The 115,343-nt window shown below is 48.1% G+C and carries 104 protein-coding genes, 2 tRNA genes and 1 CRISPR repeat array (1 of these 107 running past the window's edge); of the genes, 54 read left to right on the top strand and 52 right to left on the bottom strand.

Annotated elements, in window-relative coordinates:
* From HUK38_RS04035 to HUK38_RS04015, 5 genes are all read right to left on the bottom strand, one after another.
* Positions 1-697, bottom strand: the 5' portion of a protein-coding gene (locus HUK38_RS04035; RefSeq protein WP_182582716.1) for a PhoH family protein. It extends 293 nt beyond the left edge of the window; only the first 697 of its 990 coding nucleotides appear in the window; its start codon is at positions 695-697; its stop codon lies off the left edge, out of view.
* Between the two features lie 36 nt (positions 698-733).
* Positions 734-2,083 carry a tRNA (N6-isopentenyl adenosine(37)-C2)-methylthiotransferase MiaB gene (miaB, locus tag HUK38_RS04030; protein WP_182582772.1) on the bottom strand — a complete coding sequence of 450 codons (1,350 nt, stop codon included), beginning with the start codon at positions 2,081-2,083 and terminating at the stop codon, positions 734-736.
* A 57-nt stretch (positions 2,084-2,140) separates the two neighbouring features.
* Positions 2,141-4,561 carry an endopeptidase La gene (gene lon, locus HUK38_RS04025; protein WP_182582714.1) on the bottom strand — a complete coding sequence of 807 codons (2,421 nt, stop codon included), beginning with the start codon at positions 4,559-4,561 and terminating at the stop codon, positions 2,141-2,143.
* Positions 4,562-4,603: 42 nt separating this feature from the next.
* Positions 4,604-5,440 carry a 16S rRNA (adenine(1518)-N(6)/adenine(1519)-N(6))-dimethyltransferase RsmA gene (gene rsmA, locus HUK38_RS04020; RefSeq protein WP_182582712.1) on the bottom strand — a complete coding sequence of 279 codons (837 nt, stop codon included), beginning with the start codon at positions 5,438-5,440 and terminating at the stop codon, positions 4,604-4,606.
* A gap of 202 nt (positions 5,441-5,642) precedes the next feature.
* Positions 5,643-6,059, bottom strand: coding sequence for a flagellar basal body-associated FliL family protein (locus tag HUK38_RS04015; protein ID WP_182582710.1), 417 nt, complete (start codon positions 6,057-6,059; stop codon positions 5,643-5,645).
* Positions 6,060-6,147: 88 nt separating this feature from the next.
* On the opposite strand from HUK38_RS04015, the gene HUK38_RS04010 reads away from it, so the two are divergent.
* The 6 genes from HUK38_RS04010 (at position 6,148) to HUK38_RS03985 (ending at position 13,823) form a co-directional block, all read left to right on the top strand.
* Positions 6,148-6,765 carry a class I SAM-dependent methyltransferase gene (locus HUK38_RS04010; protein ID WP_182582708.1) on the top strand — a complete coding sequence of 206 codons (618 nt, stop codon included), beginning with the start codon at positions 6,148-6,150 and terminating at the stop codon, positions 6,763-6,765.
* Entirely contained in the window at positions 6,762-7,280 is a 519-nt protein-coding gene (tsaE, locus tag HUK38_RS04005) for a tRNA (adenosine(37)-N6)-threonylcarbamoyltransferase complex ATPase subunit type 1 TsaE (RefSeq protein WP_182582706.1), read from the top strand. The genes HUK38_RS04010 and tsaE overlap by 4 nt, the downstream gene beginning before the upstream one ends.
* Positions 7,281-7,403: 123 nt before the next feature.
* A complete protein-coding gene (locus HUK38_RS04000) occupies positions 7,404-8,759 on the top strand; it encodes an N-acetylmuramoyl-L-alanine amidase (protein WP_238787442.1) in 1,356 nt (451 codons plus the stop codon).
* Between the two features lie 145 nt (positions 8,760-8,904).
* Positions 8,905-10,869: a CHASE domain-containing protein gene (locus HUK38_RS03995; RefSeq protein WP_182582704.1), complete on the top strand. Its 1,965-nt coding sequence runs from the start codon at positions 8,905-8,907 to the stop codon at positions 10,867-10,869.
* A 74-nt stretch (positions 10,870-10,943) separates the two neighbouring features.
* Complete coding sequence (metG, locus tag HUK38_RS03990) at positions 10,944-13,046, top strand: methionine--tRNA ligase (RefSeq protein WP_194374838.1); 2,103 nt, start codon at positions 10,944-10,946, stop codon at positions 13,044-13,046.
* 39 nt (positions 13,047-13,085) lie between these two features.
* Entirely contained in the window at positions 13,086-13,823 is a 738-nt protein-coding gene (locus HUK38_RS03985; RefSeq protein ID WP_182582702.1) for an alpha/beta fold hydrolase, read from the top strand.
* Positions 13,824-13,829: 6 nt separating this feature from the next.
* Here HUK38_RS03985 and HUK38_RS03980 read toward each other — a convergent pair whose 3' ends face one another.
* Complete coding sequence (locus HUK38_RS03980) at positions 13,830-14,192, bottom strand: hypothetical protein (RefSeq protein ID WP_182582700.1); 363 nt, start codon at positions 14,190-14,192, stop codon at positions 13,830-13,832.
* Between the two features lie 259 nt (positions 14,193-14,451).
* Between HUK38_RS03980 and secA the strand changes: the two genes are divergently transcribed.
* Entirely contained in the window at positions 14,452-17,259 is a 2,808-nt protein-coding gene (secA, locus tag HUK38_RS03975) for a preprotein translocase subunit SecA (protein ID WP_182582698.1), read from the top strand.
* A gap of 8 nt (positions 17,260-17,267) precedes the next feature.
* Positions 17,268-18,491, top strand: a complete 1,224-nt coding sequence (argJ, locus tag HUK38_RS03970; protein ID WP_182582696.1) for a bifunctional glutamate N-acetyltransferase/amino-acid acetyltransferase ArgJ — start codon at positions 17,268-17,270, stop codon at positions 18,489-18,491.
* 37 nt (positions 18,492-18,528) lie between these two features.
* On the opposite strand, the gene HUK38_RS03965 is transcribed toward argJ, so the two are convergent.
* The 3 genes from HUK38_RS03965 to HUK38_RS03955 form a co-directional block, all read right to left on the bottom strand.
* Positions 18,529-19,431 carry a PfkB family carbohydrate kinase gene (locus HUK38_RS03965; RefSeq protein WP_182582694.1) on the bottom strand — a complete coding sequence of 301 codons (903 nt, stop codon included), beginning with the start codon at positions 19,429-19,431 and terminating at the stop codon, positions 18,529-18,531.
* Between the two features lies 1 nt (position 19,432).
* Positions 19,433-20,893, bottom strand: a complete 1,461-nt coding sequence (locus HUK38_RS15045) for an SUMF1/EgtB/PvdO family nonheme iron enzyme (protein ID WP_238787440.1) — start codon at positions 20,891-20,893, stop codon at positions 19,433-19,435.
* A 78-nt stretch (positions 20,894-20,971) separates the two neighbouring features.
* The gene (locus HUK38_RS03955) at positions 20,972-21,355 is read right to left on the bottom strand and encodes a PH domain-containing protein (RefSeq protein WP_182582692.1); all 384 of its coding nucleotides are present in this window, start codon (positions 21,353-21,355) and stop codon (positions 20,972-20,974) included.
* A gap of 121 nt (positions 21,356-21,476) precedes the next feature.
* Between HUK38_RS03955 and HUK38_RS03950 the strand changes: the two genes are divergently transcribed.
* The 3 genes from HUK38_RS03950 (at position 21,477) to gcvT (ending at position 24,281) form a co-directional block, all read left to right on the top strand.
* Entirely contained in the window at positions 21,477-22,031 is a 555-nt protein-coding gene (locus HUK38_RS03950) for an NUDIX hydrolase (RefSeq protein WP_182582690.1), read from the top strand.
* Between the two features lie 72 nt (positions 22,032-22,103).
* A complete protein-coding gene (locus tag HUK38_RS03945) occupies positions 22,104-22,661 on the top strand; it encodes a zinc ribbon-containing protein (RefSeq protein ID WP_182582688.1) in 558 nt (185 codons plus the stop codon).
* A gap of 501 nt (positions 22,662-23,162) precedes the next feature.
* Positions 23,163-24,281, top strand: a complete 1,119-nt coding sequence (gcvT, locus tag HUK38_RS03940; protein ID WP_182582686.1) for a glycine cleavage system aminomethyltransferase GcvT — start codon at positions 23,163-23,165, stop codon at positions 24,279-24,281.
* Positions 24,282-24,384: 103 nt separating this feature from the next.
* On the opposite strand, the gene dapD is transcribed toward gcvT, so the two are convergent.
* The 5 genes from dapD to panC all read right to left on the bottom strand — a co-directional run bounded on the left by dapD (position 24,385) and on the right by panC (position 29,262).
* Positions 24,385-25,218: a 2,3,4,5-tetrahydropyridine-2,6-dicarboxylate N-succinyltransferase gene (dapD, locus tag HUK38_RS03935; protein WP_182582684.1), complete on the bottom strand. Its 834-nt coding sequence runs from the start codon at positions 25,216-25,218 to the stop codon at positions 24,385-24,387.
* A 122-nt stretch (positions 25,219-25,340) separates the two neighbouring features.
* Entirely contained in the window at positions 25,341-26,732 is a 1,392-nt protein-coding gene (locus HUK38_RS03930) for an NAD(P)(+) transhydrogenase (Re/Si-specific) subunit beta (protein ID WP_182582764.1), read from the bottom strand.
* A gap of 65 nt (positions 26,733-26,797) precedes the next feature.
* Entirely contained in the window at positions 26,798-27,088 is a 291-nt protein-coding gene (locus HUK38_RS03925) for a proton-translocating transhydrogenase family protein (protein WP_182582682.1), read from the bottom strand.
* Between the two features lie 38 nt (positions 27,089-27,126).
* Positions 27,127-28,221, bottom strand: coding sequence for a Re/Si-specific NAD(P)(+) transhydrogenase subunit alpha (locus HUK38_RS03920; RefSeq protein ID WP_182582680.1), 1,095 nt, complete (start codon positions 28,219-28,221; stop codon positions 27,127-27,129).
* A gap of 180 nt (positions 28,222-28,401) precedes the next feature.
* Positions 28,402-29,262: a pantoate--beta-alanine ligase gene (gene panC / locus HUK38_RS03915; protein ID WP_182582677.1), complete on the bottom strand. Its 861-nt coding sequence runs from the start codon at positions 29,260-29,262 to the stop codon at positions 28,402-28,404.
* Positions 29,263-29,458: 196 nt separating this feature from the next.
* Between panC and HUK38_RS03910 the strand changes: the two genes are divergently transcribed.
* The 3 genes from HUK38_RS03910 to HUK38_RS03900 are packed head-to-tail and all read left to right on the top strand — an operon-like array spanning position 29,459 to position 33,390.
* On the top strand, positions 29,459-30,505 hold the full coding sequence (locus HUK38_RS03910; RefSeq protein WP_238787438.1) for a GNAT family N-acetyltransferase: 1,047 nt from the start codon (positions 29,459-29,461) through the stop codon (positions 30,503-30,505).
* A 45-nt stretch (positions 30,506-30,550) separates the two neighbouring features.
* Complete coding sequence (locus tag HUK38_RS03905) at positions 30,551-32,161, top strand: acyl-CoA ligase (AMP-forming), exosortase A system-associated (RefSeq protein ID WP_182582673.1); 1,611 nt, start codon at positions 30,551-30,553, stop codon at positions 32,159-32,161.
* A complete protein-coding gene (locus HUK38_RS03900) occupies positions 32,158-33,390 on the top strand; it encodes a pyridoxal-dependent decarboxylase, exosortase A system-associated (RefSeq protein WP_182582671.1) in 1,233 nt (410 codons plus the stop codon). Before HUK38_RS03905 ends, HUK38_RS03900 begins: the two co-directional genes overlap by 4 nt.
* Here the strand turns inward: HUK38_RS03900 and HUK38_RS03895 are convergent.
* The 7 genes from HUK38_RS03895 to HUK38_RS03865 form a co-directional block, all read right to left on the bottom strand.
* Positions 33,387-34,406 carry a polysaccharide deacetylase family protein gene (locus HUK38_RS03895; protein WP_182582669.1) on the bottom strand — a complete coding sequence of 340 codons (1,020 nt, stop codon included), beginning with the start codon at positions 34,404-34,406 and terminating at the stop codon, positions 33,387-33,389. The two genes, HUK38_RS03900 and HUK38_RS03895, sit on opposite strands and share 4 nt — an antisense overlap.
* Positions 34,403-35,686 carry a putative O-glycosylation ligase, exosortase A system-associated gene (locus HUK38_RS03890; protein WP_182582667.1) on the bottom strand — a complete coding sequence of 428 codons (1,284 nt, stop codon included), beginning with the start codon at positions 35,684-35,686 and terminating at the stop codon, positions 34,403-34,405. Before HUK38_RS03890 ends, HUK38_RS03895 begins: the two co-directional genes overlap by 4 nt.
* 48 nt (positions 35,687-35,734) lie before the next feature.
* A complete protein-coding gene (locus tag HUK38_RS03885; protein ID WP_182582665.1) occupies positions 35,735-36,697 on the bottom strand; it encodes a tetratricopeptide repeat protein in 963 nt (320 codons plus the stop codon).
* Positions 36,666-37,388 (bottom strand): hypothetical protein, encoded by a 723-nt coding sequence (locus HUK38_RS03880; protein WP_182582663.1) that lies wholly within the window; start codon positions 37,386-37,388, stop codon positions 36,666-36,668. Before HUK38_RS03880 ends, HUK38_RS03885 begins: the two co-directional genes overlap by 32 nt.
* 113 nt (positions 37,389-37,501) lie before the next feature.
* The gene (locus HUK38_RS03875) at positions 37,502-38,293 is read right to left on the bottom strand and encodes a class I SAM-dependent methyltransferase (RefSeq protein WP_182582661.1); all 792 of its coding nucleotides are present in this window, start codon (positions 38,291-38,293) and stop codon (positions 37,502-37,504) included.
* A 26-nt stretch (positions 38,294-38,319) separates the two neighbouring features.
* A complete protein-coding gene (locus HUK38_RS03870; protein WP_182582659.1) occupies positions 38,320-39,249 on the bottom strand; it encodes a hydrolase 1, exosortase A system-associated in 930 nt (309 codons plus the stop codon).
* A complete protein-coding gene (locus HUK38_RS03865) occupies positions 39,246-41,087 on the bottom strand; it encodes an asparagine synthetase B family protein (RefSeq protein WP_182582657.1) in 1,842 nt (613 codons plus the stop codon). The genes HUK38_RS03870 and HUK38_RS03865 overlap by 4 nt, the downstream gene beginning before the upstream one ends.
* Positions 41,088-41,265: 178 nt before the next feature.
* Between HUK38_RS03865 and ubiA the strand changes: the two genes are divergently transcribed.
* The 7 genes from ubiA to HUK38_RS03830 all read left to right on the top strand — a co-directional run bounded on the left by ubiA (position 41,266) and on the right by HUK38_RS03830 (position 49,084).
* A complete protein-coding gene (gene ubiA / locus HUK38_RS03860) occupies positions 41,266-42,168 on the top strand; it encodes a 4-hydroxybenzoate octaprenyltransferase (protein ID WP_182582655.1) in 903 nt (300 codons plus the stop codon).
* 81 nt (positions 42,169-42,249) lie between these two features.
* Positions 42,250-45,033, top strand: coding sequence for a molybdopterin-dependent oxidoreductase (locus HUK38_RS03855; RefSeq protein ID WP_182582653.1), 2,784 nt, complete (start codon positions 42,250-42,252; stop codon positions 45,031-45,033).
* Positions 45,034-45,049: 16 nt separating this feature from the next.
* On the top strand, positions 45,050-45,667 hold the full coding sequence (locus HUK38_RS03850; protein WP_182582651.1) for a 4Fe-4S dicluster domain-containing protein: 618 nt from the start codon (positions 45,050-45,052) through the stop codon (positions 45,665-45,667).
* A gap of 16 nt (positions 45,668-45,683) precedes the next feature.
* A complete protein-coding gene (nrfD, locus tag HUK38_RS03845; RefSeq protein WP_238787436.1) occupies positions 45,684-46,631 on the top strand; it encodes an NrfD/PsrC family molybdoenzyme membrane anchor subunit in 948 nt (315 codons plus the stop codon).
* 40 nt (positions 46,632-46,671) lie between these two features.
* Positions 46,672-47,262: a TorD/DmsD family molecular chaperone gene (locus HUK38_RS03840; RefSeq protein WP_182582647.1), complete on the top strand. Its 591-nt coding sequence runs from the start codon at positions 46,672-46,674 to the stop codon at positions 47,260-47,262.
* A gap of 31 nt (positions 47,263-47,293) precedes the next feature.
* Positions 47,294-47,821, top strand: a complete 528-nt coding sequence (locus HUK38_RS03835) for a class I SAM-dependent methyltransferase (RefSeq protein WP_182582645.1) — start codon at positions 47,294-47,296, stop codon at positions 47,819-47,821.
* Positions 47,822-47,860: 39 nt separating this feature from the next.
* Positions 47,861-49,084 (top strand): class I SAM-dependent methyltransferase, encoded by a 1,224-nt coding sequence (locus HUK38_RS03830; RefSeq protein WP_182582643.1) that lies wholly within the window; start codon positions 47,861-47,863, stop codon positions 49,082-49,084.
* Positions 49,085-49,111: 27 nt separating this feature from the next.
* On the opposite strand, the gene rimI is transcribed toward HUK38_RS03830, so the two are convergent.
* Positions 49,112-49,612 carry a ribosomal protein S18-alanine N-acetyltransferase gene (rimI, locus tag HUK38_RS03825; RefSeq protein WP_338065354.1) on the bottom strand — a complete coding sequence of 167 codons (501 nt, stop codon included), beginning with the start codon at positions 49,610-49,612 and terminating at the stop codon, positions 49,112-49,114.
* Positions 49,609-50,409 carry an inositol monophosphatase family protein gene (locus tag HUK38_RS03820; protein WP_182582642.1) on the bottom strand — a complete coding sequence of 267 codons (801 nt, stop codon included), beginning with the start codon at positions 50,407-50,409 and terminating at the stop codon, positions 49,609-49,611. The genes rimI and HUK38_RS03820 overlap by 4 nt, the downstream gene beginning before the upstream one ends.
* Positions 50,410-50,493: 84 nt before the next feature.
* Between HUK38_RS03820 and HUK38_RS03815 the strand changes: the two genes are divergently transcribed.
* Together HUK38_RS03815 and HUK38_RS03810 are read left to right on the top strand one after the other, a co-directional pair.
* Complete coding sequence (locus HUK38_RS03815; protein ID WP_182582640.1) at positions 50,494-51,375, top strand: RNA methyltransferase; 882 nt, start codon at positions 50,494-50,496, stop codon at positions 51,373-51,375.
* Between the two features lie 5 nt (positions 51,376-51,380).
* Positions 51,381-51,788, top strand: a complete 408-nt coding sequence (locus tag HUK38_RS03810; protein WP_182582638.1) for a phosphate-starvation-inducible protein PsiE — start codon at positions 51,381-51,383, stop codon at positions 51,786-51,788.
* Positions 51,789-51,894: 106 nt separating this feature from the next.
* Here the strand turns inward: HUK38_RS03810 and ppc are convergent, their stop codons facing one another.
* Entirely contained in the window at positions 51,895-54,684 is a 2,790-nt protein-coding gene (gene ppc / locus HUK38_RS03805; protein WP_182582636.1) for a phosphoenolpyruvate carboxylase, read from the bottom strand.
* 145 nt (positions 54,685-54,829) lie between these two features.
* Between ppc and HUK38_RS03800 the strand changes: the two genes are divergently transcribed.
* From HUK38_RS03800 to HUK38_RS03765, 8 genes are all read left to right on the top strand, one after another.
* Positions 54,830-55,786 carry an acetyl-CoA carboxylase carboxyltransferase subunit alpha gene (locus HUK38_RS03800; protein ID WP_182582634.1) on the top strand — a complete coding sequence of 319 codons (957 nt, stop codon included), beginning with the start codon at positions 54,830-54,832 and terminating at the stop codon, positions 55,784-55,786.
* A gap of 155 nt (positions 55,787-55,941) precedes the next feature.
* The gene (locus HUK38_RS03795; protein ID WP_182582632.1) at positions 55,942-58,674 is read left to right on the top strand and encodes a DNA methyltransferase; all 2,733 of its coding nucleotides are present in this window, start codon (positions 55,942-55,944) and stop codon (positions 58,672-58,674) included.
* Positions 58,675-58,705: 31 nt separating this feature from the next.
* Positions 58,706-59,200, top strand: a complete 495-nt coding sequence (locus tag HUK38_RS03790; RefSeq protein ID WP_182582631.1) for a Uma2 family endonuclease — start codon at positions 58,706-58,708, stop codon at positions 59,198-59,200.
* A 68-nt stretch (positions 59,201-59,268) separates the two neighbouring features.
* On the top strand, positions 59,269-59,481 hold the full coding sequence (locus HUK38_RS03785; protein ID WP_182582629.1) for an antitoxin MazE family protein: 213 nt from the start codon (positions 59,269-59,271) through the stop codon (positions 59,479-59,481).
* Positions 59,478-59,801: a type II toxin-antitoxin system PemK/MazF family toxin gene (locus HUK38_RS03780; protein ID WP_182582626.1), complete on the top strand. Its 324-nt coding sequence runs from the start codon at positions 59,478-59,480 to the stop codon at positions 59,799-59,801. Before HUK38_RS03785 ends, HUK38_RS03780 begins: the two co-directional genes overlap by 4 nt.
* Positions 59,802-59,808: 7 nt before the next feature.
* Entirely contained in the window at positions 59,809-61,149 is a 1,341-nt protein-coding gene (tilS, locus tag HUK38_RS03775; RefSeq protein WP_182582625.1) for a tRNA lysidine(34) synthetase TilS, read from the top strand.
* Between the two features lie 14 nt (positions 61,150-61,163).
* Entirely contained in the window at positions 61,164-61,523 is a 360-nt protein-coding gene (locus tag HUK38_RS03770) for a DMT family protein (RefSeq protein WP_182582623.1), read from the top strand.
* A 42-nt stretch (positions 61,524-61,565) separates the two neighbouring features.
* On the top strand, positions 61,566-62,186 hold the full coding sequence (locus HUK38_RS03765) for an ankyrin repeat domain-containing protein (RefSeq protein WP_182582621.1): 621 nt from the start codon (positions 61,566-61,568) through the stop codon (positions 62,184-62,186).
* Positions 62,187-62,285: 99 nt separating this feature from the next.
* Here the strand turns inward: HUK38_RS03765 and ilvB are convergent, their stop codons facing one another.
* The 4 genes from ilvB to HUK38_RS03745 form a co-directional block, all read right to left on the bottom strand.
* Positions 62,286-64,028 carry a biosynthetic-type acetolactate synthase large subunit gene (gene ilvB / locus HUK38_RS03760; RefSeq protein ID WP_182582618.1) on the bottom strand — a complete coding sequence of 581 codons (1,743 nt, stop codon included), beginning with the start codon at positions 64,026-64,028 and terminating at the stop codon, positions 62,286-62,288.
* A 98-nt stretch (positions 64,029-64,126) separates the two neighbouring features.
* On the bottom strand, positions 64,127-64,360 hold the full coding sequence (locus HUK38_RS03755; protein ID WP_182582616.1) for a thioredoxin family protein: 234 nt from the start codon (positions 64,358-64,360) through the stop codon (positions 64,127-64,129).
* A 27-nt stretch (positions 64,361-64,387) separates the two neighbouring features.
* Entirely contained in the window at positions 64,388-65,428 is a 1,041-nt protein-coding gene (locus HUK38_RS03750; protein ID WP_338065353.1) for a permease, read from the bottom strand.
* Between the two features lie 49 nt (positions 65,429-65,477).
* Positions 65,478-66,935, bottom strand: coding sequence for a Do family serine endopeptidase (locus HUK38_RS03745; protein ID WP_182582612.1), 1,458 nt, complete (start codon positions 66,933-66,935; stop codon positions 65,478-65,480).
* Between the two features lie 185 nt (positions 66,936-67,120).
* On the opposite strand from HUK38_RS03745, the gene cysG reads away from it, so the two are divergent.
* From cysG to HUK38_RS03730, 3 genes are all read left to right on the top strand, one after another.
* Complete coding sequence (gene cysG, locus HUK38_RS03740; RefSeq protein WP_182582610.1) at positions 67,121-68,551, top strand: siroheme synthase CysG; 1,431 nt, start codon at positions 67,121-67,123, stop codon at positions 68,549-68,551.
* An 11-nt stretch (positions 68,552-68,562) separates the two neighbouring features.
* Positions 68,563-69,396 (top strand): transporter substrate-binding domain-containing protein, encoded by an 834-nt coding sequence (locus HUK38_RS03735; RefSeq protein WP_182582608.1) that lies wholly within the window; start codon positions 68,563-68,565, stop codon positions 69,394-69,396.
* 289 nt (positions 69,397-69,685) lie between these two features.
* A CRISPR array of direct repeats spans positions 69,686-70,206; the repeat unit is 36 nt; unit sequence GTACGAACTGAGACCCGCTTTTAAGGGGATTGAGAC.
* A gap of 261 nt (positions 70,207-70,467) precedes the next feature.
* Positions 70,468-71,724, top strand: coding sequence for a GGDEF domain-containing protein (locus HUK38_RS03730; protein ID WP_182582606.1), 1,257 nt, complete (start codon positions 70,468-70,470; stop codon positions 71,722-71,724).
* 21 nt (positions 71,725-71,745) lie between these two features.
* Here the strand turns inward: HUK38_RS03730 and HUK38_RS03725 are convergent, their stop codons facing one another.
* A complete protein-coding gene (locus tag HUK38_RS03725; protein WP_182582604.1) occupies positions 71,746-72,633 on the bottom strand; it encodes a class I SAM-dependent methyltransferase in 888 nt (295 codons plus the stop codon).
* 83 nt (positions 72,634-72,716) lie between these two features.
* Positions 72,717-73,676: a lysophospholipid acyltransferase family protein gene (locus HUK38_RS03720; protein ID WP_182582602.1), complete on the bottom strand. Its 960-nt coding sequence runs from the start codon at positions 73,674-73,676 to the stop codon at positions 72,717-72,719.
* A 166-nt stretch (positions 73,677-73,842) separates the two neighbouring features.
* Between HUK38_RS03720 and HUK38_RS03715 the strand changes: the two genes are divergently transcribed.
* The 3 genes from HUK38_RS03715 (at position 73,843) to HUK38_RS03705 (ending at position 75,689) form a co-directional block, all read left to right on the top strand.
* Positions 73,843-74,268 (top strand): rhodanese-like domain-containing protein, encoded by a 426-nt coding sequence (locus HUK38_RS03715; protein WP_182582600.1) that lies wholly within the window; start codon positions 73,843-73,845, stop codon positions 74,266-74,268.
* 105 nt (positions 74,269-74,373) lie between these two features.
* Positions 74,374-75,255 carry a response regulator gene (locus HUK38_RS03710; protein WP_182582598.1) on the top strand — a complete coding sequence of 294 codons (882 nt, stop codon included), beginning with the start codon at positions 74,374-74,376 and terminating at the stop codon, positions 75,253-75,255.
* A gap of 95 nt (positions 75,256-75,350) precedes the next feature.
* The gene (locus tag HUK38_RS03705) at positions 75,351-75,689 is read left to right on the top strand and encodes an ArsR/SmtB family transcription factor (protein WP_182582596.1); all 339 of its coding nucleotides are present in this window, start codon (positions 75,351-75,353) and stop codon (positions 75,687-75,689) included.
* Between the two features lie 48 nt (positions 75,690-75,737).
* Here HUK38_RS03705 and HUK38_RS03700 read toward each other — a convergent pair whose 3' ends face one another.
* The 8 genes from HUK38_RS03700 to trxB all read right to left on the bottom strand — a co-directional run bounded on the left by HUK38_RS03700 (position 75,738) and on the right by trxB (position 82,557).
* Positions 75,738-76,307: an NADH-quinone oxidoreductase subunit B family protein gene (locus HUK38_RS03700; protein ID WP_182582594.1), complete on the bottom strand. Its 570-nt coding sequence runs from the start codon at positions 76,305-76,307 to the stop codon at positions 75,738-75,740.
* Positions 76,304-77,032, bottom strand: coding sequence for a bidirectional hydrogenase complex protein HoxU (gene hoxU / locus HUK38_RS03695; protein ID WP_182582592.1), 729 nt, complete (start codon positions 77,030-77,032; stop codon positions 76,304-76,306). The genes HUK38_RS03700 and hoxU overlap by 4 nt, the downstream gene beginning before the upstream one ends.
* Positions 77,033-77,097: 65 nt before the next feature.
* Positions 77,098-77,571 (bottom strand): zinc ribbon domain-containing protein, encoded by a 474-nt coding sequence (locus HUK38_RS03690; RefSeq protein WP_182582590.1) that lies wholly within the window; start codon positions 77,569-77,571, stop codon positions 77,098-77,100.
* 59 nt (positions 77,572-77,630) lie between these two features.
* Positions 77,631-79,280 (bottom strand): NuoF family protein, encoded by a 1,650-nt coding sequence (locus tag HUK38_RS03685; protein WP_182582588.1) that lies wholly within the window; start codon positions 79,278-79,280, stop codon positions 77,631-77,633.
* Positions 79,281-79,401: 121 nt separating this feature from the next.
* Positions 79,402-79,902: a bidirectional hydrogenase complex protein HoxE gene (gene hoxE / locus HUK38_RS03680; RefSeq protein ID WP_182582586.1), complete on the bottom strand. Its 501-nt coding sequence runs from the start codon at positions 79,900-79,902 to the stop codon at positions 79,402-79,404.
* A gap of 113 nt (positions 79,903-80,015) precedes the next feature.
* A complete protein-coding gene (locus HUK38_RS03675) occupies positions 80,016-80,603 on the bottom strand; it encodes a YggT family protein (protein ID WP_182582584.1) in 588 nt (195 codons plus the stop codon).
* 4 nt (positions 80,604-80,607) lie between these two features.
* Complete coding sequence (gene proC / locus HUK38_RS03670; protein WP_182582582.1) at positions 80,608-81,450, bottom strand: pyrroline-5-carboxylate reductase; 843 nt, start codon at positions 81,448-81,450, stop codon at positions 80,608-80,610.
* 153 nt (positions 81,451-81,603) lie between these two features.
* Entirely contained in the window at positions 81,604-82,557 is a 954-nt protein-coding gene (gene trxB / locus HUK38_RS03665; RefSeq protein WP_182582580.1) for a thioredoxin-disulfide reductase, read from the bottom strand.
* Between the two features lie 153 nt (positions 82,558-82,710).
* Between trxB and HUK38_RS03660 the strand changes: the two genes are divergently transcribed.
* The 4 genes from HUK38_RS03660 to HUK38_RS15035 are packed head-to-tail and all read left to right on the top strand — an operon-like array spanning position 82,711 to position 84,728.
* Positions 82,711-83,619, top strand: coding sequence for a DNA translocase FtsK 4TM domain-containing protein (locus HUK38_RS03660; RefSeq protein ID WP_182582578.1), 909 nt, complete (start codon positions 82,711-82,713; stop codon positions 83,617-83,619).
* 24 nt (positions 83,620-83,643) lie between these two features.
* Positions 83,644-84,117 carry an ATP-dependent zinc protease family protein gene (locus HUK38_RS03655; RefSeq protein WP_338065357.1) on the top strand — a complete coding sequence of 158 codons (474 nt, stop codon included), beginning with the start codon at positions 83,644-83,646 and terminating at the stop codon, positions 84,115-84,117.
* A gap of 33 nt (positions 84,118-84,150) precedes the next feature.
* Complete coding sequence (gene hybE / locus HUK38_RS15040) at positions 84,151-84,471, top strand: [NiFe]-hydrogenase assembly chaperone HybE (RefSeq protein WP_238787434.1); 321 nt, start codon at positions 84,151-84,153, stop codon at positions 84,469-84,471.
* A 38-nt stretch (positions 84,472-84,509) separates the two neighbouring features.
* Positions 84,510-84,728: a hypothetical protein gene (locus tag HUK38_RS15035; protein WP_420825161.1), complete on the top strand. Its 219-nt coding sequence runs from the start codon at positions 84,510-84,512 to the stop codon at positions 84,726-84,728.
* Here the strand turns inward: HUK38_RS15035 and leuD are convergent.
* Positions 84,725-85,381 (bottom strand): 3-isopropylmalate dehydratase small subunit, encoded by a 657-nt coding sequence (gene leuD / locus HUK38_RS03645; protein WP_182582576.1) that lies wholly within the window; start codon positions 85,379-85,381, stop codon positions 84,725-84,727. The two genes, HUK38_RS15035 and leuD, sit on opposite strands and share 4 nt — an antisense overlap.
* Before the next feature lie 78 nt (positions 85,382-85,459).
* Entirely contained in the window at positions 85,460-85,678 is a 219-nt protein-coding gene (locus HUK38_RS03640; protein WP_182582574.1) for a DUF2835 family protein, read from the bottom strand.
* A 37-nt stretch (positions 85,679-85,715) separates the two neighbouring features.
* On the opposite strand from HUK38_RS03640, the gene HUK38_RS03635 reads away from it, so the two are divergent.
* On the top strand, positions 85,716-88,808 hold the full coding sequence (locus HUK38_RS03635; RefSeq protein ID WP_194374835.1) for an efflux RND transporter permease subunit: 3,093 nt from the start codon (positions 85,716-85,718) through the stop codon (positions 88,806-88,808).
* On the opposite strand, the gene HUK38_RS03630 is transcribed toward HUK38_RS03635, so the two are convergent.
* From HUK38_RS03630 to HUK38_RS03615, 4 genes are all read right to left on the bottom strand, one after another.
* On the bottom strand, positions 88,805-89,860 hold the full coding sequence (locus tag HUK38_RS03630; protein WP_182582572.1) for a PilT/PilU family type 4a pilus ATPase: 1,056 nt from the start codon (positions 89,858-89,860) through the stop codon (positions 88,805-88,807). The two genes, HUK38_RS03635 and HUK38_RS03630, sit on opposite strands and share 4 nt — an antisense overlap.
* 30 nt (positions 89,861-89,890) lie before the next feature.
* Positions 89,891-92,275: a glycosyltransferase family 9 protein gene (locus tag HUK38_RS03625; protein ID WP_182582570.1), complete on the bottom strand. Its 2,385-nt coding sequence runs from the start codon at positions 92,273-92,275 to the stop codon at positions 89,891-89,893.
* Entirely contained in the window at positions 92,262-94,163 is a 1,902-nt protein-coding gene (locus HUK38_RS03620; protein WP_182582568.1) for a bifunctional diguanylate cyclase/phosphodiesterase, read from the bottom strand. Before HUK38_RS03620 ends, HUK38_RS03625 begins: the two co-directional genes overlap by 14 nt.
* A gap of 214 nt (positions 94,164-94,377) precedes the next feature.
* On the bottom strand, positions 94,378-96,465 hold the full coding sequence (locus HUK38_RS03615) for a M12 family metallo-peptidase (RefSeq protein WP_182582566.1): 2,088 nt from the start codon (positions 96,463-96,465) through the stop codon (positions 94,378-94,380).
* A gap of 577 nt (positions 96,466-97,042) precedes the next feature.
* Here HUK38_RS03615 and HUK38_RS03610 point away from each other — a divergent pair.
* Positions 97,043-97,885 carry a PEP-CTERM sorting domain-containing protein gene (locus HUK38_RS03610; RefSeq protein ID WP_238787432.1) on the top strand — a complete coding sequence of 281 codons (843 nt, stop codon included), beginning with the start codon at positions 97,043-97,045 and terminating at the stop codon, positions 97,883-97,885.
* A 135-nt stretch (positions 97,886-98,020) separates the two neighbouring features.
* Here the strand turns inward: HUK38_RS03610 and HUK38_RS03605 are convergent, their stop codons facing one another.
* The 7 genes from HUK38_RS03605 to prfB form a co-directional block, all read right to left on the bottom strand.
* A complete protein-coding gene (locus HUK38_RS03605) occupies positions 98,021-99,805 on the bottom strand; it encodes an N-acetylglutaminylglutamine amidotransferase (protein WP_182582562.1) in 1,785 nt (594 codons plus the stop codon).
* A 125-nt stretch (positions 99,806-99,930) separates the two neighbouring features.
* Positions 99,931-100,926: an NAD(P)H-dependent glycerol-3-phosphate dehydrogenase gene (locus HUK38_RS03600; RefSeq protein WP_182582560.1), complete on the bottom strand. Its 996-nt coding sequence runs from the start codon at positions 100,924-100,926 to the stop codon at positions 99,931-99,933.
* A gap of 33 nt (positions 100,927-100,959) precedes the next feature.
* Complete coding sequence (gene secB, locus HUK38_RS03595) at positions 100,960-101,436, bottom strand: protein-export chaperone SecB (RefSeq protein ID WP_182582558.1); 477 nt, start codon at positions 101,434-101,436, stop codon at positions 100,960-100,962.
* Positions 101,437-101,576: 140 nt separating this feature from the next.
* Positions 101,577-101,996 (bottom strand): rhodanese-like domain-containing protein, encoded by a 420-nt coding sequence (locus HUK38_RS03590; protein ID WP_182582556.1) that lies wholly within the window; start codon positions 101,994-101,996, stop codon positions 101,577-101,579.
* A gap of 159 nt (positions 101,997-102,155) precedes the next feature.
* Positions 102,156-102,671, bottom strand: a complete 516-nt coding sequence (locus tag HUK38_RS03585; protein WP_182582554.1) for a SixA phosphatase family protein — start codon at positions 102,669-102,671, stop codon at positions 102,156-102,158.
* A 134-nt stretch (positions 102,672-102,805) separates the two neighbouring features.
* On the bottom strand, positions 102,806-103,693 hold the full coding sequence (locus HUK38_RS03580; RefSeq protein WP_182582552.1) for a fructosamine kinase family protein: 888 nt from the start codon (positions 103,691-103,693) through the stop codon (positions 102,806-102,808).
* Positions 103,694-103,764: 71 nt separating this feature from the next.
* A protein-coding gene (prfB, locus tag HUK38_RS03575; protein ID WP_182582756.1) for a peptide chain release factor 2 occupies positions 103,765-104,863 on the bottom strand; the annotation gives its coding sequence in 2 pieces (ribosomal slippage) (positions 103,765-104,787 and positions 104,789-104,863; 1,098 coding nt in all).
* Between the two features lie 242 nt (positions 104,864-105,105).
* Between prfB and recA the strand changes: the two genes are divergently transcribed.
* The 11 genes from recA (at position 105,106) to HUK38_RS03520 (ending at position 115,111) form a co-directional block, all read left to right on the top strand.
* Positions 105,106-106,161 (top strand): recombinase RecA, encoded by a 1,056-nt coding sequence (gene recA, locus HUK38_RS03570; RefSeq protein ID WP_182582551.1) that lies wholly within the window; start codon positions 105,106-105,108, stop codon positions 106,159-106,161.
* 66 nt (positions 106,162-106,227) lie between these two features.
* On the top strand, positions 106,228-106,749 hold the full coding sequence (locus HUK38_RS03565; RefSeq protein ID WP_182582549.1) for a regulatory protein RecX: 522 nt from the start codon (positions 106,228-106,230) through the stop codon (positions 106,747-106,749).
* Between the two features lie 14 nt (positions 106,750-106,763).
* Complete coding sequence (locus HUK38_RS03560) at positions 106,764-107,513, top strand: SAM-dependent methyltransferase (RefSeq protein ID WP_338065351.1); 750 nt, start codon at positions 106,764-106,766, stop codon at positions 107,511-107,513.
* A 206-nt stretch (positions 107,514-107,719) separates the two neighbouring features.
* Positions 107,720-110,344 carry an alanine--tRNA ligase gene (gene alaS / locus HUK38_RS03555; RefSeq protein WP_182582547.1) on the top strand — a complete coding sequence of 875 codons (2,625 nt, stop codon included), beginning with the start codon at positions 107,720-107,722 and terminating at the stop codon, positions 110,342-110,344.
* A 96-nt stretch (positions 110,345-110,440) separates the two neighbouring features.
* Positions 110,441-110,596: a hypothetical protein gene (locus HUK38_RS03550; protein WP_182582545.1), complete on the top strand. Its 156-nt coding sequence runs from the start codon at positions 110,441-110,443 to the stop codon at positions 110,594-110,596.
* Between the two features lie 41 nt (positions 110,597-110,637).
* Positions 110,638-111,507 carry a CPBP family intramembrane glutamic endopeptidase gene (locus tag HUK38_RS03545; protein WP_182582544.1) on the top strand — a complete coding sequence of 290 codons (870 nt, stop codon included), beginning with the start codon at positions 110,638-110,640 and terminating at the stop codon, positions 111,505-111,507.
* A 45-nt stretch (positions 111,508-111,552) separates the two neighbouring features.
* Entirely contained in the window at positions 111,553-112,833 is a 1,281-nt protein-coding gene (gene odhB / locus HUK38_RS03540) for a 2-oxoglutarate dehydrogenase complex dihydrolipoyllysine-residue succinyltransferase (protein ID WP_182582542.1), read from the top strand.
* A gap of 105 nt (positions 112,834-112,938) precedes the next feature.
* Positions 112,939-114,084 carry a ferrochelatase gene (gene hemH / locus HUK38_RS03535; protein ID WP_182582540.1) on the top strand — a complete coding sequence of 382 codons (1,146 nt, stop codon included), beginning with the start codon at positions 112,939-112,941 and terminating at the stop codon, positions 114,082-114,084.
* Positions 114,085-114,137: 53 nt separating this feature from the next.
* Positions 114,138-114,213: transfer RNA gene (locus HUK38_RS03530), tRNA-Ala, on the top strand.
* A gap of 32 nt (positions 114,214-114,245) precedes the next feature.
* A tRNA-Glu gene (locus HUK38_RS03525) sits at positions 114,246-114,321 on the top strand.
* Between the two features lie 82 nt (positions 114,322-114,403).
* Positions 114,404-115,111, top strand: coding sequence for a hypothetical protein (locus HUK38_RS03520; protein ID WP_182582538.1), 708 nt, complete (start codon positions 114,404-114,406; stop codon positions 115,109-115,111).
* A gap of 16 nt (positions 115,112-115,127) precedes the next feature.
* Here the strand turns inward: HUK38_RS03520 and HUK38_RS03515 are convergent.
* On the bottom strand, positions 115,128-115,343 hold a 216-nt coding region (locus tag HUK38_RS03515), incomplete at its 5' end, for a hypothetical protein (RefSeq protein WP_182582536.1).

The raw sequence follows: 115,343 nt of genomic DNA, 5'->3' as shown, positions 1-115,343 counted from the left end.
GCCCGCGCATATAGGCCAGTGGCGCCACTTCAATGACATTGCGCTCTAATAACTTATTCACCTTTTCAAACCCGAGCATTTCAAATAACGCATCATATAATGGCCGTAAATACGGGTCCACTTTACGCGCTAAATCACCGGGTAAAAAGCCCAAGCGTTCGCCCGCTTCCACTGCCGGCCGCACTAATAATAACCGCCGCACTCGTTCACTTTCTAATGCTTCAACGGCACAGGCAACCGCTAAATACGTTTTACCCGTCCCCGCCGGACCAATGCCAAAGTTAATGTCATACCGCTGAATAGCGCGCAAATACTCTTGTTGATTCGGCCCGCGAGCGCGAATTAAACCGCGTTTCGTTTTAATCACAATCTCGGATTTAACATCCGCCACTTCATACGTCCGTTCGGCAATTAAATCATCATTCACGCCCAATTGTTGTAAATGTAAATGCACGGTTGGCGGTGACAGCGTTTCATCGGCGGCGGCGGTGTAGAGCATTTGCAATAACCGCTCACTTAATGTCACGGCATTGGGTTCGCCGGTAATGCGAAAGCTGCCGCCGCGATTACTTAATTCAACGCCGAGGCGGCGTTCAATTAACCGCAGGTGCGTGTCGAATTGACCGCAGAGGTTGGCTAATCGCAGATTATCGGCGGGTTCTAATTCCAGATCATGGCTGGTGAGATGCGTAGTCAAGATGAGACCAATGCTCCTATGATTTAAGTGTAATGATTATTTGATAATTGGATTAGCGGCGCGGGTGGTTAATTCACCACGCAATGAATTGGGCAGCGCTTCAGTAATGCGCACGGTGACAAATTGTCCAATTAAATTGCTGTCACCATTAAAATTGACCACGCGGTTATTTTCGGTGCGCCCGCTCAGTTGATTGGCATCTTTACGCGACGGTTTTTCAACCAGAATGGTCACATCCGTACCAACCATTTGGGCGCTAATCAATTGCGCTTGCGTATTAATCCGCTGTTGTAATTGCGCTAACCGCTGCTGCTTTAATAACAACGGCGTGTCATCAGGGTAATTCGCCGCCGGGGTGCCGGGGCGGGGGCTGAATAGAAAACTGAATGAGTGGTCAAACCCAACCGCGTCAATTAACGCTAATGTGTCATTAAAATCGGCATCAGTTTCGCCCGGGAAACCAATAATAAAGTCGGATGAAATGCCAATAGACGGGCGGACTTGACGCAATTGATTTATAATACGTTGGTAATCGGCTGCGGTATAGCCGCGTTTCATTTGCGCGAGAATGCGATCTGAGCCACTTTGTACCGGTAGATGCAAGAAATTGACCAAATGTGGCACGTCGGCGTACACCGCGATCAGGTCGTCGGAGAAGGCGCTCGGGTGCGAAGTGGTGAAGCGGATGCGCTCGATGCCGTCAATGTCGGCGACGCGGTAGAGTAAATCGGCGAGTGTGGCGGCGCGGCCGGCGGCGTCTAACCCGTTGTATCCATTGACATTTTGCCCGAGCAGATTGACCTCGCGGACGCCCTGTTGTGCTAATGCGACAACCTCGGCCAGCACGTCATCAACGGCGCGGCTGACTTCTGCGCCCCGCGTATACGGCACGACGCAGTAGGTACAATAGTGCGAGCAGCCCTCCATGATGGTCACGAGGGCGCTGGGGGCGGTGGCGCGGACGGGTGGCAGGCAGGCGAATTTTTCCATTTCGGGAAATGAAATGTCAATTTGCGGGCGGCGTTCGCGTATAACGGCGTCAATTAACTGCGGGACACGATGCGCGGTTTGCGGGCCAAAAATCATATCAACAAACGGCGCACGTTGGCGAATGAACTCGCCTTCTTGACTGGCGACACAACCGCCAACGCCAATAATTAACTCGGGGCGTTGGGCTTTCCAATTTTGCCAGCGACCTAATTGTGAAAACACCTTTTCCTGTGCTTTTTCACGAATGGCGCAGGTATTCAGCAATAAAACATCGGCGTCTTCCGCGCAATCGGTTAATTCTAATCCGTGCGAGGCGTGTAATACATCAGCCAGGCGCGCTGAATCATAGACGTTCATTTGACAGCCGTAGGTTTGAATGTAGAGTTTATTCACGATAAAGTGAGGTCTCGGCAATGGATGAATAGAACGCAAATACCATAATGAATATGCTGTTTAATGCTTAAATAATAGCGGCACGACATCGGTAAAGCGTTTAACAAAGTGAACGGTAAAGCCGGTGCGCAAATGCTCCGGCACCTCTTCGTATTCACCGCGATTATCATCTGGTAATAAGACTTCTTTAATCCCAGCGCGGCGGGCGGCAATGAGTTTTTCCCGCACTCCGCCAATGGGGAATACGGCGCCGGTTAAAGTGATTTCACCGGTCATGGCAATGCGTCGCACAGATTCATTGCGTGCTAATGATAATAACGCCGACGCAATGGTAATACCCGCCGAGGGGCCGTCTTTAGGTGTGGCGCCGGCCGGGACGTGTAAATGAATAAAAGCATTTTCAAAAAACCGGCGTTCTGCACCGAATTCAGCTGCATGGCTGAGAATATAACTATAGGCAATATCAGCCGATTCTTTCATTACCTCGCCCAATTGACCGGTGAGTTTAAACCCGCGAGTTAATTCGTGAATCCGCACCGCTTCAATTGATAAAGTAGCGCCGCCCATTGCCGTCCAGGCTAATCCAGTCACCACCCCGGGGCCGGATAATTTGCGTTCATCCCGAAAGACTGGGCTGCCTAAATACGCTTGCAAATCATCCGTGTTAATTCGGATTGGCGGCTCGCTGCCGTCTAATAATTTAACCGTGCTTTTACGCACAATTTTACCCAATTGTTTTTCTAATCGCCGCACCCCAGCATCACGCGCATAGCCATCAATTAACGCCCGCAGCGTGGCGGTATCCAATTTAATTTTTTCCCGATCTAATCCAGCCTTGTCTAATTGACGCGGCAACAGATATTTTTTAGCAATGGCGAGTTTTTCTTCGGCAATATAGCCGGATAATGAAATGACTTCCATACGATCTAATAATGGACCGGGGATGCTATCCGTTTGATTGGCGGTGCAAACAAATAGCACTTTGGATAAATCAAATCGCAAATCCAAATAATGATCGAGGAAATCCTGGTTTTGTTCGGGATCAAGCACTTCGAGTAATGAAGAGGCGGGATCGCCATGATAACTCGCGCCGATTTTATCAATTTCATCTAACATGATGACTGGATTAGCCGTGCCAGCATCTTTCATTGCTTGTAAAAACTTGCCCGGCATGGCGCCAATATAAGTGCGGCGATGACCTTTAATTTCAGCTTCATCTCGAATGCCGCCGACTGAAAAGCGATAGAATTGACGGCCTAATGCCGCAGCAATAGATCGCCCAATTGAGGTTTTGCCAACGCCCGGCGGGCCAACCAATAATAAAATTGAACCAGCAATAGCGCCTTTCATCATGCCAACCGCGAGGAATTCAATAATACGCGCTTTAACATCTTCCAAGCCATAATGATCCCGATCTAAAATGCGGCGGGCGCGTTTTAAATCCAATTTATCTTTGGATAGTTGCCCCCAGGGCAAGAGCGTAATCCAATCTAAATAATTGCGTGTGACGGCATATTCTGGTGAACCCGTCTCCAAAATAGCCATCTTATCTAATTCTTCCGTGACCCGTTTATTCGCTTCTTCGGTCAGGGTTAATTTCGCAATGCGTTGTTTGAATTTGTCTAATTCGGCAGTGCGATCATCTTTGGCAATACCCAACTCTTTTTGAATGACCTTGAGCTGTTCACGCAAGAAAAAATCGCGTTGCTGTTTTTGCATTCGCTCTTCAACCGACTGGCGAATAGTTTGCTGCGCTCGGGCTAATTCTAATTCATTATGCAGTAATACCAGCACCTTTTCCATGCGCTTTAATAACGGCAAGGTTTCTAAAACTTCTTGCAATTGCTGTTTGGTGGACGTGGTTAAACTGGCGGCAAAATCAGCTAAATGAGACGGATCATCTGGCCCGAAACGATCCAAAAACATGCGCAATTCTTCGACGTATAGCGGATTTAATGGCAGCAGTTCTTTAATGGTATTGATGACCGCCATTGCATAGGCCTTAACCTCATTTTCTTCATAGGTCGGCGGCTCAGGTAAATACCGTACTTGCGCAGAAAATGGCGTTTTAGATTTAATAAATTGTTCAATAGAAAACCGCTGCAAACATTCAACTAATACCTGCATTTTACCATCTGATTCATGCACCCGATGCACCCGACAGGCGGTGCCAACCGTATAAAAATCATCAGTTATTGCTACTTCGGAAATGTCATTTTTCACTAATATCACACCTAATATGCGGTGTTCACTAGCGCCAACAGTGCGTAAGGTAGATGCCCAATGCCGCGCATCCATCAATAATGGTACGGCTTGGCCAGGAAAGAATGGCCGCGCCGCAACGGGTAATAATGGAATGAGCGGCGGTAATACATCTCGCGCCCGTGCTAATGGTGTTCCGTCATGATCGCTGTGACTATCAGCGTCATTATCAATGGTCGCAGCTGATAATGAGTCGAGTGCGTTTTCTGATTCGGTCATGCCGTTAATCCTAATTGGGTTGTTAGTGTTAATGACAGCATATCAGGGTGAAATGTGTGGATTACAAGTCAGTTCAGATAAACGTGCAAATTCAGCAATAGTCAGGGTTTCAGCGCGGGCATTGGGATCAATCTCAGCTGCAATCAATTGCGCAGTAGAGATCAATTCACGCAGGCTATTGCGCAACGTTTTACGCCGTTGTGCAAATGCAGTGGCGACGAGCGTAGCATGATGTTGGCGATTGCCAAGTGCAAATGCGGGCTGTAAATAAGGGCGTAAATGCAAGAGTGCAGATTCAACTTTAGGGGGGGGATAAAAGGCGTCGGCGTGAATTATAAATCCCATTTCAGCGGCACAATAGGTTTGCACCATGACGGATAAACGTCCGTAAGTTTTATTCCCCGGCGCGGCGCAAATGCGTTCGACCACTTCACGTTGCAGCATTAAATGCAGATCATCTAAACAGTGGGCGTATTTGAGGAAATGAAATAATAATGGCGTCGAGATATTGTAAGGTAAATTGCCAATTAAACGGAGGCGCTGAGTTGATGAGGCGGGAATTGATTCACTTATCGCCGCTGCACAAGAGTCATTGAGGAGTGTGCAAAGATCGAATTGCAGGGCGTCGGCCTGATGAATGCACAACTGTCCAAACGGTTGACAGCGTTTGGCGAGTGGTTCAATGAGGTCGCGGTCAATTTCTATGACATCAAGTGCGCCCGCTGCCGTTAATAAACCAGTGGTTAATGCACCTTGACCTGGGCCAATTTCAATTAATTGCTGGCCGGGTTTGGCATCAATCAATGCCAATATACGATTAATGATGATTGGATCGCGCAGGAAATGCTGACCAAAACGTTTGCGTGGGTGGTGATTCAAGGGTGTGTTGTGTGATTCAGTTGAATGTCTATGAATTAAATTGTTTTATGCAAAGAGCGCAGCGGTGAACTAACTAATCAACGTGCGCCCCGTTTTTAAAAGTCAGGTTTCAGGAGATTGGATCAAGAATAAAGCATTCAGCTCCTCCATTGGTTAAGCACCCATTTTCATTTGACAATCGCTCAACATCAACATGTATTGCTTATTGGATGATAAACCCGGTAAAATACAAATCATCAACCGCCGGCTGCCCAGCGGTTTTCATCATAGTATCACGCAATGCTTCTAATACTTCTTTGCGCAACGCATCCCGCGCTCCGGGCGCTTGTAATTCTTTCGTATCGCGCCCACCAAGTAATACAACCAAGCGATCTTGTAAAGCGGGCATGTGTTGATGAATCAATTCTGCATCTTCAGCCGTTTTAATTGACAAATCAATTTCCACGCGCAAAAATCGCGCACGATTTTGGTCATTCAAATTCACAATAGTCGGCGTCAGCGTCAAATACGCCGGATACACGGTTTCTTCTTTACCACCGGCCGCGTAAAGCAGATTATTATTGAATAGCAACCCCATAGTTAATAGGGCGCTAACGATGGTGTTTATTAAGCGGTTCATGCGTCACAGTTCCTCACTCATCACAACGGTTAGAATATCAGTTTTTTGTCATCAATAGCCTAACAGGCCGTCGGTCATTATCGCAAATATGTTAAATGTTGAACAACTGGCTGCATTGCGGCAACCACTCCAGTTTGCCACGACATTGGCGGGGCAACCACTCCATTTCACCACCACTTGGGGGTTATTTTCGCCGCGTGAGATTGACGGCGGTACGCGCTTATTGTTGGAACACATTAGCATCGCCGCGACCGCCGACTGTTTAGACTTCGGCTGCGGCTACGGGGCAATTGGTATGACGCTCGCCCGATTAGCGCCGCGTGGGCGTACCTTATTGATTGACAAGGATTTTGTCGCCATTGAATACGCCCAACGCAATTTGGTTTTGAATCAATTAACCCATGCAGAAGTGCAATTGAGCAATGGGTTTAATCACATTGACCGTGAGCGGCGATTTGATGTCATTGCCAGCAATATCCCGGCGCAAGTGGGCAAGGAGTTATTAACCTTGTTATTGCACGATGCGCATCATCATTTACGCGATGGCGGCCAACTGTATTTAGTCACTGTAAATGGATTAAGGCAATTTATGCAACGCAATTTAAATGACGTGTTTGGTAATTACACCAAATTAAAACAGGGCAGTCATTACACCGTTGCCCGCGCACAAAAATTGCCATTCATTCGCACGAGTTCATTGACATGACCGCACCGTTCGTTGCCGATTGTTATTTGCCAAATGAAACGGCGCAATTAGAGTTAGGACGCGCTTTAGCCCCCGCACTCATTGGACGGGCGGGGTTGATTTTTTTACACGGCGATTTGGGCGCGGGTAAAACAACATTGGTACGCGGTTTGCTACGCGGGCTGGGCGTGACTGGCACGGTACGCAGCCCGACCTACACCCTCATCGAGCCATATTCCATCCAATTAGCTGATAAAACAACCACTTGGCCGCTTTTTCACCTCGACCTGTACCGCCTGGCTGACCCGCGAGAACTCGACGAACTGGGCTGGCGCGACCTGCGGGCGGACGGCGGATTGCTGTTAATCGAATGGCCGGAGCGTGGTGCGCCATTATTGCCCGCCGCCGATGTCAGTTTGCACCTGACCATCACCGCATCCGCACGGCAGTTGCGCGCCAGCGGTCAGCCGAGTTGGGCCGCGGTCATGGCAGTGATGCAGTGTTTTAGTGATCCACAAAAAGTTCAAGTAAATTAGAGATAAAGCGTTTAACTTGTCGGTTTGCATTGAATTTTTCAATTTTAGTGCTATGCTTACCCTGGAGAAATTCCCCCCCAACCCCCGCTGAACAATGCGTTTTTTAAGTGATGGAGTTGCGCTATGCGTCAAGTGAGCATCACACTGATCCTGCTATGGCCACTACTGGCATTCGCCAACCAAATTGCCGTGCAGGAGGCGCAACTTGTCACCCAGCCACCGACCACGCGCTTGGTGCTGGAGACCGCCGTTGCCGTCGCCGCGCACCGCATTTTTGCGCTCAATAATCCACCGCGTTTGGTGGTTGATTTACCCAATGTGCAATTAAACAATCGGTTGCCCTCACCTGATGCAGCCGATCCATTATTATTTCGTATTCGCAGCGGGATGCGTGATAATCAAGATTTGCGCATTGTATTAGACTTAAAACAAGCGGTGCGTACCAAGAGTTTTCATTTGCCGCCGAATGGAAAATATCGCCACCGTTTGGTAATTGAATTAGCTGCGAATACTGGTGAGGCGGCAATGGAATTAGCCGACAACCAATGCGCGGTACCGCTGCAATCAGTGGTCGTGCCACCACCGTTGCAATCACATCAATCCGTTACGCCAATTCAAGCCAGTATTCACACCAGCGCGCCGCCCCGCGTAGCAACAACTGCGGCTGAAGACAACAGTTTTATTCAAACGTTATTTAATCGTTCTTTCACGCCCTGGCGTCAAGAAAACGCCGCCCCACCAGCGCCTCGTGCAATTAACCCGCTGCGGCCAGTCATTATTGCAATTGATGCCGGACATGGCGGCAAAGACCCCGGTGCAATTGGTGCGCAGGGGACACAAGAAAAAGAGATTACTCTCGCTGTTGCGCGTAAATTAAAGCAGTTAATTAACCAAGAAACGGGAATGCGCGCCGTGATGATTCGGGATGGTGATTATTTTGTCGCCCTGCGCAAACGCATTCAAATTGCCCGCCAACACCGCGCTGATTTATTCATTTCTATTCACGCCGACGCCTACGCCAATCGTGACGTGCGCGGCTCATCGGTGTTCACCTTATCTGAACGCGGCGCCACCAGTGAAGCGGCAAAATGGTTAGCCACGCGTGAAAATCAAGCCGATTTAATTGGCGGAATTGATTTAGGCAAAAGCAATGAAGAAGTGGCCGGCGTGTTAATGGAAATGACACAAAATTTAACGTTGGAGCATAGCAACATAGCCGCTAAACGCATTTTAGATCAACTCAGCGGATTGGGTGATTTACATCAACAGCGCGTTCAATCGGCTGGGTTTGCGGTTCTCAAAGCGCCGGACATTCCATCATTATTAGTTGAGACCGCGTTTATTTCCAATCCGAATGAAGAAAACCGCTTGCGTGACGCGGCATTTCAAAAGCAAATTGCACAAGCGGTATTCACCGGCATCCGCGGTTATTTCCATCGTTATCCACCGCCGGAAACCCTACTAACACAGCGGCGCTGAGTACCTTCACTCAGTTAATCAATTATCCAACCTGCAATTCAACTGACTAAATTATCAGTGCAGCTCGTTGACAGCAGTTGTTTTTAACGGCGTTGACCGCGTTAATTAATGCAATCCAAGCATTACCGAGGATGGCAGGGCTGTTATGACAAACCCTTTAGAACCCAGTAAATTGCGGCCGTGGGTTTATCTATTGCCGGTATTATTATTTATCATCGGCTTGGTCATTACCACATTCATTTGGCAAAGCAGCCGCGTCCAACATCTTGCCGAACATCGCACCAGCTTTGAAACGCTCGTTACCCGTATTCGGTTTCGGATTGAAAACCGCATTCAAAAGAATGAACAAATTTTGCGTGGGGTGGTCGGTTTCTTTGCGGCAAGTAAACACATTAGCCGCGCCGAATTCCGTGCTTATGTTGCAACATTGGATTTACACGAGCGTTACCCCGGTATTCAAGGTGTCGGGTTTTCATTACGCATTGCACCAGCAGATTTAATCAATCACGAACAAGCCATTCGAGCGGAAGGCTTTCCTGATTATCACGTCCGCCCAATTGGAACGCGTGATGTGTATAGCGCCATTATCTATTTAGAACCCTTTGATTGGCGTAATCAACGTGCCTTTGGGTATGACATGTTTTCTGAACCAATCCGGCGGTCGGCAATGCGTCATGCGTGGGAACAGGGACAGGTAGCGGTATCGGGTAAAGTGCGATTAGTGCAAGAAACAAATCAAGATGTCCAAGCAGGTTTTTTAATTTATGTGCCGGTTTATCAATTTGGCAGCATCCCTGATTCAATTGATGCGCGGCGGAACAATTTACTCGGTTGGGCGTATTCACCGCTGCGTGTTAAAAACCTCATGGACAGTTTATTAAAAAACGAATATCCCGAATTAGCACAGCAGATTGCAATTACGATTTATGATGGCATGGACATGACGCCCGACAGTTTGATGTTCACGTCAGCAGCGCCAACTGAATTAACACCGCATCATTTTGAAGAAGTCCAACCCATTGAATTAAGTCATCATGCGTGGATATTACATGCGCAAACTTTGCCAGCATTTGATGCGCATTTATATCAATTGACTGTCGAAGACATCTCTATTATCGCGGCTGGGATGGGGGCAAGTTTTATACTCGCGGCATTTGCGTGGATATTATTGTACAATCATGGTCATGTGACCCGTGCATTGCATCAAACGGCACGAGCGCACAATGAGTTATTAAAAAGTCAACAACAATTACGCTTGATTTTTGATGCGTCGGATGTCGCCATTTTTTTAACAGATTTGAATGGCAAAATTACTCAGGCGAATGCGTGGATGGCCGAGCGCTTACGGTGTCCTTTTGGTGAGTTAATTGGCAGTGATTATTTGAGTCATGTGCATCCTAATGATAGCGAAAGCACCCAAGAGTGGATTACGCATTTATTAGAACAGCGGCAATCTATTTCTAAATTAGAGCGGCGCTATTGTACCCGTGACGGCGAAGAATTCTGGGGGCAAATGAGTGGTCATGTCATCTCAGATTATCGCCAACAACCGATTGGATTTGTTGGTGTGATTGTAGATATTACACATCGCCGCAATTTAGAAGCGCACACGCATTTTCTCGCGCACCATGATTATTTGACAGGTTTACCGAATCGCTTATTATTTGCTGAACGGATTGAACAATCACTTGCATTGGCGCGGCGCTATCAACGTCATTTAGGTTTGTTATTTCTTGATTTAAATGGGTTTAAGCCGATTAATGATCAATACGGACATCAAGTGGGCGATGAAGTGCTGCGCGAAGTTGCCCGTCGTTTGCAAAATCATATTCGCGCTTCGGATACGGTCTGCCGGCAAGGTGGCGATGAGTTTATTATTCTCGTACCGGAATTAACTGCGCCAGATCATTTAATCCAATTACAACACATTTTAATTGATGTTATTCGCCAACCCTATCTAATTATGGGACACGCATTAACCATGAGTGTGAGTATTGGGCAGGCGTTGTATCCGCAACATGGCGATACCGTTGAAACATTGCTATATCATGCCGATGCTGCAATGTACCGCGCTAAACATGCCGCCGCCGATCATTATTCACGCAAATAACCCACCATCGTTGCCAATTCCGTTATGCTTGTAGCGAGAATTGGCTGCTTCACTTTAATTCTTGCGCTTTAACTATGATAAATCAACCCCGCGATATTTTAATTACCAGCGCCCTGCCCTATGCCAATGGGCCTATTCACCTCGGGCATTTGGTTGAATACATTCAAACCGATATTTGGGCGCGTTTTCAAAAGATGCGCGGTCATCAATGCTGGTATGTGTGTGCGGATGATGCGCACGGCACCCCTATTATGCTCAAAGCACGGCAATTGGGATTAACGCCCGAGGCGTTAATTGCGCAGGTTGCGATTGAACATCAAGCAGATTTTGCCGCGTTTCGGATTGGATTTGACAATTATCATTCGACGCATTCTGAAGAAAATCGGCAATTAGCCACGCAATTGTATCAACGTCATTTGGCGCAGGGGCATATTATTGAACGCACGATTGAACAGGCGTTCGATCCAATTGAACAGATGTTTTTACCTGACCGGTTTATTAAAGGGATTTGCCCGCGTTGCAATGCGCCCGATCAATACGGGGATAATTGCGAAGTGTGCGGCGCGAGTTATTCGCCGGCCGAATTAAAAGAGCCGCGCTCGGCTATTTCCGGCGCCGTGCCGGAGCAGCGCGAATCGGTGCATTTTTTCTTTCAATTGGCCGACTTTGAATTGTTTTTGCGCGACTGGACTCGCGGTGGTAGTTTGCAACCGCAGGTGGCGAATAAATTAGATGAGTGGTTCACCGCCGGTTTGCAGCAATGGGATATTTCGCGTGATGCGCCCTATTTTGGGTTTGAAATTCCGAATCAACCGAATAAATACTTTTACGTTTGGTTGGATGCGCCAATTGGTTACATGGCGAGTTTTCAACATCTGTGCGCCCGTACTCCCGAATTAAACTTTGATAAATATTGGCGGCAGGATAGCACGGCGGAGTTGTATCATTTTATTGGGAAAGACATCATTTATTTTCATGCGCTTTTTTGGCCAGCAATGCTGCGCGGCGCCAATTTACGCACGCCAACGGCGATCTTCGCGCACGGGTTTTTAACCGTTGATGGGCAAAAGATGTCGAAATCCCGCGGCACTTTTATTAAAGCGCGGACGTATTTAGAGCATTTAAATCCCGAATATTTGCGCTATTATTTTGCGACCAAATTAAGTAGCGGCGTGGATGATCTTGATTTGAATCTGGACGATTTCCAAGCGCGGGTGAATGCCGATTTAGTCGGTAAATTGGTGAATCTAGCCAGCCGCACCGCGTCCTTTATTAATAAACGTTTTGATGGTCAACTCAGCGCCGCTTTACCTGATTCCGCATTATTTAATGAATACACAGCGGCTGGTGAACGCATTGCCATTGCGTATGAACAACGCGAATACAGCCGCGCCATGCGCGACATCATGGCAATTGCGGATCGGGCAAATCAATACATTGATGAGCAGGCGCCGTGGGTGATTGCGCGAGATGCCGAACGCGCAAATGAATTACAAGCGGTGTGTACTCAGGGATTAAATCTATTTCGGTTGTTAATTGGGTGGTTGCGGCCGGTATTACCCGGCACGGCGGCGGCGGCCGAGCAGTTTTTAATGATTCCGCCATTAAATTGGGCGGATTTAAATCAGCCGTTGTTGAATCACCGCATCGCGCCGTTTCAACCGCTGATGACGCGCATTGAACGGGCGGCAATTGATGCAATGTTGGCCGCCTCACGCGAGGATTTAACAGCAACGGCGGCGAATACCACGCCCGTCCAGTCAAATGAATCTGCGAATAACGCTGTGAATGAATTTATGAATGAATCAACCAATGAACTGAATGCACATTGGCAGCGCGATCCATTAGCGCCGATCATTACCATTGACCAATTTGCGCAAATTGATTTGCGCGTGGCGCGAATTGTGGCTGCCGAAACGGTTGCCAAAGCCGATAAATTGCTGCAATTAACACTCGATATTGGCGGGGAACAGCGCACCGTATTTGCCGGTATTCGCAGTGCGTATTCGCCCGATTTATTAGTTGGGCGGTTGACGGTAATGGTGGCGAATTTGGCGCCGCGGCAAATGCGCTTTGGCGTGTCAGAAGGGATGGTATTAGCCGCGGGGCCGGGCGGGAATGAATTATTTTTATTAACACCCGATCAGGGCGCGGCACCGGGCATGAAAATTAAATGATAATTGCGCTTTGATTTAACCACCCAACCTGCACCACCCATGACCGATTTTGTTTTGATTCACGAGACGGCGCACGGCGCGTGGTGCTGGCGCGAGGTCACGGCGGCGTTGGCACAATACGGCGACCGAGCGTATGTGTTTGATTTACCGGGACATGGCGCTGATTTACACCCGCGCCAGCAGCTAGATCGCCACAGCTACCGTGTGACAATTGAAGCGCAAATATTGCAATTGCGGCTGCGCAACGCCGTCCTCGTCGGACACGGGTTGGCCGGCAGCGTGTTGCCCGAAGTGATCGCCCGCTATCCAGAATGCTTCCGCCAAGTGATTTTTTTCGCCGCCGTCGCGCTGGAGGCGGGCGAGTGCGCGCTGGCGTATTTGTCACCTGACTACCGCCGCTGCGTGATGAGCGCCGCCGCCACCACCGCCGATTGCACCTTGGCGATCAATTTTGCCACCGCGCAGGCGCAGTTTTTCAACGACCTGAGCGCGGCGGCAGCGCGGCGGTGGTTTCGCAAATTGACGCCCGCGCCGACGGCACCGTACCTCGTGCCAACTGAGTTCGCGGCGAGTCGGCTGCAATTACCGCGTGATTACCTGCTGGCAACGGCGGATCGTCACCTGTTGCCCGCGCAGGCGCAGCGGTGCGCGGCACAGTTGGGATGCCAGCCACGCTTGCTGACTGGTGCCGGCCATGACGCAATGTTGTCACAACCGCGTCAGCTCGCCGCCGCGCTGCACGAGATCGCGTTGACGCGGCATTTGCGGCGCAGTTGAGCGGCATTACTCAGCGGCACTGGTGGCCGGCGGCGCGCCGTCATTGCCGTTGTCATCCGGGCCGCGCCGCCGCCCGCGAGGTTTTGGCGGTTTAGGGCGGCGATGCGGATTGGTCACCGTGCCAGCGGCGAGGGCGTTGGCATTGGCGTTGGGATGACTGCTCGGATGCGGCGGCCGCACCGGTGCCGTGGCCTGATTACCGGGATTGCCCTCGTCACGATATTGGCTAGGCGCGAGGCGGTTTTCCGGTGCCAACATAATTTCCAACTCATTTAATTCGTCCCACTCAGCATCGGTGCGATGCCCGTCGGGGATGGCGCGCAGGAGTTGTAACCGCCGCCGCGGAGAAATGGGTTGTCGTTCATTCATGGCGTTGATCTCAGCCAGTAGTCCTAGATTTGATTATACGCAATGCCAATCCACTACAGACGGTGGCGGCTTGCCAGTCTGCGGCACTGTCACCGACTGCGGCGCGAGCGTGGCACGGGCGAATTCTAACCGCTTGATTGTGTGGTTTATTTTTCACCAAACCGCGAACGCAACTGGGGTGAACAATAATTGGCGTTATACTTAGCCGCAACTCGATGCCACGGTGTCGGTGGTTCAATTTAGCCCAAGAGAGCGCGTTATGCGGATTGATTTTCTAAAAAAAATATTTGGTAGTCGCAACGAGCGGTTGGTCAAGCGCCTGCTCAAAACAGTGGAGCGCATCAACGTCCGCGAGGCGGAATTGGCCACTCTGTCAGACGCGGCGCTGCGTGACCAAACGGATGCGTTCCGCCAGCGCCTCAGTCAAGGTGCGCCGCTCGATGAGTTGCTACCGGAAACCTTCGCCGTGGTGCGCGAGGCCAGCAAACGGGTGCTGGGAATGCGCCATTTTGACGTGCAAATGGTCGGCGGTATGGTGTTGCACAACGGCAAAATTGCCGAGATGCGCACCGGCGAAGGTAAAACCTTAGTGGCGACCTTGGCGGCATATCTCAACGCCCTGCCCGGTAAAGGTGTCCACGTTGTCACCGTGAATGATTATCTAGCGCGCCGTGACGCGGTGTGGATGGGACAGATTTATCATTTCCTCGGCTTATCGGTCGGGGTCATTAATTCCTCGGGCAATTCGGGGCCGGACGCCGCGTCTTATTTATACGATCCCGACTATTTACCCGCCAGCGCGGACGCGGGTTATCGGCATTTACGCCCCGTCTCCCGCCGTCAAACCTATCACGCCGACATTACCTACGGCACCAATAACGAATTCGGGTTTGATTACCTGCGCGATAACATGGCATTTGCCCCCGAGCAGCGCTCCCAACGCGATCCATTTTACGCCATTATTGACGAGGTGGATTCGATCTTAATTGACGAGGCGCGCACGCCGTTAATTATCTCCGGTCCCTCCGAAGGCAGCACGGAATTATACGCCCGCATTGATAAAGTCATTCCGTTATTAACCCGCCAAGACCCGATCACCAATGAAGAAGGTAAGCCGGATTTCGGCCCCGGTGATTATTCAGTGGATGAAAAAACGCGGCAGGTGTTTTTAAGTGAAGACGGTCATCAAAAGGTCGAAGATTTATTAACCGACCTGGGTTTATTATCCACTGGCGAAAGTCTGTACGATTCGTCAAATATCATGTTAATGCACCACGTTTACGCGGCATTGCGCGCTCATGCCATGTTTCAAAAGAACGTGGATTACATCGTGCGCGATGGGCAGATCATCATTGTTGACGAATTCACTGGTCGCACCATGCCCGGGCGGCGCTGGTCAGAAGGGCTGCATCAGGCGGTGGAAGCCAAAGAACGGGTGTCAATTCAACACGATAATCAAACACTTGCGTCCATTACCTTCCAAAACCTGTTCCGCCTGTATCCGAAATTGGCGGGCATGACTGGCACGGCGGATACCGAGGCGTATGAGTTCCAGCAGATTTACGCGCTGGAAGTGGTGGTGATCCCGACCAATCAGCCCATGATCCGCGATGATCGCGGCGATCTGGTGTATTTGACGCAAGATGAAAAATATCAGGCGATCATTGCCGACATCAAAGATTGCATTCAACGCGGCCAGCCGGCGCTGGTTGGCACGGCGTCCATTGAGACGTCGGAGTTGGTGTCTAAGTTGTTGAACGATGAGAAGATTCCGCACGAGGTGTTGAACGCTAAACAGCACGAGCGCGAGGCGGGCATCATTGCGCGGGCGGGCGAGCCGGGCGCTGTCACGATTGCAACCAACATGGCGGGGCGCGGCACGGACATCGTACTGGGCGGCAATTTGGAGGCGGAATTGCAGGCGGCGGCGGATGACGCCAGTCGTGCGCAGATTCGGGCGGATTGGCAGGCGCGCCATGCTCGCGTCATTGCGGCGGGCGGGTTGCATGTGATTGGTACGGAACGCCACGAATCGCGGCGCATTGATAATCAATTGCGCGGGCGGGCGGGGCGGCAGGGTGATCCCGGGTCGAGCCGTTTTTATTTATCATTGCAAGATAATTTAATGCGCATCTTTGCCTCCGAGCGCGTGTCTAATTTAATGCAGCGGTTGGGAATGCAGTCAGGTGAAGCGATTGAACATCCCTGGGTGACAAAGGCAATTGAAAATGCGCAGCGTAAAGTGGAAGGGCGCAATTTTGATATTCGGAAACAATTATTAGAATACGATGACGTCGCCAATGATCAGCGCAAAGTCATTTATACGCAGCGCCGCGAGTTAATGGACAGCGAGGATATTTCCGACACAATTATTGCCATTCGCACCGACATTTTGAGTCATTTAATTGATGGCTTTATTCCACCGGACAGCATGGAAGAGCAATGGGATATTCCCGGGTTAACTACCGCGTTGGCCGATGCTTTTAATGGCGAGTGGCCAATTCAGCAGTGGTTAGATAGCGATCAAAGTCTGCATGAAGAAACCCTGCGCCAGCGCATTGCGGATGAATTAAATCAGCGGTACGCGGAAAAAGAGCGGTTCATTGGTGGCGCCACGCTGCGGCAAATTGAAAAGGGCGTGATGTTGCAGGCATTGGATACGCATTGGAAAGATCATCTTGCGCAAATGGATTATTTACGGCAGGGCATTCATTTACGCGGTTATGCGCAAAAGAATCCCAAGCAGGAATACAAGCGCGAGGCATTTGAAATGTTCTCGCTGATGCTGACCAACATTAAACAAGAAGTGGTCACGACGCTGGCGCGGTTGCAGGTGCAGAGCGTCCCGCCCGAGCTGGCGCATCTGGGCGTACAGGAGCAACTGTTTGAATTCAAACATGAAGAGTTTCACGGCTTGGACGATCCCGCGCCAGCAGGTGAGGCGGGCGCGGCGGCTGACACGGCGGAGCAGCCGTTCGTGCGGCCGGGGCGCAAAATCGGCCGCAATGAACTCTGCCCGTGCGGGTCGGGTAAAAAGTACAAGCATTGTCACGGTCAAGTGGAGTGAACGTTGCCATGCAACCAGTTGATTTATCACAAGAAACTGTTGAACCAACGGTGGCGGGCGTGCGCATTGCCACCACCGCCGCCGGCATTCGCTACGCCGGCCGCGATGATTTGGTGTTATTTGAACTCGCCCCCGGCAGTCACACCGCCGCCACCTTCACCCGCAACGCCTTTTGCGCGGCACCGGTGACGGTCGCCAAAATCCACCGCGCCGCGCAATCGCCACGTTATTGGCTCATCAATTCGGGCAACGCCAACGCCGGCACCGGTCAGGCGGGCTTACTTGCCGCGCTCGCCAGTTGCCAAGCGGTCGCGGACGTGACCGGCTGCAACCCCGCGCAGGTGCTGCCATTTTCCACTGGCGTGATCGGTGAAGATTTGCCGGTGGACAAAATCAGCGCCGCGCTGCCCGGATTGCGTGACCAACTTGCCCCGACCAATTGGTCAGCCGCTGCTCGGGCAATTATGACCACCGACACGCGGCCGAAATTGGTGACGCGGCAGTTTCAGGTCGGCGAGCGCACCGCGACGCTGGTCGGCATCGCCAAAGGTGCGGGCATGATTCGTCCCGACATGGCGACGATGCTGGCGTTTTTAGCCACCGATGTCGCCGTCGCGCCCGCCGTGTTGCAAACCGTTCTGAGCGCCGCCGTTGACCAGTCGTTTAATTGCATCACGATTGATGGCGATACCTCGACGAACGACGCCTGCGTGTTGGTGGCGACGGGTGAATTGAATAACGCGGCAATTGACACGCTCGACAGCGCGGCCGCGGCGAGTTTCAGCGCAGCGGTGGCGGAGGCATGTTTGGCACTGGCGACGGCAATCGTGCGCGACGGTGAAGGCGCGACCAAGTTGGTGCAGGTCGTGGTGGAGGGCGCGCAGTCGGCAGTTGAAGCGCGACTGGTGGCGGATGCCATTGCCCACTCGCCGCTGGTCAAAACCGCGCTGTCGGCCGGTGATCCAAACTGGGGGCGGATTTTAGCCGCCGTCGGCCGCGCTGGTTTAACCGACTTGGTGATCGAACAGGTGGCGATTTGGTTGGATCAGGTGTGCATCGTGCGCAACGGCGGGCGGGATGCCAACTACCGCGAAGCCGACGGGCAGCGGGTGATGGCGCTGGATGAATTCACTATTCGCGTCACGCTCGGGCGGGGGACGGCGGCGGTGCGGGTGCTGACCTGTGATTTGACCTGCGAATATGTGCGCATCAACGCCGCGTATCGCACCTGAGATGCCACCCGCGTTGGTCACGGTGGCGTGGCAATCGCTACAGTATCCCCGCCGCCGCCGCGCTCTTAATTAACCCGTCCAATCCTTCCCGTCCGCAGTGGTAGCCGGACAAATGCACGGCGCGAGTTAATACTTGCACGAGCGGCAATTGTTTTAATAACCCGTCAATAATTGCGGCATTAAATACATCGCCGGCGGCCAGCGTTTCTATTAACATTGGCGGGCGATAAGCTGGCACGAATTGCGGAATATGATCATTGGTCACGGCATACGCACCATCCGCCCCCCACGCGGCAATGCACAGCGCGGCGTGGCTAATGGATTGTTGGCGAATTAAAAACTGGCGCGGGTCATGCGCACCGGTGGCAATAATAAAAGCGCGTGAAAATAACAGCGCCTGCACCGGTAATAACAAACCCTCAATCCCCGGGCGGTTTTTTTCAATTTCAATTGAAATCGGCAAATGCGGATAATCATGTTGCACTCGCGCAATCATTTTTGCCGTGTGATCCGGCTGCCGCCCTTCAAAATGAATCCAACGGCAATTATCCAATGACACCTGCGCGAATTCATCGGCAGTTAATTCGGGCAAGGTGCGATAATGCACAATGGTGCGGCTGCCGGTTAATTGACTGACGGTAATAAATGACGTGGGCGATGTGGTGCCGGGGTGGTGAATCACTTGATCGGTGACAATGCCGTTTTGCCGTAATTCATTCATAATGAACATGGCGGCGTGATCGTCTGCGCAGGTGCCGAGCCACGCGCATTGATGACCGAATTGACTTAAAACCGTTAAGCTATTGGTGACATTACCGCCACGACTGAGGCGTTGCCCAATTGCCCGCATTTCGGCATCTTCGGCGGGATAATTCGTGACGCGGTTGACAATGTCGAGCGTCGCCACGCCCACGCCGATAATCAATTGCCCAGTTGCCATCTCAACGTCCCACGCTGCGGGCGACGCGGAAGCCGATCATGTCAACGTGGGTGGTAGCAGCGAAGCGGTTGCGGGCGTGGCTACGCATCGCACTCGACGGGCTGCTGAAACTGCCGCCGCGCACCACGCGATACTGGCAATTCGCGTCCTCCACCGCCGCGCCGCTGGCGGGGGCATCGTGATAGGTCGGGCGGTAGCAATCAGCCACCCACTCGTAGGCATTGCCGGCGGTGTCGCGTAACCCGAACGGATTGGCGGCAAAACTGCCCGCTGGTGCGGTGGACACCCGATCCCAGCGAGTGCCGCAGTCAAAACACACGGCGCGATTTTCCGCAGAGCCGGCGCCCCACCAGTAGGAGGAGGCGCTACTGCCGCGAGCGGCGTATTCCCACTCCGCTTCGCTGGGCAGGCGGTAGGTGTGACCCGTTTGCTGCGACAGCCACTTCAAATAGGTTTGCACTTCCTCCCAACTGACATCCACCACCGGCCGACTGCCGCGTCCCCAACCAAAATCATTCGGGCGGCGCGCATTGGTGGCGTGAACAAAACGGTCGTATTCGTTAAACGTCACTTCATTAACGCCTATTAAATAGCCATCCAATTGCACGGCGCGCACCGGGCGGGCATCGCTGTCTGACATGCCGATTGGATCGCCCATTGCAAAGCGGGCGGGGTGAATTACGACCATCTCCGGCCCGTTGGGGTCGCGCACTGGGTCGGCTACCGCGTCAGCGGGGGATGGCAGGACAATTGATTGTGCCAGCGCGGCATCGGCGGGTAACGCTGGAACGTCACCGGCGGGGGGCGGATTGGCGGCGGGGGCTGGCGCGGCGGTCACTGGTTGCGCCGTGTCGGTCAAGTACGGTTCACCCACCAGCGGCGCTAATGGATTGAAATGATTGGCAATGGTCGTTTCATCAAACATTGGCGCACCGGCTGCGGTGGTGGTTTGAATAAACGGTGGGGGTGGTAAAACGCCGCTCCACCACAGCCCACCGCCGGCCACCGCGGCAATCACTAACCCGGTGGCAAAACCTCCGACAAAGCGCAAGCGCCCCGGGTGATCGGCAGCCTCGGCATCCGGATCAAACTCTGGCGGTGAGGCAAGCGCTTGACTGGCGGCTGAGGCGGCCACGGCGGCGGCATCAGTGCTACCGCCGGCAATGAACCCGCGTCCTTCGGCATCTTTTAACACGCGATCTTTGCGATCCAATTCCCGCCGCAGCGCGTCAATATCTTGGTAACGATCTTCGAGGCGATCTTCCAAGCGGCGGCATTCGTTGGTTAATTCCTCGACGATGCGCTCCTGTTCACGCAACGCCAGCCGCAAACCTTCATTTTCCTGTAACACGGCCAAATCGGCGGTGACGGCGGTGGCATCGCGGACTCCACCAGATGCGGGCGGGGCGGCGGGTTTATTGGTAGTCGGTGACGGCGGGACGGGGGGGGAAGATGGCGCCATTGTTCAAATCATCCAGGCAAATAAAACGCGGGGGGCGATTGAATTGAGTTGGTTGAATACGGCGAGGGCGTGACCAATTCAGCGGGTGGATAAAACGGCGGTGGCGAGCGCTTGTTGAATCGCCGTCACATTGTCACCGCCGTGCAATGAGCGCACAATCGGTTCGGCCGCGCCCGACACCCAGATTTTTAAATCGGCATCGAGATCAAAATGGCCGGCAGTTTCGACGGAAAAGCGCGTGATCGCCCGGTAGATCACGGACAAATACTCAGTTTTTTTCCCCGTCAAGCCCTGTTTATCAATTAAAATCAACCGCCGGTTGGTGAACACAAATTGGTCACGAATTAATTGAAACCCAATTTCAATCGTTTCAGTTTCCGCTAAAATTGGTGCCAATTGCTGGCGTAAAGTGTCAGAGTCAACCGTCGTGGCATTGCCGAGTAAACCGCTAAATAATCCCATTGCGCACCTCTATTGGTGATTTAATTGCATGATCTATCAACACAATCATACTGCGCACATCATACACTAGCCCTTCCGTGTAACTGTGATTTTGCGCATGACATGACAGTTTATGACAACTATGGCACTAAATGACACAGCACCGCCGGCGTTTCAAACGCTGATTTATCAAGGCAAGGTCGTGACCTTGGCACTGGAAACGGTGCAACTGCCCACCGGCCAGCGGGTGGAATTGGAGATCGTTCACCACCCCGGCGGCGCGGCGGTGGTGGCACTTGACGCACAATTGCAACTGTGTTTATTGCGCCAATATCGCCACGCCGGCGGCGGCTGGTTGTGGGAATTGCCCGCCGGTAAGCGCGATGATGGTGAACCGCCGTTGCAAACTGCGCAGCGCGAGTTGGCGGAAGAGGCCGGCATCACCGCCGCGCAGTGGTCGGAATTGGGCTGGTTGCACAGTTCGCCGGGCGTGTTTGATGAGGTGATTTATGTGTATTTGGCGCGGGATTTGACGCCGACGGCAATGGCGCACGGCAGCGGCGAGGTAATTGAAGTGCATTGGCTGCCGCTGGTGGAAGTGTGGAATTGGTGTCAAAACGGGCAAATCACCGACGCGAAAACGTTAATTGGCATTTGCCGGACGGTGGCACATTTGCAAATCTGCCAGATGAATTAGGTCAGCAAAACGGCGCCAGTTTTATTCACCACCATTCATACCAACTCAATTCACATCATCAGGAAATCAATCATGCCGCATTCCACTGATCCAATCACGCCGCCGCCATCAGATTTATATTCCAATCGCCTGATCCGCGCCTATGAACGCATGTTAGACCTGCTGCATGTTCATTCCACCGCTGAAGCGGATAACGCCGCGCCGGTCTTCACAAAACTGCGCGATCAATTAGCCGCCGTCCGTGATCGCATGGTGGAATTGGGCGAATTAACCCGCGAGGAAGCCAATCGCATTGGTGATTATTTAGAACGGGATTTACACGACGCCGCCAGTTATCTTGTCACCACCGGGGATGATTTACGCAATTGGTGGCGCTTTGATGTGGCGTTAATTGAAGAGCGCATTCTCACCGCCTTTACCAGCGTCGCCGATCAAACCAGTTTGCAATTGCGCCAGCTCCAGCACGAGGGGCGGCAGTTTGACCGCTACCAAACGGGCGACATCACCGCACCTGGCACGTTACGCTGTACTGGCTGCGGCGCGGCCGTGACCTTGACGCAGACCGGCTGCATTCCCGCCTGCCCCGCTTGCGGCGGGACGCAATTTGGGCGCTCGGTTATGCGTGGCTAGAACGTGACGATATTCTTGCCTGTCTATCCTATGCCCATCGGTCACATCAGATCGCATCCCATGCTGTAGCCGTGTAACACCTGTCACTGGTTATTAATGCCGATACATTTTTCTTAAGCATTAGTGAGCAATGCTCAGTAACGCTTAACTGCCAGTCCGAAGATTGGGGTGTATCTACCAAGGCTGCAAAAACAAATGTTTTTACAGCGCGAACTCTTTGATGCGTTTCAAGTTTTACGCCAGCAACTCGTGCTGGCAACCGCATACTCGAACTTGTTAAAGAGCGTGATTGAGTAGCACGCGCTTGGTTATCGCCATAAAATACATGCTACCCAGTTTTAGGATAACGACGGATTTTTGCACTGTCAAAGTCGTTCTCTGTCAGAAATATGCTAACGGACTCAGCATTCCTCAATCATGCTAAGCAAAACACAGTTTATTGGATACTATGTGGCAACCCTATCAATTTTAACCCCTCCCAAGAAAGCAAAATTAACCGCCATGTCCGCTTTGTACCGCACCGAACTTTACCCAGTCCATCAACAACTTGGCGCAACGTTCATGCCGTTTGGCGGCTGGGACATGCCGCTGCACTACGGCTCGCAACTGGCCGAACATCACGCCGTGCGCACTGACGCCGGGCTATTTGATGTCTCGCACATGCGGGCGATTGACGTGGACGGTGACGCCGCGCAACTGGCACTGCGCCGTCTGTTAGCCAACGACATCGCCCGCCTCACCACGCACGGCAAGGCGCTCTACAGTTGCCTGCTCAATCCCGCCGGCGGCATCGTGGACGACCTCATCGTCTATCGCCAACCCGCCGGCAACGGCTACCGCCTCGTGTTAAACGCCGCCACCGCCGAGCGTGACCTGAACTGGATGCGCTCTCAAATCACTGATTTAGAAGTCACTTTTATCCAACGCCCGCTCGCGCTGCTGGCGCTGCAAGGGCCGAATGCGCGAGCCAAAGCCGCCGCGGTGTTGCCCGCCCAGTTGCGCGACGCCGCCCTCGCCTTGCCGCCGTTCACCGCGACCTCCGCCGATGATCTGGACTGGTTCATTGCGCGGACGGGTTACACCGGCGAGGATGGTTTTGAACTGATGCTGCCCAACACCGAAGCGGCGGCCGTGTGGACGCAACTGATCGCGGCGGGATTTACGCCGTGTGGACTCGGGGCGCGTGACACCTTGCGGCTGGAGGCGGGCATGAATCTGTACGGGCAGGACATGGACGAAACCACCACGCCATTGGATAGCGGCGTGGCGTGGACGGTGGCGTGGCAGCCGACAGATCGCCGATTCATTGGACGGGCGGCGCTGGAGGCACAACGCGCCAGCGATCATTACCGCCCGTTTGTCGGTTTATTGCTATTGGGGCGCGGCATTATGCGGCCGGGGCAGGTGGTGACGAATCATCATCAAGATTCAATTGGTGTGATTACCTCGGGTGGATTTGCACCGACCTTGCAGCGTTCGATTGCGCTGGCGCGCTTGATTAATAAAACTCTGACCATCGGTGATCCCTGTCACGTCATTATTCGCAATACACCAGTGGCGGCGCGCATTGTTAAACCGCCATTCGTGCGGCATGGCCAAGCGCAGATTGAATTGAATTAAACTGGATGAAACGAACAGCGGCGCTGAATGAACTCGCGCCGCTGGTGATTAAAATTAAAACAGTGGGGCAGTTTGATGCAATTACCCCGGCGGTTTATGTCAATTAAATATCGCGCAATAATTCATTAATCCCAACTTTGCTGCGCGTTTTTGCATCCACCTGTTTAATAATCACCGCGCAATATAAACTGTGCGACCCATCTGCCGCTGGTAAATTACCTGATACCACCACCGACCCGGCCGGCACCCGCCCGAATGAAATCTCACCCGTCAGGCGATTATAAATTTTGGTACTTTGCCCAATATAAACGCCCATTGAAATCACCGAACCCTGCTCAACAATTACGCCTTCAACCACCTCCGACCGCGCCCCAATAAAACAATCATCTTCAATAATAGTCGGCGCCGCCTGCACCGGTTCTAATACCCCGCCAATTCCAACGCCGCCTGATAAATGCACGTTTTTACCAATTTGCGCACATGAACCAACCGTCGCCCAAGTATCCACCATTGTCCCTGAATCAACATACGCACCGATATTGACATAAGATGGCATTAACACACAGCTCGGTGCAATAAAAGCGCCGCGCCGCACCATTGCCGGCGGCACCACTCTCACTCCCGCTATGCGAAATGATTGCGCGGTGGCATTGGCGTATTTACTCGGCACCTTGTCATAATAATTGGTGCAACCACCGTTCATTAACTGATTATCTTCAATCCGAAACCACAGCAATACCGCTTTTTTGACCCAATCATTCACCACCCATTGCCCAGTTTCATTGCGTTCGGCAACGCGCAATTCACCCCGATCCAGGCGTTCAATGGTCGCCAATACCGCATCTTTAACGTGCGTATCTACTGTGCGCGGCGTGATGTCGGCGCGGTTTTCAAAGGCAGTTTCAATAATGGTTTGATGAGAATCAGAATAAGTCATATTGATTAAATCACACTCAAAGTGGTGGTAAAGATGCCGAGTAAACCAGCAGCGGCGGTAATTCAATCGGCAACGTCATTTAGTCATTCAACTGGTGCGCGATCAATTGCCGCCGCGCTGTTTTATTGCCGTTTTAATGCCGCAACCATGCCCTCAATTGTCGCTTTAGCATCACCAAAAATCAGCGCGGTATTCTCTTGGTAGAATAATAAATTATCCACACCTGAATAGCCCGGACGCATTGAACGCTTGAGGAAATACACCTGCCGCGCTTTATTCGCTTCTAAAATCGGCATTCCATAAATTGGACTGCTTTTATCATCCTTTGCGGCGGGATTAACCACATCATTTGCTCCGACAATTAACGCCACATCCGCGCTCGGAAACTCGGGATTGATCTCATCCATTTCCATAACCAAATCATACGGAATATCCGCCTCAGCTAATAAAACGTTCATGTGTCCTGGCATTCGCCCGGCGACCGGGTGAATAGCAAATAATACCTCCGCCCCCCGCGCTTGTAATTGCTCCATCAATTCTTTTAACGCATGTTGTGCTTGTGCAACCGCCATGCCATAGCCGGGAATAATAATAATTTTACTGGCATCTTCCATCCAATAAATCGCATCTTCAACTGACGCTGATTTAACACCCTGACCTGCGGCCGCGGTCGCCGTATTCGCACTTTCATTATCCGAACCAAAGCCACCGAAAATGACGTTAATAATTGAGCGATTCATTGCCTTACACATAATATAAGAAAGAATTGCACCCGAAAATCCAACCAGCGCCCCGACAATAATTAACAAATAGTTGTGCAGCGTAAAACCCGTTGCCGCGGCCGCCCAACCTGAATAGCTATTCAGCATTGAAATCACGACTGGCATGTCCGCGCCGCCAATTGGAATAATTAAGGTTGCGCCTAAAATAAATGCCAGCAATGTCATTAATAATAACGACCAGAGCGCACCTGTTAAACCGAAATGCACCGCTAATGCAACGGTCGCCATCGCTAATAGCGCATTGATGAAATGCTGCCCGCTGAACTTGACCGGTTTACCGCTAATTAACCCTTGCAATTTACCAAACGCAATCACGGAGCCGGTGAAGGTAATGGCGCCAATCACAATACCAGCGGATAATTCGCCCATTAATAGCCCGGTTAATTCGGCACTGGCGCGTTTATTAAAAAAGGTGCCAATAGCAACTAATACTGCCGCCATGCCAACAAAGCTGTGCAATGCCGCGACTAATTGCGGCATGGCGGTCATTTGAATGCGTTTGGCAATGATGATACCAATCACGGCGCCGCAACCAATACCGACAATAATTAACCCATAGGTTTGCACGGCGCTGCCCATCAAGGTTGCGGCAATGGCAATTAACATGCCCAACATGCCGAATAGATTGCCGCGCCGCGCTGTTGTTGGGTGGGTTAAACCTTTTAACGCAAAAATAAATAACACCGCTGACAATAGATACGCCATTGCTTGTGCATTAGGCGATAAGGTCATAGCGGCTAAATCAATTGCGGTGGTGGATGGTGGTAAAACTGGAATTGACATGGCAATAAACCTGACTAACCTTTATTCTTCTTTTTGAACATGGATAACATGCGGTGGGTGACTAAAAACCCGCCGAAGACGTTAATACTGGCTAATAACACGGCAATGAATCCCATCGCGGATGCGGCAAAGCCGGCCTGATCTAAACCTGTGACTAATAATGCACCAACTAATACAATCCCCGAAATGGCGTTGGTTAATGCGACCAATGGTGTGTGTAATGCGGGCGTGACGCCCCAGACGACGTAATAGCCAATAAAACAGGCGAGTAAAAAAACGTACAGTGCTAATACCGATTCCGACATGGTGTGATTCCTGTGAATTAAAACAGTGCTGGCAACGGTTAGTCAGCAGCAATTAACATAGCGCGGGTAATTTCATCGTTTTGCAAATCACGCAAGCGCAGTTCATCGGTGGTTTTTTCCACCATGATGTCCAGCAAGTTCATTAAGTTCTTTGCATAAAAACTGCTGGCATCAGTCGCTACTCGTGATGGATAATTCGTATAACCAATTAACGTCACGCCCTGATGTTCAATGACCTGATCGGCAACCGTCAATTTACAATTACCGCCGTTTGCCGCTGCTAAATCAACTACCACGGCGCCGGGACGCAAGCGTTCTATTACATCAGTGGTAATTAACTCCGGCGCCGGGCGACACGGAATCAATGCCGTAGTAATAATGACTTGCGCCCGCACTAATTCATTCGCTAATGCCGCTTGTTGTTTCGCTTTTGCTTCCGCTGATAATTCCCGCGCATAGCCACCAGCACCCGCGCCGCTTTCACCCAAATCTAATTCAATTGGTTTTGCACCGAGTGATAAAATCTGCTCGCGGGTTTCGGGGCGGACATCGTAAGCGTGAACGTCCGCACCGAGGCGGCGAGCGGTGGCAATCGCCTGCAAACCCGCGACGCCAGCGCCCAACACCACGACGCGGGCGGGTTTTGCCGCGCCGGCGGCGGTCATCATGGCGGGAAAAAAGCGTTTGTTGTGGGCGGCGGCTTCGATCACGGCGCGATACCCGGCGATGTTGCTTTGTGACGACAGTGCGTCCATCGCCTGCGCCCGCGAAATGCGCGGCATCCGTTCCATTCCCAGCACCTGCACGCCGCGATGCGTCATTTCTGCGACAAGTGCATCGGCGCCACAACTTTCCAGCAAACTAATGTACACCGTACCAGTGCGCACTGCCGCCGCCTCGTCAGCCGTCGGGCGGCGGACTTTCAGCACCAGATCGGCGTCAAAAACTGCTGACCGATCAACCAGTTGCGCCCCAGCGGCGGCAAACTCGGCATCAGGGTAACAGGCGGCCGTCCCCGCGCCAGATTCGATCAAAATTGTGAAGCCCTTCGCCACCAATTTTTTCACGACCTCGGGCGTGGTCGCTACGCGCTGCTCACCGGGCAGCGTTTCTGCGGGAATGCCTATTTTCATATCAGCTTGAATTCCTTTACTTTTTGGGGCAACAACCCCACCGTTTAACCAGATGACAGGCATTATCGGGGGTAAACCGGCGAGTCTCAACTGTTATTGCAGCGGCGCGGCGCGTGAATGAACTTAGCGATTAAACCAGTCATGCAAATAACTCGCAAATTGTTAATGAATCACGATTCATCAAGCGTCAGTTTCATTACGCACCACCGTCAAATTATCAATCAACCGCGTTGTTCCTAAATAAACCGCGGCCAAAATTACCAATGATTTATCACCTTCAATCGGCACCGCCAAATCAATTGCCCGTCGGATACTGACATAATCTGGCCGCAATCCATGTTGATTTAATTGTTCACGCGCCGTATGCTCGATCTGGTCAATTGCTATTCCCGCCCGCACTGCTGTCGCCGCCTGTTTTAATACTGCGTATAATTGCGATGCAATTGCTCGTTCCGTCGGAGTTAAATACGCATTGCGTGAACTTAATGCCAAACCATCTGCAGCGCGCACTGTCGGCGCACCATGAATCATAATTGGCCAATTCAAATCTGCCACCAATTGGCGAATTAACACCAATTGCTGATAATCCTTTTCGCCGAATACCGCACAATCGGGTTGCACAATATTAAATAGTTTAGTAACAACGGTCGCCACGCCATCAAAAAAGGCTGGACGAGTCACACCGCATAATTGCGTTGATAATTCTGGCACCAGCACTCGCGTATGCAATGCTTGACCATTTGGATAGAGCTCCTTTACGGTTGGGGCAAATAAAAGATGCGTCCCAACCCGCGTTAATTGCGCAACATCATTTGCAAAGGTGCGTGGATAGCGAGTAAAATCCTCACTCGGGCCGAATTGGAGTGGATTAACAAATACACTCACGACCACGCGCTCGGCATGCGTGAATGCTAATTGCACTAAACTCAAATGCCCGTCATGCAATGCACCCATTGTTGGGACTAATGCAATACGTTGCCCCGCCTGTCGCCATTGCGCTAACTGCTGCCGTAATGCCGTAATTTGTTCAATAATGTTCATCGCTTTATACCAAAATATGTCAACAAAATAGTAATTATACTTGTTATTGAATGCTGCCGCACTCGCGTGACGAATAGCGTATCACACCGTATTAAAGTCTGGCGAACTTACTCACTTCATTACACGCCCTGTTTAAATTAAAACGGAACGTTTCATTATGATTTTGCGCCAAAGGTCGCGCACCATGAATCAGCAAATGGGTTACGTTAGCCATGCTAATCAATTGCCAGTGATTTACCAACAGCTTCTTAATATCGCTGAATTGAACAATCCAGAACTAGGCGCTGACTGGTGGCAATTATTAATAGATCACGGTTTAAATGCTGATGAATCCCCTCAGTTTTGGTTTAATGAAATAACCGTCCCGCAATCAGGTTATGCGTTATTACCACTGTGCAGTTCATTACGCCAACATCACCACTTGCGCGCACTCACTAATTGCTATACCACTTTATACAACCCAATAATAAATGGTGTAGGTGGTAATACTGCATTAACTGAATTACTCATTCAAGTGCGGCAGGTATTACGGCCTGCCACTTTAATTTTACGTCCATTAGCGCAAAACACCTTACCGCAATGGCATGAGTGTTTAGATAATGCCGGTTGGTTAAGTGATGCGTTTTTTTGTTTTGGCAATTGGTATTTACCAACCACTGGATTAACCTACGAACGGTATTATGCTGAACGCCCAGCGGCATTGCGTCATACTTTAGCACGAAAAAATAAAAAATTCTCTCAGCACGGACGCGGGCAATTCCGAATAATTACGGGTGGCGCTGAATTAGAAAACGCAATAGATGCCTATCAAACCATTTATGCTGCCAGTTGGAAAAGTCCTGAACCTTTTCCATACTTTATTCCGCAATTGATTCGTCAACTCGCAGTACGCGGTGAGTTGCGCCTCGGATTTGCAATGATTGATAATACGCCAGCCGCAACGCAATTATGGATAGTTACACAACAACGCGCCGCGATTTGTAAATTAGCTTATGATCCACGTTTTGCTGAATTTTCGCCGGGTTCATTATTAACTGCGCATTTAATGCAACACGTCATAACGGTTGACAACGTAACAGAAATTGATTACCTCATTGGTGATGATTCCTATAAACGTGATTGGATGACCCACCGGCGCGAACGTTGGGGTATTCTTGCTACTAATCCATTTCATTGGCGGGGGCTAATGAATACCGCAAATCACCGCTTGCGGTCTAGCATTAAAAAATTGCTTCATTTATAATCGTGCTGTTTTATTTTTAATTCTGACTACGATTGGAGAATAACGATGGCAACGAATGTGCCACCGACGCTATTGCATCACTTGGTATTGCATCAAGCAGAAAATAACCCGAGCGCCTGCGCAGTGCGCTATGCAAATGAAACGCTGACTTATGATGTGCTGGCTGACGCCATTAACGCCGCCGCAAATCATTATCTCGCATTAGGATTACAGCGCAGTGAACGGGTGGCGGTGTATTTAGAAAAACGATTAGAAACAGTTGTTGCATTATTTGCTGCGGCGGCTGCTGGAGGCGTATTTATTCCGATTAACCCGCTATTAAAAGCTGAACAAGTTGGTTATATTTTAGCAGATTGTAATGTGCGTTTATTAGTGACATCGCCGGCGCGTTTAGAATTGCTCGCCCCAGTGCTTAATCAATGTCCAGATATGCGTATCATTTTATTAGTTGGCGCAGCGCATGTTGATTATCTTGAATTGCCCAAAAACGTGATAATTCGTGCATGGAATGATAAAGACGGTGTGCAATCTTGTCCAGCTTGGCGGGTTATCGATCAAGATATGGTTGCTATTTTTTATACATCTGGCAGCACTGGTCGCCCGAAAGGCGTGGTATTAGCGCATCGTAATTTTGTGGCAGGCGCTATCAGTGTGGCGGAGTATTTACGGAATCATTCGGCAGACCGCATTTTATCAGTATTACCGTTGAGTTTTGATTACGGTTTTAATCAATTAACGACTGCATTTTTAGTTGGCGCCAGCGTTGTTTTAATGAATTATCTTTTACCGCGTGACGTAATTCGTGCCGCAGCGCGTGAACAAATCACTGGCTTGGCTGCCGTGCCACCATTGTGGATTCAATTAGCACAGCTCAAGTGGCCAATAGAAATTACCGAGCATTTGCGTTATTTCACCAATTCTGGTGGAGCAATGCCGATCTCGACATTAGCACAATTAAGAACGCAATTACCAAAAACTCAACCTTATCTAATGTATGGACTTACGGAAGCCTTTCGTTCAACTTATTTACCACCCGAATACATTGAACAGCGCCCGGACTCTATTGGTAAAGCGATTCCCAATGCGGAAATCCAAGTGGTTCATCCCAATGGTCATTTATGCGCTCCGAATGAACCGGGGGAATTAGTACATCGTGGTGTGCATGTGGCAATGGGGTATTGGAATGATCCTGAAAAAACTGCCGAACGCTTTCGACCCGCCCCCGGGCAAATAACAGGTTTGCCATTAACTGAAATTGCAGTCTGGTCGGGTGACGCTGTTAAAATGGATGATGAAGGTTTTTTATATTTCATTGGGCGACGGGATGAAATGATTAAAACCTCGGGGTATCGAGTCAGCCCCACTGAAATTGAAGAAGTCATTTATGCGACAGGATTAATCACCGAAGTAGTTGCATTAGGTGTTGCGCATCCCGTATTGGGGCAAGCAATTGTTGCTATTGTTTATGCACTCAACGCAGACCCGACAATTAACACCACGTTATTAACTGAATGCCAACAACGATTACCCGCATTTATGGTGCCCCATCGACTTATTATTTATTCTAATCCTTTGCCGCGTAATCCCAATGGCAAAGTAGATCGTCAATTATTAACTCAAACAATTGCTACGCTGTTTTCGGAACCCACAGTATGAATGCCCTAGAACACCATGTCCCGTTGCTTTTTCCAGTCGTGAATAATGAATTAATGGTTGGAGGAATGCCAATTACACGACTTGCAGCGCGGGTTGGACGCACACCATTTTATGTTTATGATCGCGCAATTATAAAACAACGAGTAAAAGCATTACGGCAGGTTTTACCTCCAGAAGTGCATGTGCATTATGCAATTAAGGCAAACCCAATGCCGGCAGTTGTTCAACAATTTGCTGCATTAATAGATGGTTTTGATGTTGCCTCTGCACGAGAAATGCGAATTGCTTTAGATACGCCGATGCCAGCGAGCCACATTAGTTTTGCCGGACCTGGCAAACAACGTAGTGAATTAAGTCAGGCAATTGCAGCAGGTGTTGTCATTATTGTTGAATCGGAAGCAGAATTAGAGTTGATTATTCAATTGGGACAGGAACTAGCACTCCTTCCGCAAATCATGTTGCGAGTCAATCCACCTTTTGAATTGAAGTCGTCGCGTATGAAAATGGGCGGCGGGGCAAAACCTTTTGGGATTGATGCCGAACAAATCCCGACATTATTAGCGCAGTTGCCCAATGATAAAGTCGCTTTTTTAGGGTTTCATGTTTTTGCCGGTTCACAAAATCTGAATGCCGCTGAAATCATCGAGTCAATAACCCAAACTATTGCATTGATACGCCAATTAAGTCGTCATTGCACTGTGCCAATCAAATACATTAATCTTGGTGGCGGTTTTGGTATTCCCTATTTTCCCGGCGATCAATTGCTAGACCTAAAGAAGTTGGGCACAGAATTTACCAAACAGCTAACCCAAGCAAAAACTGATTTTCCACAAACGATGTTTATTGTTGAATTAGGACGCGCATTGATTGGTGAAGCAGGTATTTATGTGACTCAAGTAACTTATCTTAAAGAATCACACGGACAACGCTTTTTAATTACGGATGGTGGGCTGCATCACCATCTCAATGCGACAGGTAATATGGGACAATTAGTGCGTAAAAACTATCCGTTGCTGGTTGCTAATCGGGTTGTGTCTGATAATGAACCCAGCATGACCAACGTTGTTGGTTTATTATGCAGCCCACGCGACATATTAGCTGAAAACGCACCATTAGGACACGCACAGGCAGGGGATTTAATCGCAATTTTACAATCAGGGGCATACGGTTTAACTGCTAGTCCATTGGGATTTTTGGGGCATGAACCACCGCTTGAAGTGCTGGTTTAATGATGATTAATCGACCGTGTTAATAATGACGGTATGGTTTGCCGTCGTAATAAATTACGCAATAACTGCTGTATAAAGCGTTCGGGTTGTTTTGCCCAGGGAGTAAAGCGTGGCAATTGATAATGATCTGTTGTTGAATGCGCACACCCCCACGCAGTTGAAACGGCGCCAATAAATCCCAAATCTTGAATTAACTGAATGTGATCGGCGGTGTAATCGGTATTGGGTTTGCCATTGGGATAAGCAAATAATTTGATTTGGCTATTCAGTAATGATTCTAGTCGCGCTCGCCCGCGTGTTATGTCATCGCGTACTTCAGTCAGTGACAATTGCGTTAGAATAGGATGACTCGCCGTATGCGCCCCGATTTCTATTCCCATTGCTGCCAGTTGTTGTACTTGACCGCCGGTTAGCATTAAATCAGTTGGCAATGGTTCATTGGTCAAGACGGCTGTCAACTGGTTAATACGCTCTAATCGCTGCGCCGCAGGTAAATACTTGACTTGCGCTATTAAGTGGTCAATGGCGGCAAGTTTTTTAGCAGCAGAAGATAAATCGTACTGGCCTAATCCTAATGAATCTAAAGAAACAGTTATTGGAGCAGCCCGTCGCACTGCTTCAATTACTGTATCATTAAACATCCGTCCGCCTTCAAGATAATCAGTGGCGATAAAACAGGTTGCAGGTAATCCGTATTTAACTAAAATTGGCGCTGCTACGGTCAGATTATCTGCATAACCATCATCAAATGTAAGACAAACGGCGCGCTCGGGCAAGGCGTGTTTAATTAGCCGTTCAATGGCTTCAGCAAGTGGTAATACATTAAAACAAGTGTGTAATGCTAATACTTGTTGTGTGAACGTTGCAGCATCCACTACATCTGGCAATAACGCATCTGGTTCGGGAATAACACGGTGATAAATTAGGACAGACAATGCAGCGCGATTGCCAGCCGGGGAAAGGAGACTTGCCATGGCGCGGTAAGTGGTGTGAAAACGAATCGGTGGAATTATCATTTGGTGGTGCGATCTGTTCTTTTGTTCATTTGACGTGGTGCCATGCCATCATTCGGTTGTTGTATTAGCTTGCCAGCAATGACACTCATTGCAATGAGATAATAAGGATAATCAAAATAGGCTAAACTTAAGAATGCACCTGCGGCTGCATACCCAATTAAACTCACCTGTAACATTAAACCCAAATCCGTTGCCCAACGTTTATCTGGATCACCACGACTATGACGAACAATCCACGCACAACGTAGCCAAGTTGATATACCCAATAGCATAAATAAACTAAAGCCAACCCACCCTTGATTACCTAGTATTTGAAAATAAATGCTGTGCATGTCATATACCCAATTAGGATTGGGCGCATAAATGGCATACATTGCGCGAGTGTGCATATTCGCACCGCCGCCAAAAAACCGATCATTGGCAACATTCCATGCAAAAGTCCAAGCATTGATACGCTGCATGGCCGACTCATCTTCTTCATAGGATTCTACCGTATTCATTCGATCCCACCAGGATTGCGGCATGAATAGTACGATTAGTAACGCAACGGCGGCAATAATTAATGTCGGGCCAAATTTATTAGGGGATTTCCACCAAAAAAATACACCAATACATAAAATACCTAAAAATGCCCCACGCGATTGGCTACCAAGCACAGCAGCAGTGGTTAAAAACGTTGAAACTAATAATGCCCGCTTAATCCAAATTTTATTTTCCTGTAAATAAAGGTAATACATCAATGGTAACGTTATTAACATTGCCAGGGCCATTTCGTTGTTACCTGAAATAAAACTATCGTCTGGTCCCCAAACTCGAAAAGAACCACCTGTCAAAATGGTAAATAAGCCACCTTTAACACTAAAAAATCCGATTGATAAAACAATAACCCAAATCAAGTTTTTTAATTTTTCTTTGTCTGTTATGACGGCAATCGTAATAAAAATAAACACTTGAATTTTTAAATAACGGGTCAATTCTTTCTGCGCACCTTCGGGATTTGCAGCAAAAATAGTTGTGATACAAATCCAAATAACCAACAACAGTAAAATAACTGTTTGTGCTGACCAAACATTTTGTTTCCTTTCCCGACTAATGAAGAGTGAAAGAAATGTGACTAATGCGATGATTTGTGAAAAAGGCAAACTATAAGCAAATCCCCAACTCAAGCGCTGTGGGTTCATAAAAGCAAACCACGCCCATAAATATGCTCCAACATAAGGACGCGAAAACGCTTGTGAAATAAAGACAACAAAGATTCCAACAATCAGTAAGTCTCGCATTGCAATATTGCTCAGAGTGTCATCAACATTTCAGTTCGCTATGTAGAGTTAATCAACTGGACAAAACCGACAATACGGATTGTGAGAACTGGATATTGGTGCTGCTGACTTTTGAGCATCATCGTTGATTGATTTTTTTGAATTGATTAACTCAGAATTTGGCTGTTTTTTTTGTTGAGTTGTGTTAGTTAATTTTTTAATTTTTGTTTTAGTGATCTTTACTTGTTGTTTGGAAGCACTCGACTTAATAATTTGAACTGGTGGTTCAGGCTGTTCGGTCTTTTTTGGCGATTTCACGGTTATATCAGAGTGTTCTGTAACAGTTTGATTAGGAAAATCGGAACTATCAACATTCATTAAAACACGATAACGCCGCTGCAATAATGCAGAATTAGGCTTTAATCGCATTGCTGTTTGTAATGTTTTTAGTGCTTCATCTCGTTGTCCATTTGCAATCAAAGCATCGGCAAGAATTAGATGTGCGCTGATAAGATTGGGCTTTAATTCCAATGCACGACGTGCCGCCGCCGCTGCTTGAATATAGTTTTGTTCAGCCAAATACGCGGCTGCAATTTCTTTGTGAACGACAAACAGATATGGCCAACGTCCGCCTCCATATTGATTTGCTGCGCCAACAACAAACTGCATTTCTTTGCGCCATTGACTACTTTCGAATTTACGAGTTACTTCATCGCGTGCTGATAAGGAACGAAATTTATGAACTAACCCCCAACAATAATGATGAAACCAAATGGCATTCCTTGCCATCGCATCTTCTGGACGATGAAGAGATACGTTATGGTCAAGCCAAGTAGTGCCATTAATTTCACCCATGCCAATGGTGACGCAGGGTTGTGGTACAAATTTGATTTCTTCAATAGTAACTGGACCAATGCCGTGCAAGTTTTTTCCAACTATAGACAATGCAGCGGTATTTAATGTAGCCGCATTAGCATCAATAGAAAACAACAAAAAAAGTTCAACGGTAACGTATCCAATAATTTTTAACATAAATAATAATCGCTTTGAAAAAATCAAACATACCGTGATGATACTGATAAAGAAGCCCGTTAAATGTTTTTCTAAGATCACTAACGGTCAAAGATAAATCTATTAGGTTGTTGATCCGCCAGAGCGTTGTAGTTGGATGCAATAACAATTGTTCATATTCGACTTCGATATAACAAAAAGCATTCTTATCTAGAAAATAACGCAAGCTGTTATTGATACCAATTTCGTATTTACGAGCATAATCGAACGTTTGGATTTGCCGTCTCAATGTCATTGATATCCACGATTGAAGCGGGTCACGAGTTAATAAAATAAAGCGTACTTGTGTTAAATCTAACAAGGTTTGCCAATAACGTATTGTGAGCCACAATCGTGGGTCTTTCCATATCCAGGGCGAATGCTGGGCGCATTTTTCTATAAATGAAAGATATGGTTGCGGATCAAGTCTCAACGCAGAAGTTGTGACTACATCAATAAAGTTTGGGCGAAAACACATAGTCCAGTTTTCGGTGAAATTGGTCTCACTCAATATCTGTTGATTTAATTTCACTAACTCTGCATTTTCCCATGTATTGTAGTCAGGCTTGTGAATAGTTTCATCACCAACCCAATATCCTGATTGGGCGAATAAGCCCGCGACAACAGAGCTGCCTGTTAGCCCACTGGTTAAAATAATGACGTTAAGCGACATAACAAATAACAATTGGTAGTACATCAGTTAGTAGGAATTTAAAAGTTTTAATCCTTCAGATTTTAAGAAAGTTACGCTTAAAATATCCTGTCGAAGGATGCTTCACCCAACAATTAATCAGCAATCTTTTGATAAACACCTAATAGGCAGTTTTCAGGATAACGTAGCCCCAACTGCCGCAATCCTTTCATTAAGAGTAACTCCATATAGTTTAGAAAGAAAAATCGGCTAAAAGTACGGCAATCATCTAAATAAGTAAAATGTACTTCTTTGAAATGATGATGTTGAAATAACTTGAAAAGATTTTTGCGTGTATTCATTTTGAATTGTACTGGGAATGTGTCACGTTTTTCTGTACGCCATAAAATCTTTTTAAAAAAGTGGTGTATCTTTAATGGTGTCAGCCGAGCAAAATAAGACATGGGTGCATGTAAATTAGGCGTATAGATCACAACGACAGCTCCGACATGAGTCAATTCTGCTAATTTATTTAGCGCTGCTTCTGGATTTGCAATATGTTCAGCAACCATTCGCAGAGTGATTAAATCAAAGGTTTTTGTCGTAAAGAATTCCTCTAGTGCGCCTTGAAAATGCTGGTGGATGAGCGGGTTGTCTTTAATGTTTTCATCAGGATCAACGCCAAATAATAGTTTTGCTCGTGCAGCTAATTGCTGTGCTAAGGCTTGATTACTCGGAAAAATATGTCGGCCGCAGCCCACGTCTAGCCATTTTGTTTGCGGTGAAATTAACTTTACCACCTGTGCTTCATAGTATTCGTCAGGTGTAAAATAATTAAATCGCAGGCGTAACTTAGGCCCCCAACCTAAGTTAGCTACTTCATTGAACTTACCATGATAAATCTGTTCAGCATCTGTCGCTGTTGCAATACTTAACTGTTCAAACATTTTATCGCCTTTATCAAAGTTTTATATTAGGTTTGTTCATGTTGCTGCATCACTAATAGTTGTGCAGAATTCTTATAAATATCAGCATTATTGTTCTCAACCAACCAATCAATTATTTTAATAGCAATATTCTCGCGCCATTCCTGACGAGAAAAATTATGATTTGCAGATTCTAATTGGTAACAAGTGACATTACCGCGTTGAATCGCTTGTAGCCAGCGGTGATTCGTTGCTAATAATGCTAAAAATTCTGCCACTGTTGAATCATCACTATGACTTAAAATTACCAAAATTTTGCCGTTAAACTGTTCTAATCCCATTAACATTTGTGATATAAAATCGGCTGTATTAATTATCCTAGTTTCCATCCAAAAAGGCTTGAATTGTTGAATAAATCGCAACAAATCATGATAAATATTTGAGATGTTGAGTTGTAACCGCACGGTTTTATACCAAAAATCACGCGCAAATAACCGCGCAGGATAATAACGCCGTAACCGCGCAAGTGCCTCTGTATAATTATCATGCACCCAAGGATTTAACAAAATAAGTTGCTTAACGCGCCCGTCCTTGTAGGCGTAACATAATGCGGCTGACGCAGCATCACACAATCCCCACAGTGCAATTGTTTTTACAGTTGTCACTTGTGAGATAAATTGTTTTATTGCTGAACTAATATCCGTTTCTATGAATTCAAAACTACGCATTTCACCTTCACTATCACCCATACCGCGATAGTCAAAGCGAAATGACGCAATTCCAGCGCTCGCAAACTGACGTGCCAATAACGTAATCTGCCGGTGCGTTCCCGCTCGATATTGTGGTCCACCAATAATAAACAGCACCCCTGTCGAAGTTGGTTTAATACGTTTAGGAACACAACTAACACCAATGAGACGCAACCCATCACAGACAAAAACATGCGGTGATTCTACCCAAAAAGTTAAATCAGTCATATATCATGCGTAATTGTTTGATGTTGCTCTAACCATTCTTCCAAAATAAGCATAACCCATAATAGTTTACCGAAATAAATTGCGTGATCTTGCAAATGTGACGCCTGTACTTGGTCAATATAATCAGCGCGTAACCAGCCGCGTCGTTTGAAATCACTTAACCGATCATTGACACGCTCTTTTAATGGCAAATACTCTTTTAACCATATGCCAAATGGTAATCCAAACCCGTGTTTACGTTTATCTAAAATTGTATCAGGTAAATATCCGCGTAATGCCGTTTTATAAAACCAGCGTAAAGTTAAACCGCGTACTTTCCAATTCGGTGGGACTTCACCGGAAAATGCCACCATGTCATCATCTAATAATGGATAGCGCACTTCAACCCCAGCCACATTAGCCATTGTTGTCACCTTGCGCAAATCATCATCAGCCAACGTTAACTTTAGATCAAGGTGCAGCATACGATTAATGTAATGTTGTGAATCGGCACGTTCATAAGGGTCTTTTAACAGCAAATCAGGTTGTTTTGGATCAATCGCAGCCAGAAAATCAGCAGAAAACATATCGGTCAATGGCTGACGATAAAGATAATTAAACGCCTCTAAACGTTGTGGTAAAGGGGTTTTTGCTTTACTGACATACGCATGGAACTTACGAATTAACGGTAGGCGCATCACCAAAGGTAAATCGGCTAATGGTTCTAATACCGAATGCCGTAATTTGAATGGCAACCATTGATAATATTCAAAAATCCGTTGTCGTGCATAACGCGCATTTCCACCAAATATTTCATCGCCACCATCACCGCCGAGCATCACTTGATAACCATCAGCAGCCGCAAGTTTTGCACAAAAGTATGCCGATACCGCTGATTCATTTGCAAAGGGTTCATCATAGTTCGCAGCAATGATGGGAATGGTATCAACAACATCTTGCGGCGACAAATAATATTCACGCGCATCTAAATTGAAATGACGTGTTGCAATACGCGCATATTCCATTTCATCAAAGCCAGACGCATTAAATCCAATAGAATAAGTGCGGGCGCCCTGACCTTGAATATCTGTTAATATTCCAGCAACCGCTGAACTATCTGTACCGCCGGATAAAAAAGCCGCGACCTTATCGGTATTAGAAGCCCGCTGAATCGTGTCTTTAAATAATTGACGGAAACGAATAGTTTGCGCTTGTATATCACGCCGCGGGGCATCTTGATAATGCAACTGCCAATAAAATGAACGTGTTAGCGTCGTATTAGAATAGCGACCAAATTCAGCCGGCAATAATTTTTCCACCCCTTGAAAAATCGTCTGCGGCGCCGGCACTTTGAAGAAATAAAAGTAATTAAAAATAGCTTGCGGCGAGAGTTGTGCTGCCACAAACGGATGTGCTGCAACCAAATCAGCTCGATTAGAAAATACCAATCCCTGATGAGTGACGGCGAATGCAAGCGTTTGTATGCCGATACGATCAATCGCAAATACTGTCGCGCCAGTACGCCGATTAATAATAATCAATGCAAATGAACCTAGCAGTTTTTCAAACAAATTAAGTTCGTATTGTTGCCATAATGCGAGTATGGCGGCGGCAGGGTTTTTAATGTGCGCTGACTCTGCTTGATTAGTAATACGAGGGCGACCTGCCACCATGACCAACACATCATCAGTCATCACCACATCAACCAATTGACCAACTGTGACAACTGTACTAATTGCATCTTGATAAATTATTGGTTGTCTGGAATTGCGACAATGCTGCAGCAATCGCCTAATACATTCGGATTGTGCAGTATCAGATTGCGCCGGCGGTGTGACCCAACCAAAAAAATCATACATGTTTTCACCCACGCTCAATTAATTATAATAATAAACAAATGCAGTATAACGCCAATCCTGCACCAACGTGAATACCCCTATCAGCAACGCATACAAAAATCAACCATAATGTGGCATACTCTGCACCGTTGTTAAAATCACTGCAACCCGATCTCAACCCATCATTTTCTATCACACCATGCCCCAACGTATCAGTCACAGCAATTCGTTTTTTTCTGTCACCGTGCGTACCCGTATTAGTTATTATATTCAATTAGTACGCCTGCATCGGCCAATTGGTATTTTCCTTCTCATGTGGCCAGCATTATGGGCATTATGGCTTGCCGGTGCAGGTTCTCCACCCTGGCACATTGTGATAATTTTTATTACTGGTGTAGTTTTAATGCGTTCAGCCGGCTGCGCTATTAATGATTATGCCGACCGCGATTTTGATGGACATGTGGCGCGCACTTGCACTCGTCCATTAGCAACTGGCGATGTGACCCCCCGCGAAGCAGTCATTGTTTTTATGACACTCAGTTTATTAGCGTTTGGGCTAGTGTTAATGCTCAATTGGCAAACAATTTTAATGTCAGTGGTTGCATTGTTATTAGCAATGATTTATCCTTTTATGAAAAGATTTACTCACCTGCCACAAGTGTTTCTTGGTGCTGCTTTTGGCTGGGCAGTGCCGATGGCATTTATGGCAATTACCAATCACGTTCCAATGTATGCGTGGCTCTTATTTATTGTAACAATTATTTGGGCGCTGATCTATGATACCGAATATGCGATGGTTGACCGTGAAGATGACTTAAAAGTTGGCATTAAATCTACGGCAATTTTATTTGGCCATTATGATCGCCTTGTCGTCGGTATTTTGCAAATTGTCATGTTGCTGATGTTGATTGACATTGGACACACGGCGGCGCTTGGCATTTTTTATTACATGGGATTGGGCATTGCCGCATCGTTCGCAATTTATCAGCAGTATCTCATTCGCCATCGGGAACCGCGTACCTGTTTTACTGCTTTTTTAAACAATAATTATTTCGGTATGGCAATATTTGTCGGCTTAGTTGTTGACTATCTATTACGGTAAACTCAACCATTCGACGATCACAATAATTAAAGTCCTGGGCAATTGCCTCGGAGTATTCTGTCACCTTGGAGGAGGTATTTAATGAGCTGGAGTATACCGCGCCTATCGCGTCGTTCATTCCTGAAAACCTCGGGTATTGGCGCCGCCGGGCTGACCTTTTTATCACCACTTACACGTCTTACCACCGACGCGATTGCAAATGAAAACGATGCAGTGCAAGAAGACATTTCTTATAGCATTTGCAATTTTTGTTCTTCATTATGCAATTTGCGTGTGACCAGTCACACCCGCAATGGTGAAAAGCGGGTAGTTAAATTAGACGGCAATCCGTATTCCACCTTAAATCGCGGTAAAATCTGTGCGCGTGGACAAGCTGGATTACGTCAAACCTATGATACTGACCGATTAAAAACGCCATTGATTCGGGTTGGAGGTACTCAACGCGGTGAATACGCATTTCGCACCGCAACTTGGGAGGAAGCCTACGCTTATATTGCCGAAAAGAATAAAACGGCCGCAATTAAACCCTGGGAATGGACAATGGTGGGCGGTTGGACATCCTGTGTGTTTTATATGAATTGGGCAGTGCCTTTTTCAATGGCGAATGAAGTGCCAAATATCATCGCGTCACCTATGCAGCATTGCGTGACCACCGGCCATTTAGGCACTGATTTAGTGACCGGTAATTTCAATATCCATGATGAAGTGTTGCCAGATTTTGATAATGCTAAATACATTTTATTCATGGGGAATAACGCTTCAATTGGTGCGGTTTCCACCTGCCGAATGGTGCGTTTTGCACAAGGACGTAAAAAAGGCGCCAAGATTGTTGCATTAGACCCGCGCCGTTCAGAAACCGCCGCTAAAGCCGATGAATGGATTGCTATTCGTCCAGGAACTGATTTAGCATTTTTATTAGCCATGATGCGGATTTTAATGGCAGATGGTTTATATGATGCTAATTTTTTACGGCGTCATACCAATATGCCAATGCTGGCATACCGCGATGAAACGGGTGAATTGCGCCTATTGACTGATAGTGAAGATCGCCCACAAGTATTAGTTGAAGGCACGACTCAAATCCGCGTTTTGCCAAAGTTTACGAATGATAATACGCATGACATTGCGGGTGAAACCTTTACGCCAGCATTAAAAGCGCCCAATGGTTTTATTCTCGATGGTCGAGCAATTCTCACCGTCTTTGATGCGCAGTTTCAAGAATTAGCGACCTATACGCCCGAATGGGCAGCGGATATTACCGGAATTAAAGCCACCGATATTGCGCGTATTACACATGAATTCGGTACCACCCGTCCGGCAATTATTGATCCGGGTTGGCATGGCGCTCGTTTTGGTAATGTGATGATGCAGCGGCGTGTTCAAGCAATGATTCAAGCCCTCACGGGTGGATTAGATCGCGTGGGTGGCTGGATGAATTCGGCCGAAGTGCATCATAAAGCGGCGCACATGTATGAGGCAATGGAACATGGCTATGAAATGGGGTCGCCATTAGCCACATTAGCGGGAATGGCATTTGCCAAAATGGTGGTGGGTGCATTATCAAAAGGTGAAAACTTTTCACATGGTCACCCCGGTTGGACATGGGCATGGAGTGCGCAGGAAAAAGCGGCAGAACGGTTTCATGTTGCTTTACCAGTGATGACCGATGCGGGATTAAAAGAGTCGGTTGAAGGGCGGGTCAAGTTTAATAACGAACCTTACCTGACCCGCGCTTTTTTAATTAATGCATCTAATCCAGTGCGGCATTATTATCCCGACAGTCGCTGGAAAGAAACGCTTGGCCATAGCAATGTCGAATTGGTGGTGATGATTGAAGTATTGCCATCGGATACCGCTCCCTGGGCAGATGTTATTTTGCCAAATACTACCTATTTAGAACGTAATGAGCCGACGTTGTATGGCAATGGTGTCAATCACGATTTGGCATTAACAACCCGCTATGCCGCAATTGAACCGCTCTATGATACTGAGGAGACGGCAGATATTTTACTGAAAATGACTGAGATCATTTCTGGCAATACGGATGGTTATCACGAATGGGTAGAAAAATTAACTGGATTAAAAGCCGAACCAATTAAAGCGGCATTAGAGCGTAATCGCCAAACCATGACAAAAGGCACTTATCAAGCGGCTTGTCGTGAAGTGTCATTTGCGCAAACGGCTGAACGACTTGGCGTGACGCCGCAGCATATTGATGAGGTATTGCGGGCAAAAGGTGTTTATCACGAACGTGATCGTGAATACATGCTTGAACATTATGCAATGCCATTAAAAATGCCAGTGCCAACCGAAAGTGGGCGAGTGGAATTCTTTTCCAATCTTATGCGTCAACTCCGTGATGACGGTCATACAGAACTCAATTTTCATGTATTGGCAACTCATATTCCAGTGAAATTGCGGTCGGGGTCAGCGCAAGAAGTGAATGCGCCATTAGCGAAAGATGAGTTTTATTTTGCTTATGGTAAAACGCCCACTGTTTCGCATGGCTCAACCAATAGTAATAATCCGGTATTAGCGGCAATCAATGAGTTCAAAACTGATGTGTATAAAGGTGTTTGGATTCATCCTGACCGTGCGGCCGCGTTGGGAATTAAAATGGGTGATAAAATTCAATTGACCAATACCCAATCTGGTCAAAATACCACTGGTCATGCCTATGTCACGCGCTTAATTCACCCGGAAGTGATTTTTGTGTACAGTTCATTCGGCGTGGAAAATAAAGCACTGTCGCGTACCCACGGTGAAGGCACCGCAACGAGCAAATTGATTCCTTATCAAATTGAGCCGGTGGTTGCCGGATTCCGTTCACAGGAATTCACTATTCGCGTTGCTAAAGCCGCTTAATGAAGGGAAATAAAACATGCCACACTTTGTTATGGTGATTGATTTAAATACCTGTGTCGGTTGCAATGCGTGTATGGCGGCCTGCGCAATGGAAAATCAAACCCCAGTTTGGGATAAGAAAAAATGGCGAACCTACGTTCACGATAAAGAAATCGGTATTGGTTCGGATGTGAATCGGCGCTTTTTCCCGCGCCTGTGTAATCATTGCGATAATCCACCGTGTATGACCGTTTGCCCCACTGGTGCGACCTATAAAAAACCGAATGGCATTGTCATGGTTAATCAAGAATTGTGTATGGGATGCGGCGCCTGTGCAATGGCGTGTCCGTATCATGCGCGTATTCCGATTACGAATGATGATGTGCAGATTGGTCAAGCGTTTTATGGCTCTGATTATCACCGCACCTGCGCCAGTATGGATAAGTGTTCATTCTGCGATCATTTAGTTGAACAGGGACAAAAACCCGCCTGTGTCACAACCTGTGTTGGATCAGCACGATTATTCGGTGATTTAGAAGATGCCAATGATCCGGTCGCGCAAATGGTTGCAAGCGGCGTTGCACGTCCATTGATGCCGCATATTGGCACTAAACCCAATGTTTATTATGTTGATGATTTGAAATGGAGGAGCTAATCTAATGGACGTCAACATGACTTATGCCACTCAAGAAATGTGGACTTGGTGGTTAGCGATTTATCTTTATTTCGGCGGACTTGGTGCGGCAACATTAGCCGTGACCTTTTTAACCGACATGTATTTAAAACCCCATCGCCATTTGGTGATTTGGGGAGCGGGTGCCGGCGTTGTATTACTTGCGCTAGGATCGCTCATGTTATTTGGGCATTTATTACACAAGAGCGCCGTTTTTCACGTTCTCAACCCCATGATCTTATTTAATAAACCCGATGCGTGGATTGCATGGGGAACGCAATTTATTATTTGGATGATGGTGTGGGGTGTATTATATGCACTGCCCGATGTGCGCGAAACGCAATTCCCACGACGTGTCCCGGTCATTAAAAATTTAATTGACCAACCGTTTGTGATCGCCATTGCTAAAGTAGTTAAACACTATCATCGCGGCGTGGGTTGGTTAGCCGTTGTTAATGGTGTTGGTGTTGCAGTTTATACCGGTTTATTATTGCAATCATTCCCAGCGGTTGCCTTGTGGCATAACCCAGCCGTCCCGTTGTTATTTACCGTGTCAGCATTTTCAACGGCAATGGCATTCTTATTACTGCTCATGTACACCCTGCTCCATGACCAAGCAGACGAGTATATTCGTGTGCTATACGAACGGATTGACTTAGTATTGATTGCCGCCGAATTGGTGATCCTTTTCTCATTGTATCAATACCTCAAAAACGGGTCAGAATCGGCCGTACGTTCAATGGAATTATTGTGGAACGATCACGGCTGGTTAATTGGGTTCATTGGCTTTGGTTTAATTGTGCCATTCTTCCTTGAACTCAAGAGCATGATGAAAGGTTGGTCAACTCGCGTCCCAATCATTACCGCATCCGTGTTGGTATTAGTGGGTGGATATTTATTACGCCACTATTTCATGTATGCTGGCGTCTATGCGTATCCTTGGTGATTTAATCGGTCATTCAATTGCGTAACATGAGCAAATTAATATGATTGATAGCGGCGATCAAACCCCATGGTGTTTAATCCCAGGTGATTCACAGCACTTGCGTCTGCTCGCCGCTTTATTCGCACTGCCGCAATCCGATTCAATTAACGTATTGCAAGAAATCGCGCCCCGTGCACCCTGGTTAATTCCTGCAATTGATGAACTTTTAACTGTACCACTCGATCAGTGGCAAGCGGAATATACGCAGTTATTTATTGCCGGGTATCCCCAAACACCCTGCCCACCATTTGCGGCAGTATATGGCCAAGCGCAATTAAATGATCGTATTTCGGCCGAATTACGCGCTCTGTATGACCGTGCTGGATTACAGTTACCCGCAACAGTTGCGCCAGATTATTTGGGGGTATTATTTGACTGCGCAGCGTATCTAATTGACTTAGCACGAGAGCAGAACGCGGATGGTCAATTGGCACAGCAATTATTAGTGACGCTGTGGGAAAAATACCTATTGACCTGGCTGCCACAATTCGCCGTTGATTTACAACGTCATGCAAAATTACAGCTGTATCAACTGCTCGGTGAGAGAGTTGGGCAACTATTTCCTAATCAAACACGACCCGATCAATGCTGAAATTATTCAAATCCTATTGATATTTACGCTTATGGCAAGAAAACTTCATATTGGTGGTAAAATACGCTGTCAGGATTGGGAAGTATTAAACGCCACTGCTGCGCCTTATGTAGATCATGTGTGCAATGCGAATAATTTAAGTCAATTTGCCGATAATACATTCGAGATGCTCTATGCGTCGCATGTCGTTGAACATCTTGATTATGTTGGCGAATTACTGAAAACCTTAATTGAATGGAAACGGGTATTACTGCCGGGCGGGCAATTATTAGTGAGCGTCCCTGATTTAGACGTTTTATCACGGCTAATGCTTGATAAACAGCATTTAACTGCGGATGAGCGTTTTATGGTGATGCGTATGATGTTTGGCGGGCATGTTGATCGTTATGATTATCATGTTGTGGGTTTGAATACCGAGTTTTTAACATTTTTTCTTGCGACTGCTGGTTATGTCAATATTCAAAAAGTGGCGGAGTTTGCTTTATTTAATGACACCAGCACCCTCATCTTCAAAGGTGTTGCAATTAGTCTCAATATGATTGCCCACAAGCCTAGTTGATTAACTAATTTAATACAATTATTTTAATAGTATTTCCTGATGCAGTCTCAAACTATACTACCATTATTAACTCATTCTGAATTAGACACTGCTGCATTAACGCACAGTCAACAATTATTAAACCATATTCGTACTGCGATTAAAGCGGCGCCAAATCAACGCCTGTCATTTGACCAGTTTATGAACTTGGCTTTATACGCACCTGGGCTGGGTTACTACGTCGCTGGTGCAGTAAAATTGGGGGCGGCAGGCGATTTTATGACTGCCCCAGAAATATCACCATTATTCGGTCGCTGCATTGCACATACCTGTGTTGATGTTTTTCATTACCTTGGTGGTAATGGAAATATACTCGAACTCGGCGCAGGTTCCGGTCAACTTGCCATTGATATTTTAATTGCACTTGACCACATTGGTCGTTGCCCACCGCATTATTGGATATTGGAAATCAGCCCGGATTTACAAGCACGGCAACGCGCTTTAATTGCCGCCCGTATTCCGCATTTATTACCGCGTGTGCAATGGATTACGGCTTTGCCAAGCGAGTGGCGCGGCGTCATTCTCGCCAATGAAGTGATGGACGCCATGCCCGTTCAGCGGTTTTATATTAACGACGATGGCGCAGCGGAATGTTTTGTCACATTGGATGAGCATGACCAGTTAATTGAAATAACTGCCGCTGTGCAATCGCCAGGATTAGCCGATGCTATTGTACAATTGCAAGTTTTTCAATTATTAAACACGCCGGTTTATTACGGCGAATTCAATCCACACCTGAAGCCATGGTTATCCGAATTGGCGGCGGCATTGCAGAGCGGTTTATTATTGTTAATTGATTATGGTGGGACGCAAACCGAGCTTTATCATCCCGAGCGGCGCAGCGGGACGTTAATGTGTCATTATCGTCATCGCGCTCATACTGACCCTTATCAATTGATTGGTTTGCAGGATATTACCGCACATGTTAATTTCACAGCGGTGGCAGATGCGGGTGAACAAGCGGGATTAAAGTTAGTCGGCTATACAACGCAAGCGAGTTATCTTGTCAATTGCGGGATTGAACAGTTATTAGCTGAGGCTAATACGACGGGCGACACAGCGACACAATTACAATTCACTGCGGGAGTAAAACAATTATTATTGCCAACGCAGATGGGCGAGCGGTTTAAGGTCATTGGATTTGCGCAAGGTGAATTGTCAGCATTGCGCGATTTTCCCCAGATACGCGGCTTTTTAGGCTATGACTTGAGTAACCGATTATAGTGAATTGTCATTACCGCAAGTTATTTATTACAACGCCCGTGCCATGACCAGCGCATCTTCACGTCCGGTCAAGGTCGGGTAATAATTTCGCCGATAACCCACTTCATTAAAGCCTTCTGCTTGATAAAGTGCAATAGCAGTGCCATTAGAAACCCGCACTTCAAGAAACGCAGTCATAGCATGTCGTTGCTGCGCCAGCGCGAGTAAGCGCCGTAATAAAATGCGACCTAATCCGCGCCGTTGATAATCAGGGTGAATACACAAATTGAGAATATGGCATTCATCTGTTGTCAGCATCATAATGCCATGACCGCAAATGATAATAGACTGGTAATGATCGTCACTAACATGTTCTAATACGAGATTGCAATAACCGGCGCGCAAACAATCGCGAAAAATCCCACTACTCCAGGGGTGCTGATATGCGGCTTTTTCAACCACAATCACAGCGGGCAAATCATCACGCTGCATTAAGCGCAATGCGTAATGATGCGCTGGTGCTGCTGCGAATATAGGATTAACAATCACCCAGCGCGTAACCGTTCGTTTAATAATGGATTTAATCGTGCCAACATGGCTTGATGCAAGCGCACATTACCAGCAATGACATTACCCGTATCAAAATGGCGGTCGCCGCCGTTAATATCGCTGACTTTACCGCCGGCCTCAGTGACTAATAATGAACCGGCGGCGAAATCCCAGGGTGATAAACCTAATTCCCAAAAGCCATCAAGACGGCCGGCGGCGACGTAAGCAAAATCTAATGCGGCAGAGCCAGGGCGGCGAATACCGGCGGTATCAGCAATCATGGCTTCCAGCATTTTTAAATAGGTTGTTAATTCACTTTGGTCACGAAATGGAATGCCGGTGCCAATTAACGCCCCGCGTAATTCGCGTTGATCGGTGACGCGCAATCGCCGATCATTTAATAATGCACCGCCACCGCGACTGGCGGTGAATAATTCTTCGCGTAATGGATCATACACGACCGCTTGTTGCATTTGACCGCGCCAGCGTAAGCCAATGGAAATAGAAAATTGGGGGAACCCATGCAAATAATTCGTGGTACCATCAAGTGGGTCAATCAACCATTCGTATTCATTACCGCGTTGTTGACCGCTCTCTTCAGCCCAAATAGCGTGATCGGGATATTTATTGCGTAATTCTTGAATAATTGCGGCTTCTGCTGCACGGTCTACATCACTGACAAAATCATTGAGTTGTTTGCTACTGACGCGAATTTCATCACGACGTTCATAATGACGCATAATAATTCGCCCAGCGCTTCGTGCGGCACGCACGGCGATATTTAACATAGGATCCATGAGATTTTATTCACTCTTATCAATTCACTTTTAATAAAAAAACGTACCCGTTTTTTACACCGCGCACCGTCAAGATCATTTAACATGCAACCATTTGAGCAACAGTTTGAACAACCAATTAAACAAAGTGCCGAGCAAATTATAACGCATTTGCCCACCGAATTGGTATTGCAACGTATTCGTTTTGTGCTGGTGGCAACCAGTCTCAGCGGTAACATTGGCGCGGTGGCGCGAGCAATGAAAACAATGGGATTGTCGCGCTTGGCATTAGTGCAGCCACAGCATTTTCCCGATGCTGATGCGGTTGCCCGAGCCGCAGGTGCGGATGATTTATTAGCACAGGCAACGGTGCATTCGGATTTAACTACGGCATTAACGGGTTGTCGGTTAATTATTGGAGCGAGTGCGCGGCGGCGCAGTCTTCATTGGCCAACTTTAACGCCAGAAACCACCGCGCAGCAATTATTAACTGAAGCGGCGGCGGGTGAAGTGGCATTAGTATTAGGACGGGAGAATTCAGGTTTAACCAATGATGAATTAGCGCAGTGTCATTATCTCGTGCAAATTCCCACAAATCCAGCGTTTAGTTCATTAAACTTAGGGGCGGCGGCGCAGGTATTTGCCTATGAGATTCACCGCATTTGGTTGGCAATGAGTCAGACGAATACTCAAATAACTTGTGCTGAAACGGTCGCGCCAGCCGTGACGCATAATAATACCGAGGCAATTGCAACGGCGGAAGAAATGGCCGGGTTTTTTGCGCATCTAGATGACACACTGATTCAATTGGGTTTTGCCAAATCTGCGCATTCAGCAACCCTGCGGCGACGCTTGCGGCGTTTATTCAATCGCGCCCGTCCAGACCGAGTTGAAATTAACATTTTACGCGGCATTTTACGCGCTGCTACTAAGCAGCGCCGTGTTAATGCTATTCGCGATCATCATTATCCAGACCACGAGGTTTAATCACCATGAATATAACCACTTTAGAACAACGAATTGACCGTTTATTATCCGCGTTATTCCGCTATGTTGAAAAAGCCGCTCTTGTAGCTATAGGCGGATTCGCATTGATCGGGATTGGTCAAGCTGTATTTGCAATTCACATACAGGGTGAGGTGCTATTACAAGATTTGCTGTTAATGTTCATTTTTATTGAAATTATGGCAATGGCGAATGTGTATTTTCAACGTCACACCGTCCCCTTTACCTACCCGATGCTGATTGCTGTGACTGCATTATCACGGTTAATTGTTTTGCAAGGTAAAAATGTCAGTCTTAATTTGGTGTATGAAAGTGGTGCAATTTTATTGGTTACCATTGCCATTTTAGTCATGCGTTTCAGTGACCGTTACCGCAATATTGAAGACGGCGATTGATTCGGCGTTATTCGCGGTGACGCAATTGACTTTGCGGGGAAATGCGGTAAAAAGTAAATCGGATCATCTCCCATCAATTGCGCACCCGTTGTTATTTTGATTTATTTTATCCCGTATTCCGCATTCCTGCCGCAATCGCGTTAATTGAACGCAATAATAAATCCAGCCACTGTTCACGTTGCTCGAGTGTACTTTCATCACGATAGCGTTCTAATAATGTGATTTGAACGTGATTTAACGGATCAAGATACGCATTACGCCGCCCTAATGAAACCTGTAATTCTGGCGTTTCTTCTAATAGCATTTGCAGCCCAGCAATATGCAGTACTTGCGTTAAAGTCCGTTGATATTCGGCTTGGATATGTTGAAAAATCATTTCCGCCATACCGCGATCCTGAACTAACCGGGTGTATTCATGCGCAATGTGCATTTCCGCTTTGAATAATGACATTTGCGTATTGCTCAATAGCGCCCGGAAGAATGGCCATTCTTGATACATCCGCTGTAACTTGGCTAATCGTTCTAAATCATTACCGCGCCACCGTTCAATTGCACTGCCAATGCCATACCAGGCCGGTAATGTATGGCGGGATTGCGCCCAGCCGAATACCCAGGGAATGGCGCGAATGGAATTTAATGAGCGGTCATTGCGTTTGCGATGTGCCGGGCGCGAGCCAATGTTAAGTAATGCAATGGCGTCTAATGGCGTGACTTCATAGAAATAATCAATAAAGCCGGGCATGTTTTGAGTTAATTGCCGATATGCAGCTTCGCCATCATGCGCTAATTCGGCCATGATGCCAAGATAATCTTTGCGTATTTCCGTCACTGGTTCAATTAAACAACGGCTGGCTTTCATTAACCCGCTGATGCCCATTGTTAATTCGTATAACGCCGTTTCGGGATTGGCATACCGATAAGATAAGACTTCGCCTTGTTCAGTAAACTTAATTTGCCCGCGCACGGTTGCAATTGGTTGCGCCAGAATTGCTTCATGCGTTGGGCCGCCGCCCCGTCCAATGGTGCCGCCGCGGCCGTGAAATAAACGGCATTGAATACCATGCGCATCAGCTAATGCCATCACCCGTTCTTGTGCTTCATATAATTTCCAGGTTGACGTTAAAATACCGCCGTCTTTACAGGAATCAGAATAGCCGAGCATGACCTCTTGGAATTGCCCCGATGCTTTTAATAAAGCAGCATAGGTCGGGTGATTAAACAGGGTAGCCATGATCTGATCAATGCGGGTTAAATCTTCAATCGTTTCAAATAATGGAGCGATTTGAAGATGACAAAACCAGCCGTCATTTGTATAGCCAGCTAATCCTGCAAGTCGGGCTAATAACATGACTTCCATGACGTGACTGGCGTGATGAGTCATGGAAATCACATAGGCACCAAAAATCTGTGGGCTTATTTCAGCGCGCAGGCGGGCGATTAATTCAAAAACTTCTAATGTCTCTCGCGTTTCAAAGGTGAGCGTGGCTTTATCAATATGCAACGGGTGCGGGTGGGCAATGGCTTCGGAGAGCGCGAGTAGTTTTTGTTCTTCATTAAATGCGGCATATAACGGAGCGCCGGGTTGGCGGGCAAATAATTCCGTCACGGCTTGGGTGTGGCGATTGGATTCTTGGCGAATATCTAAATGCACCAAATGAAACCCGAAGGTTTCGACTAAACGAATTAAGTCTTTTAATTCACCTTCGGCGACATTGGCGTCCCCATGACTCATTAACGAATCACGAATGAGATATAAATCCTGTTGCAATTCATCGGCATCACGATAGCCATCCGGTAATCGCACATCATGCCCCTGTAATCGGGCGCGTACTCGGTCTAATGTGACCATTAACCGATGACGCATGGTGGCTAATTTGCGGCGATAGGGTTCATGGCCATAGCGCCGTTGACTTTGACGCATGGTATTGATCCAATAATCTTCATCCGCGTCGAGGCTATTGAGAAATTGCGGCGATGGTTGGCATAACAGATTCGAATGACTGAGAATGCGGCTTAATTGTTGAATGCGTTCGAGGTATTCTTCTAATACCAGTTCGCATTGCATTCGTATTGCCAATTCGGTGGTTTCGGGGCGGACGAATGGATTGCCGTCGCGGTCGCCTCCAATCCACGAGCCGAATTGAATAAAGCTGGGGACGTGCATGGGTTTTTCGGTATTATAAATGCGCCGCACGGTGCGATCTAAATTGCGATAGAGCAGCGGTAAGGCGGTAAATAATGACGCCCGAAAGAAATATAAACCTTGACGCACTTCATCGGCGACCTGCGGTTTGTGAATACGCACCTCATCGGTTTTCCATAAAATTTGGATTTCGCCGAGGATTTTGCCGAGTAAATCCTGTTGTTCTTCTTGATTGAGTTTATGGCGGTGTAGGTCAATGGCTAATAAAAAAATCCGCCGTTGCGTTTCCAAGTTAATGCGCCGTTTGGCTTCGGTGGGATGGGCGGTGAAGACGGGCAGATATAATAATTGCGCAAATAAGTTTTGCAATTGGTCGGCGCTCATACCGTCGGCGGCGAATTGACGCAAGGTGTGATCGAATGAACCGCGCCATAAACGGCCGCCGGCGCTGACTAATGAACGGCGCTGTAAATAACCATTCACTTCTTCGGCGATATTCACCAAACTGAAATAGATATTATAGGCACGAATGACTTCGGATAGCGTTTGCGGATCAAGGCTGTTAATTCGGTGCATCAATTTGGCGCGCAATTCGGGATCATCAGCGCGACGCAGGGTTAAAAACCCATCGCGCAGGCGTTCAACAACCACTAATACTCGTTTGCGGCTGTGTTCGCGTAACACTTCGCCGAGCAGGGTGGTGAATAATTGAATGTCGCGTTCGGAGGCGGTGGCGGGCATGGTGTGGGTCATGGGTGGCAATTCAACTGGCAAGCACGTCAAGCAAGAGTGTTTTAGGATACTACCGATCTGCGCAATTAACGCCTAGACAACTGGGCGGCGCCAAACAATTTTTCCTGCCATTTAACTGGCGTTTTTATCATTTACACGAGGCATCATGGACCTAAACTTTTTAGAATTTGAGCAACCTGTCGCCGAACTGGAGGCGAAAATCGAAGAACTGCGACATGTTGGTAAGGATAACGCAATTAACATTGAGGAAGAAATTGACCATTTAAAAACTAAAAGTCAGGCGCTGACGCAGCAGATTTTTGCCGCGCTGACGCCTTGGCAAATCTCGCAATTGTCGCGCCATCCGCTGCGTCCCTATTTTTTGGATTATGTCCACCACCTGTGCGATGACTTTCAAGAGTTGCACGGCGACCGCGCTTTTGCCGATGACCAGGCGATTGTCGGCGGGTTGGCGCGGCTGGACGGGCGGGCGGTGATGGTCATTGGGCATCAAAAAGGGCGGGATACGAAAGAAAAAATCCTGCGTAATTTTGGAATGCCGCGACCCGAAGGTTATCGTAAAGCATTGCGTTTAATGCAATTAGCCGAGCGGTTTTCATTACCGATTTTAACCTTTATTGATACGCCCGGCGCGTATCCGGGCGTGGGTGCAGAAGAACGCGGGCAGAGTGAAGCCATTGCGCGCAATTTGCAGGTAATGTCCACTTTGCGCGTGCCAATTATTGCCACGGTCACGGGTGAAGGCGGCTCGGGTGGCGCATTGGCAATTGGTGTGGGGGATCGGTTAATTATGCTGCAATTCAGCACTTATTCGGTCATTTCACCCGAAGGCTGCGCGTCTATTTTATGGAAAAGTGCTGATAAAGCGCAATTGGCCGCCGAGGCAATGGCAATTACGTCGGACAAATTGAAGGAATTAGATTTGGTGGATGCCATTGTGCCAGAACCACTCGGTGGGGCGCATCGTGATGTGCCAACCATGGCGGCGGCATTAAAAGGTGTGTTATTAGAGCAGTTGATTGAATTGGAGTCATTGGAAACGGAGCAATTGCTGGCGCGGCGCTATGAACGCATTCGTGCGTATGGGCGGTTTAAGGATTAAAACCGACTGCCTCCTTTTATAAAAAATTGATCGTTCCCACGCGCCAGTGTGGGAACGCACTGTCTTAATCAATTAGTTATAATCTGAACGGCGCAACTCCTGAGTTATCTTGAATAAGATTTTTTATGATGCTCAACACGATAACGGAATAAACCATGCCATTAGCCTGGAATGACATTAAAGCACGGGCGCAGCAATTTGCGCATGAGTGGGCGAATGAAACCGCCGAACACGCCGAAGCCAAATCATTCTGGGATGATTTTTTTCAAATCTTTGGCGTAACGCGGCGGCGCGTGGCGAGTTTTGAACAGCGTGTTAAAAAAATAGACGGGCGGGATGGGTATGTGGATTTATTGTGGAAAGGCACGTTATTAGTTGAACAAAAATCACGCGGTAAAAGTTTAGATCGCGCTTATACGCCGGCGATTGATTATTTTCCAGGCTTAAAAGAATATGAATTGCCGCGCTATATTTTGGTGTCAGATTTTGCACGAATGCGCTTATATGATTTAGAAGACAATACACAAGTTGAATTCGCGTTATCTGAATTGGTGCAGCATATTCATTTATTCGGGTTTATTGCCGGGTATCACACGCGGCGCTATCAAGAACAAGACCTAACCAATGTGAAAGCCGCCGAGCAAATGGGGCGGCTGCATGACAAATTAAAACAGAGCGGTTACGCCGGACATGAATTAGAAGTCTATCTCGTGCGGCTGGTGTTTTGTTTATTTGCCGAACACACCGGTATTTTTGAAATCAATCAATTTCAGGAATTGATCGAGCAGCGCACGGCGGCAGATGGCAGTGATTTAGGGCAATGGTTGGCGCATTTATTTGAGGTATTGAATACGCCAAATGATAAACGCTCGACGCGCTTGGATGAACAATTAGCGGCGTTCGCCTATATTAACGGGCAATTATATGTCGAGCATTTACCAACAGCCGCCTTTGATCGAGAATTGCGCGATCTGTTATTAGCCGCGTGTGCATTGGATTGGGGGCGCATTTCACCGGCGATCTTTGGCGCGTTATTTCAAGCGGTGATGGCGCCGGCGGCGCGGCGGCAATTGGGGGCGCATTACACGTCCGAGGTGAATATTCTCAAGTTAATTGGGCCGCTGTTTTTAGATGAATTGCGCGCTGAATGGCAACGGATTAAACGCCAATCGCGGCAACAGTTATTTGCGTTTCAACAACAATTAGCGGCGATTACATTACTTGATCCGGCCTGCGGCTGCGGCAATTTTTTAGTCATTGCGTATCGGGAATTGCGATTATTAGAATTGGAAGTCTTGCAGGTGTTATTTAATGATACCAGCAATTTAACCATTGGCGTGGGTGAGTTTAATATCCTGTGCAATGTGAACCAGTGTTATGGAATTGAAATTGAGGAGTTTCCGGCGCAGATTGCGCGCACGGCATTGTGGCTGACCGATCATCAAATGAATCAGTTGGTGTCGCAGCAATTCGGCAAGTATTATGCGCGTATTCCATTAACTCATGCCGCAACCATTGTACACGGCAATGCGTTGCAATTGGATTGGCGCTCGATTATAGCGCCCGCTGAATTGACTTATATTCTGGGTAATCCGCCATTTGTTGGTAAAAAAGAGCAGAACGCATTACAAAAGGCGGACTTTGCGCAGGTGTTTAATGGTATTAAAGGCGCGAGGGTTTTAGACTTTGTGGCGGCGTGGTTTATTAAATCAACGGATTACATGGCCGACAATCCCGCAATTAAAAGCGCATTTGTCGCCACCAATTCAATTACGCAGGGCGAGCAGGTTGGCGTCTTATGGTCTGAATTACTCAAGCGCGGTGCGCAGATTCATTTTGCGCATCGCACGTTTCAATGGTCAAATGAAGCCAGTGGGCAAGCAGTGGTGCATTGTGTGATGATTGGATTTGCATTGCATGAGCCAATCAAAAAACGCTTGTTTGTGTATGAGAATGTGCGGAGTGAAGCGAAAGAAACAACGGTAAATAATATCAATCCGTATTTAGTTGATGCGCCCAATGTCGTGATAACGCGACGTAGTCAACCAATTTGTCATGTCCCGCCAATTGTGTTTGGTTCAATGGCAAACGATGGTGGTCATTTGCTATTATCTGAGGCTGAAAAGCAGGAATTGATTCGCAAAAATCCACAAGTGATGCGGTGGATTAGACCGTTTTCGATGGGCAACGAGTTCATTAATGCGATTCCGCGTTATTGTCTTTGGTTAATTGATATTGCGCCCAACGAACTGCGACAAATGCCGGACGTTTTGGCTCGTGTTAATCAATGTAAACAGGTACGCTTGAATAGTACCAGAGCAGCAACAAATAAACTGGCCGCTTCGCCGACGTTATTTGGTGAAATACGCCAGCCAGATGTGCCGTATTTAGCGATTCCATGTGTTTCATCTGAACGCAGACGCTATATTCCAATTGGTTTTTTACCGCCAGAACATATTGCTGGTGATAAATTGCATATTATTCCCAATGCCACCCTTTATCACTTTGGCGTATTATCATCCGCTATGCACATTGCATGGATGCGCACGGTTACTGGGCGCTTAAAAAGCGATTATCAATACTCCAATACCATTGTGTATAATAACTTTCCGTGGCCAGACTTAATCACTGATAAACACCAGCAACGCATTGAAACTGCCGCCCAAGCGTTATTAATTGCCCGTCAACAATACCCCGACTCATCATTAGCCGCGCTGTATGATCCATTACTCATGCCACCGCCATTAGTGCGCGCTCATCGCCAATTAGACGCTGCGGTGGATGCGGCGTATTCACAATTCGCGTTTAATAACGGTGCCGAGCGCGTGGCGTTGTTATTCAACCGTTATCAACAATTAACCGCACCAATGGATAAAAAGCGGCGTTAATAAAAATTGATTTACCACACCGGTTAATTATATGACACTCCCCCGCATGTTATTAGACGCCAATGAACTGGGCATTCGTTTGGAAATGGTCAACGGGCTACCGTTATGGGAAGCGCAACCCGTCTATCGCCATCAAAAAGCAATTGATCGCATTGTGAAAACCATCCGCCCCGTCTCTAATACAATTCACCCATGCGGCTGTATTTATGCAATTGACGTGTACATTCAATTTGGCACTAGCTTAAAACGTCCCGACATTGCAATTTTTTGTCAAGAACCACCCGACGATCAACAAGACAGTGCATTAACCATCATTCCTGAAGCGGTGATTGAAGTTGTCAGCAAAGGCTATGAAGCAAAAGATTTACAAATCGCCCCGCCGTTTTATTTATCACACGGTATTAAAGACGTCATCGTATTTGATCCCGCCACGTTACTCGTATTACACCTGCGCCAGCATCACGCCACGCGATTGATTTCACCGGTCGAACTCACGCTCGAATGCGGCTGCCAAGTCACCGTCTAACCATGTCGCCATTTGATTGATCGTTCCCACGCTGGAGCGATCAGATTAAAAAAGTATTGGAAACGATAATGAAAACGAATCATTCAACGCGATTGAAACAACGCCATGCGGCATTACGCGCCGCCGGTTTGCGCCCAATACAATTATGGCTGCCGAATACGCGCCGCGCTGGTTTTGCTGAAGAATGCCGTCGTCAATCATTATTATTGCAAACCGACGCCCACGAACACGATACGATTGCTTGGCTTGAAGCAATAGCCGACCGCGATGGTTGGCAATGAAACGCGGCGATTTGGTGACGGTGGCATTGCAAGGTGATTTGGGTAAGCCACGCCCGGCGCTTATCATTCAATCTGATTTATTCGACGCGCATCCTTCCATGATAATTCTACCCGTGACGAGTGAATGGCGCGACGCCCCACTATTTCGCATTCCGTTGTATCCAAACGAATTAAATGGATTAAATAAACCGTCGCAAGTGATGGTGGATAAAATTCAATCGGTCGCCCGTGAAAAGATCGGCGCAGCATTCGGTCGTTTAGATGATGACACGATGCTGGCGGTCACGCGGTCATTAGCAGTTTTTCTTGGATTTGCCTAATAAAACGATGCCAAATCCATTTAACCCCGCCCACCTGCTCGCCAATTGGTCAGCACCCGCCGCGCCGCGCCTGTGGATTGCCTACAGCGGCGGGTTGGATTCGCACGTTTTGCTCCACGCCGCCGCGCAAGTGCGATCACACCTGCCGCCGCTGTCCGCCGTTCACATTCATCACGGGCTGCACCCGTCCGCCAGCGCGTGGGCTGCGCATTGCCAACACACCTGCGCGGCGTTGGAAATTCCGCTACACATTCAACAGGTTACGGTGCAACGTGACGGCGGCGTCAGTCCCGAAGCGGCCGCTCGGGTGGCACGCTACGCGGCGTGGGAAACGTTATTGCAGCGCAATGAACAGCTGGCGACCGCGCACCACGCCGACGATCAGGCTGAAACTGTGTTACTGGCACTGCTGCGCGGCAGCGGTGTGGCGGGACTCGCGGCGATGCCCACCATCCGCCCGCTCGCCGCCGGTTATTTGATCCGCCCGCTGCTGAATTGGCCGCGCAGCGCGTTACTTGATTACGCCCAACGCCACCGCCTGCGCTGGATTGACGACCCCAGCAACGCCAATCCCGACTACGACCGCAATTTTCTGCGCCACCGCGTCCTGCCAACGTTGCGCGAACGCTGGCCGAGCGCGGTACAAACCATCAACCGCAGCGCCGCGCACTGTGCAGATCTGACCAGTTGGTTGACCGAACAGAGCGCGAGCGTGTGCGCGAGCATCGCCGGCCGTCGCCCAAATACCTTATCAATCAACGGGTTACAACAACTGCCGCTCGCCACCCGCCGTCACGTTCTGCGCCACTGGCTGACCAATTACGGATTTTTGCCGCCAAATCACGCTTATTTGCAGCGATTGGCGACCGAAATGCTCACGCCGCGCCCCGATGCCAACCCGCTGGTACATTGGACGGGCTGCGAAGTGCGGCGCTACCGTGACGAATTATTTGCCCTGCGACCGCTACCGCCGCGCCCGCCGGCGTCAATTGCGTGGGCGGATGTCAGCCAACCGCTGGTGCTGCCAACTGAATTGGGGGTTTTAATTGCCGCGCCGGCGCTCATCAATTCCGCGCCAATTCAGGTACAATTCGCGGTTTCTTTATTGCCATCATTGCGCTGTTATTTGCCAAATCAACCGCCACGTTCACTCAAATACTTATTTCAAACCGCCGGCATTCCACCCTGGCTGCGGGCTTACATTCCATTGGTGTGCAATCAACACGGGTTAATCAGCGTGGCGGGTGTTAGCTATTGCCACGCTGGCGCGGGAATCATTACTTGGCGCGACCATCCCTGGTCACAATTCGGCTGGTTTGTTGACAATTCTCATTTAACATTTGACTAAACTTGATTAACCTTATGCGTGCAATGTGGCTCACGATTATTCTGTTATCATTCAGCAATATCTTTATGACGTTCGCGTGGTATTCGCACCTCAAAGAACTCAGTCATAAACCATGGATCATTGCCGCGCTCATTAGCTGGGGCATTGCGTTATTTGAATACCTATTGCAGGTACCGGCCAACCGCATTGGTTATACCGTCTTCTCAGTTGCACAATTAAAAATTATGCAAGAGGCGATTACGTTAACCATCTTCGTTCCATTCGCGCTGTTTTATTTACGCGAGCCATTAAAACTGGATTATTTATGGGCGGCGCTGTGTATTATTGGCGCGGTGTATTTTATGTTTCGCAGCCATTGGACAGCGGCGGCGTGATCTAACATGCCATTATTTTCAACTCATCGTTATTATTAACCCATGACTAACACAAATCAAAACGACTGTTTCTTATTACCCAACACCGCCACACTCAAGCGCACCTGCCGTCGCTGCTTAATCATTGCTGCCTTGAGTTGTGCACCACTCTTATTAACCAATTGTGGCGGTCAAGACCCGGCAACACAGGGTGAATCATTATTAGCAGTGGCCGAACAGGGCGACGTATCGGCATTAACGGCGCTATTAAAACAATCCGCCCCGCCCGATTATCGCAATAGCTGTCAATGGACACCGTTAATGAAAGCGGCATTGAACGGGCATCGAGCGGTAATTGAAGAATTACTCGCCGCCGGCGCGGCAGTGGATGCAGTGGATATAGGTAATTACACCGCGTTATTATTAGCGGCATCCAATGACCACGCCGATTGTGTGGCGTTATTACTCGATCACGGCGCGATGATTAATCACCAAGAAACCACCGAAGGTTTCACCGCGTTAATTTGGGCAGCGAAATTGGGGCATTTAAAAACGGTGGAAATCTTATTAAAACGTGGCGCAGATGTGACCCTGCCAGATCAAAAAGGCCGCACAGCATTGGATTGGGCGCGGGAACAAAAACATGCGGCAGTTGAAGCGGCGTTAATAGCGGCGGGGAAATAATGCCAATTGAAAAGCGTGGGGATTTAATTAAATAGATAGCATTGTTCGTCCCCACGCTCACAGATGGGAACGATCATTCCTGCGTAATGCTTGATTAAATCAAGATTCAATCATCGCATCCAACCGTTTGCCGGGTGGCACCATTGGCAAAACATTTTCAGCTTTATCAATCCAAACATCCACCAACACCGGCCCTTCAGCCGCCATTGCATCATTCAGCGTTTCACGCAACGCATCCGTGCCACGCACCCGCAACGTTTTTAAGCGCGGATAGACTTGACTTAATGCAATTAAATTGGGCAATTGCCGCCGGCAAGTTTGATCTATATTCGTACAATCGCGGTCACAATCATGCTGCCGCGCTAAACAGGTTTCATAATGATGGCCATCATCCATCATATCTTCCCATTGCCGCACCATGCCTAAAAAACTATTATTCAAGACGAACATTTTAATTGGCAAACGATTCGCCACAATGGTCGCCAATTCTTGAATATTCATTTGAAAACTGCCGTCGCCATCAATTAACACCACCGGATGAGTTGGATCACCAAACCACGCGCCAATTGCCGCCGGTAAGCCAAATCCCATTGTCCCCAATCCACCTGAACTCACCCATTGGCGCGGGCGTTGGAATTGATAATACTGCGCCGCCCACATTTGATGTTGACCAACACCAGTCACCACCGTCGCCATGCCATTGGTTAATTCAGACAGGATTTCAATGACCGTTTGCGGTTTAATATAATCGCCCATTGCATAGGGCAATGGCATTTGCGTTCGCCATGCCGCAATTTGCGTCATCCATTCAGGATGATGCGCGGTGCGTTGACTGGTAATAGCATAAGACAGGAATTGATCCACCGTCGCCACCATTGCCAAATCGGTTTTAATGGTTTTATCAATTTCCGACGGGTCTATATCCACATGCGCAATGCGTTTGCCCGCTGCGAAATCACGCACCGCCACGCGATCATCAAAGCGCCCGCCGAGCGTTAAAATAAAATCAGCATCGCGCAACGCATAATTTGCAGGAATAGTGCCGTGCATTCCGGGCATTCCTAAATTATGTGGCATGTCAAATGGAATGGTGCCGAGTCCATTAAACGTAGTGGTCACGGGCGTATCAAAACGAGTGACGACTTGCTGTAATAAAGACGCCGCGTTGGCATGAATAATCCCGCCGCCCGCTTTAATGACCGGGCGCTTCGCCGCCGCTAATGCAATTAAAATCGCGTCAGCCCGCGCCGTGTCAAATGGCATTAAATCCTGATGCCGAGTGCGCGGTTTATGAATGGTGGTTAATTGCGTTAATTGCACATCTTTACAAATATCAATCACCACCGGTCCGGGGCGACCGGTGCCGGCTAATACAAATGCTTCGCGCACGATCCATTCCAAATCGGCGACATCTTTCACCAAATAATTATGTTTAGAAACGGGGCGCGTAATGCCGACCGTATCCACTTCTTGAAAAGCATCCGTGCCTATTGCCAGGCTGGATACTTGACCGGTAATGAATACCGTTGGTAGCGAATCTTTATAGGCATCGGCAATTGGGGTAATTAAATTAGTTGACCCCGGCCCTGAGGTGGCTAATGCAACGCCGACGCGGCCGCTGGTGCGCGCATAGCCTTCAGCCGCGTGACCGGCGCCACCTTCTTGGCGAAATAAAATGAATTGCGGTACCTTAACGCCGCGCCGCATTCGTTTATTTAATTCAACGTGTAATGGAATGACAGCGCCGCCGGTGTGACCGAAAATGTATTCGACGCCGAGGTCAATTAACACATCAAATAAAATGGCAGCGCCAGTACGCGGCGATGAGGGAGTTTCAGTCATTATCAGTTACCTCGGCAACGACAAGGTCGTCATACAGCAGTTAATCAATCAAGGGTTAATATAGAGGGCGATGGGCGGCGAGATGAATATCAAAATCATTAAGTCAACCAATTCGTTATCTGAGCGCGGGATGGCACACCGCCGGCATGAACCACTTGCCCATCAATCACCACGCCGGGTGTAGATAATATCTGATAAGCCATGATTTTTTGCATGTCTGTAATCTTTTCTAATTGAATCTCAACCTGCTGTTCCCGCGCCACAGTTTCAATTAACTGTGCCGTATTTTTGCAATTCGCACAGCCCGAACCCAATACTTTAATTTCTTTCATAATTGATTCACCTCAACATTGACAGCGTCACAACAACGCATTAAAAATATACCCAATGGCAATGATGCCACACCCGACAATGGCAATAAATGTAATAATTAACGGCGGCTTGAGTACCTTGCGTAAAATTAACATTTCGGGCAGTGATAATGCAATGACACTCATCATAAATGCTAAGACACTGCCTAATGCAGCGCCCTTGGCTAATAACGCTTGGACAATTGGAATCACGCCTGCCGCATTGGTGTACATTGGAATGCCAATTAACACCGCTACTGGCACTGCCCACCAAATCTCTTCACCTAAAAAAGATGCCATTAAATCGGCAGGAACGTAGCCATGAATGAGTGCGCCGAGCAGAATACCAATCACGACATAACGCCATACTTTACCGACAATATCATTCACCGCTTTCGCGCCCATCTGCAAACGGTGAATAAATGGAACGCGAGTTGTTTCAATTGAAACGGTGATCGTTTGCATGGCGCGTACCCAGTCTTCTAAATAGCGCTCCATGTGGAGGCGGCCAATTAACCAGCCGGCAACAATGGCTAAGGTTAATCCCAATGTGAGATAGAGTGCCGCAACTTGCCAACCGAATAATCCAAATAACAATACCAATGCAATCTCATTGACCATTGGGGCGGCAATTAAAAAACTGAAGGTGACGCCTAATGGGACGCCGGCTTGTAAAAAGCCAATAAATAATGGAATGGCCGAGCAGGAACAAAACGGAGTGACAACGCCCAATCCGGCGGCCATGCCATTAGCGATTATATTCATGCGGCCGGCGAGTAAAGCGCGGGTGCGCTCAGGTGTGAAATACGAATTGACAATGCCCATGATAAAGACAACGCCAGTTAATAATAATAAAACTTTGGGCGTTTCATAACAGAAAAATTGCACGGCACCGCCGAAATGACTGGCGCGGTTGATTGGCAATAGTGCGACAAGCCATTCGGAGAGCGGCGTTAAAGTTTGGTATAAACCTAACCAAATCAGAATACCAAAACCTAATGCTGTTTTAGGAAATCTGAATACGATGGCGTGAGATTGGTTGATGGACACTGCGGCTGTCATCCGAAGCAATTTATAATAGGTAATTGATTAATTTGCATTACTCTGTCGGCACCGCCGCTGGCATTCGCACTGGATAAAATAAGCGCCCATCGCCGCGTTGAACTAATACGGCAACAGCCCGTCCCGCCTTTGTTTTTGCATTAGTCAACAGTTGTTGCCAGTGCGCGACATTATCAATTGGCAATTGGTCAAAGGTTAATAGCACATCACCCACACGAATACCGGCCGTTTCAGCAGCCCCTGTGCTAACCACATCTACTAATATGCCGCCGACTTTAATATCCAATTGCGCCCGTTGTTCTGCATTCAAATCGCGCACAGCTAATCCCAGCAGATCTAATACCGGGGGGATGGTATCTTCTTCATCACCAATGAGTTCACTACTCTCATCGGGTAATTCAGACAAAACCAGCGTTAATGGCAAAACCTTCCCGATTCTTAATACTTCGATCTGTGCTTGACTACCCACTGGGGTTTGCCCAACTAATGGCGGCAGGGCGCTGGACATATCCACTGGTTTGCGATTAAAACTGAGAATAATGTCGCCGACTTGAATACCCGCTTGCATGGCGGGGCTGTCGGGTAAGACTTGCGTGACTAATGCACCGCGGGGTTGTGGCATTGAAAACGTTTCGGCTAATTCGCGGGTGACATCTTGAATTAACACGCCTAGCCAGCCACGACTGACGCGCCCTCGGGTGCTTAATTGATGGACGACATCCATGACAACTTCAATTGGAATGGCGAATGACACGCCCATAAATCCGCCGGTGCGACTATAGATTTGTGAATTAACCCCGACCACCTTACCCGCTAAATTGAATAATGGGCCGCCGGAATTGCCGGGGTTAATTGCCACGTCAGTTTGAATAAAAGGAACGTAATTTTCATTCGGTAAACTGCGCCCTTTGGCACTGACAATGCCGGCAGTAGCCGAATGATCGAAACCGAATGGTGAGCCAATGGCTAAGACCCATTCACCGACTTGTAAATCAGCGGCAACGCCAATCGCAGCAGTGGGTAAATCTTGACCGTCCACCTTTAATAACGCGATGTCGCTGCGTTCATCTACGCCAATTAATTGGGCAATGAACTCGCGCCGGTCACTGGTGCGCACAATGATTTCCGTGGCCGCTTCAACGACATGCGCGTTGGTGACGACGTACCCGTCAGCCGAAATAAAAAATCCCGAGCCGAGTGAGCGCCCCTGATCGTTGGGGTCGAGTGGTTCGCCGTCGTCACCAAAAAAGCGCTGGAAAAAATCATACAGCGGGCTATCTTCGGGTAGGCTGTTGCCACTGTTGGGTTCGGGCGCTTGCGTGTCAGGCAATTGTTTGCTGCTGATGTTGACCACCACGGGGCCGTTGCGTTTTACCAACAGCGTGAAGTCCGGCAGCCCCGGCACTGGCGACACGGGGCGCGCAGCGAGGGTGCTGGTGAAATTGAAACTGCATATCACCCATAAAAGTGACCAAATCACGCGCCGACTGCCCATCTTTGTGTCCTAAATTCAGTCTAATTGAATAGTTAAATCGTAAAAATTAACGACGCCAGTCTGCACAGTATAATCCGGTGGTGACGATTCACGGCGGTTACATCCCGGCGAAAGTGCCGCGTTGCCGCCGGCTACTGTTGCACAAGTCACCCACTTTAACGCATTTGTGATTAAAAAACAACAATATGGATTATTTACCGATCTTTCTCGATGTCAAACAGCAGCCGTGCCTCGTGGTCGGTGGCGGCGCGGTGGCACTGCGCAAATTGACGCTGTTATTAAATGCCGGCGCGGCGGTGCGACTGATTGCGCCACAGGTCACGCCCGAGTTGCGGCCGTTGATTGACAGCGGCGCCGTGACGCACCGCCCGCGTTATTTTGAAACCCGCGATCTGGACGACGTGCGATTGGTCATCGCCGCCACTGATGCGCCAGCCACCAATGCCGACATCGCCACGTTGGCGCGGGCGCGTGGTATTCCGGTCAATGTGGCCGATCAACCACAACTCTGCTCATTTATCATGCCGTCGGTGATTGACCGCTCGCCAGTCGTGGTCGCCGTGTCCACCGGCGCGGCTTCACCCGTGTTGGCACGCATGATCCGTGCGCGGCTCGAATCACTGGTACCGAGCAGTTACGGGCGGTTAGCCGAATTGTGCGCCCGCTACCGTGATCGCGTGAAACAACGGTTTGACCAGCAGCGCGAGCGGCGGCGATTTTGGGATCGCGTGTTGCAAGGCGGCGTGGCCGAGCGGGTATTTTCTGGACAAATGGAACAGGCAAATGCCGCGATAGAGCGCGAGTTGGCCAATCCCGATCTGAACTTGCAACTGGGCGAGGTGTATCTGGTCGGCGCGGGGCCGGGTGATCCAGATTTATTGACTTTCCGGGCGCTGCGCCTGATGCAGCAAGCGGATGTCGTGGTGTATGACCGACTGGTGGCGAAATCCATTTTGGCACTCGTCCGCCGTGACGCCCGCCACATTTACGTCGGCAAAGAGCGCAACGCCCACACCATGCGGCAAGAGGAAATCAACGCGCTGCTGATCCAATTAGCCCGCGACGGCTTGCGGGTGCTGCGCCTCAAGGGCGGCGATCCGTTCATTTTCGGCCGCGGCGGTGAGGAAATTGACACGCTCGCAGCGGAGGGCATTCCATTCCAAGTGGTGCCGGGCATCACCGCCGCCTCGGGTTGCGCCTGCTACAGCGGCATCCCGTTGACGCACCGCGATTACGCCCAATCCGTCACCTTTGTCACCGGGCATTTGAAAGATCAGACGATTGATCTCAACTGGCCGCAACTGGCGCAGCCCAATCAAACCGTCGTGTTTTACATGGGATTGGTGGGATTGCGCACCATTATTCAGCAACTGCTGGCGCATGGCGTGTCACCGCAGATGCCGATAGCGCTGGTGCAGCAAGGCACGACGCACATGCAGCGCGTGTACATTGGTACATTAGCCGACATCGAGGCGCAGATTCAACACGACCCGCCGCAGCCGCCGACCTTGATTATCGTCGGCGAAGTGGTGCGTTTACACGACAAATTGGCGTGGTTCACACCCACTGCCGATCCCGAGCGCGGCGCCACCACGCCCGTGCTGCTTGACCGTTAATTAGCGTCACCGTGCCGCAGCGCGTGGTCATTTGGCGACATCCTGACCGCAGCTGGCAACGCGGCGTGGCATTTATCATGCTGGCGCTGTGGCTCGGAGTCACCGCTGTTGTTCACGCGCAACAGGTAGCCGCCACGCCACCCAGCGCCGTCAAAACTACCCTGCGCGTCGGTGTCAGCCTCACGCCCGCCAGCGGCGTGGTCAGTGAAGCGGGGATTTTGCGCGGGTTAGAAATTGATTTAGCCCAAGCACTGAGCGGCGCGCTTGGCATGGAATTGGTGCTGTCGGTGTTGCCCGAGCGCGACCGCGTCGAGGCACTCCGGGGCGGGCGCGTTGATACACTGTTAAGCACCCGTCCGCTGGCGGAATTGCACGCGCTGCGGCTGGCGGCTAGTCAACCCGTGTTGGAAAGCGGGCAAATGGCGGTGGTGCGGCGTGAACAAACCGCGCACTTTACCCGCCCGCTCGACGTATTTATCACGCGCACGCGGGTTGGATTTGTGCGCGATGCCGATGCGGCGCGGGTGGTGCATCAACAATTCCCCAATGCGCAGCGTATTCCATTTGCTGTATTAAAAGAGGCCATTGCGGCGCTGCGTGATGCGCAAATAGACGTGTTAATTGTGGATGCGCCGACGGCGTGGCGAATAACCGCTGATCCGAATGAACAGCAATTGATTGGCGTGATGGAATTATTAGCCACTGAACAATTAGTTTGGGTGGTGCGCGAAACGGATGAGGCGTTATTAGTCGGGATTGATGCGGTGATTAAACAGTGGTCAACCGATGGGACGTTGCGGCGGTTAATTGCGCGGTGGTTGCCGGCGCAGGTGCAGGTGCAATAAAAAAGGGCGAGTGGTGGTGCGCGACGTGACAAATTGTGTGATCTGTGTCACACTTGATAGCGTCGCGCAGATCAATAACGATGCGTCTGCGGCGGCAATGAAGCTAAGTTTTTCGACTTTTGCGATTTGGCAGTTTGTAACACGCAACCGCGTTTGTAAGTGCTTGATTTGTAAAGGGTCGGATAGTGTCCAAAAGTGTTACTGTAGGCTAACTTTTTTCCGTGATCTTATACGCACAAAAACTGCTTCGTAACGCTCTGATTTGTCAGGAGAAAAAAATCACGCCGCTGTACGAACTGAGACCCGCTTTTAAGGGGATTGAGACGGGTAGAGTGTCTAATTCATGGGCTACTGCTATAGGGTACGAACTGAGACCCGCTTTTAAGGGGATTGAGACTTCCGAATCGGCAGGTACTCCCGATCATTAAGTACGAACTGAGACCCGCTTTTAAGGGGATTGAGACCCTTCAAACCAATCTTTAACGTATACATTTATAGGTACGAACTGAGACCCGCTTTTAAGGGGATTGAGACCCTTCAACCACCAACGCGGTGGCTTTACGTTCTGGTACGAACTGAGCCCCGCTTTTAAGGGGATTGAGACTGTATATTATTTTAAATCCTTTTTATTTGGTACGAACTGAGACCCGCTTTTAAGGGGATTGAGACTTCACAAACACGATCGCACGTTTTGTTGTTTTCACAGTACGAACTGAGACCCGCTTTTAAGGGGATTGAGACACCGACTGCTAGTGTTAATCCATCTGTTGATAAGTACGAACTGAGACCCGCTTTTTAGGGGATAATAAAAACCCGCCGAATTAGGCGGGTTTTTTGTGTGAATAAAAACTGATTGCGGTAATCACCCGCCGCGGTTTTTATTGAGAATTGAGCGTCATAACCATCATGCACTGGCGGGCAATTGATTATTCCCACACTCCAGCGTAAGAACCCCAAGCGATTGCGCTGATTTTAACAATCCTATTATGTAGAACTATAAAGTATTGGTAGGACTAGCGCAGATCATACCCAATTCAAATCCCACGCCGCTTGATGCAAGGTGATTGCCCGATGGATATAAAAACACTGGTGATTGTCGGCATCGTCATGGCACTGGCGGGCGCTTTAAGCATGGCAACGCTTTTTCTAACTCGTCGTGTTTATCTCGGATTCGGGTATTGGACATTTGGCACCCTATGTCGAATGCTGGGTTCACTATTATTTCTATTCCGCGACCAATTATCACCCTGGCTCACTATCATCTTCGCCAATACCCTATTGTTCGCAGACATCGTATTGATTGGACACGGACTACGCATATTTCGCAACCAGCAACGCCCAGCACATTCCGGGATAGAAATCGCCGCACTGCTATCATTTATTGCGCTATTTGCGTGGTTCACCGTCATGGTGCCGGATACCAGAATGCGCATTTTAGTGTGGTGTATTTATGCCGGCGCATTCATGTCATGGACGGTATTTATTTTATTCACGCGCCGCCCGGCATGGTTTGGATCAGGCGATCAATTTCTGGCGCTGGCATTGAGTTTTTTAGTTTTCGCAACCTTGATTCGCGCTGGCTATACCGGATTTTATGAAAAGTCGCAGTTCGATTTTATGACTGCCTCCGGTCAAGCCGTGTTTATTTTAATTAACATTGGAACAACACTATTGATCGTTTTAGGGCAGATCATTATGAATGCGCAGCGCATTGAACACGACTATTGTTTGGTGCAAAAAGCATTAGAACAGGACATTGCCAAGCGTCAATATTTGGAAATGCAATTGCGGGAAGATGCCATCCGCGACCCATTGACAGGGTTATTTAATCGCCGTTATCTGAATGAAAGTTTGCAGCGAGAATTCACCCGCTGCCGACACAACGGCGGATCACTGATTGTCGCCATGCTGGATTTAGATCATTTCAAACATTTCAACGATCACTACGGTCACGAGGCGGGCGATGCCGTACTACGCGCAGTCGGCCACCTTTTGCAGCATTCGCTGCGCCGCGAAGACATCGTGTGTCGCTACGGCGGCGAAGAAATCACCATCATTTTGTCAGAAACCACGCTGGCGGTTGCCGCCGCCCGATTGGATGCCGTGCGCCAAGCCCTGACTGCGCTGTGCATCCGCCATCAGGATCAGGAATTGCCACCCATTAGCGCCTCCATCGGGATGGCGGTCGCAGAACCGATTGATTTAACGCCCGACACGGTGCTGGCGCGTGCCGACGCGGCGCTCTATCTTGCCAAACAACATGGACGCAATCGGATTGAGGTCAACACGACGGCGGCAAACCCGCCAAAACTGCGTTTATTCACTTGATTAAACAGGATTATTTGCTGGCTACTTTTTCTTCGCCACAATAATCGCCTGCGGACAAATCGCCTCATCATCAATAAAAGTGATGATGTCATACCACGCCCGCCAATGGCGTTGGACATATCCCGGCGCCACCACCGCCTCGCCATAAAAGGACGCCTCGCGTGGGCCGCCGCCACCGGTAGCCGAGTACAAAAATTCGCCGTTGTCATACTGTTGCTTGGCCAACTCAACATCCAGAAACGACTGCGACAAATAAAGATGCCACAACGAGTCCAAATCTTGTTGATGGCGCAACGATTCACAGAAATCCAAAAATCCCCGCCGTTGAGTGGTCACGATCACCATCCCGCCCGGTTGCAACAGCCGCGCAAATTCCTCAACCCACGCCAAATGCGCCGCTTCGGACAGATGCGAAAACACCGAATACGCATAAATCAGATCGAAAGACTGCGCGGGTAAATCACACGGCGGCAACGGCGGCACCACTTGAAACTGCGCCCCCGGCAACAGCGCCTGAGACAGTTTCACAAAATCCGCGTCAACATCAACGCCAACCAGCCGTTCGGGCGGCACATCTTTCAACAACAATCGCATGTACCGCCCCCAACCACTACCAAAATCCAGCACCGTACTATCCGCAAGCGCCCGCGCCCCGTGTTGCTGGTAATAATGCTTGATTTGCTGCCAAAACCGCGCCGCCTCACGCAACGGCTGCTCACCAGCGGTCCCCACCATCCCGATTTGCAGCGCATCATCTGGAAAATACGGCATCTGCACGCCCTGCTGCACCGGCGCTTGAATGCTGGCAATCAACAATTCTAGCCACGCCGCGTCGTCAAATTGCCGCCCCAATTGATGACACTGTTCTGCCACAGACGCGGCCGCGGGTTGGAAATCGGGAGTAGTCAAGACATAATCCTCATTGGTGTTAATAGACGTGGATAGAATACTAAACCCCCGCGTTTCATTGCAACATCAGATTACACTCATCATCACCGCCATTCCCGCAAGCGTTGTTTAGCAATTGATAACGCCGCTTGATTCGTATTCGCACCGGAATAGAGTTTTGCCCAACCCGCCGGGCGTTCTCGAAACCGCCGATAATTCCACAAATACTGTTCTGGGCAATGGCGAATGCAGTTTTCAATTCCCTGATTTAATGCCGCCGCCGCGACCTGATCGTCCGCGTGATTAATAGCCGACGGCGCCGCTAAACAGTGAATCCGATACCCCGCCGCGCTATTTAATCGTTCCGCAAATAAAAAAATCACCGTCGCCCCCGTGCGTTGCGCGAGGCGTTGCACTAATAACATCGTGTACGCCGGCACATTAAAAAACGGTGCAAATACCGCGCCCTTATCGGTACGCGGCGCTTGATCGGGCAAAATCCCAACCGCCTCACCCTGCGCTAACGCCTTGACTAATAAACGAATACCGGTCGCGCTAATTGGTGCTAAAGTTGCCCCGGTACGATGGCGAGCGCGGCGAATCATGGCATCAAACTGCTGTTGCGGTTTATAAAAAATCGTGGTCGGGCGTTGCGCGGCTAGATATAAACCCGCTAATTCCCACGCGCCTAAATGCGGGGATAACACAATTAACCCGTGCGGCGAATTGGTGTGTAATAATTCACCACCGCGCACCTCGTGAATGAGATTGAATACCTCAGCCACCGGCCGCTGCCATAAATACGCAATTTCAAAATAGGTTTTACCCAATTCAATTAAACTGCGGCGGCGCAATTGCACGACTTGGCGGTCGGATAATTCGGGAAAACACAGCGCAAGGTTAATTAACGTATTGCGGCGCTGGCGATTCGGCAGCCAATGAATGAGCAACCCAATCACCGTGCCACATTGGTGTAAAACAGCTAATGGCAGCCGCGCTAAAATACGCAATAGGTGGTGAATAAACTCGTCTTGCCATTGAATAAAACGCTGATTGAAAGACATTTTCAAATCCGGTGGGTATAAAAAGGAATTGCGTGACTGAACGCAGCAACACTTGATTTTAGCGGTTAAACCAGTAAAAATAAACTCGCTCGATTGTTCATTGTTGATAAAAAAAATAACACGGCCATTTTAGGCGCGACCACTATCACGCAAAGGGGACACTCACATGAATCAATTGCCACAGCCATTAACACCGCATCAGGCGTATCAAATGTTGGGCGAACATCCGCAAGCGGTGTTAATTGATATTCGTTCGACAATGGAATATCTATTTGTTGGGCATCCGTGTGGCTGTGTGCATATTCCCTGGATTGATGAACCTGATTGGGTAGTCAATCCCGAGTTCGTGACTCTGGTGCGCAAAGTTTTACTCGGCGGGGCGCAATGTGCATTAGACACGAATTGCGCACCGGTGATTCTTATTTGCCGTAGCGGCAAGCGTTCATTAGCGGCCGGCACCGCATTATTAAATGAAGGTTTTACGCAAGTCTTTCACGTTAGCGAAGGGTTTGAAGGCGAATTAGATAGCGAACATCATCGCAGCACCAGTGGTGGCTGGCGGTATCATGGCTTGCCCTGGGAGCAATGTTAATTGTTTGTTATTCACGCGCTGCACACGGGTGCGTGAATTCTAGTCGTTGCCAAGTGTGACGAACGTCATTTACGCTTTTTTGATTGCAATCAATTCAATAACACCATGACTCAAGCGGCTGATTACAAGGTGTTGATCGTTGACGATCATACGCATAATCTGTACACCTTGCGCACGTTAATTGAAAAACATTTGGGCGCGCAAGTGCTTGAAGCGACCTCGGGGCGTGATGCAATTGACATCACGCTCGAAGTGTATGATATTGATTTGATTATTCTCGATGTGCAAATGCCGGAGATGGACGGCTTTCAAACCGCGTCATTATTAAAACGCCGCAAGCGCACCCGCGATATTCCCATTATTTTTCTCACGGCGGCGTTTAAATCAGAGGAGTTTCAACAGCGTGGCTATGCCGTTGGCGCGGTGGATTATTTATTAAAACCGCTCGATGATGAGTTACTCATCAATAAAATCAGCACCTATTTTCGGTTAATTGAAAAAGAGCGGTCATTAAATCGCGTCTTAGAACGCAAGGTGGCCGAGCGCACCGCTGAATTAGAACAGGCACGGCAGTATTTAGAAAATATTGTGACTTACATGGGCGAGGCGTTATTGGTGTTAACGCCGCAGGGGGCAATTAAATTGGCGAATCCCGCCGCTTATCGAATGCTCGGGTATGCCGCAAATGATTTAATTGGTATGGCGATTGGTGATGTGTTTGAAGAGGAGGGCGATGCTGAGGCGGGCGCCTTTATGGGCATTTGGTTGGAAGCATTGATTCGCACTGGTGCATTAGAAAAAATTGAGGCACGTTTTATTGCACAAAATGGCCGGCGGGTGCCGATTTTATTTTCGCGGACGGCGGTCACTGATGCGGCTGGTCACATTACCGATATTATTTGTATTGCGAAAGATATGAGCGGTTATGTGCGGGTGGCGGATGATAATGAAAATGTGATTGGTGTACCACCATTAGACTTGATTTAATGCAATACTATGCCTGCGTACAATTCAATAAAATGACGGCGACCAATTTCAATGATTCAGTAATGACCACAATTAAGTAGGACGGAGCAGTAATAATGGCAGAAGTGACCTCTTTTGAAGATGCGGTGGACCCGAATACCGTATTAACGGCGAATGCACTGAAAGCAATGGCGCATCCGTTGCGCTGGAAAATCCTGTGTTCACTCGGTGATCGGGAATTGTCGGTGAGTGAAATTGTCGAGCGCACCGGCACCTCGCAAAGCAATATTTCGCAGCATTTAGAACAATTGCGGAATAAAAATATCGTGTTGGCGCGCAAAGAAGCCAATCGCATTTATTACCGCATTCGTAATGGTCAATTGCTGGAACTGATTGGCATCATGCGCGACGTGCTGTGTCCGGCCAATTTGGATGATCGGTATCCGCCTTATTAAAGGTCAATGACGCATGAGACAACCGCCATTCACCAGCGCCCGTTTTCATTACGCACCAAAGCGTGTGACGGCGTTGGGATCGGGGGTTTTGCCGGCTAATAAATCGGCCAAAATTGTATAGATCGCATCCGCTCGCGGTGGGCAGCCGGGAATGAAAATATCCACCGGCACCACGGCATGTAATGGCTGCACATACGTTAATAACGCCGGCACTTCAATGGTGGGAATGACGCCCGGGCGCTGCGTGACGTTTTCATAATACGCCCGTTCAAATACCGCCTTTAATGGAAAAGTATTGCGCATGGCCGGTACATTACCCGTCACCGCGCAATCACCTAAGCTAATTAACACTTTGCAATGTTGGCGAAATAACCGCGCCTGTTGCAAATCGTTTTCATTACTGACCGCGCCTTCTAAAATGCCCAAATCCACCTGCTCCGGCAATTGTTTTGCATCAACTAACGGGCTATAAACCACGTCAATTAACTCCGCCAGCGCCAGCAGCCGTTCATCCAAATCTAAAAAGGACATGTGACAGCCCGAGCAGCCGTCCAGCCACGCGGTGGCGACGGTCAATTTGCGCGGGGTTGCGTCCGTACTCTGTTGCAACGTACTCATCGTGGCTGCCTCCGCCGTGCCAAAATCGGTAAAAAGCGCCGATCCTTCACCATTTCGCCGACTGATGTGCCTTGTTCCACCAGCGCGCCGGTCGGGCAGACTTGGACGCATTTGCCGCAACTGGTGCAGGTACTGCTCTCGCCCCAGGGTTGCGCGAGATCGGTAATCACTTGGCAGTCGCTGCCGCGCCCCTTGACATCCCAAGTGTGCGCCCCTTCGATCTGGTCACACACGCGCACGCAGCGGGTGCAGAGAATGCAGCGGTTGTGGTCAACGCGGAACATTTCGTGCGAACTGTCCACGTCGTACCGCTGGTGACGATACGGCACCGTGACGTGGGTGACGCCGCAAGTCTGCGCCAGCGCTTGCAATTCGCAGTGACCGTTCGACACGCACACCGCGCAGACGTGGTTGCGTTCGGCGAACAGCAATTCGACGATGGTGCGGCGGTAGCGGCGCAGGCGCTCGGTGTTGGTCAGGATGTGCATTCCCTCGGCCACGCGGGTCGAGCAGGCGGCAAACAAGCGCTCCTGTCCGGCCATTTCCACCAAACACAGCCGGCAGCCGCCCCACAACGTCAGCCCGTCTAAATGGCACAGGCTGGGGATGGGGATGCGGTGTTCACGGCAAACTTCGATGATGGTTTCATCTTCACGCGCTGATAAATCCTGACCGTCAATGTTGAGTGTGACGACGCGGACGGCAGGTGAGGTGGCAACGGGCATCGCGTTGTTCTCCTGAAAAACTCATGCGGCGCTGGTGGACGTGACCGTGATAAATACGCGGTCAATCAACTGGTTGGCGGTGAATTGGACTGCTGATTGGCCGCCTGTTCAGCGGCAATTGCCTGCTGTTCCGCCTCCAATTCCTCAGCCTGCTTGCGGCGGTAATCGCGGATTTCGTTGTATAAAAACAACCCAATGCCGGCAAAAATCATCACCCAACCAATCTTGCCAAATAGGGTGCGGTGGTCACTGGTGACGCCGCCGGCCTGCATGTTGCCGATCACATCGCTGCCCATCACGCCAACAATCATGCCGCCCCAAAATAAAACGAATGACCACGACACCCGCTGCCACAGAGCGCGGGGCGCTAATTTAAGTGTCGGTTTGGTGGCCGCGGGCGCGTTCATTGCCGAGGTCGCCGCTGGCGCGGTGGTAGCAATGCCCGTCGCCCCTTCGGCAATTGGAAAACCGCAATGCGGGCAATTGCGCGCCTGATCGGAAACTTGACCGCCGCATTCGGGACATTTCATTAAAGCCATGTGTAGTACATCCTAAAAACTAATTAAAAACTAAATTGATTACTGCGCATCAACCATCATTAAACGCCCGTCAATTGCAATTGCTGTTCGTATTCATGCCGGAAATAACGCAGGGTGCTTAATACTGGATTGGGCGCGGTTTGACCTAATCCACATAAACTCGTAGCGCGCACCACTTCGCATAACTGTTCGAGTAAACTCAAATCCGCGTGACTGGCTTGTCCCCGCGCAATTTTATCTAATAAACCGTGCATTTGTTGAGTACCGGCGCGACATGGAACGCATTTACCGCATGATTCAGACATGCAAAACTCCATGAAATAACGCGCCACATCCACCATGCTGGCGGAATCATCCATCACAATCATCCCGCCCGATCCCATAATAGTCCCGAGCGTTTTTAAGCTATCATAATCTACGCCGACATCTAAATGATCTGCGGGAATACATCCGCCCGACGGCCCGCCGGTTTGCACCGCTTTAAACGCCCGCCCGTTGGGAATACCACCGCCAATGGTTTCAATAATGGTGCGCAATGATGTCCCCATCGGCACCTCAATTAAACCCGTATTCGTAATGGCGCCGGCGAGTGCAAACACTTTCGTGCCTTTTGACCGCTCAGTGCCAATTGCGGCAAACCACTCGCCGCCGTTTTCAATAATGGGCGCGATATTCGCAAAGGTTTCCACGTTATTAATTAAGGTCGGCCGTCCCCATAATCCCGCTTCCGCCGGATAAGGTGGCCGCGGTCGCGGTTGACCGCGCAATCCTTGAATAGACGCCATTAACGCCGTCTCTTCACCGCAGACAAAAGCACCCGCCCCGAGGCGTAATTCCACATCAAAATTGAATTGGGTTTCAAATAAATGATTGCCCAAAAATCCCGCCTTTTTTGCTTTACGAATTGCGGTATTGAGGCGCTCAACTGCTAATGGATATTCCGCCCGCACATAAATAAAACCTTTATTCGCACCAATGGCATACGCCGCAATTGCCATGCCTTCTAATACGCGATGCGGATCAGATTCTAATATCGCCCGATCCATAAAGGCGCCGGGATCGCCCTCGTCAGCATTGCAAATAACGTACTTTTGCCCCGGCGGCATTTTCGCCACGGTTGACCATTTCAAGCCAGTCGGGTAGCCGCCGCCGCCGCGCCCGCGCAACCCACTCGCGGTCACGGCGGCAATCACCTGCCCCGGCGTCATCTCAGTCAACGCCTGCACCAGCGCCGCGTAACCGCCGACCGCGACGTACCCGCTGAAACTGTCGGGATCAATCACGCCCGCGTGTTCCAACACAAGTCGTTGTTGATAGGCGAAAAATGGCAAATCAGCGGGGATGCGCCGCGTCTCCAATTCAGCCGCAGCCGCTGCTGTCACGTTATCTGATCCGAGCGCGGCGGCGACGACGGCGGGCGCATCGTCGGGCTGCACGTCACGATACAAGGTTGCGGTATTCAGCGCGGCATCAGGTGCGGCAACCGCCACCAGCGGGCCGGCGGAACATAATCCCATGCAGCCGACGCCCTTGACGCGGCAGGTCGGTGCGGCGGCGGCAGTTAATGCGTGCGTTAATGCGTCAAATACGGGCAGCGCGCCGGACGATTGACAACTGGCGGCCATGCAGACGCGCACTTCTTGATTAATGCCCGCATTATGATCGGATTGATAACGGTGCGCTTGTTCGTCTAAATCGTCGCGGTTCATGCAATGAATTCCCAATTAAAAAGGCAATCATGGTGCGTAATAAATGCGCATAATTGCATACGGGGGTTGAATAGCATTGAGCGATGTGCGCAAATTAACCGCCCAATTGAACAACGCAGCACTATTGCGTCACCACCTGCGCCAGATTGGCTAATAACTTGTCCGCATCTAATTTACCCAACACCTGCCCATCAATCACCGCCGCCGGCGCTAATCCACAGGCACCAACGCAGCGCGCACTTAATACCGACAGCGCCTGATCGGGCGTGGTGCCGCCAGTGGTCACGCCAAATTGCTGTTGCACACCATCTAATAACGCGGTTGAACCTTTAATATAACAAGCCGTGCCAGTACACACCACGCAAGTATGCCGCCCCTTTGGTTTTAATGTAAATAAATGATAAAAGGTGGCAACGCCATACACTTTACTCAATGGCAAATCGAGTGATTCAGCCACAAAGGTCATAGCGGTTTCATCTAAAAAACCAAACGCATCCTGCACACTATGCAGCGCCTCAATTAACGCATGTTCGGCATAGCCGGTGCGGCGCATGGTCGCATTAACAATCTTCCAACGTTTATCATCACTGGGCAATGCAGGTTGGGAGCGGTGCTGGGTCACAATACAATACCTGTTAATTGTAAAGCGCACGGGGCGCGTGATGGATGGCAATCATAAACATCGGCGTTTGGCAATTGACAGCGGCTAAATGATTATTTGCTAATGTGCTGACATTAGAACGGACTGGCGGTGAAAAACCGTAGCGGCGGTAATAATAGCATTTCCAGCAAGATTAGCATAATCATTACGATCATAGGTGACAAATCCACGCCGGCAATCGGGCGCACCCGTCGCTGCACCGGTAATAATAACGGATTGGTCAAGCGCGTCAATAACCCAACCGCTGGATTATACGGATCCGGATTGAGCCAACTGAGTAAAACCCGAATCAATAACGCAAATAAGAACAGGCTAATCAACAAGTCTAGTAACTCGGGGATTGCCCAGAGTGGCGACAGAATGAATATCTGCGGCATAGAGTAATTAACACCTAATAACAATGCCAGCACAATCAATTCAACAGTTTGAAATACCCACGCCATCACTAATGAGGCAAAGTCTGTACCGCCCCAGCCGGGAATGATGCGCCGCGCCGGACGTAAAACGGGGGTGGTGAAGCGCACAATGAACTGCGAAATGGGATTATAAAAATCCGCCCGCACCCATTGCAAAATGAAGCGCAAGATCAATAATGTGATGTATAACCCAAACAGCGTTTTAATTAAAAAACTGATGGGATTGAGCAAATAAGATGCACCCATGTTATTAATCAACCTCGGCTAATATTTGTGATAATTCTGCCGCTCGTACTCGCGCTGCGGTGACTGCTTCACTGACTAATAACATCAAACCGCCCGCTTCAAATACGCCAATTGCCCGCTCTGTTGTACCACCGGGGGATGTGACGCGAGCGCGTAATTGCTGTGGTGATTCATCGCTTTCAAATGCCATGCGCGCCGCGCCTAATGCGGTTTGAATGGTTAATAACCGCGCCGTTTCCGGGGCTAAACCGTGCGCAATCCCGACCTGTTCTAATGCTTCCATTAATAATAAAAAGTACGCGGGACCGCTGCCAGATAATGCCGTGACGGTATCAATATCCACTTCATTCTCAACCCAGCGCGTTAATCCCCCAGCGCGTAAAATTTCTTCGGCTAAATTGCGCTGATAATGATTCACTAACGAATTGGCATGTAAGCCAATTGCACCCGATTGAATCATCGAAGGTGTATTTGGCATCGCACGCACCAATGCAACGGGACGCCCGATCCAGCGATCAATACTCGCCTCAGTGACGCCCGCCATGACCGAAATAAACAAGGGCTGCGCATTGGTTGCAAGCAATGCCGGCGCGAATTCACGGCAAATAACCGGTGCAATTAACGGTTTAACACATAATGCCACCACCTCGACACTGGTGACGGCATCGGCACTGGTTTCCAATGCAATAATGCCGAATTGCGTGACCAATTGACCACGCTTGGTATCATCTGGCTCCACCACATACAGCGCATTGGGTTCATGGCCATCTGCAATTAACCCGGCAATTAAACTGCGCGCAATATTGCCGCCGCCAATAAATGCAATACGAATACGAGATGTTGTCATTTTAATCATCAACCTTTGGTAAAAAGCCGGTTATTGCTATCGAGTTTGCCATGAAAAACTGTGAAAATTGTGCCGCTTTGCGATTGCGCGTGGCAGATTGAACGTGCTTAAAACCAATAGCAAACTGTTTTGCTGTCTTGTTATTGTGGATTATTATGCCAATGAATCGAGGTATTTTTCGGCATCAAGCGCCGCCATACAACCACTACCCGCTGAGGTAATAGCTTGCCGATAGATTGAATCCATTACATCACCAGCGGCAAAAATACCAGGGATTGATGTCGCAGTTGCTTGACCAGTTGTACCACTGCGCACTTGAATATACCCATTGTTTAATTCTAATTGTCCGGCGAACAAAGCGGTATTGGGGCGGTGGCCAATCGCAATAAACACGCCCTCTAATTCTAATGATTGGATGGATTGATCATTGACATGGCGAATGCGTATGCCAGTGACACCATTGGCATCACCCAATACCTCATCTAGGACATGATCCCAAATGATTTGCACCTTACCGAGCGCCGCTTTATCGAATAAATGTTGCTGTAAAATCTTTTCAGCGCGCAATGAAGAACGCCGATGAACTAGCGTCACCTGTGCCGCAATATTGGATAAATACAACGCCTCCTCAACTGCGGTATTCCCACCGCCAATCACCGCCACCCGCTGATTGCGATAAAAAAAACCATCACAGGTGGCACAGGCAGAGACACCGCGCCCGCGCAGGCGTTGTTCTGATTCCAAACCTAAATACTGCGCACTTGCACCGGTGGCAATAATTAACGCATCACACGAATAGAGAGTATTATCCCCTGTTAATTGAAATGGGCGCTGGGTTAAATCCACTTTTTGAATGTGATCAGTAACAATTTCGGTATTAAAACGCTCGGCATGTTGGCGCAGACGATCCATTAAATCTGCGCCCATCACGCCATTTGGATCACCCGGCCAATTATCCACTTCCGTCGTAGTCATCAATTGACCACCCTGTTCAATGCCGGTAATTAACACCGGATGTAAATTCGCCCGCGCTGCATAAATAGCCGCCGAATAACCCGCCGGGCCAGACCCTAAAATCAATAACCGACAGTGTTTAATTGCGCTCATTACCACTCCTCATGTGTTGTCAACGGCGGTCAGCATCGCCCGACCGCAATTTAATTGGTTATTAAGCAGGTATCATGCCATAATTTTAAACTAGAATTTACACGAAGTCTCTCCGATAAGACTATAATAAATCTACTATTCGGAGGAGAACCCATGAGCCAAGCAATCCGCGCTGGATATCGCACTTTCAACGATCACGTCGAACACACCGTGCGCAACACGGCACTGTGGCTGCTCATCGGCGCCGCAGTTTACCTACTGTTGGCACTCGTCAGTTACACACCCAACGATCCTGGCTGGTCACACGTCGGCAGCGATGCCACCATTGCTAACATCGGTGGGCGGGTGGGGGCATGGAGTGCTGACATCATGCTCTTTTTATTTGGCATTTGCGCTTATTTATTTCCCGTGATGATGATTTGGAGCGCCATTCTTATTTTCCAATCAACCGCTGATAATAAAACTACACCACTGTGGATGCTATTACGCTGGTTAGGTTTTTTACTCGGTATGTTGGCGCTTACCGCATTCGCCAGCCGTCAGTTTTCAACTGCACTCCCAGCGACGTTGTTATTACCCAATGGTATTGGCGGCGGATTAGGATTGCTCGGATCGGACATCGCTGCGCAATTTTTTAATCACACCGGTGCCGATTTATCATTACTTGGTTTATTAATTGCAGCTGCCTCATTACTCACCGGCAATTCACCTATGACACTAATTGACGGCATAGGTGCTATCACCATTGCAGTGATTAGAGCGCTATTGTTTTTGCCGCCGCCTCGTCAACCAATCAGCACCGTCTATGAGCAGCCGCATTTATTAGCAACATCGCCGTCCGTCGTCCCAATGAAACCAACGGTAATTGACTCATCAACACCCGCAATTAAATCACGCACATCATTATCGCCACCACGGCGTCGCACGGAACCAACTTTGCCCAGTACGCATCACATTTTACATCATACGCTGATTGATAAAGACGCAACGGATACCCCAATGCTGGTCGGTCAAAAAAAGCATGTGAAAAATATGCATTCAGTGTTGCGTTCATCGTTATAATCAGCTCAGTTATAATAATAATTTATTTGGATTTTTGGGATTAAAACACCATCACCACAGTCGCCCGTTATTCTAGGTTGGCGCGAATGGGTCGGGCTACCCGATTTGGATATTCCGCTCATTAAAGCAAAACTAGACAGCGGCGCACACACATCAGCATTACACGCCGAAGCAGCGGGTTTAATTACTCTTGCGCCCGATAAACAATTGATTTGTTTCGCCGTACAGCCATTAAAAACGCATCCAGAACGCTCAGTGCAATGTATAGCACCGTTAATTGACCGACGCATGATTACTAATTCTGGAGGTCATGGCGAACAGCGGTATGTCATTCGTACTCATTTGCGGATTGGTGCGTTATTATGGGCAATTGAATTAAGTTTAACGAATCGTGCCACTATGCGTTTCCGTATGTTATTGGGACGCACAGCACTCGCTGGACGTGCGTTAATTGATGTGCGCCAATCTTATTTGATGGGGCGGCCGCATCTTTTGTAATCACCCATTGCGTAAAATTGAGAATATCTATACATGTCTAACGGCCGCGATTCTTATTCAATATCTGCATGGCAACGCTATCCCGATGCGCTCCATGATGACCAGACGTTAATTGACACTGTCCTAGCAGTACACACTGCACTATTAAGTCATGCTCTGGCACATGATCCACTGCTCAACTTAACTTTGCCAATTGAACAACGTGCATTAAGGCGGATTGAAGACTGGCGTCTGTTACTATTATTGACTCCATGGATGTTATCCCGTCTATTATTTCCTGACCACCCCCCGTCAACACATTACCTGCCAACTGGAGTGCAACTGAACGCGCTAATGCAGATTACATTGTATTAGGTCCAAAATTAAATTTTACATTGTTAGGTCAAACTCAGGTGGGGCATCTTAATTATCATGTAAAATTAGGTCATTATTTATTACAACCCTTGTGTTTGCGCATGGAAGACTATACAGATGCCAATGCCGTTTTTAATGAATGGGGGGCAGTCATTCAAATCCGCGACACCAATCTGGCGCAAACACAACGCGACTGTCCATTGCAACGTGAAATTTCACGGCGTGAATTATTCCGCCGCTTAAACCCAACGAATTAATTTGCTGCTACCAGATCATTAAATAACCAGGGCGTTTCAAGTCGCCGCCGTTGTTCGTAGGCACTAATTTCATCAACGTGTTGCAAGGTTAATCCAATATCGTCTAACCCATTGAGTAAACAATGGCGATGGAACGGATCAATCGTAAATGGAATGGGCGCACTACTCACCGGTTCTAATTGCATTGCCTCCAAATCTACGCGCATTAACAAGGGTGTGTCAGCTTGCGCTTGAATAAATAAATCAGCAATTGTTTGTTCATCTAACCGAATTGGCAGCAATCCATTTTTAAAGGCATTTTGAAAGAAAATATCTGCAAAACTAGGTGCTAATAATACACGAAACCCATAATCTGCTAATGCCCATGGCGCATGTTCCCGCGATGAACCGCAGCCAAAGTTATGCCGTGTTAATAAAATGGTCGCACCTGCATAACGCGGCCAATTTAATACAAAATCTGAATTAATAGGTCGTTGACTACAGTCCTGCCCCGGCTCACCCCGATCTAAATACCGCCACTCATCAAATAGATAAGGTCCAAATCCAGTGCGATGAATGGATTTTAAAAACTGTTTCGGAATGATTGCGTCCGTATCAACATTAGCGCGATCCAGCGGAAGAATATGACCAGTAAAAGCAGTAAAGGGTTGCATAGGTAGACTCCTAATAATTAATGCTTTGTTAATAAGATGTCACAGCTATTGTAACGACCTCTTCTATCAATTTCAATACTAAACCCGCTCTAATTGTATCAAGCGATATTGGTCGTCAATTGTCACTTTAAATCTACCAGTCACTCCCTGATGATTAACAAATGGCCGAAACACATGTGCTGGTAATTCTAACCGTTTGCCGTTTTCAGCCACAACACTGACGCGCCGCGCTTGACCAGTATAATACGCTTGAAAAGCATCTTGATGGATTTTCAACGAAAAGAAAAATGTATTCATGTTATGTTGACCAATTTAAAAGCGAATAATTATTCTAATGATTAATTGGTGTTTGCATCATCCAATTGGTGTTGTCATGTTGACGCTGGCTGTCATGGTAACAGGTGTATTTGCATTAACACGACTCAATGTTGATCTATTACCGCGTATTATTTATCCTGAGATTCGAGTGCGCGTGATTGACGCAGATGTTGCAGCGACTATTATGGAACATGAAGTTACTCGCCCACTCGAAGAACAATTAGCCACTACAGAAGGCGCTATTGCAGTTCAATCGCAAACAAGCGAAGGTCGTACAATCATAGATTTGTCATTTCAATACGGCACAGACATTGATCAGGCATTGCGAGATGCGAGTGCCAAACTAGATCGCGCTAAACGTAGTTTACCGACCACAATTGATCCGCCAAGTATTATTAAACGTGATCCATTTCAATTGCCTGTTGCAGAATATATTGTCAGTTCTTATCTGCAAAATGCAGTAGATTTAGGCATGTTAGTGGATGATAATTTAAGTCGCCAATTATTAACTTTACCCGGTGTTGCAGCAGCTGAAGTAGGCGGTAGTTTAGAACGGGAAATAAACATTATTGTTGACCCATTTCGATTAGCCGCCGTTGGATTAAACGTGGCCGCATTTGCCGCTGTTATTTCACAAGCTAACTATGAGATAAGCACAGGACGTTTGCAATGGTCAGATGGTGAAATAGGCGGGCGCACTTCTGGATATTTAACAACCGCTACTGACATTGCCGAATTACCTGTGCCAATTAGGACAAACGAAGCGGCAGTGATTTTACCTAAAGTTAGCGAACTTGCCCATGTCATTGATGGCACTGCTGAAGAACGATTGCGTATTCGTTTGAATACAAGCCCCGGCGTGAAGTTGTCTATTCAAAAACAACCAGACGCTAATACGGTGAGTGTTGTAGAAATGGTTGATAAAGAACTAAATAAGCTCACTCAACAAGGCCTGATACCGCATGGTTTGCGTGTCACCAAAGTAGAAGACCAAGCACAATATATCCGATATGCACTACAAAATGCTACCAATGCAGTTGTGAGCGGTGCTTTATTAGCTATGATAGTTGTCTATTTGTTTTTAGGTGATTTACGCCGTACCTTAATTATCGGAAGTGCTATTCCAATTGCGGTGTTTGTAACCTTTATCTTTATGGCTGTATTCAATTTAACCTTTAATTTAATGACATTGGGCGGCTTGGCTTTGGGTGTTGGGATGCTTGTTGATAATACCATTTTAATGTTGGAAAATATTGACCGTCACCAGCGTGATGGGCATGGAAAATTGCATAATATTAGTCACGCAGTAAATGAAGTAATTGGTGCCGTGGTTGCATCCACCTTGACTAATCTGGCTGCCGTCGTTCCCTTTTTATTTATTGGTGGTTTAATTGGTTTATTATTTCAAGAACTCATTTTTACTATTTCATCCGCAATCATCGCATCATTGGTTGTTGCAATTACATTAGTACCGACATTAGCTGCAAGAGTACCACTGAAGTGCGACGCAAACTTGCGGCTTCAGATTAACCAATTCATCATAACATTGGCATTTGGTTATGCAAAAATTCTAAATTATTTATTACACCAGCGCTGGTTAATTATCATTTTATTTACAGTCAGTTTAGTAGTCGCTATTCCAAATTTATTTGATCGGCAGCAGGAATTTTTACCAGAATTAGACAATGGTTCAGTGCGCATCAACTTAACGGCCGATACTGGCATCCGTTTAGACTACATGGATCAATTAACACGTCAAATCGAAGCGATTGTGATAAAACAATCAGATGTGATGACGGTATTTACCACCGTTGGTGGATCAGTATTCGGGCGGATCAACTTTGAAAATGCTAATCGTGCAACGATACAAGTGCAATTAAAACCTCGTTCACAGCGACAAATGAATACTCGACAATGGAATGAGCAAATAAGACGTTTAATACGTCAAGAAAAAATTGCAGGATTAAAGGTGACAGTCAACACGGCGGGGATTCGTGGTATTCGGCTTGGTCAGGATGATGATGAATTGAAATTACGCATCACCGGTGCAGATTTAACAATTTTAAATAACCTAGCAGATCGTATGATAACGCAATTAAAAACCGTATCAGGATTGCGCGATGTGCGACATTCTAGTGAAGAGCAGGCGCTTGAAATAGTTATTCAACCTGATCGTATGCGTACCGCAAATTATGGCTTAGATGTGCAAACAATTGGCAAGGCGTTGCAATTTGCTTTTGCGGGTCAGGTTGTGACGGAATTATTTGATGGTAATCGGCGGATTGCAATACGGGTTAAATTAGATCATGCTACGATTGCAACACCAGCAGAGATTGAATCAATTTTATTGTTGGTTGATGACTCAAAACTACCAATTCGTATTGGTGACGTTGCGACGGTGGAAATTAAATCATTGCCAGCCACTATTTTACATGATCGGCAAAGTCGGGTTATTGATATAACAGCGGCATTTGGAGATGAATTGGTTTTAGATGAAGCTATAAAAAAATCATTCGCTGCAATCGCTAATATCTCATTACCGAGCGGCTATGCCATTTACGAAGATAGTGGTTTAGAACTGTTAAAACAAGGATATAATCTTGGTGGAATTTTAATTGCACTTGCATTGTTTCTTGTCTTTACCGCAATGGCAGTACAGTATGAATCGCTACGCAATCCTTTAGTTATTTTATTGTCTGTCCCTTTTTGTTTAATCGGCGTGGTCATCGGCTTGAATTTGACTACTTTATCATTGTCGCTCCCAGTTTGGTTAGGGGTGATTCTGCTAGTTGGGATCGTTGTGAATAATGCAATTTTATTAGTTGAATTTATCGAACAGCGGCGCCAAGATGGCGAAGAAAAATATCAAGCAATTTTCACTGCTGCACGTCTTCGTCTTCGTCCAATTTTAATGACAACACTCACAACCGTCATAGGCATGTTGCCGTTAGCATTAGCAAATAGTGATGGGGCGGAATTGCTTAAACCATTAGCAGTAACAATTGTAGCGGGGCTTAGTTTTTCTGTTTTAGTCAGTTTATTATTAGTGCCAGTTATCTATTCATTAATTGGTGTATCCGAATTAAATAGAGATAAACAATTGGCTTAACCAAAATTAATTCGCGCTTCTAAATTAGCAGCTGAATCAGCATTCGCTAGGCATTCATCAAGCACAATTTTTCCTTCGCGGTATAGCGATAATAAAGCACTGTCAAATGTCACCATCCCGGGTTCGTTGCTGTCAGCCATTGCTTCTCGAATTTCATCAACACGCCCATCTCGAATAAGGTCAGAAATGTGCGGAGTGTTGATTAAAATTTCAATTGCAGCGACACGATGCCCATCCGCTGAACGCACTAATCGTTGCGAAATGATGGCACGCATATTTAATGATAAATCCATAAATAAAGTTTTATGTAATTCTTGGGGGAACATGTTAATAATACGTTCCATTGCTTGATAGGCATTATTTGCATGTAACGTTGAAATCGCCAAATGCCCTGTTCCAGATAACTCAATAGTTGCTTCCATCGTTTCCCGTGTGCGAATTTCACCAATTAAAATCACATCTGGCGCTTCACGCAACGAACTTTTTAATGCTGCAGCATAATCAAGTGTATCAATACCTAATTCACGTTGGTTGATTAAAGCTCGTTTATGCGGATGCAAATATTCAATTGGGTCTTCAATTGTCAAAATATGCCCAGCTGCATTACTATTACGGTGGTCAATCATCGCCGCCAGCGTAGTGGATTTGCCTGAACCGGTCGCTCCAACCATTAATACAATTCCACGTTTGTGCATGACAATTTGTTTTAAAATTTGCGGTAATTTCAAGTCATCTATGTTTGGAATGACACTGCTAAGATACCGAATAACCATTGCCGCCGTGCCACGCTGGTGAAACGCATTAATACGAAACCGTCCATAGTTTTCTAAACCAATTCCAAGATCAAGCTCGCGTTTTATCGTAAAGGTTTCACGTTGTTCTGGGGTTAAAATAGAATGCACTGCGGCACGACACATGTTGTCATCAAAAATGGTATTGCCAACGGCTTGTAAAACACCGTCTATTTTAATTCTAACTGGTGTACCAGCAGAAAAAAATAAATCTGAAGCACGTTTTTGACTCATCAATTTCAAATACGGAGTGATGTCCATGATGTTTTACCACAGCAATTTTGCGCTTGTTTAGTTTAAATGTTGCACAATGTTTAATTCCGTTAATGCCGACATAACGTGATTAACGGATAATTCACGCATACAAGTAAAATGATTTGCACAGATTGGATGTCTTCGGCATGGCGAACATGCACGGGATTGATAAAGTATGCGTACTTGAGCATATTCAGTTTCTAAATAAGGGCAGGTTGCACCAAATAAAAGTATTGTTGGACGATTTAATGCAACGCTAATATGACTGAGTCCAGTGTCAACACCAATTACTGCTCGTGCTTCAGTAATAACCGCGGCCGCAGTTAACAAATCAGTTTGACCGACGAGATTATACAACTTGCTATGCTGATGCGTAAATGACAGGATGCGTGTTGCTGCCAATTGATCTGCCATAGCACCCAGTAGAATGATTGGTACTTTGTGGGAACAGCGATCAATTAAGTGCGCCCAATGTTCTTCTGGCCAGTGCTTTTGTGGGCGGGTTGTGAATGGGCAACACACGATATAATTTGGCGCGGTTAATCCGGCTGTTTTAATTAATGTAATCGCCTTTTTTCGTGCTACATCATCTATATGCAATGACATTAAAAAAGGTTGATTTGGTAATTTAAGTGATTGTGCAAGGTATTGATATTCAGAACTGATTTTATTGATTGTACTGAAACGTGGCAAGACATGAGTCATTAATAAACTGCTACCTTCTTTTCCGCCTAAGCTGATACGGGTGTTGGCGCCAGACAGCCATGTTGGCAATCCGCTTTTAATTAAACCTTGTAAATCAATTGCCAAATCAAAGCGACTATCATGTAGTTTTTTCTTTAAATCACCAACTATTGATAATATTTTTTTGATGTCTCCACGTTTGGCTAGATCACGCAATTCTGGATAGGGCCAAATAATAACTGCATTCAGGTCTGGATGATTTTTTAATAAACTCGCATACTCTGGCTGTACGAGCCATGCTAAATACGCTTGGGGATAAGCACGCCGCAAACTTGTAATTAGCGGTGTGGCAAATACGATGTCACCAATAGCACTGAGACGTATTAAAAGAATCCGACAATGCGCGTGATTGATTGGCATTTCTAACGTGCGCCAACGGTGGGAAACCCCCAGTGTCATTCCAGCAAGAAAACTCCAATATGCTCGCCAATCTTGATGTAATGCGCGAAAATCAAATGCACTCCAAACTAATAATAACACCCACGTTACTATTAAAAATACTTTTAAATCATCAGGGAGGGTGCTTTGGTTTTTTCTGTTCCACAGCGTCAATAAAAGTGTCATGATAATCGCTGCAAACAAACCTAATCCAATCACGCCTAGTTGTACTAATAGCTCTAAATAACTATTATGCAAGGGGCGCCACACTTGTCTATTATCAGTTAAAATGTCCGGCCGATTGACACTGCTGTTTAATATTAATGTTTGGGTGGCACCCGCACCCCAACCCAGCCAGGGGCGTTGTTGCCATTGCACTAAACCGAATTGATGTGCATACCAACGAAGTCCTAGTGAAGAAGTGTTGTCAATTGTAGCATGTCCAGTCATGATGGCTTGTGCAATTGACGCTTCGTGTGTTAATCGTTGAACGATTAACCTGGCATTAATTGTTAATAAAACAGCAATTGCCACTAAAATAATCCACTGTGTACGAGCGCGTTTTTTGTTCGTAGATTTATTGTGGCGGCTAAGTAACCAACTAACAAACAATGCAATTAAAAAGGCCAACCAAGCAGCATGTGATTGGGTTAGCAACAGTCCTTGTATTAAAAAAATCATCACTGATACCGTGATGATTCTTATACTCCAATGTGAATATTGTGTGGTGATACGTTGATAGCCAACTAAAATAAAACCAAGTATGACACTGGCGCTGTATAAACCGAAGGCAATAGCAACAACCCCAAAACCGTCGCCGGCTTGAATATACTCAATTGGACTGCTTAACAATAATGGCCAATTAAGTCTTAAAAGCATGTTTAATATCAAACTGAATGATGCTAGGAACAATAATCGCATCATTCGCAACGTATCACCGTTGAGCGCCCACGCTAATGGAATAAAACTGATTAGTGCTATCCAATTTATTAAGGTTGCATACCAAGTGGTTAAACTGCCCCCACCCTCTAACCCAATACACACTAAAAATTGTAATAGACAATAGGCGCTAAATATCCCAGCACTGAGAACTGGCATTTGTATAAAAAACTGTTTTTTTGGCGGATTGAAAAAGAAATTTAACCATAACAACGCTAGACTAATTTCTACGCCAATCGGTATTAAAAATAGGGAAAAAGCAAACAGATAGAGTGCAGTTTGCGCTAAACGTTCATCGTGCATAATGTGATTAATTTTTGACTCGGCTAAATCAGAATCGACTTGATTAATGGCTGACACCAGATAATCCAATTGCCTGAATAACAGCAAGGTCATCAGCATCCTGAACCGTTTCAGTGATAATCATAATATCGAGCAAATCACCAACTTCCTTCATACTTTCTACAATTGTATGTTTTCCATAATCTTTAGCGATGTCTGTCGTTAAATTTTTAGCTAATCGAATATAATCAGGTCGAAGTGATTTAACCACTTCAATTGGAATAAACTGCACCTCATAGCGTTTGAGTAATGCACTAGCACCATGCTGATGAATGAAATCAATAAAATTTTTAACTAAAGATAAATCTTGGGCAGCGGTATAGGCCGTGATACTAAAAATAAGTTGTTTGGCTAACAAATGGTGATGTTTTAGAAATTCAATGAGCCATAAACGGAAATCAGCATTCTTTAATGTGATTAGCGATAAATTAATCACAATACCGTGTGCACAAGCAGTTGTTGTTAAATGATTGACGACCTGTATTGTGACACCTTTATCAAGTTCAACAATACGTTCAAATTTTTCGGCCATAGCAACGAAAACACCAATAGGAACGATATTTCCATGATGATCTATTGCTTGGGTGCTGGCTTCTTCTAGCAACAAATGTTTTTTTTCAAAATCATACACTTGGTTAATATATGCTATTCGATAGCAATGCTGATCAATGTTTATTGACACTAATTCTTGCCATTCTTCTAATCCCTTACCATCATGGATATCGGTGCGTAAATAATAAGCATTAGCACCAATTAAACTGGCTTGTTCCCGCGCGTCAATTGCAGCGGTTAAAATACCACTAGTTGTGCCAAATGGATTAAAAGGGGCAATGCCAATATATGCAATGTTTTGTTGTTGGTGTTGTTCAGCCAGCTTGACTAATTTTTTTTGCAAGGTTTGCGCTAACTGTTCTGCTTCTGCGGCCGCGGCATTTTTCATTAATAAAATAAATTCAGAACCATAAAAACGATAAGCCTTCGTATTAAACTTATGTTTCGTGGGTGATTGCATGAGAACTGCTGCAAATTGTTTCAAAAAGTTATCTGTGATTGCCGCTCCTTGCATTTTCATCAAGTCAGCCAAACAATTGAGTTTAATGGCAAAAACATACCCATTGCCATTTTTTATAAACAACTGTTTTATATCGGTTTCAAAAGTGCCTTGTTTATATAAACCGGTAAGTTCATCGCACAGCAAATATGTGCTGAGTGATTCTAATTTGCGGTGAAGATTTTCTATCATTGATTCGATTTTTCCTGCCATGAAATTCATGGATTTGGCGACATGGCGTACTTCACTTGTCCAGGGTAAAGGATTAATGCGGGCGAAGTGGCCTGAGCCAATCATTTGTGCTAAAACGCTAATATTTTTGAGGGGTTTTAAGGTTAGACTTAGTACGGCAAATAATAACAACGTTGAAATAAATAATGCGACTAATGAGTAATAAAAAGAAGCCTGAGCTTGTTGATACAATTTGAGTTGGGCATAGCTGGGATTAATGGTGACATATAAAATTGCGGCAGTGTTCCAACCAAAACTGATTTCGCTCATTGCCATTGATGCCTCCATTGGTATCCAGTGGATAAACCAACTTGGAATCTCTTCAAATACTTGATTTGTACTGAATATAACTAAAGTTGTACCATTAATGTCGGTCAATTTGATTTCTTTATAGTACCCCATATCGTAAATCGCTTTTATCATTGTTTTAATAATAGGGTCGTTGGTATTTTTAAGGTGCGGAGTCAGTGATAGTCCCAAAGATGTTGCCGTGTCCTGTGCATGGCTGTGCGTTTCTATTTCTAAATAATCACGGAACTGTTGCAAGCTAATAGTAAAATTACCGCTAAAAATGAGTATAAATAAAATAAAAATCAAAGTGGTGAGTTGCTTGGATAGTGACATACTAAATAATCCTATTAATAAAACTAGCACCCGTGATGTGCATCAATTGAATAATAGCAGTTATTTGTCATTAGCGGAGATGACAAATGTTTAGCTTGGCAGTATGCCAAGTTTTTTAAGCGATGGAAACAGAAAAGGCGAGGCCGTTTCAGCAACCTCACCTATGGTTATCAGTCCCTGCATGTTATTAACATATAGGTAATACAACGATGGTTTATTTCGTTACTGACACAGATATTGTACCGAGATTATTTGCTGCATCTGTGGCATCAACGCGCACGGTGTGGCTGCCGCTGGACAGTTTTTTAATGTTCCAGTTATAGCTGAGCGTACCTGAGCTGCTGGAAGATTTTAGGCTATTATCAATGTAGAGTTTCATACTCGTCACACCAATATTATCACTCGCGGTCGCGCTAATCGTTAAACTATTCCCCGACACTGTTCCGCCATTGGTGATGCCATTGACCGTGACAGTTGGCGCGCTCGTATCGGCTTGTGGTGCGCTTAATGACTGCGTGACAGTATTAGAGAACGCCGAATTACCAATGCCATTATACGCATAGACGCGATAAGAATAACTCATGCCGGATATTAGATTGCTATCGGTATAGCTGGTGGCATTGCTATTCAAGGTAGCAATGTCAGTCCAATTGCTACCGTCTAATGAACTCTGCACCTTATAGCCGGTTTCGGTTGCCGCATTATCACTCCAGTTTAGGCTAATAGAGTTATTCGTAGTATTGGCTGTGGCGAGCAAATTAGTCGGCGCATTGGGCGGCGTAGTCAATGGCACACGGAAATTAGCGACAATCGCAGCGGTATTATTAATCGTTTGTGCGGCATTAGCGGTGCTAGAGCCAGTTGCTAAACCCTGATAAGTCACATTTGGATTAGAAAAGTGCAGAACACGCGGCGTACCCGTATTCGGTGTTGGGCAATCATAAGACATGATGTCGCGGAATATTCCGCACACACGATAGCCATAAGAATAACTATAGGCGCCGGTACTGGTGGTGCTTTCGGTATTGTGTTGATTGCCTTGTAAATGGCCAATTTCATGCGCTAGGGAATTAAGACTTAAACAACTATAATTCACGACGGCAAACGCATAGGGGGCAAATGCTGATGATGTATAGCTAGAATTCATAATATAACCATAGCCGCAATAATCGGTATTGGTATCTACCAATACGACTAAATCGGCGGAATATTGATCGCGTAACGCATGAATATCATCAATGATTCCATCCGTTTTTGATTGTAATTGCGTGAGTGCAGTTGGCATTGTGGCGGGTTCGGTATAATTCACCTGTCCATAATACACCGGGTTTAATGCCACGTTAATTTGGCTATTATCATAGGCGGTATTCGCCGCCGCAATTGCCGCAGTAATGGTACTTTTTAGTGCATCTTCAGTCCCCATTTTGCTCACGGCTTGCGGTGAATACACCACCATTAAATCAATCATTTGTTTGGTGCCAGCGGGCGCTGAAGTAGTGGTGATCGTGGTGCTGGTGCCGTCAGTGGCAATATCACCATCTACTTCTGGAACAGGTGCTTCGGGATCATCCTGTGGCAATTGACTTTGATCTAATTCCCGCACCGCGTGCGTTTTGCCATTCACATAAACGATTTCAAATAACCGCCCTTGCGTTAATACCGTACCGGCTAGGGTGCGTCCTTTACTGGCGAGAATGACTTGGCTGCCGTCATCGCCATCAATTTGTCCAATCCACGCGGTGCCGCCTTGCATTTGCTCGGTTTTAATTCGCACAGCGGTGACGCTTAAATCATCGGCTAATTCTAATTCCAGCATATCTTCATTCAACGCATTCGGATCAATCCCGACATGGCGCTCCGCTAATGCAATTAACGCCCGCTCTGAACGGGGCGGTTGATTGCGATATTGGTCATCGGGATCATCAAATAACCGCCGCGCTTGACCGGGGGGCGTTTCCGGCGCGGCGGCCGTGGCGGGTAATTGCATCAATTGCTGTGTGATATACGCATTCCAGGGATCGGCGGCGGTGATGGCAATTAAAACGCCTAATAAACTGCCGGTCATGGTGGCGTAATAACCAGCGCGGCGGTTATTGATTTTGGCGGGGCGCCGGCGACGATAGGTGATTAACCCCATCCAAATTAGGCTAATGGATAGCAGCACAATCATGGCGCTTAAAATTGAATTGGGGAGCGTATAAAACCAATTGAGTTCGATTGGATTGGCAAATGCCGTGCTGCTGGTTGCTAATAATAGCGTACTGGCCGCGGTGAATTGAATTGGTCTGGGCGGTGTGTTCATAATGGTTTTCTCAGCTTGGTTGATAATTGATTACGTTGGGTGACGGTGGTTGATCCGGCACGGGATAAAGTATAAGCAATTTCGTTGCCAGGCAACCGTGATTGATTTAGCAAACCTGGTAGAAAATGACAGGGGGTGTTAATTTAAACGCGGTGCGTGATGATTTGTTTTATAATCAAGCGGTTGGCAATTAAAAACAGTATGTCATTATTGATTAAATGCTATAAACCTCATCAGTAACGAAATAAAAATCGCTATGAAACTGTCAGGTTTTTTTACACTTATTTTTTTGTATTAAATGTTTATTAAATCAAATGGTTATTAAAAAAACCGTTAAAAAACACGCTCAAACTGTCAGCTTTTTTTACAGTCAAAATTTTCAGGATGGTTTTTAGCCAACCAATTGTTTTATAGACTGTTTTCTTGAACTGTTGCATCACTGTTACGCGATTTTGGCGCTCAAACTGTCAGGTTTTTTTACAGTCATTTGCCACGCCGTCCCGGCGGTCAACTGCTAACTCGTTGTTTTAACAACGTAAAATAATTTTGGCAAGCGACTTGCTAGATTTTGTCGCAGTTGAGTTGGGTTTATTTCGATACGCAATTTTATTTAGAAGAGGCAACCATGATGAAAAAAACACTGCTTTCACTGGCATTCGCGGCGGTGTGTGCGGGTGGATTGACAACGGCAATGGCGGGGACGGTGACGGCTACTTTAGAGGATAATACGAATGATGGCGGTTTCTTTGCTACAGTCACCATTAGTGATTTATTAAACGCAACTAATCAAAACATTGGATTAACTTTTGTTTTGGATATTGCACCGCCAGTGAATACAACGCTGACTAAGGGCGATATTTTAGGTGTGTGGTTTGATGTTAATTCGGATGGCGAGGCACTATTACCAAGTCTGAGTAGCACTGGTTTAAGTGCGCTTTTTACGAATGTTGATCCCGTTGGAACTATTCAACAAGCGGTGTTCCGTGCAAATAGTGTGAGTAATAAACCGTTTGAAGACAAAGACATTAAGGCACCAGAAGGCAATTTCGACTTTGCCATCCAAGTTGGTCAGAGAGGAAACGGCGGCGGCTTTAATCAAACAGTCAGTTTCGACATGATGTATGCCGGTTTAAGTACCAGTATGTTTAATGACCAGCGGGTGGCGATGCGCGTTCAAAGTATTGAAGGGGCTACTGGATTCAATGAAGGGTCTTCTAAGTTGCTCGGCGAAGGTGAATTGCCGCCAACGACGCCGAATAATCCACCAACGACGCCAGACGAACCACCAACGACGCCAGATGAGCCGCCAGTCCCGCCTGCCGAAAACGAAGTCCCCCTTCCCTCCACGCTCCTTTTATTAGGCGCTGGTTTATTAGGCATGGGCGCTTCATTCCGCCGTCGGTTGCATAAAACCGCTTAATTGTTCATTGCGTCAATTGGCGCAACTATCGGGTATGCTCAATTGTGTGTACCCGATTTTTTATGCCCGACGTCATTCAGACGTGAAAACGGTTATTTGCAATAGATCAGATTATCCGCCTTGCAAAAAAGAGATTTAGGCAATGGAATCCACATGCCGTTGCAGCCACAACTCTAATAACGCCAAATGCCACAATTTATTACCCTGAATACGGGTATAATGCGCCTCGGGTGCTGCCAATAACTGCGCCACATAATCCGATTGATACAACCCGCGCTCCCGACACGCCTGACTCATTAACGTATCGCGCATCATCATTAAAAAATCCCCGCGCACATATTTCAACGCCGGCATTGGAAAATAGCCTTTCGGGCGATCAATCACCGCATCCGGCACCCGCCCCCGCGCAATTTTTTTTAATAGATATTTGCCGCCGTCATTCAATTTTAATGCCGGTGGACAACGCGCCACCAATTCCACTAATTCATGGTCAAGAAATGGCACCCGCGCCTCCAAGCCCCACGCCATTGTCATATTATCAACGCGCTTCACTGGATCATCCACAATGAACGTCGTCACATCTAATCGCAATACCGCATCAATTAACTCATCTGCACCGGGCAATGCCAATTGCTCCGCCACCCATTCGCCCGTATAATCCGTCCCCGCATAACGTGAATGAATTAATTGCAAATACTCGGCATGATCCCGATCAAAATAATGCCGCCGCAATCGTTCAACTGCATTACCGTTAATCTCCGCCGCAATGCGCGGATACCAAAAATACCCGCCGAATAATTCATCCGCACCCTGCCCCGATTGCACCACTTTAATTGACTGCGCCACCTGCTCCGCTAATAAATAAAACGCCACCGCATCCTGTGCAAACATCGGCTCGGCCATCGCGTCAATTGCCTCAGGCAAGCGCGTCAATACCGCCGCATTCGGAATTAACAAGCGCTGATGCTGTGTGCCATACCACGCCACCACCTGATCTGAATAAATAAACTCATTACCGGCTTCTTCGGGCGTATCTTCAAAACCAATTGAAAAGGTGCGCAAATCATCCGCACCAGTTTCCGCTAATAACGCCACTAATAAACTCGAATCCAAGCCACCCGACAATAAAACCCCCACCGGCACATCGGCAATACGATGATGCTGCGCCACCACCTGGGTTAATTGCACATCCACTGCTTCATACCAATCGGTTTCATTAGTCAGGGCGGTATCCCGTGTGGCATTTAATTGCCAATAACGCTGCAAGGTTTGTTGACCGTTACAATCAATTTGCAACCAATGCGCCGGCGGTAATTTGCGAATACCATTGAGAATAGTACGCGGCGCCGGCACCACCGCGTGCAAAGTCAATAAATGATGCAAACCAATTGCATCAATTGACGTATCCACATCACCCGCCGCTAATAACGCCTGCGTATTTGATGCAAAACGCAGCGTATTAGCCGTCGCACTCCAATACAGCGGTTTAATGCCAAACCGATCTCGAGCGAGAAATAAACTGCGTGCGTGCATATCCCAAATCGCAAAGGCGAACATGCCACGCAAGCGCGTCAGACATTGCTCCCCCCACGCATGAAATGCTTTAATAATCACCTCGGTATCGCCGTCAGAAAAGAAGCGATAGCCGCGCCCGCTTAATTCGCGCCGTAATTCAGGATAATTATAGATAGTGCCATTAAACACCAGCACCAATCCCAATTGCGTATCCACCATTGGTTGATGCGAACGGGGCGATAAATCAATAATTGATAAGCGCCGCTGCCCGCAACTGAATACGCCATCGCTATAGCTACCGGCATGATCGGGACCGCGCCGGGTTAATTGGTGCAACATGCGATCAATGGTGTTTAATTGTGCCGGGGCGCCGTCAAAGCGTAATTCGCCACAGATGCCACACATAACATCACCTCATGCGCTGGGGAATTGAATAAGAGTTATTCACTGCGGGGGAGTCGTTCCCAGATGTTTGGAAACGATCAAATAGCGGGAATTGAAATCGTCAGATCGGGCAATTAAAAAACAGGCTAATCTAATTCAACCTTGCCCGTGCGTTCTAATAATAATTGCGTTGCCGCCTGCGGTGTGCGGCCTTCATACAACACCGCCTGCACCTGTTGCGCAATTGGCATGTCTATTTTATGCAACGCCGCGAGCTTGCACACCGCCCGCACCGTCACCACGCCCTCGACCTCCTGCCCAATCGCCGCCAACGCCTGCGCCAGCGACTGCCCCTGCGCCAACGCCAACCCGAGCCGCCGATTACGCGACTGGTTGTCGGTGCAAGTGAGTACCAAATCGCCCAAGCCGGCCAGTCCCATGAATGTTTCGCGTTTCGCACCTAACACCATGCCCAGCCTGATTAATTCGGCCAAGCCGCGTGTAATTAATGCCGAGCGCGTGTTGGCGCCGAAGCCCAAACCGTCGGCGATGCCGGTCGCAATTGCCAGCACATTTTTCGCCGCGCCGCCGACTTGCACGCCGATCAAATCGTCGTGGCGGTAGGCGCGAAAGCGGTCGCTGTGAAACAGTGTTGCGAGATATTCGGCGTAGGCGGGGCGGGAGGCGGCGACGGTGACGGCGGTGGGCAGGCCGCGGGCGACTTCTGTAGCAAAACTCGGGCCGGATAACACGCCCAAATCGCGCTCGCCGCCCACTGTTTGCACCAATTCGTGCAACAACCGCCCGCTGTCTGGGTCAAACCCTTTGGTCGCCCACGCGATGCCCATGTCAGCGGGTAATACTGCGACTAACTGCTTGATTGTAGTGGCAAAAAACTGGCTCGGCACCACCACCAACACGGCATCCACCCCGGCGACGGTGGCGGTCAGATCGGCAGTGGGTTCAAGCGTTGGCGGCAGCGGGAAATTAGGTAAAAACGCTTTATTTTCAAGGTCTTGACACAACGCGGCGATGTGCGCGGGATCATGTCCCCACAGCCGCACCTGATGACCGTTGCGGCACAGCAACAACGCCAGCGCCGTTCCCCATGATCCCGCACCAATGACTGCAACCGCTGCCATTTGTTTTAATCCTATTGATTATTGAATGAAACCTTAATGACGCTGCGTACCATCACCATTCGCCGGCGGCGTGTCATTCAATTTCTGCGCATAAATCTGATCGAATGCAACATGCTGCAACACTAATGGCGGAAACCCACCTTTGGCGACTAAATCCATTACCGTTTGCCGGGCATACGGATACAAAATGCTCGGGCAATAGACATAAAATAACTGCCCCAATTCGGCTTCGGTAAAGCCGCCGATGGTTACAATTCCAGCCTGTTGAACTTCAATTAAAAACGCAGTTTTTTCACCCAGTTTAGCCGTCGTGGTTAAAGTTAATACCACCTCGTGCGTATGCTCGGCCAATTGTTGCAGTTTAATATCAAATTGCAACGTACTATCTGGTTTCCATTCGTCACGAAAAATCTCTGGCGCATTGGGTGATTCAAATGACAAATCTTTAGTGTAAATGGTGCGAACTAAAAACTGGCGCTCGCCAGTCGGTGCTTGGTCAGTGTCAGCCATAATAGCATGTAGTCCTGTTGATGAATGAAATCGTGATTTATGAAACTGCGTTGCGGTAATGAAAAACAGTGGCGGCAATTAAAATAAAACCGGCCGATCAAGTGAATATCATTTGCTCATCACCGCAATAAAATTGTCATTTACTTTCGCGTCAAAGGCAAATTCGCATTCTGCCATGCCATAATACCACCGCGCAAATTATACACCTCGGGAAAACCAGCTTTGCGCAATAAAATGCACGCCAACTGCGATTGATTTCCCGAATGACAAGAAATAACAATTGGCTTGTCACGGTATTTAGTCAAAGCGGCCGTTTGGTTCTTAAACCCATTCATGGGGATATTCACGGCATTCATAATATGCCCTTTAGCAAAGTCGGCACTAGCGCGGACATCAATCACCGTTGCATCACGGCGGTTAATTAACTCAGTGGCGCCAGCGGGATCAACCACGCCCTTGCTGCCAACAATGAAGTTATGGGTTAATAACCCCACCACGACGGCGAGGGCAATAAATAAAACCCAATGGTTTCCGACGAATTCAAGCAATTGAACAAACATAATCTTTACAACCAACAATCATTAACCATTTAATAAGTCGCGGTGACGAGCGGCGGTGTGATTATTTCACCATGCCGTCCACCGCTGGCTAGTATAAAACGCCGCGGCGCAAGCGTCACTTAATTCCTGCATCAATTCCCGCTGTTTCATTCATGCTATTTAATTCGGCAAATGCTTCGGGCGCGTCACCGATAATAAAACTGCACAGCCGCTATCAAGCTGTTGCCAATTATCTGGCATTTCTAAACGCGCTGTCGCCGCCGTCGGCAATAATTTACCATCCGCCGGTTCATCCACATCACCATCGGCTAGATAACGAATTAACTCCTCCAAGCCCGGATTGTGGCCAACTAGCAACACGGTCGCGGCAGTAGCAGGGCAATGCGCCAACACGCCGAGCAATTCAGTCACGCTCGCTTCGTACACTGCCGCATCCCACACGACATTTTTTTTCTTATAATCCAGTCGCTTACAAATGTGCAGTGTTGTCGTCCGCGCCCGTTCCGCTGGCGAACTAATGATAACATCCGGCACCAACCCCTCACGATATAGCCACGCCCCCACTCGCGGCGCGTCACGGCGACCACGTTTTGCCAGTGGACGGGCAAAATCAGCAAGATTGGGGCGATCCCAATCGGATTTTGCATGCCGCAAAATTAATAATTCACGAGCCATAAAAATTGCTAACACAGTTAAAAAATGATTATTCAAACATAAAACGTTAACGGTGTTTTTAACATATTAATTAACATAAGGGAAATCGGAATTCGCAATCAGATTTTGCGATTCTATGTATGATGATTGTTATGCTAATGACACTCTGCCAACAAGCGGTTAATCATATCCTCAGCTTGCCCCAAATAACTGTATCCAAACAAATTGAGATGATTCAAAATGTGATAAAGCTGGTATAGATAGCGCCGCGTGTTATATTCCACTGGCAATGGCCAGGTGGCGCGATATGCAGCATAAAACCGTGTTGAAAATCCGCCAAATAATTCGGTCATCGCCAAATCGGTTTCGCGGTCACCATAATACACTGCTGGGTCAAATAACACCGGCTGTTCTTGTACATCATAGCCTAAATTACCATTCCACAAATCACCGTGTAACAATGATGCGACTGGATTGTGATTAATCAACATCGGCAACTGTTCTAATAACAGATTCCCGCGTTCTTGTAACTGACCTTTGTAGCCATTTGCCGCTGCTAGTTTCAATTGCAACCCTAATCGCTGTTCACGCCAAAACTGCACCCAATCAGTCGCTGATTGATTGTATTGCGGCGTCGCACCAATCGTATTATCTTGATGCCAACCGTATTGAGAGTGCGTGACCTGATGCAATGCGGCTAATTGCTCACCTGCCAATGCCAGTGCGCGATCATTTGCCCGCCGATGTAAAACAACATGTTCCATTGCAATCCATGCGGTGTTTCCAATTGTACCCGTGCCAATTGGTTGCGGCACTCGAATAACGCCGGCGGTTGCCAGCGTCGTTAATCCCGCCGACTCGGCAATAAACATTGGCAATAATGCTGCCCGATTACATTTAATGAAATAGGTTGCTTGACCACACCGCAATATCGCGGCGGTGTTAATACAGCCACCGCCAACTTCACTAACTTGTATAGCGCCTGGCAGAGTACCAGTTATATGAAATACTTCAGCCGCAATGTCTTCCCAATGAATAGTCATCCGTTATACTCCTTGCCAGTGACTCATTTCACCAGTCAAGTACACAGCGTGTGTCATCAAGCCAGTGTAAATTATAAACCCTGTTTTAAACTCGCTTCAATAAACATATCCAAATGACCATCTAACACCGCTTGTGTATTGCCAGTTTCGACATTCGTGCGCAGGTCTTTAATCCGCGATTGATCCAGTACATACGAGCGAATTTGACTGCCCCAACCAATATCAGACTTAGTATCTTCAATCGCCTGTTGATTCAAGCGCCGCCGCTGCATTTCCAATTCGTACAGCTTGGCTTTTAATTGCTTCATTGCCTGATCTTTGTTCTTATGTTGTGACCGATCATTTTGACATTGCACCACAATACCAGTCGGATTATGCGTAATACGCACCGCCGATTCCGTGCGATTCACATGTTGCCCACCCGCCCCCGAAGCACGATAAACATCAATTCGCAAATCCGCTGGGTTAATTTCCACTTCTACTGAATCATCAATTTCAGGTGACACGAATACTGCCGCGAATGAAGTATGGCGGCGATTACCCGAATCAAATGGCGATTTACGCACTAAACGATGCACACCTGTTTCAGTACGCAACCAACCAAAAGCGTATTCACCACGCACCGCAATCGTGGCCGATTTAATACCCGCAACTTCGCCCGGTGATACTTCGGTTAATTCAGTATTAAAGCCGCGCATTTCTGCCCAGCGTAAATACATTCTTAATAGCATTTCTGCCCAATCTTGCGCTTCAGTACCGCCCGATCCCGCTTGAATATCTAAAAACGCATGATTCGCATCCATTGGACCGGCAAACATGCGTTGGAATTCTAATGTGGCAATATGCCGTTCATAAGCAGGCAATTCTTCACTAATTGCAATGACCGCCGTCACATCATTTTCAGCAATAGCTAATTCTAATAACTCTTGCGTATCATCTAATGCGCGATGTAGTTGCCGCAGACCCAGTACAACTCGTTCTAATAACGCCCGCTCTCGCCCTAATTGCTGCGCCCGTTCTGGATCATTCCAAATACTCGGTTCTTCTAATTCGCGTAATACTTCGGTTAACCGTTCTTCTTTATCAGCGTAGTTAAAGATACCCCCTGAGCGCGGCGTGACGCTCTTTTAAATCAATCAATTGAAAACGAATAGGGTTAATGTCAGGCATGGTCATTGGATACTTAACTCCGACAGCGGTGACGAGTGCATCGCACAAAACACGCGCAGTATAACTAAAATCGCCGAAGAAAGGGTGCGAAATGTGCCACATTTGGCCGGGGTTAACCGCATTAGTTACCACGGCTGCATGTTAGAATACAATTCTCCATGACGTCAGCGGCAGGGTGTGTAATAATTAGCTAGTGGCATGGGGTATTCTAAATAGTGACATTTTAATTGAGATATTAAACTATGGATGATAATCGTAAAAAAGCACTGGCAATGGCGCTGAGTCAAATTGAAAAACAATTTGGCAAAGGTTCAGTCATGCGGATGAGTGATTCCAGTATCGTGCGTAATGTTCCCGTTATTTCTACTGGTTCATTAGGGCTTGATTTAGCACTCGGTATTGGTGGTATTCCACGCGGGCGCGTCGTGGAGATTTATGGCCCTGAATCATCAGGTAAAACGACATTGGCATTACACATTGTCGCTGAAACACAAAAGATGGGAGGGACTGCCGCATTTATTGATGCCGAACATGCACTTGATCCGCAATACGCCGAAAAACTCGGTGTGAATATGTCGGAAATGTTAATGTCGCAACCCGATACGGGTGAACAAGCGTTGGAAATAACCGACATGCTTGTGCGCTCAAATGCAGTAGATTTAGTGGTGATTGATTCGGTGGCCGCATTAACGCCGAAAGCTGAATTAGAAGGCGAAATGGGTGATGCGCATGTTGGCTTGCAAGCGCGATTAATGTCGCAGGCATTGCGTAAATTGACGGCGAATATTAAACGCTCGAATGGCATTGTATTATTTATTAATCAAATCCGCATGAAAATCGGTATTCAATTCGGCAGCCCCGAAACGACAACCGGCGGTAATGCTCTCAAATTTTATGCGTCAGTTCGTTTGGATATTCGTCGCACTGGCAGTATTAAAAAGGGTGAAGAAATTATTGGTAATGAAACGAAAGTCAAGGTGGTTAAAAATAAAATGGCGCCGCCATTTAAACAAGCTGCCTTTGATATTCTCTATGGTGAGGGGATTTCGCGTGAAGCAGAAATTATTGATCTCGGTGCTGCGCAAGGGATTGTTGATAAATCCGGCGCCTGGTACAGTTACGGCGGCATTCGTATTGCACAAGGTAAAGAAAATGCGCGGAATTACTTAAAAGACAATCCGACATTAACCAGTGAAATTGAAGCTAAAATTCGCGCTAATGTTTTGCCGCCGGTGACTGAAGCAGCCGTTGTTGATGATGGCGATGCTGCCGATTTGGCAGATAATGGTAGCGATTGAACTTAAAATAGCGTATGACACCTCGTGCCGATTGATTGAAGGGGTTAACCTGAATTAGCCATCACCATGATGATTGATGAGTTTAACAACGATTCTTTAGAAGATGCCGCGCCGGATGAGACTGCGTTGTACAAATCAGTGCAAACGGCAGCGCTGCGGTTATTAGCACGGCGCGAATACAGCAGTCAGGAATTGACGCGCAAATTGGCGGCACGCGGTCATCCAATTGCGGTGATTAAATCGGTTTTAGCGGAATTAACACAGTCGGATTGGTTGAATAATACGCGCTTTGTGACGCAGCGAATACAACAGCGAATTGGTCAGGGCTGGGGTCCGTTGCGTATTCGTCAAGAATTATTGACGTTGGGGATTGAAAAAGCCACGATTGATGTGGCCTTGCCGAATATGGATGACCCATGTTGGATAGAGATTATTCAGCAGTTATATCGCAAACGCTATGGAATAAACCCGCCGACTGATGCGCGGCAATGGGCGAAATGTATGCGTTTTTTCATGCAGCGCGGCTTTACGGCGGGTGTGATTCAATGCGGGTTGCGTAACGGGTTGATTGATGATGCAGACAATTAAAAGAGCTAATTAACGTGGACAGTGAAACTGATTACATTGCCGCGCTCATTGAATTACATCGCGGCCTCAAACGTCAAGGACCAGGTGATGACGAATTTTCACGCCATTTATTACAAGAACTCGCCGCATATTTACCCGTGAATCCGCGTATTGCTGATCTTGGTTGTGGCAGTGGGGCGGCTAGTTTGTTATTAGCCAATGATTATCACAGCCGCGTATTAGCGGTGGATTTATCCGCCGAGTTTATTGCAGAGTTAAGTACGCGGGCGCAGGCGGCGGGTTTGGCCGATTTCATTACGCCCATCAACGCAGATATGGCAGATTTGAATTGGCCGAACGAATCAATTGATTTATTATGGTCGGAGGGAGCGGCCTATCAACTCGGATTTGAAAACGCATTAACCCGCTGGCGGCCGTTAATACGCAGCGGGGGGATTGCGGTGATTTCTGAAATGAGTTGGTTTATTGATGATGCGCCGCCGCCTGCTCAGACTTATTGGCAAACGGCGTACCCGACGATGGCGAATGAATTGGACAATATGGCGCGGGCAAAGCGAGCAGGTTTTCATGTATTAATAACTCGTCGGTTGCCGAGCGCCGCTTGGTGGGCGAATTATTATGAGCCATTAAAAATACGAATACAGCAGCTCAATTCCGAATCATCTCTTGCACCAGTGCTGCGTGAAACTGAACAAGAAATGGCATTATTCGCGCAATACAGCGACCATTACGGCTATACATTTTATGTGTTGCAGGCGTGTTAAACTCATTACTTAAATACCGCGTTTCATTAGAGTTGTATTGAGTAAATCGATTGTTCCGATACGCCTGCGTGGTAAAGATTAAACCAAATATAACTCTATTCAATTACCCCGAATAAACCCAGCACCAAACGGTTGCATCCTGCACCAATTGGTGGCATGATTTTTACTCACTCCCACCTTGCTGACTATTGACTGAGCAATTCACCATGACTAGCAGCGCCGCGCTTCGTCACGCCTTTCTTGATTATTTTGCCCAACGCGATCACACCCCAGTTGCCAGTAGCCCACTTATTCCCGGCAATGACCCGACGTTATTATTTACGAATGCGGGTATGGTGCAATTCAAAGATGTGTTTTTAGGACGTGAGCAACGCGAATACCGCCGCGCTGTCACTGCCCAACGCTGCGTCCGCGCCGGCGGCAAACATAATGATTTAGAAAACGTCGGCTATACCGCCCGCCATCACACCTTTTTTGAAATGCTCGGCAATTTCAGTTTTGGTGATTATTTCAAACGCGACGCTATTCAATATGCGTGGGAGTTTTTAACCGGCGTATTAAAGATTCCGGCCGAGCGTTTATGGGTCACGGTCTTTATTGATGATGATGAAGCCGCCAATATTTGGTTAAATGATATTGGAATTAACCCGGCATGTTTTTCCCGCTGCGGCGCCAAAGATAATTTCTGGGCAATGGGCGACACCGGCCCCTGCGGCCCGTGTTCAGAGATTTTTTACGATCACGGCCCCGCCATCGCCGGCGGCCCGCCCGGCTCGCCCGATGCCGACGGCGACCGCTACGTTGAAATCTGGAATCTGGTGTTCATGCAGTACGACCGCGCCAGCGACGGGCGCTTGACCGCACTGCCCCGCCCGTCGGTGGACACGGGCATGGGACTGGAGCGCTTGGCGGCGGTGATGCAGGGCGTCCACAGCAACTATGACATTGATTTATTTCAACATTTAATCACCGCCGCGATGGAAGTCACCGGCTGCCGCGACCGCACCCACCACTCACTGCGCGTCATCGCCGACCACATCCGCTCGACCGCGTTCCTCGTCACCGACGGCGTCACGCCCAGCAACGAGGGGCGCGGTTACGTCCAGCGCCGCATCATCCGCCGCGCCATCCGTCACGGCTACCAACTCGGGCAGCATCAACCATTTTTCCACCGCCTCGTCGCACCACTGGTCGCGGTCATGGGCGAGGCGTACCCGGAACTCGCCGCCCGCGCCGCCACCGTCGAGCAGGTGTTGCGCGTCGAGGAAGAGCGTTTTGCCGAAACCCTGAGCGCCGGTTTGAAAATGCTCGACGACATCACCGCCAGCTGCATTTGCAACACTATCCCGGGCGAAGTGATTTTCAAGCTCTACGACACCTACGGTTTTCCAGTGGATTTGACCGCCGATGTGGCACGCGAACGCGGTTTAGCGCTCAATTTGGCCGAATTTGACGACTTGATGGCGCAGCAAAAAGCGCGAGCGCGGGCGGCCAGTCAGTTTGGCGCCAATCAATCGCAAGTGCTTGATGTGACTGGAGAAACGGTGTTTTGCGGCTACGAGCGCACCCGCGACGCCGCGACCGTGATCGCGCTGTATTTGGACGGCGTGGCGACCGAGCGGCTGGTGGCGACTGACGCGGCCGATTCGACGGCGAACGCGCTGGTCGTGCTGGATGTCACGCCATTTTATGCCGAATCGGGCGGCCAAGTTGGCGATACTGGGCAGTTAACCACCGCCACCGCGCAATTTTCTGTCACCGATACGCAAAAACGCGGCAGCGTCATTTGTCACCTCGGGCGGGTGACGGCGGGTGAATTGGCAATTGGTGATCGGGTTGATGCGCAAGTGAATAATGAACGGCGGCAGGCAACGGCGGTGAATCATTCCGCCACGCATTTATTACATGCGGCATTGCGGCGCGTATTAGGTGAGCATGTGCAACAGCGCGGTTCATTAGTAAATCCCGACCGCTTGCGCTTTGATTTTTCACATTTTGAACCAATTGAACGCGGCAGTTTGCGCACCATTGAACGGCTGGTGAATCATGCCATTCGGCGCAATTATCCCGTCGAAACGCAGTTAATGAACATCAATGACGCGAAAGCGGCCGGAGCAATGGCGTTATTTGGTGAAAAATACGGTAATGAAGTGCGCGTATTGCGCATGGGTGACTTTTCAATTGAATTATGCGGCGGTACGCACGTTCACGCGGCCGGCGATATTGGCGTATTCAAAATCACCAGTGAAGGCGGCATTGCGTCCGGGGTGCGGCGAATTGAAGCGGTGGCTGGTGAAGCGGCGCTGGCGTGGATTGAAACCGCCGATGAACAATTAAGCGGCATTGCGCAACTGGTGAAAAGTAATGTGCAGGATGCCAATGATAAAGTTGCGCAATTGCTGGAACGGGCGCGGCGCTTAGAACGTGAATTAGAACAATTAAAATCGCGCTTGGCCGCAGCGGCTGGCGCGGAATTAGTGGATCAAGCCGTGACCATTGCGGGTATTAAAGTTTTGGCATCTGAGTTTAATACGGATGATCCAAAAACTTTGCGCGACACGCTCGATCAATTAAAAAATAAACTCGGCTCAGGCGTGGTGTTATTAGCCGCCGCGCAGGGCGATAAAGTCAATTTAATTGCCGGGGTGACGGCGGATTTAACCAAACAGTTTCAAGCCGGTGATTTAATTAAAACAGTTGCGCATTACGTCGGCGGCCGCGGTGGTGGTCGTGCTGATATGGCGCAGGCGGGCGGTAATCAACCGGCGGGTATTCCGGCGGCATTAGCGGCTGTGACTGATTGGGTAAAAGCGCGGGCGAATGCGAATTAAAAATCAGTAGTTGATCGTTCCCACGCGCCAGCGTGGGAACGCGCCTTCTTTAATCGGTGCAACTTTTGCATTTAACAACTAGAGGAGTTAAAACTCATGTCCGGTGATTCATTAGCCGCAGCAGAACTCTTATTTTTCGGTGGATTAGTTGCGTGGTTATTTTATTCGTCACGTTCATCTACCAATAATAGTTCATCCGATAACGCCGCCCCGCCAGCCGTTAATAACACCGACGATACGGCGAATAAATAACCGCCTCGCCCGGCAGCGATTGCCGGGCAATCCATTCATTCATGCGCACCACACTGTTGTTTTTCGGTTATTTGCTGGGCTGTTTAATCATCGCAGCGTGTTTAAGCATTCCAGTGCTGCATTTTTCATGGTTATCTGATTTAGAACCCGAGCGCTTGATTGCCCGTTTAGCGCAGGTCATCATGCTACTTGGGTTTATTCCCTTAATACGCGCCCTGCAATTAACACGACGCGATCTATTCGGCAATATCAATTCGCGCCGCGCATTTACAATGAGCATTATCATTGGCTGGTGCATGGGCGTGTGGATAATGACTAGCATCGTTTTATTATTGCTGGCATTCGGTGTGCGCGTACCCGTATTACCCGATGCTGATTGGTTACGCCGCGTGATTCAAGCACTGATTGGCGGAGTGTTGATTGCCACTATCGAAGAGTTGTTTTTTCGCGGTGCCGTATTCAGTGCCATTCGCCGTCGGGCGCATGTCATTACCGCCATCCTCGGCTCGGCCATGCTTTATAGCCTCGTGCATTTTGTCAAACCCATTGCCCCACCAACCATTAACATCACCGACTGGCACAGCAGTTTTTTAATGATCGCGGCGGGTTTTCAATCCAGTTGGCAACTCACCAATTTAGACTCGTTCATTGCATTATTCCTCGCCGGTGTATTATTAGCGTTGATTCGAGAACAGCGCGGTCATATTGGTTGGTGTATTGGGATTCATGCCGGCTGGGTGTGGGTGATTCAATCCAGTCGCCGTTTAACTGATGGCGTGGAACAAAGCAATTGGTATTGGTTGGTCGGCAATGTTGATGGCGTGATTGGTTGGTTAGCGGCCGGCTGGTTGGTAATGATAATTCTGTGGCAATTGGATGCGCACCAAAAACCATCGCCAGTTGTGCATTAAACTGTCATCAAAATGATTCAAACTGTTGCCAAAAGGTGATTAAAGATGACGTATGAATTGCGCGTTCCCGCCTTGCCGGAATCTATTGCCGATGCAACGGTCTTGAAATGGCATCAAGCGCCCGGGGCGGGATTAACAGCGAATGAACCGCTGGTGGATTTGGAAACCGACAAAGTCATTCTCGAGGTGCCGTCGCCCATTGATGGAACGCTGGAGACTATTATTGCACCGCCGGAAACAGTGGTTCAAGCCAATGCCGTGTTGGCCGTATTAAATCCTAATAAAACGGTGAATCTTGCGCCGCGCAATCCGGCATTAACTGATGCGCAAATTGACACGGCAGTTGAATTAAGACCCGCCGTGCTGCCTAATGAAATTGATCCGCCCCCGCGCCCAGTTGCGATTGCCCCGGCAGCGCGGCAGTTAATTAACGCTTTACAATTGGATGCCAGTCAAATTCCCGGTAGCGGTAAAGATGGGCGGATTCATAAAGCGGATGTGATGGCGTGGTTGGATCGTATTGAACATGCCGCGCCGGCAATTGATCCCGATCATTTATCAGCGGCAGTGACCGCAAATACCGCGTCATTTGATCATCAAACTGACGCCAATGATCCCGCACCGGCGAATAATGAACAGCGCGTCCCGATGACGCGCTTGCGGGCGCGGATTGCCGAGCGATTGGTGCACGCGCAGCAGCAGGCCGCGCTATTAACGACCTTTAATGAAGTGGATATGAGCGCGGTGTCTGCGCTGCGCCAGCAATACCGCGAGTTATTTGAGAAACGCCATCAGGTGCGCCTCGGGTTTATGTCGTTTTTTATTAAAGCGGCCGTCGCGGCATTGCAGCGGTTTCCAATTATTAACGCGGCAATAGACGGCACTGATGTCGTGTATTATCAAACCTATGATATTGGCATTGCCGTCAGTACCGAACGCGGCTTAGTGGTGCCAATTGTGCGCCAATGCGATCAATTGACTATGGCAGAGATTGAACGGCAAATTGCCGCTTTTGGTGCTAAGGCGCGGGACGGCAGTTTAACCGTTGAGGAATTAACCGGCGGCACCTTTTCAATTACCAACGGCGGCGTGTTTGGTTCATTATTATCCACGCCCATTATTAACCCGCCGCAGAGCGCAATTCTCGGGTTGCATAAAATCCAAGAGCGCCCGATTGCATTAAACGGTCAGGTCGTGATTCGCCCGATGATGTATTTGGCATTAACGTATGACCACCGTTTAATTGACGGACGCGATGCGGTGCGATTTTTAGTGTGTATTAAAGAATTGATTGAAGACCCGACGCGGTTGTTGTTGCAACTCTAATCAACGGCGTGCGTGATATTGACAATTGATAATGAATCATGCCTAATGAAGCGGTTATAATACTCAAAACAAATAGCGCCAGTTAGGGAATTGAACTAAATCACCATGAAATATAAAAGCGGCACTAATTTCCCGCCCGATACGCCAGAACAATTGGGCGTGTTATTACTCAATTTAGGCACGCCCGAAGCACCCACGCCGTCGGCGGTGCGGCGGTATTTGGCGGAATTTTTGAATGATCCGCGAGTGGTGGAAGTGCCGCGGCCGCTGTGGTGGGTGATTTTGCACGGCGTGATTTTGCGCATTCGACCAGCGCGCTCGGCCAAAGCCTACCGCGCCGTGTGGACGGATCGCGGCTCGCCAATGTTGGAGGTGGCGCGGCGGCAGGCGGCGGGTTTGCAGGAGCGGCTGCTCACTCGCGTCGGGCCGCGGGTGCGGGTGGCGTTGGGAATGCGCTACGGGCAACCGTCGGTGCTGGGCGCACTGGAGCAACTGCGCGACGCCCACGTCCGCCGCCTACTGGTGCTGCCGCTGTATCCGCAATATTCCGCCACCACCACCGCCTCGTCGTTTGATGCCGTCACGGACGAGTTGAGTACATGGCGCTGGTTGCCGGAGCTGCGCTTTGTTAATCAGTATCACGACGAGCCGGGTTACATTGACGCGCTGGCGACCAGCATTCGTGCCGCGTGGGCGACGCACGGGCAACCGGATCGGCTGTTATTTTCATTTCACGGCACCCCGCAACGTTACTTTACAGCGGGTGATCCGTACCACTGTCACTGCCACAAAACGGCGCGGCTGGTGGCGACGCAACTGGCATTGCCCGACGACCGCTGGTTATTGGCATTTCAGTCGCGCATCGGGCGGGACGAGTGGCTACAACCCTATACCGATCAAACACTTAAAGCATGGGCGCAGTCCGGCATCAAACATGTGCAGGTGATCGCGCCGGGGTTTTCAGCCGATTGTTTGGAAACGCTGGAGGAAATTGCGGTGGAAAATCGGGATGCGTTCCTCGCCGCTGGCGGTGAACAATATCATTACATTCCGTGTTTGAATGACCTGCCGGCGCACCTGGACATGCTGGCGGGACTGGTACAGCGTCACACTTGCGGCTGGCCGGAGCGCACCGCCGGCGGCACCAGTTGTCTGCACCGGCAAGTCGCGGCGGCGTCCAACCAGTCAGCGAGTGCCGCCGTGCCAGTGTTGCCGGGGCGCGTGGCGAGTGGGTTGTTGGCGGGCAAGTAAAAAATGCTAGACAGTCAACCCGCGCTTCTTTACAATTTGCAGCTTCACATCGGGGGGCCATAGCTCAGCTGGGAGAGCGCAACACTGGCAGTGTTGAGGTCGACGGTTCGATCCCGTCTGGCTCCACCAAGTTCGATTGTGAACATCAGGCCAATTCATTTGTCCCCATCGTCTAGTGGCCTAGGACATCGCCCTTTCACGGCGGCAACCGGGGTTCGAATCCCCGTGGGGACGCCAATTTGCAACATTTCAACGCCTCCTTTACGGAGGCGTTGGTGTTTTTACCACCAGCATTTTGTCCACCACAGCGCGTCATCCCATGAATCTCACCTTCAGCGACTATCCCGGGCGGCAGGAGCGTCACCTGCGCCGCCGTCACGCCAACCCATTGTTTCATTGGCCGCTTCCGCAGGTCACGTCGGCCGAATTGCACACCGCCCAGCAGGCGGATCATGCCGAATCGGTGGCATTTCAAACCGCTTTTCGCACATTGGTAGAACGGGCGGCAGCATTGCCAGCGGACGCCGGCAGTGAATTGGTGTTGGCGATTAAAGAAGAATTAGAACGCCATTATGAACAGGTGTGCGGGTTGCCACAAAGTGACTTGCATCAGCAGCATAAACTGGCGATTCAGCGGTTAATTGATGTCATTATGAAGGCGATTTGGCGCACGGTCGGCAATGATCCAATTGCGCATCAAGAATTGCGCGATGAAGAAGCAGCACGGGTCATTCATTATCGGTTATTAGAACAGCCGTTAATTGCGGATTTGCTTTACCCAGACAGCCCAATTCAAGCCGATGATTTATTACCATCTTTATTAAATGCGACGGCGGATGAAGTGACCGCCGCGGCCGAAATATTTGATGGTGAGCAATTAGAGTTGTTAGTAAAAACGGGCGAACAATTGCTCACACAATTACAGTCACAGGATTTGGATTTAACCGCTGCAACCCAGCGACTGGCGGTATTGAAACTGCGGTTAGAGCAATACGAACCGCGTGATAGTCATATTGATAGCGAATGACCGCATTTGCCGCGCATCACTTGTAATACGGTTTTTGTTGAGCGGCGCTCTTACTCACTGGCGCTTTACCCGTTCCTTTAGATGATTTGCCACTCTGTTGTTTTGCCGAACGACTAGATGATTCATTACCTTTACTTGGATACATCTGCCCGGATTTTGCTTGACTATTTCCACTGTTATTATAATTTTTCTGCGGATAATAGGTCTGCGCTTGCGCTGTGCCAATCACACA

The organism is Thiospirillum jenense, from assembly GCF_014145225.1.
Lineage (GTDB): Bacteria > Pseudomonadota > Gammaproteobacteria > Chromatiales > Chromatiaceae > Thiospirillum > Thiospirillum jenense.
This window is presented reverse-complemented; position numbering and strand designations above follow the sequence as displayed.

Excerpts from the sequence above, each read along its gene's own strand:
- HUK38_RS03810 (WP_182582638.1), top strand. The coding sequence starts at position 51,381 with ATGAATATAACCACTTTAGAACAACGAATTGACCGTTTATTATCCGCG.
- HUK38_RS03745 (WP_182582612.1), bottom strand. The coding sequence starts at position 66,935 with ATGGGCAGTCGGCGCGTGATTTGGTCACTTTTATGGGTGATATGCAGT.
- HUK38_RS03880 (WP_182582663.1), bottom strand. The coding sequence starts at position 37,388 with ATGTCGCTTAACGTCATTATTTTAACCAGTGGGCTAACAGGCAGCTCT.
- HUK38_RS03855 (WP_182582653.1), top strand. The coding sequence starts at position 42,250 with ATGAGCTGGAGTATACCGCGCCTATCGCGTCGTTCATTCCTGAAAACC.
- HUK38_RS03545 (WP_182582544.1), top strand. The coding sequence starts at position 110,638 with ATGCGCACCACACTGTTGTTTTTCGGTTATTTGCTGGGCTGTTTAATC.
- proC (WP_182582582.1), bottom strand. The coding sequence starts at position 81,450 with ATGACAACATCTCGTATTCGTATTGCATTTATTGGCGGCGGCAATATT.
- panC (WP_182582677.1), bottom strand. The coding sequence starts at position 29,262 with ATGAACATTATTGAACAAATTACGGCATTACGGCAGCAGTTAGCGCAA.
- HUK38_RS03945 (WP_182582688.1), top strand. The coding sequence starts at position 22,104 with ATGCCGCATTCCACTGATCCAATCACGCCGCCGCCATCAGATTTATAT.
- HUK38_RS03715 (WP_182582600.1), top strand. The coding sequence starts at position 73,843 with ATGAATCAATTGCCACAGCCATTAACACCGCATCAGGCGTATCAAATG.
- HUK38_RS03980 (WP_182582700.1), bottom strand. The coding sequence starts at position 14,192 with ATGAATGAACGACAACCCATTTCTCCGCGGCGGCGGTTACAACTCCTG.
- HUK38_RS04010 (WP_182582708.1), top strand. The coding sequence starts at position 6,148 with ATGTTAAATGTTGAACAACTGGCTGCATTGCGGCAACCACTCCAGTTT.
- HUK38_RS03685 (WP_182582588.1), bottom strand. The coding sequence starts at position 79,280 with ATGAACCGCGACGATTTAGACGAACAAGCGCACCGTTATCAATCCGAT.
- HUK38_RS03850 (WP_182582651.1), top strand. The coding sequence starts at position 45,050 with ATGCCACACTTTGTTATGGTGATTGATTTAAATACCTGTGTCGGTTGC.
- HUK38_RS03550 (WP_182582545.1), top strand. The coding sequence starts at position 110,441 with ATGTCCGGTGATTCATTAGCCGCAGCAGAACTCTTATTTTTCGGTGGA.
- HUK38_RS03690 (WP_182582590.1), bottom strand. The coding sequence starts at position 77,571 with ATGGCTTTAATGAAATGTCCCGAATGCGGCGGTCAAGTTTCCGATCAG.
- HUK38_RS03895 (WP_182582669.1), bottom strand. The coding sequence starts at position 34,406 with ATGATAATTCCACCGATTCGTTTTCACACCACTTACCGCGCCATGGCA.
- HUK38_RS03815 (WP_182582640.1), top strand. The coding sequence starts at position 50,494 with ATGCAACCATTTGAGCAACAGTTTGAACAACCAATTAAACAAAGTGCC.
- cysG (WP_182582610.1), top strand. The coding sequence starts at position 67,121 with ATGGATTATTTACCGATCTTTCTCGATGTCAAACAGCAGCCGTGCCTC.
- HUK38_RS03995 (WP_182582704.1), top strand. The coding sequence starts at position 8,905 with ATGACAAACCCTTTAGAACCCAGTAAATTGCGGCCGTGGGTTTATCTA.
- HUK38_RS15045 (WP_238787440.1), bottom strand. The coding sequence starts at position 20,893 with ATGGCGCCATCTTCCCCCCCCGTCCCGCCGTCACCGACTACCAATAAA.
- tilS (WP_182582625.1), top strand. The coding sequence starts at position 59,809 with ATGCCAAATCCATTTAACCCCGCCCACCTGCTCGCCAATTGGTCAGCA.
- HUK38_RS04000 (WP_238787442.1), top strand. The coding sequence starts at position 7,404 with ATGCGTCAAGTGAGCATCACACTGATCCTGCTATGGCCACTACTGGCA.
- HUK38_RS03885 (WP_182582665.1), bottom strand. The coding sequence starts at position 36,697 with ATGTTAAAAATTATTGGATACGTTACCGTTGAACTTTTTTTGTTGTTT.
- HUK38_RS03755 (WP_182582616.1), bottom strand. The coding sequence starts at position 64,360 with ATGAAAGAAATTAAAGTATTGGGTTCGGGCTGTGCGAATTGCAAAAAT.
- HUK38_RS03840 (WP_182582647.1), top strand. The coding sequence starts at position 46,672 with ATGATTGATAGCGGCGATCAAACCCCATGGTGTTTAATCCCAGGTGAT.
- HUK38_RS03920 (WP_182582680.1), bottom strand. The coding sequence starts at position 28,221 with ATGAAAATAGGCATTCCCGCAGAAACGCTGCCCGGTGAGCAGCGCGTA.
- HUK38_RS03900 (WP_182582671.1), top strand. The coding sequence starts at position 32,158 with ATGAATGCCCTAGAACACCATGTCCCGTTGCTTTTTCCAGTCGTGAAT.
- dapD (WP_182582684.1), bottom strand. The coding sequence starts at position 25,218 with ATGACTTATTCTGATTCTCATCAAACCATTATTGAAACTGCCTTTGAA.
- hemH (WP_182582540.1), top strand. The coding sequence starts at position 112,939 with ATGAAATATAAAAGCGGCACTAATTTCCCGCCCGATACGCCAGAACAA.
- HUK38_RS03985 (WP_182582702.1), top strand. The coding sequence starts at position 13,086 with ATGACCGATTTTGTTTTGATTCACGAGACGGCGCACGGCGCGTGGTGC.
- HUK38_RS04015 (WP_182582710.1), bottom strand. The coding sequence starts at position 6,059 with ATGAACCGCTTAATAAACACCATCGTTAGCGCCCTATTAACTATGGGG.
- metG (WP_194374838.1), top strand. The coding sequence starts at position 10,944 with ATGATAAATCAACCCCGCGATATTTTAATTACCAGCGCCCTGCCCTAT.
- HUK38_RS03585 (WP_182582554.1), bottom strand. The coding sequence starts at position 102,671 with ATGGCTCGTGAATTATTAATTTTGCGGCATGCAAAATCCGATTGGGAT.
- HUK38_RS03630 (WP_182582572.1), bottom strand. The coding sequence starts at position 89,860 with ATGGACATCACTCCGTATTTGAAATTGATGAGTCAAAAACGTGCTTCA.
- HUK38_RS03780 (WP_182582626.1), top strand. The coding sequence starts at position 59,478 with ATGAAACGCGGCGATTTGGTGACGGTGGCATTGCAAGGTGATTTGGGT.
- recA (WP_182582551.1), top strand. The coding sequence starts at position 105,106 with ATGGATGATAATCGTAAAAAAGCACTGGCAATGGCGCTGAGTCAAATT.
- HUK38_RS03770 (WP_182582623.1), top strand. The coding sequence starts at position 61,164 with ATGCGTGCAATGTGGCTCACGATTATTCTGTTATCATTCAGCAATATC.
- HUK38_RS03965 (WP_182582694.1), bottom strand. The coding sequence starts at position 19,431 with ATGGCAACTGGGCAATTGATTATCGGCGTGGGCGTGGCGACGCTCGAC.
- leuD (WP_182582576.1), bottom strand. The coding sequence starts at position 85,381 with ATGCAACCCTTTACTGCTTTTACTGGTCATATTCTTCCGCTGGATCGC.
- HUK38_RS03675 (WP_182582584.1), bottom strand. The coding sequence starts at position 80,603 with ATGGGTGCATCTTATTTGCTCAATCCCATCAGTTTTTTAATTAAAACG.
- HUK38_RS03955 (WP_182582692.1), bottom strand. The coding sequence starts at position 21,355 with ATGGGATTATTTAGCGGTTTACTCGGCAATGCCACGACGGTTGACTCT.
- HUK38_RS03635 (WP_194374835.1), top strand. The coding sequence starts at position 85,716 with ATGATTAATTGGTGTTTGCATCATCCAATTGGTGTTGTCATGTTGACG.
- HUK38_RS03790 (WP_182582631.1), top strand. The coding sequence starts at position 58,706 with ATGACACTCCCCCGCATGTTATTAGACGCCAATGAACTGGGCATTCGT.
- HUK38_RS03705 (WP_182582596.1), top strand. The coding sequence starts at position 75,351 with ATGGCAGAAGTGACCTCTTTTGAAGATGCGGTGGACCCGAATACCGTA.
- HUK38_RS03785 (WP_182582629.1), top strand. The coding sequence starts at position 59,269 with ATGAAAACGAATCATTCAACGCGATTGAAACAACGCCATGCGGCATTA.
- HUK38_RS03600 (WP_182582560.1), bottom strand. The coding sequence starts at position 100,926 with ATGGCAGCGGTTGCAGTCATTGGTGCGGGATCATGGGGAACGGCGCTG.
- HUK38_RS03795 (WP_182582632.1), top strand. The coding sequence starts at position 55,942 with ATGCCATTAGCCTGGAATGACATTAAAGCACGGGCGCAGCAATTTGCG.
- ubiA (WP_182582655.1), top strand. The coding sequence starts at position 41,266 with ATGCCCCAACGTATCAGTCACAGCAATTCGTTTTTTTCTGTCACCGTG.
- HUK38_RS03875 (WP_182582661.1), bottom strand. The coding sequence starts at position 38,293 with ATGTTTGAACAGTTAAGTATTGCAACAGCGACAGATGCTGAACAGATT.
- HUK38_RS03800 (WP_182582634.1), top strand. The coding sequence starts at position 54,830 with ATGGACCTAAACTTTTTAGAATTTGAGCAACCTGTCGCCGAACTGGAG.
- HUK38_RS03950 (WP_182582690.1), top strand. The coding sequence starts at position 21,477 with ATGGCACTAAATGACACAGCACCGCCGGCGTTTCAAACGCTGATTTAT.
- tsaE (WP_182582706.1), top strand. The coding sequence starts at position 6,762 with ATGACCGCACCGTTCGTTGCCGATTGTTATTTGCCAAATGAAACGGCG.
- secB (WP_182582558.1), bottom strand. The coding sequence starts at position 101,436 with ATGGCTGACACTGACCAAGCACCGACTGGCGAGCGCCAGTTTTTAGTT.
- HUK38_RS03710 (WP_182582598.1), top strand. The coding sequence starts at position 74,374 with ATGACTCAAGCGGCTGATTACAAGGTGTTGATCGTTGACGATCATACG.
- HUK38_RS03615 (WP_182582566.1), bottom strand. The coding sequence starts at position 96,465 with ATGAACACACCGCCCAGACCAATTCAATTCACCGCGGCCAGTACGCTA.
- HUK38_RS03905 (WP_182582673.1), top strand. The coding sequence starts at position 30,551 with ATGGCAACGAATGTGCCACCGACGCTATTGCATCACTTGGTATTGCAT.
- HUK38_RS03765 (WP_182582621.1), top strand. The coding sequence starts at position 61,566 with ATGACTAACACAAATCAAAACGACTGTTTCTTATTACCCAACACCGCC.
- HUK38_RS03620 (WP_182582568.1), bottom strand. The coding sequence starts at position 94,163 with ATGTCACTATCCAAGCAACTCACCACTTTGATTTTTATTTTATTTATA.
- HUK38_RS03835 (WP_182582645.1), top strand. The coding sequence starts at position 47,294 with ATGGCAAGAAAACTTCATATTGGTGGTAAAATACGCTGTCAGGATTGG.
- nrfD (WP_238787436.1), top strand. The coding sequence starts at position 45,684 with ATGACTTATGCCACTCAAGAAATGTGGACTTGGTGGTTAGCGATTTAT.
- secA (WP_182582698.1), top strand. The coding sequence starts at position 14,452 with ATGCGGATTGATTTTCTAAAAAAAATATTTGGTAGTCGCAACGAGCGG.
- HUK38_RS03640 (WP_182582574.1), bottom strand. The coding sequence starts at position 85,678 with ATGAATACATTTTTCTTTTCGTTGAAAATCCATCAAGATGCTTTTCAA.
- gcvT (WP_182582686.1), top strand. The coding sequence starts at position 23,163 with ATGTCCGCTTTGTACCGCACCGAACTTTACCCAGTCCATCAACAACTT.
- trxB (WP_182582580.1), bottom strand. The coding sequence starts at position 82,557 with ATGAGCGCAATTAAACACTGTCGGTTATTGATTTTAGGGTCTGGCCCG.
- HUK38_RS03520 (WP_182582538.1), top strand. The coding sequence starts at position 114,404 with ATGAATCTCACCTTCAGCGACTATCCCGGGCGGCAGGAGCGTCACCTG.
- HUK38_RS03730 (WP_182582606.1), top strand. The coding sequence starts at position 70,468 with ATGGATATAAAAACACTGGTGATTGTCGGCATCGTCATGGCACTGGCG.
- HUK38_RS03910 (WP_238787438.1), top strand. The coding sequence starts at position 29,459 with ATGGGTTACGTTAGCCATGCTAATCAATTGCCAGTGATTTACCAACAG.
- HUK38_RS03820 (WP_182582642.1), bottom strand. The coding sequence starts at position 50,409 with ATGGATCCTATGTTAAATATCGCCGTGCGTGCCGCACGAAGCGCTGGG.
- HUK38_RS03660 (WP_182582578.1), top strand. The coding sequence starts at position 82,711 with ATGAGCCAAGCAATCCGCGCTGGATATCGCACTTTCAACGATCACGTC.
- HUK38_RS03580 (WP_182582552.1), bottom strand. The coding sequence starts at position 103,693 with ATGACTATTCATTGGGAAGACATTGCGGCTGAAGTATTTCATATAACT.
- HUK38_RS03565 (WP_182582549.1), top strand. The coding sequence starts at position 106,228 with ATGATGATTGATGAGTTTAACAACGATTCTTTAGAAGATGCCGCGCCG.
- HUK38_RS03700 (WP_182582594.1), bottom strand. The coding sequence starts at position 76,307 with ATGAGTACGTTGCAACAGAGTACGGACGCAACCCCGCGCAAATTGACC.
- HUK38_RS03925 (WP_182582682.1), bottom strand. The coding sequence starts at position 27,088 with ATGTCGGAATCGGTATTAGCACTGTACGTTTTTTTACTCGCCTGTTTT.
- hoxU (WP_182582592.1), bottom strand. The coding sequence starts at position 77,032 with ATGCCCGTTGCCACCTCACCTGCCGTCCGCGTCGTCACACTCAACATT.
- HUK38_RS03890 (WP_182582667.1), bottom strand. The coding sequence starts at position 35,686 with ATGCGAGACTTACTGATTGTTGGAATCTTTGTTGTCTTTATTTCACAA.
- odhB (WP_182582542.1), top strand. The coding sequence starts at position 111,553 with ATGACGTATGAATTGCGCGTTCCCGCCTTGCCGGAATCTATTGCCGAT.
- HUK38_RS03870 (WP_182582659.1), bottom strand. The coding sequence starts at position 39,249 with ATGACTGATTTAACTTTTTGGGTAGAATCACCGCATGTTTTTGTCTGT.
- HUK38_RS03590 (WP_182582556.1), bottom strand. The coding sequence starts at position 101,996 with ATGTTTGTTCAATTGCTTGAATTCGTCGGAAACCATTGGGTTTTATTT.
- HUK38_RS03720 (WP_182582602.1), bottom strand. The coding sequence starts at position 73,676 with ATGTCTTTCAATCAGCGTTTTATTCAATGGCAAGACGAGTTTATTCAC.
- argJ (WP_182582696.1), top strand. The coding sequence starts at position 17,268 with ATGCAACCAGTTGATTTATCACAAGAAACTGTTGAACCAACGGTGGCG.
- HUK38_RS03930 (WP_182582764.1), bottom strand. The coding sequence starts at position 26,732 with ATGACCTTATCGCCTAATGCACAAGCAATGGCGTATCTATTGTCAGCG.
- hybE (WP_238787434.1), top strand. The coding sequence starts at position 84,151 with ATGTCTAACGGCCGCGATTCTTATTCAATATCTGCATGGCAACGCTAT.
- alaS (WP_182582547.1), top strand. The coding sequence starts at position 107,720 with ATGACTAGCAGCGCCGCGCTTCGTCACGCCTTTCTTGATTATTTTGCC.
- HUK38_RS03865 (WP_182582657.1), bottom strand. The coding sequence starts at position 41,087 with ATGTATGATTTTTTTGGTTGGGTCACACCGCCGGCGCAATCTGATACT.
- HUK38_RS03605 (WP_182582562.1), bottom strand. The coding sequence starts at position 99,805 with ATGTGTGGCATCTGTGGCGAATTACGCTTTGACGGCGCCCCGGCACAA.
- HUK38_RS03830 (WP_182582643.1), top strand. The coding sequence starts at position 47,861 with ATGCAGTCTCAAACTATACTACCATTATTAACTCATTCTGAATTAGAC.
- ppc (WP_182582636.1), bottom strand. The coding sequence starts at position 54,684 with ATGACCCACACCATGCCCGCCACCGCCTCCGAACGCGACATTCAATTA.
- ilvB (WP_182582618.1), bottom strand. The coding sequence starts at position 64,028 with ATGACTGAAACTCCCTCATCGCCGCGTACTGGCGCTGCCATTTTATTT.
- lon (WP_182582714.1), bottom strand. The coding sequence starts at position 4,561 with ATGACCGAATCAGAAAACGCACTCGACTCATTATCAGCTGCGACCATT.